The sequence below is a fragment of the Croceicoccus ponticola genome (assembly GCF_004004515.1).
GTDB classification, from domain to species: Bacteria; Pseudomonadota; Alphaproteobacteria; order Sphingomonadales; family Sphingomonadaceae; genus Croceicoccus; species Croceicoccus ponticola.
Genome location: NZ_RXOL01000003.1, coordinates 113,353 through 225,139 on the forward strand (window position 1 = coordinate 113,353; position 111,787 = coordinate 225,139).

General features: G+C 63.8%; 115 protein-coding genes, 1 tRNA gene and 3 pseudogenes (2 of these 119 running past the window's edge). 71 read left to right on the forward strand and 48 right to left on the reverse strand.

Annotated elements, in window-relative coordinates; all coding sequences use genetic code 11:
- The 3 genes from murJ to EKN06_RS08545 form a co-directional block, all read left to right on the forward strand.
- On the forward strand, positions 1–962 hold the 3' portion of the coding sequence (murJ, locus tag EKN06_RS08535) for a murein biosynthesis integral membrane protein MurJ (protein ID WP_127612493.1). Its footprint begins 634 nt before the window's first position; the window shows 962 of its 1,596 coding nt (coding positions 635–1,596); the start codon falls outside the window, past its left edge; the stop codon is at positions 960–962.
- Between the two features lie 13 nt (positions 963–975).
- Complete coding sequence (gene trpS / locus EKN06_RS08540) at positions 976–2,007, forward strand: tryptophan--tRNA ligase (RefSeq protein WP_127612494.1); 1,032 nt, start codon at positions 976–978, stop codon at positions 2,005–2,007.
- 219 nt (positions 2,008–2,226) lie between these two features.
- Positions 2,227–2,913: a DUF4136 domain-containing protein gene (locus tag EKN06_RS08545; RefSeq protein WP_240654696.1), complete on the forward strand. Its 687-nt coding sequence runs from the start codon at positions 2,227–2,229 to the stop codon at positions 2,911–2,913.
- Positions 2,914–3,076: 163 nt separating this feature from the next.
- Here the strand turns inward: EKN06_RS08545 and dut are convergent, their stop codons facing one another.
- The 8 genes from dut to rpsT form a co-directional block, all read right to left on the reverse strand.
- Positions 3,077–3,562 carry a dUTP diphosphatase gene (gene dut, locus EKN06_RS08550; protein ID WP_127612495.1) on the reverse strand — a complete coding sequence of 162 codons (486 nt, stop codon included), beginning with the start codon at positions 3,560–3,562 and terminating at the stop codon, positions 3,077–3,079.
- Positions 3,549–4,799, reverse strand: coding sequence for a bifunctional phosphopantothenoylcysteine decarboxylase/phosphopantothenate--cysteine ligase CoaBC (gene coaBC / locus EKN06_RS08555; RefSeq protein ID WP_127612496.1), 1,251 nt, complete (start codon positions 4,797–4,799; stop codon positions 3,549–3,551). Before coaBC ends, dut begins: the two co-directional genes overlap by 14 nt.
- Positions 4,800–4,859: 60 nt before the next feature.
- Positions 4,860–6,416, reverse strand: a complete 1,557-nt coding sequence (gene ubiB / locus EKN06_RS08560) for a 2-polyprenylphenol 6-hydroxylase (RefSeq protein WP_127612497.1) — start codon at positions 6,414–6,416, stop codon at positions 4,860–4,862.
- 10 nt (positions 6,417–6,426) lie between these two features.
- Positions 6,427–7,176 (reverse strand): class I SAM-dependent methyltransferase, encoded by a 750-nt coding sequence (locus EKN06_RS08565; protein ID WP_127612498.1) that lies wholly within the window; start codon positions 7,174–7,176, stop codon positions 6,427–6,429.
- Between the two features lie 70 nt (positions 7,177–7,246).
- Entirely contained in the window at positions 7,247–8,059 is an 813-nt protein-coding gene (mutM, locus tag EKN06_RS08570) for a bifunctional DNA-formamidopyrimidine glycosylase/DNA-(apurinic or apyrimidinic site) lyase (RefSeq protein WP_127612499.1), read from the reverse strand.
- A gap of 18 nt (positions 8,060–8,077) precedes the next feature.
- Positions 8,078–8,494, reverse strand: coding sequence for a hypothetical protein (locus EKN06_RS08575; protein WP_205693856.1), 417 nt, complete (start codon positions 8,492–8,494; stop codon positions 8,078–8,080).
- A gap of 11 nt (positions 8,495–8,505) precedes the next feature.
- On the reverse strand, positions 8,506–9,891 hold the full coding sequence (gene dnaA, locus EKN06_RS08580) for a chromosomal replication initiator protein DnaA (protein ID WP_205693864.1): 1,386 nt from the start codon (positions 9,889–9,891) through the stop codon (positions 8,506–8,508).
- A gap of 520 nt (positions 9,892–10,411) precedes the next feature.
- The gene (gene rpsT, locus EKN06_RS08585) at positions 10,412–10,672 is read right to left on the reverse strand and encodes a 30S ribosomal protein S20 (protein WP_127612502.1); all 261 of its coding nucleotides are present in this window, start codon (positions 10,670–10,672) and stop codon (positions 10,412–10,414) included.
- Between the two features lie 313 nt (positions 10,673–10,985).
- On the opposite strand from rpsT, the gene EKN06_RS08590 reads away from it, so the two are divergent.
- The 5 genes from EKN06_RS08590 (at position 10,986) to EKN06_RS08610 (ending at position 16,143) form a co-directional block, all read left to right on the forward strand.
- On the forward strand, positions 10,986–11,750 hold the full coding sequence (locus EKN06_RS08590) for a HesA/MoeB/ThiF family protein (RefSeq protein ID WP_127612712.1): 765 nt from the start codon (positions 10,986–10,988) through the stop codon (positions 11,748–11,750).
- Positions 11,751–11,822: 72 nt separating this feature from the next.
- Positions 11,823–12,737: an MBL fold metallo-hydrolase gene (locus EKN06_RS08595; RefSeq protein WP_127612503.1), complete on the forward strand. Its 915-nt coding sequence runs from the start codon at positions 11,823–11,825 to the stop codon at positions 12,735–12,737.
- 80 nt (positions 12,738–12,817) lie between these two features.
- Positions 12,818–13,591, forward strand: a complete 774-nt coding sequence (locus EKN06_RS08600) for a hypothetical protein (RefSeq protein ID WP_127612504.1) — start codon at positions 12,818–12,820, stop codon at positions 13,589–13,591.
- A gap of 76 nt (positions 13,592–13,667) precedes the next feature.
- Positions 13,668–14,657 (forward strand): quinolinate synthase NadA, encoded by a 990-nt coding sequence (nadA, locus tag EKN06_RS08605; RefSeq protein ID WP_127612505.1) that lies wholly within the window; start codon positions 13,668–13,670, stop codon positions 14,655–14,657.
- Between the two features lie 118 nt (positions 14,658–14,775).
- On the forward strand, positions 14,776–16,143 hold the full coding sequence (locus EKN06_RS08610) for a DUF2254 domain-containing protein (protein WP_127612506.1): 1,368 nt from the start codon (positions 14,776–14,778) through the stop codon (positions 16,141–16,143).
- Here the strand turns inward: EKN06_RS08610 and EKN06_RS08615 are convergent.
- From EKN06_RS08615 to lipB, 3 genes are read right to left on the reverse strand one after another with little or no spacing between them, the layout of a single operon-like run.
- On the reverse strand, positions 16,140–17,039 hold the full coding sequence (locus EKN06_RS08615; RefSeq protein ID WP_127612507.1) for a DMT family transporter: 900 nt from the start codon (positions 17,037–17,039) through the stop codon (positions 16,140–16,142). The two genes, EKN06_RS08610 and EKN06_RS08615, sit on opposite strands and share 4 nt — an antisense overlap.
- 29 nt (positions 17,040–17,068) lie before the next feature.
- Positions 17,069–17,407, reverse strand: coding sequence for a hypothetical protein (locus EKN06_RS08620; RefSeq protein ID WP_127612508.1), 339 nt, complete (start codon positions 17,405–17,407; stop codon positions 17,069–17,071).
- 23 nt (positions 17,408–17,430) lie between these two features.
- Entirely contained in the window at positions 17,431–18,129 is a 699-nt protein-coding gene (lipB, locus tag EKN06_RS08625) for a lipoyl(octanoyl) transferase LipB (RefSeq protein ID WP_420810786.1), read from the reverse strand.
- A gap of 42 nt (positions 18,130–18,171) precedes the next feature.
- Between lipB and EKN06_RS08630 the strand changes: the two genes are divergently transcribed.
- The gene (locus EKN06_RS08630; protein WP_164844004.1) at positions 18,172–18,996 is read left to right on the forward strand and encodes a glycerophosphoryl diester phosphodiesterase membrane domain-containing protein; all 825 of its coding nucleotides are present in this window, start codon (positions 18,172–18,174) and stop codon (positions 18,994–18,996) included.
- On the opposite strand, the gene EKN06_RS08635 is transcribed toward EKN06_RS08630, so the two are convergent.
- The 6 genes from EKN06_RS08635 to galE all read right to left on the reverse strand — a co-directional run bounded on the left by EKN06_RS08635 (position 18,993) and on the right by galE (position 22,709).
- Positions 18,993–19,694 (reverse strand): class I SAM-dependent methyltransferase, encoded by a 702-nt coding sequence (locus tag EKN06_RS08635; protein ID WP_240654697.1) that lies wholly within the window; start codon positions 19,692–19,694, stop codon positions 18,993–18,995. The two genes, EKN06_RS08630 and EKN06_RS08635, sit on opposite strands and share 4 nt — an antisense overlap.
- A 103-nt stretch (positions 19,695–19,797) precedes the next feature.
- The gene (gene arsC, locus EKN06_RS08640) at positions 19,798–20,142 is read right to left on the reverse strand and encodes an arsenate reductase (glutaredoxin) (RefSeq protein WP_127612510.1); all 345 of its coding nucleotides are present in this window, start codon (positions 20,140–20,142) and stop codon (positions 19,798–19,800) included.
- Between the two features lie 16 nt (positions 20,143–20,158).
- The gene (locus EKN06_RS08645) at positions 20,159–20,719 is read right to left on the reverse strand and encodes a (2Fe-2S)-binding protein (RefSeq protein WP_127612511.1); all 561 of its coding nucleotides are present in this window, start codon (positions 20,717–20,719) and stop codon (positions 20,159–20,161) included.
- 23 nt (positions 20,720–20,742) lie between these two features.
- On the reverse strand, positions 20,743–21,354 hold the full coding sequence (locus EKN06_RS08650; protein ID WP_127612512.1) for an HAD family hydrolase: 612 nt from the start codon (positions 21,352–21,354) through the stop codon (positions 20,743–20,745).
- Positions 21,355–21,456: 102 nt separating this feature from the next.
- The gene (ykgO, locus tag EKN06_RS08655) at positions 21,457–21,582 is read right to left on the reverse strand and encodes a type B 50S ribosomal protein L36 (protein WP_066763420.1); all 126 of its coding nucleotides are present in this window, start codon (positions 21,580–21,582) and stop codon (positions 21,457–21,459) included.
- Between the two features lie 113 nt (positions 21,583–21,695).
- Positions 21,696–22,709, reverse strand: coding sequence for a UDP-glucose 4-epimerase GalE (gene galE, locus EKN06_RS08660; RefSeq protein WP_127612513.1), 1,014 nt, complete (start codon positions 22,707–22,709; stop codon positions 21,696–21,698).
- Positions 22,710–22,879: 170 nt separating this feature from the next.
- Between galE and EKN06_RS08665 the strand changes: the two genes are divergently transcribed.
- From EKN06_RS08665 to EKN06_RS08680, 5 genes are all read left to right on the forward strand, one after another.
- Complete coding sequence (locus EKN06_RS08665) at positions 22,880–23,473, forward strand: DUF4136 domain-containing protein (RefSeq protein ID WP_127612514.1); 594 nt, start codon at positions 22,880–22,882, stop codon at positions 23,471–23,473.
- 13 nt (positions 23,474–23,486) lie between these two features.
- On the forward strand, positions 23,487–24,626 hold the full coding sequence (locus EKN06_RS08670; RefSeq protein WP_127612515.1) for a M14 family metallopeptidase: 1,140 nt from the start codon (positions 23,487–23,489) through the stop codon (positions 24,624–24,626).
- An 80-nt stretch (positions 24,627–24,706) separates the two neighbouring features.
- A complete protein-coding gene (locus EKN06_RS15655) occupies positions 24,707–24,844 on the forward strand; it encodes a hypothetical protein (protein WP_164844005.1) in 138 nt (45 codons plus the stop codon).
- A 143-nt stretch (positions 24,845–24,987) separates the two neighbouring features.
- Entirely contained in the window at positions 24,988–26,109 is a 1,122-nt protein-coding gene (gene dapE, locus EKN06_RS08675) for a succinyl-diaminopimelate desuccinylase (protein ID WP_164844023.1), read from the forward strand.
- 46 nt (positions 26,110–26,155) lie between these two features.
- The gene (locus EKN06_RS08680) at positions 26,156–27,529 is read left to right on the forward strand and encodes a dicarboxylate/amino acid:cation symporter (RefSeq protein ID WP_127612517.1); all 1,374 of its coding nucleotides are present in this window, start codon (positions 26,156–26,158) and stop codon (positions 27,527–27,529) included.
- Positions 27,530–27,544: 15 nt separating this feature from the next.
- Here EKN06_RS08680 and nth read toward each other — a convergent pair whose 3' ends face one another.
- Positions 27,545–28,198 carry an endonuclease III gene (gene nth, locus EKN06_RS08685; protein ID WP_127612518.1) on the reverse strand — a complete coding sequence of 218 codons (654 nt, stop codon included), beginning with the start codon at positions 28,196–28,198 and terminating at the stop codon, positions 27,545–27,547.
- Positions 28,199–28,218: 20 nt separating this feature from the next.
- The gene (dapB, locus tag EKN06_RS08690) at positions 28,219–28,950 is read right to left on the reverse strand and encodes a 4-hydroxy-tetrahydrodipicolinate reductase (RefSeq protein ID WP_127612519.1); all 732 of its coding nucleotides are present in this window, start codon (positions 28,948–28,950) and stop codon (positions 28,219–28,221) included.
- Between the two features lie 37 nt (positions 28,951–28,987).
- Between dapB and EKN06_RS08695 the strand changes: the two genes are divergently transcribed.
- Entirely contained in the window at positions 28,988–29,719 is a 732-nt protein-coding gene (locus EKN06_RS08695) for an NAD-dependent deacylase (protein WP_420810783.1), read from the forward strand.
- A complete protein-coding gene (locus tag EKN06_RS08700) occupies positions 29,716–30,240 on the forward strand; it encodes a GNAT family N-acetyltransferase (RefSeq protein ID WP_164844006.1) in 525 nt (174 codons plus the stop codon). The genes EKN06_RS08695 and EKN06_RS08700 overlap by 4 nt, the downstream gene beginning before the upstream one ends.
- On the opposite strand, the gene EKN06_RS08705 is transcribed toward EKN06_RS08700, so the two are convergent.
- Both EKN06_RS08705 and EKN06_RS08710 read right to left on the reverse strand, forming a co-directional pair.
- Positions 30,222–31,772, reverse strand: a complete 1,551-nt coding sequence (locus EKN06_RS08705) for an MFS transporter (protein ID WP_127612521.1) — start codon at positions 31,770–31,772, stop codon at positions 30,222–30,224. The genes EKN06_RS08700 and EKN06_RS08705 overlap by 19 nt on opposite strands.
- Before the next feature lie 28 nt (positions 31,773–31,800).
- Complete coding sequence (locus EKN06_RS08710; RefSeq protein ID WP_127612522.1) at positions 31,801–34,083, reverse strand: NADP-dependent malic enzyme; 2,283 nt, start codon at positions 34,081–34,083, stop codon at positions 31,801–31,803.
- Between the two features lie 160 nt (positions 34,084–34,243).
- Between EKN06_RS08710 and mutS the strand changes: the two genes are divergently transcribed.
- Entirely contained in the window at positions 34,244–36,865 is a 2,622-nt protein-coding gene (mutS, locus tag EKN06_RS08715) for a DNA mismatch repair protein MutS (protein WP_240654698.1), read from the forward strand.
- A 106-nt stretch (positions 36,866–36,971) separates the two neighbouring features.
- Positions 36,972–37,232: a hypothetical protein gene (locus EKN06_RS08720; protein ID WP_127612523.1), complete on the forward strand. Its 261-nt coding sequence runs from the start codon at positions 36,972–36,974 to the stop codon at positions 37,230–37,232.
- A gap of 7 nt (positions 37,233–37,239) precedes the next feature.
- On the opposite strand, the gene EKN06_RS08725 is transcribed toward EKN06_RS08720, so the two are convergent.
- The 4 genes from EKN06_RS08725 to gluQRS form a co-directional block, all read right to left on the reverse strand.
- The gene (locus EKN06_RS08725) at positions 37,240–37,557 is read right to left on the reverse strand and encodes a hypothetical protein (RefSeq protein ID WP_127612524.1); all 318 of its coding nucleotides are present in this window, start codon (positions 37,555–37,557) and stop codon (positions 37,240–37,242) included.
- Between the two features lie 123 nt (positions 37,558–37,680).
- The gene (locus EKN06_RS08730) at positions 37,681–38,250 is read right to left on the reverse strand and encodes a cob(I)yrinic acid a,c-diamide adenosyltransferase (protein ID WP_127612525.1); all 570 of its coding nucleotides are present in this window, start codon (positions 38,248–38,250) and stop codon (positions 37,681–37,683) included.
- A gap of 13 nt (positions 38,251–38,263) precedes the next feature.
- Positions 38,264–38,491, reverse strand: coding sequence for an HIG1 domain-containing protein (locus EKN06_RS08735; protein ID WP_127612526.1), 228 nt, complete (start codon positions 38,489–38,491; stop codon positions 38,264–38,266).
- Positions 38,492–38,500: 9 nt separating this feature from the next.
- The gene (gene gluQRS / locus EKN06_RS08740) at positions 38,501–39,358 is read right to left on the reverse strand and encodes a tRNA glutamyl-Q(34) synthetase GluQRS (RefSeq protein ID WP_127612527.1); all 858 of its coding nucleotides are present in this window, start codon (positions 39,356–39,358) and stop codon (positions 38,501–38,503) included.
- A gap of 239 nt (positions 39,359–39,597) precedes the next feature.
- On the opposite strand from gluQRS, the gene EKN06_RS08745 reads away from it, so the two are divergent.
- The gene (locus EKN06_RS08745) at positions 39,598–40,206 is read left to right on the forward strand and encodes an HNH endonuclease (protein WP_127612528.1); all 609 of its coding nucleotides are present in this window, start codon (positions 39,598–39,600) and stop codon (positions 40,204–40,206) included.
- A gap of 34 nt (positions 40,207–40,240) precedes the next feature.
- Here EKN06_RS08745 and hemH read toward each other — a convergent pair whose 3' ends face one another.
- The 3 genes from hemH to EKN06_RS08760 are packed head-to-tail and all read right to left on the reverse strand — an operon-like array spanning position 40,241 to position 44,759.
- Complete coding sequence (hemH, locus tag EKN06_RS08750; protein ID WP_240654699.1) at positions 40,241–41,278, reverse strand: ferrochelatase; 1,038 nt, start codon at positions 41,276–41,278, stop codon at positions 40,241–40,243.
- On the reverse strand, positions 41,278–43,737 hold the full coding sequence (locus EKN06_RS08755; RefSeq protein ID WP_240654700.1) for a xanthine dehydrogenase family protein molybdopterin-binding subunit: 2,460 nt from the start codon (positions 43,735–43,737) through the stop codon (positions 41,278–41,280). Before EKN06_RS08755 ends, hemH begins: the two co-directional genes overlap by 1 nt.
- Entirely contained in the window at positions 43,695–44,759 is a 1,065-nt protein-coding gene (locus EKN06_RS08760) for an Mrp/NBP35 family ATP-binding protein (RefSeq protein WP_127612529.1), read from the reverse strand. Before EKN06_RS08760 ends, EKN06_RS08755 begins: the two co-directional genes overlap by 43 nt.
- Before the next feature lie 165 nt (positions 44,760–44,924).
- Here EKN06_RS08760 and hflK point away from each other — a divergent pair, with 165 nt between their 5' ends.
- The 3 genes from hflK (at position 44,925) to EKN06_RS08775 (ending at position 48,559) form a co-directional block, all read left to right on the forward strand.
- Positions 44,925–46,040 carry a protease modulator HflK gene (gene hflK, locus EKN06_RS08765; RefSeq protein WP_127612530.1) on the forward strand — a complete coding sequence of 372 codons (1,116 nt, stop codon included), beginning with the start codon at positions 44,925–44,927 and terminating at the stop codon, positions 46,038–46,040.
- Entirely contained in the window at positions 46,040–46,888 is an 849-nt protein-coding gene (hflC, locus tag EKN06_RS08770; protein WP_127612531.1) for a protease modulator HflC, read from the forward strand. Before hflK ends, hflC begins: the two co-directional genes overlap by 1 nt.
- 132 nt (positions 46,889–47,020) lie before the next feature.
- A complete protein-coding gene (locus EKN06_RS08775; RefSeq protein WP_205693857.1) occupies positions 47,021–48,559 on the forward strand; it encodes a Do family serine endopeptidase in 1,539 nt (512 codons plus the stop codon).
- Between the two features lie 58 nt (positions 48,560–48,617).
- Here the strand turns inward: EKN06_RS08775 and EKN06_RS08780 are convergent, their stop codons facing one another.
- The 6 genes from EKN06_RS08780 to EKN06_RS08805 all read right to left on the reverse strand — a co-directional run bounded on the left by EKN06_RS08780 (position 48,618) and on the right by EKN06_RS08805 (position 54,162).
- Positions 48,618–49,166: a hypothetical protein gene (locus EKN06_RS08780; protein ID WP_164844007.1), complete on the reverse strand. Its 549-nt coding sequence runs from the start codon at positions 49,164–49,166 to the stop codon at positions 48,618–48,620.
- Complete coding sequence (locus EKN06_RS08785) at positions 49,147–51,417, reverse strand: transglycosylase domain-containing protein (RefSeq protein ID WP_127612533.1); 2,271 nt, start codon at positions 51,415–51,417, stop codon at positions 49,147–49,149. Before EKN06_RS08785 ends, EKN06_RS08780 begins: the two co-directional genes overlap by 20 nt.
- Before the next feature lie 109 nt (positions 51,418–51,526).
- Positions 51,527–51,928 (reverse strand): peptide-methionine (R)-S-oxide reductase MsrB, encoded by a 402-nt coding sequence (gene msrB / locus EKN06_RS08790; RefSeq protein ID WP_127612718.1) that lies wholly within the window; start codon positions 51,926–51,928, stop codon positions 51,527–51,529.
- Positions 51,929–51,946: 18 nt separating this feature from the next.
- The gene (locus EKN06_RS08795; protein WP_127612534.1) at positions 51,947–52,435 is read right to left on the reverse strand and encodes an NfeD family protein; all 489 of its coding nucleotides are present in this window, start codon (positions 52,433–52,435) and stop codon (positions 51,947–51,949) included.
- A gap of 10 nt (positions 52,436–52,445) precedes the next feature.
- Positions 52,446–53,444 (reverse strand): SPFH domain-containing protein, encoded by a 999-nt coding sequence (locus EKN06_RS08800; protein ID WP_127612535.1) that lies wholly within the window; start codon positions 53,442–53,444, stop codon positions 52,446–52,448.
- A 112-nt stretch (positions 53,445–53,556) separates the two neighbouring features.
- Positions 53,557–54,162 carry a hypothetical protein gene (locus tag EKN06_RS08805; RefSeq protein ID WP_127612536.1) on the reverse strand — a complete coding sequence of 202 codons (606 nt, stop codon included), beginning with the start codon at positions 54,160–54,162 and terminating at the stop codon, positions 53,557–53,559.
- A gap of 149 nt (positions 54,163–54,311) precedes the next feature.
- Between EKN06_RS08805 and EKN06_RS08810 the strand changes: the two genes are divergently transcribed.
- A complete protein-coding gene (locus EKN06_RS08810; protein ID WP_164844008.1) occupies positions 54,312–55,766 on the forward strand; it encodes an HWE histidine kinase domain-containing protein in 1,455 nt (484 codons plus the stop codon).
- An 11-nt stretch (positions 55,767–55,777) separates the two neighbouring features.
- Here EKN06_RS08810 and EKN06_RS08815 read toward each other — a convergent pair.
- A pseudogene (locus EKN06_RS08815) lies at positions 55,778–56,383 on the reverse strand (ATP-binding protein); the annotation flags it as partial.
- Between the two features lie 62 nt (positions 56,384–56,445).
- Between EKN06_RS08815 and EKN06_RS08820 the strand changes: the two are divergent.
- A complete protein-coding gene (locus tag EKN06_RS08820; protein ID WP_127612538.1) occupies positions 56,446–56,895 on the forward strand; it encodes a hypothetical protein in 450 nt (149 codons plus the stop codon).
- A gap of 421 nt (positions 56,896–57,316) precedes the next feature.
- Here the strand turns inward: EKN06_RS08820 and EKN06_RS08825 are convergent, their stop codons facing one another.
- Positions 57,317–58,276, reverse strand: coding sequence for an IS1595 family transposase (locus EKN06_RS08825; RefSeq protein ID WP_127612539.1), 960 nt, complete (start codon positions 58,274–58,276; stop codon positions 57,317–57,319).
- A gap of 104 nt (positions 58,277–58,380) precedes the next feature.
- Between EKN06_RS08825 and EKN06_RS08830 the strand changes: the two genes are divergently transcribed.
- A complete protein-coding gene (locus tag EKN06_RS08830; protein ID WP_127612540.1) occupies positions 58,381–58,608 on the forward strand; it encodes a DUF6471 domain-containing protein in 228 nt (75 codons plus the stop codon).
- 8 nt (positions 58,609–58,616) lie between these two features.
- The gene (locus EKN06_RS08835) at positions 58,617–59,414 is read left to right on the forward strand and encodes a hypothetical protein (protein WP_127612541.1); all 798 of its coding nucleotides are present in this window, start codon (positions 58,617–58,619) and stop codon (positions 59,412–59,414) included.
- Positions 59,415–59,516: 102 nt separating this feature from the next.
- On the opposite strand, the pseudogene EKN06_RS08840 reads toward EKN06_RS08835, so the two are convergent.
- A pseudogene (locus EKN06_RS08840) lies at positions 59,517–60,431 on the reverse strand (YifB family Mg chelatase-like AAA ATPase); the annotation flags it as partial.
- Positions 60,432–60,615: 184 nt separating this feature from the next.
- On the opposite strand from EKN06_RS08840, the gene rpmH reads away from it, so the two are divergent.
- The 10 genes from rpmH (at position 60,616) to EKN06_RS08890 (ending at position 67,484) form a co-directional block, all read left to right on the forward strand.
- Positions 60,616–60,750 carry a 50S ribosomal protein L34 gene (gene rpmH, locus EKN06_RS08845; RefSeq protein ID WP_066847021.1) on the forward strand — a complete coding sequence of 45 codons (135 nt, stop codon included), beginning with the start codon at positions 60,616–60,618 and terminating at the stop codon, positions 60,748–60,750.
- Positions 60,751–60,895: 145 nt separating this feature from the next.
- Complete coding sequence (gene rnpA / locus EKN06_RS08850) at positions 60,896–61,303, forward strand: ribonuclease P protein component (RefSeq protein ID WP_127612542.1); 408 nt, start codon at positions 60,896–60,898, stop codon at positions 61,301–61,303.
- 34 nt (positions 61,304–61,337) lie between these two features.
- Complete coding sequence (yidD, locus tag EKN06_RS15815) at positions 61,338–61,547, forward strand: membrane protein insertion efficiency factor YidD (protein WP_205693858.1); 210 nt, start codon at positions 61,338–61,340, stop codon at positions 61,545–61,547.
- Between the two features lie 71 nt (positions 61,548–61,618).
- The gene (yidC, locus tag EKN06_RS08860; RefSeq protein ID WP_276317277.1) at positions 61,619–63,424 is read left to right on the forward strand and encodes a membrane protein insertase YidC; all 1,806 of its coding nucleotides are present in this window, start codon (positions 61,619–61,621) and stop codon (positions 63,422–63,424) included.
- Between the two features lies 1 nt (position 63,425).
- The gene (gene yihA, locus EKN06_RS08865) at positions 63,426–64,103 is read left to right on the forward strand and encodes a ribosome biogenesis GTP-binding protein YihA/YsxC (RefSeq protein WP_240654701.1); all 678 of its coding nucleotides are present in this window, start codon (positions 63,426–63,428) and stop codon (positions 64,101–64,103) included.
- 19 nt (positions 64,104–64,122) lie between these two features.
- Positions 64,123–64,866 (forward strand): CPBP family glutamic-type intramembrane protease, encoded by a 744-nt coding sequence (locus tag EKN06_RS08870; RefSeq protein ID WP_127612544.1) that lies wholly within the window; start codon positions 64,123–64,125, stop codon positions 64,864–64,866.
- 65 nt (positions 64,867–64,931) lie between these two features.
- Complete coding sequence (locus EKN06_RS08875) at positions 64,932–65,606, forward strand: glutathione S-transferase family protein (protein WP_127612545.1); 675 nt, start codon at positions 64,932–64,934, stop codon at positions 65,604–65,606.
- A gap of 254 nt (positions 65,607–65,860) precedes the next feature.
- Entirely contained in the window at positions 65,861–66,094 is a 234-nt protein-coding gene (locus EKN06_RS08880) for a hypothetical protein (RefSeq protein WP_127612546.1), read from the forward strand.
- Between the two features lie 221 nt (positions 66,095–66,315).
- Positions 66,316–66,984: a ParA family protein gene (locus EKN06_RS08885; RefSeq protein ID WP_240654702.1), complete on the forward strand. Its 669-nt coding sequence runs from the start codon at positions 66,316–66,318 to the stop codon at positions 66,982–66,984.
- A gap of 89 nt (positions 66,985–67,073) precedes the next feature.
- Positions 67,074–67,484: a hypothetical protein gene (locus EKN06_RS08890; RefSeq protein WP_127612547.1), complete on the forward strand. Its 411-nt coding sequence runs from the start codon at positions 67,074–67,076 to the stop codon at positions 67,482–67,484.
- A 63-nt stretch (positions 67,485–67,547) separates the two neighbouring features.
- On the opposite strand, the gene thrS is transcribed toward EKN06_RS08890, so the two are convergent.
- Positions 67,548–69,560 carry a threonine--tRNA ligase gene (thrS, locus tag EKN06_RS08895; protein WP_127612548.1) on the reverse strand — a complete coding sequence of 671 codons (2,013 nt, stop codon included), beginning with the start codon at positions 69,558–69,560 and terminating at the stop codon, positions 67,548–67,550.
- A 217-nt stretch (positions 69,561–69,777) separates the two neighbouring features.
- Between thrS and EKN06_RS15660 the strand changes: the two genes are divergently transcribed.
- The 8 genes from EKN06_RS15660 (at position 69,778) to EKN06_RS08930 (ending at position 76,125) form a co-directional block, all read left to right on the forward strand.
- Entirely contained in the window at positions 69,778–69,936 is a 159-nt protein-coding gene (locus tag EKN06_RS15660) for a hypothetical protein (RefSeq protein ID WP_164844009.1), read from the forward strand.
- On the forward strand, positions 69,933–70,541 hold the full coding sequence (locus EKN06_RS08900; RefSeq protein WP_127612549.1) for a hypothetical protein: 609 nt from the start codon (positions 69,933–69,935) through the stop codon (positions 70,539–70,541). Before EKN06_RS15660 ends, EKN06_RS08900 begins: the two co-directional genes overlap by 4 nt.
- Positions 70,538–70,729, forward strand: coding sequence for a helix-turn-helix transcriptional regulator (locus EKN06_RS08905; RefSeq protein WP_127612550.1), 192 nt, complete (start codon positions 70,538–70,540; stop codon positions 70,727–70,729). The genes EKN06_RS08900 and EKN06_RS08905 overlap by 4 nt, the downstream gene beginning before the upstream one ends.
- An 82-nt stretch (positions 70,730–70,811) precedes the next feature.
- Positions 70,812–71,909: a YjgN family protein gene (locus tag EKN06_RS08910; protein ID WP_127612551.1), complete on the forward strand. Its 1,098-nt coding sequence runs from the start codon at positions 70,812–70,814 to the stop codon at positions 71,907–71,909.
- Positions 71,866–73,005 carry a M48 family metallopeptidase gene (locus EKN06_RS08915; protein ID WP_240654703.1) on the forward strand — a complete coding sequence of 380 codons (1,140 nt, stop codon included), beginning with the start codon at positions 71,866–71,868 and terminating at the stop codon, positions 73,003–73,005. The genes EKN06_RS08910 and EKN06_RS08915 overlap by 44 nt, the downstream gene beginning before the upstream one ends.
- A gap of 22 nt (positions 73,006–73,027) precedes the next feature.
- Positions 73,028–73,804, forward strand: a complete 777-nt coding sequence (locus EKN06_RS08920; protein WP_127612553.1) for an alpha/beta hydrolase — start codon at positions 73,028–73,030, stop codon at positions 73,802–73,804.
- Positions 73,801–74,784: an LLM class flavin-dependent oxidoreductase gene (locus tag EKN06_RS08925; protein ID WP_127612554.1), complete on the forward strand. Its 984-nt coding sequence runs from the start codon at positions 73,801–73,803 to the stop codon at positions 74,782–74,784. The genes EKN06_RS08920 and EKN06_RS08925 overlap by 4 nt, the downstream gene beginning before the upstream one ends.
- Before the next feature lie 108 nt (positions 74,785–74,892).
- A complete protein-coding gene (locus EKN06_RS08930) occupies positions 74,893–76,125 on the forward strand; it encodes an NAD(P)/FAD-dependent oxidoreductase (RefSeq protein WP_127612555.1) in 1,233 nt (410 codons plus the stop codon).
- Here EKN06_RS08930 and queG read toward each other — a convergent pair.
- Positions 76,115–77,212, reverse strand: a complete 1,098-nt coding sequence (queG, locus tag EKN06_RS08935; protein ID WP_420810784.1) for a tRNA epoxyqueuosine(34) reductase QueG — start codon at positions 77,210–77,212, stop codon at positions 76,115–76,117. The two genes, EKN06_RS08930 and queG, sit on opposite strands and share 11 nt — an antisense overlap.
- A 62-nt stretch (positions 77,213–77,274) precedes the next feature.
- Between queG and EKN06_RS08940 the strand changes: the two genes are divergently transcribed.
- Genes EKN06_RS08940 through dxs form a run of 4 tightly spaced genes read left to right on the forward strand, consistent with a single transcriptional unit; the run spans position 77,275 to position 82,053 of the window.
- Positions 77,275–78,285 (forward strand): ABC transporter ATP-binding protein, encoded by a 1,011-nt coding sequence (locus EKN06_RS08940; protein WP_127612556.1) that lies wholly within the window; start codon positions 77,275–77,277, stop codon positions 78,283–78,285.
- 2 nt (positions 78,286–78,287) lie between these two features.
- The gene (locus EKN06_RS08945) at positions 78,288–79,523 is read left to right on the forward strand and encodes an ABC transporter permease (RefSeq protein ID WP_240654704.1); all 1,236 of its coding nucleotides are present in this window, start codon (positions 78,288–78,290) and stop codon (positions 79,521–79,523) included.
- Positions 79,524–79,579: 56 nt separating this feature from the next.
- Complete coding sequence (msrB, locus tag EKN06_RS08950) at positions 79,580–80,074, forward strand: peptide-methionine (R)-S-oxide reductase MsrB (RefSeq protein WP_127612558.1); 495 nt, start codon at positions 79,580–79,582, stop codon at positions 80,072–80,074.
- Between the two features lie 56 nt (positions 80,075–80,130).
- On the forward strand, positions 80,131–82,053 hold the full coding sequence (dxs, locus tag EKN06_RS08955; RefSeq protein ID WP_127612559.1) for a 1-deoxy-D-xylulose-5-phosphate synthase: 1,923 nt from the start codon (positions 80,131–80,133) through the stop codon (positions 82,051–82,053).
- 8 nt (positions 82,054–82,061) lie between these two features.
- Here dxs and nrtS read toward each other — a convergent pair whose 3' ends face one another.
- A complete protein-coding gene (gene nrtS / locus EKN06_RS15665; protein ID WP_164844010.1) occupies positions 82,062–82,238 on the reverse strand; it encodes a nitrate/nitrite transporter NrtS in 177 nt (58 codons plus the stop codon).
- 47 nt (positions 82,239–82,285) lie between these two features.
- Entirely contained in the window at positions 82,286–83,932 is a 1,647-nt protein-coding gene (locus EKN06_RS08960; protein ID WP_127612560.1) for a peptide MFS transporter, read from the reverse strand.
- A 175-nt stretch (positions 83,933–84,107) separates the two neighbouring features.
- On the opposite strand from EKN06_RS08960, the gene EKN06_RS08965 reads away from it, so the two are divergent.
- The 7 genes from EKN06_RS08965 to EKN06_RS08995 all read left to right on the forward strand — a co-directional run bounded on the left by EKN06_RS08965 (position 84,108) and on the right by EKN06_RS08995 (position 90,022).
- A complete protein-coding gene (locus EKN06_RS08965; RefSeq protein WP_127612561.1) occupies positions 84,108–84,467 on the forward strand; it encodes a GntR family transcriptional regulator in 360 nt (119 codons plus the stop codon).
- Positions 84,468–84,734: 267 nt separating this feature from the next.
- Complete coding sequence (locus EKN06_RS08970) at positions 84,735–85,016, forward strand: integration host factor subunit beta (RefSeq protein WP_127612562.1); 282 nt, start codon at positions 84,735–84,737, stop codon at positions 85,014–85,016.
- Between the two features lie 131 nt (positions 85,017–85,147).
- Positions 85,148–85,232 (forward strand) — tRNA-Leu (locus EKN06_RS08975).
- Between the two features lie 193 nt (positions 85,233–85,425).
- Positions 85,426–86,094: a PilZ domain-containing protein gene (locus EKN06_RS08980; RefSeq protein WP_127612563.1), complete on the forward strand. Its 669-nt coding sequence runs from the start codon at positions 85,426–85,428 to the stop codon at positions 86,092–86,094.
- Positions 86,095–86,237: 143 nt separating this feature from the next.
- Complete coding sequence (locus tag EKN06_RS08985) at positions 86,238–87,824, forward strand: NAD(P)/FAD-dependent oxidoreductase (protein WP_127612564.1); 1,587 nt, start codon at positions 86,238–86,240, stop codon at positions 87,822–87,824.
- A complete protein-coding gene (locus tag EKN06_RS08990; protein ID WP_127612565.1) occupies positions 87,821–88,243 on the forward strand; it encodes a GtrA family protein in 423 nt (140 codons plus the stop codon). Before EKN06_RS08985 ends, EKN06_RS08990 begins: the two co-directional genes overlap by 4 nt.
- 6 nt (positions 88,244–88,249) lie before the next feature.
- A complete protein-coding gene (locus EKN06_RS08995) occupies positions 88,250–90,022 on the forward strand; it encodes a hypothetical protein (protein ID WP_127612566.1) in 1,773 nt (590 codons plus the stop codon).
- A 4-nt stretch (positions 90,023–90,026) separates the two neighbouring features.
- Here the strand turns inward: EKN06_RS08995 and EKN06_RS09000 are convergent, their stop codons facing one another.
- From EKN06_RS09000 to rpe, 6 genes are all read right to left on the reverse strand, one after another.
- Positions 90,027–90,503: a Fur family transcriptional regulator gene (locus EKN06_RS09000; RefSeq protein ID WP_127612723.1), complete on the reverse strand. Its 477-nt coding sequence runs from the start codon at positions 90,501–90,503 to the stop codon at positions 90,027–90,029.
- Between the two features lie 61 nt (positions 90,504–90,564).
- The gene (msrA, locus tag EKN06_RS09005; RefSeq protein ID WP_240654706.1) at positions 90,565–91,173 is read right to left on the reverse strand and encodes a peptide-methionine (S)-S-oxide reductase MsrA; all 609 of its coding nucleotides are present in this window, start codon (positions 91,171–91,173) and stop codon (positions 90,565–90,567) included.
- A gap of 95 nt (positions 91,174–91,268) precedes the next feature.
- Positions 91,269–91,394 (reverse strand): hypothetical protein, encoded by a 126-nt coding sequence (locus EKN06_RS16090; RefSeq protein ID WP_276317278.1) that lies wholly within the window; start codon positions 91,392–91,394, stop codon positions 91,269–91,271.
- A 104-nt stretch (positions 91,395–91,498) separates the two neighbouring features.
- Complete coding sequence (gene purH, locus EKN06_RS09010; protein WP_127612568.1) at positions 91,499–93,094, reverse strand: bifunctional phosphoribosylaminoimidazolecarboxamide formyltransferase/IMP cyclohydrolase; 1,596 nt, start codon at positions 93,092–93,094, stop codon at positions 91,499–91,501.
- 104 nt (positions 93,095–93,198) lie between these two features.
- Positions 93,199–94,992, reverse strand: coding sequence for a heparinase II/III family protein (locus EKN06_RS09015; protein ID WP_164844011.1), 1,794 nt, complete (start codon positions 94,990–94,992; stop codon positions 93,199–93,201).
- 82 nt (positions 94,993–95,074) lie between these two features.
- Positions 95,075–95,740, reverse strand: a complete 666-nt coding sequence (rpe, locus tag EKN06_RS09020) for a ribulose-phosphate 3-epimerase (RefSeq protein WP_127612570.1) — start codon at positions 95,738–95,740, stop codon at positions 95,075–95,077.
- Between the two features lie 226 nt (positions 95,741–95,966).
- Here rpe and EKN06_RS09025 point away from each other — a divergent pair, with 226 nt between their 5' ends.
- From EKN06_RS09025 to EKN06_RS09080, 13 genes and pseudogenes are all read left to right on the forward strand, one after another.
- Positions 95,967–96,815 carry a phosphoenolpyruvate carboxykinase (ATP) gene (locus EKN06_RS09025; protein ID WP_127612571.1) on the forward strand — a complete coding sequence of 283 codons (849 nt, stop codon included), beginning with the start codon at positions 95,967–95,969 and terminating at the stop codon, positions 96,813–96,815.
- On the forward strand, positions 96,812–97,087 hold the full coding sequence (locus EKN06_RS09030; protein ID WP_127612572.1) for an HPr-rel-A system PqqD family peptide chaperone: 276 nt from the start codon (positions 96,812–96,814) through the stop codon (positions 97,085–97,087). The genes EKN06_RS09025 and EKN06_RS09030 overlap by 4 nt, the downstream gene beginning before the upstream one ends.
- Complete coding sequence (locus EKN06_RS09035; protein ID WP_127612573.1) at positions 97,084–97,554, forward strand: lasso peptide biosynthesis B2 protein; 471 nt, start codon at positions 97,084–97,086, stop codon at positions 97,552–97,554. The genes EKN06_RS09030 and EKN06_RS09035 overlap by 4 nt, the downstream gene beginning before the upstream one ends.
- An 81-nt stretch (positions 97,555–97,635) precedes the next feature.
- The gene (locus tag EKN06_RS15670; RefSeq protein WP_164844012.1) at positions 97,636–97,773 is read left to right on the forward strand and encodes a hypothetical protein; all 138 of its coding nucleotides are present in this window, start codon (positions 97,636–97,638) and stop codon (positions 97,771–97,773) included.
- Between the two features lie 50 nt (positions 97,774–97,823).
- Positions 97,824–99,728, forward strand: a complete 1,905-nt coding sequence (locus EKN06_RS09040) for an asparagine synthase-related protein (protein ID WP_127612574.1) — start codon at positions 97,824–97,826, stop codon at positions 99,726–99,728.
- 52 nt (positions 99,729–99,780) lie between these two features.
- Complete coding sequence (locus EKN06_RS09045) at positions 99,781–101,511, forward strand: ABC transporter ATP-binding protein (RefSeq protein WP_164844013.1); 1,731 nt, start codon at positions 99,781–99,783, stop codon at positions 101,509–101,511.
- Complete coding sequence (locus EKN06_RS09050) at positions 101,508–102,713, forward strand: nucleotidyltransferase domain-containing protein (RefSeq protein WP_127612576.1); 1,206 nt, start codon at positions 101,508–101,510, stop codon at positions 102,711–102,713. Before EKN06_RS09045 ends, EKN06_RS09050 begins: the two co-directional genes overlap by 4 nt.
- A 183-nt stretch (positions 102,714–102,896) precedes the next feature.
- The gene (locus EKN06_RS09055; protein WP_127612577.1) at positions 102,897–103,409 is read left to right on the forward strand and encodes a DUF2141 domain-containing protein; all 513 of its coding nucleotides are present in this window, start codon (positions 102,897–102,899) and stop codon (positions 103,407–103,409) included.
- A gap of 74 nt (positions 103,410–103,483) precedes the next feature.
- Positions 103,484–104,734: a M20 metallopeptidase family protein gene (locus EKN06_RS09060; protein WP_420810785.1), complete on the forward strand. Its 1,251-nt coding sequence runs from the start codon at positions 103,484–103,486 to the stop codon at positions 104,732–104,734.
- 445 nt (positions 104,735–105,179) lie between these two features.
- Positions 105,180–105,449, forward strand: a pseudogene (locus EKN06_RS09065) (chloride channel protein); the annotation flags it as partial.
- A gap of 39 nt (positions 105,450–105,488) precedes the next feature.
- Positions 105,489–106,364 carry an S-methyl-5'-thioadenosine phosphorylase gene (gene mtnP, locus EKN06_RS09070; protein ID WP_127612578.1) on the forward strand — a complete coding sequence of 292 codons (876 nt, stop codon included), beginning with the start codon at positions 105,489–105,491 and terminating at the stop codon, positions 106,362–106,364.
- Positions 106,365–106,487: 123 nt separating this feature from the next.
- On the forward strand, positions 106,488–107,180 hold the full coding sequence (locus EKN06_RS09075; protein ID WP_127612579.1) for a response regulator transcription factor: 693 nt from the start codon (positions 106,488–106,490) through the stop codon (positions 107,178–107,180).
- A gap of 52 nt (positions 107,181–107,232) precedes the next feature.
- A complete protein-coding gene (locus EKN06_RS09080) occupies positions 107,233–108,594 on the forward strand; it encodes a sensor histidine kinase (protein WP_127612580.1) in 1,362 nt (453 codons plus the stop codon).
- A gap of 9 nt (positions 108,595–108,603) precedes the next feature.
- Here the strand turns inward: EKN06_RS09080 and EKN06_RS09085 are convergent, their stop codons facing one another.
- Positions 108,604–109,056, reverse strand: a complete 453-nt coding sequence (locus EKN06_RS09085) for an Lrp/AsnC family transcriptional regulator (protein WP_127612581.1) — start codon at positions 109,054–109,056, stop codon at positions 108,604–108,606.
- 172 nt (positions 109,057–109,228) lie between these two features.
- Here EKN06_RS09085 and EKN06_RS09090 point away from each other — a divergent pair, with 172 nt between their 5' ends.
- The 3 genes in view from EKN06_RS09090 to EKN06_RS09100 are tightly spaced (at most 14 nt apart) and all read left to right on the forward strand, a layout consistent with a single transcriptional unit that may run on beyond the window.
- Positions 109,229–110,506 (forward strand): thiamine pyrophosphate-dependent enzyme, encoded by a 1,278-nt coding sequence (locus EKN06_RS09090; protein WP_127612582.1) that lies wholly within the window; start codon positions 109,229–109,231, stop codon positions 110,504–110,506.
- 14 nt (positions 110,507–110,520) lie between these two features.
- Positions 110,521–111,534, forward strand: a complete 1,014-nt coding sequence (locus EKN06_RS09095) for an alpha-ketoacid dehydrogenase subunit beta (RefSeq protein WP_205693869.1) — start codon at positions 110,521–110,523, stop codon at positions 111,532–111,534.
- Positions 111,534–111,787, forward strand: partial view of a dihydrolipoamide acetyltransferase family protein gene (locus EKN06_RS09100; RefSeq protein WP_127612584.1) — the 5' portion only. It continues 1,015 nt past the right edge of the window; 254 of the gene's 1,269 nt are visible here — the first part of the coding sequence; the start codon lies at positions 111,534–111,536; its stop codon lies off the right edge, out of view. The genes EKN06_RS09095 and EKN06_RS09100 overlap by 1 nt, the downstream gene beginning before the upstream one ends.

Here is a 111,787-nt window from a genome sequence, read left to right on the forward strand (position 1 = left end):
TGTGGTGGGCGACGCGGGCCGCGGGCGTAAAGCTGCGGATCGGGACACCCAAGGTAACGCCCGAAATCAAGCGGCTGGGCATGCTGATCCTGCCCGCCACATTCGGCGCGGGCGTTTATCAGATCAGCCAGTTCGTCGACACGTTCTTCGCCACCACCTTGCCGCAGGGCACTCTGACCCTGCTGAAGCTGGCCGACCGGCTGAACCAGATGCCGCTGGGCATCGTCGGCATTGCGCTGGGCACCGCGATCCTGCCGATGCTGGCCCGCCATATCCAGACGGGCGACAAGGCCGAAGCACAGCGGTTGCAGGCCAACGCAGTCGAAGTCGGCACGCTGTTCACGCTGCCTGCCGCCGTGGCGCTGGCGATCTGTGCGCCGGCGTTCACCACCGCGTTTTTCGTGGGCGGCAAGATGACTCCCGCCGACGGCCTGATCATGGGCAACATCGTCATGGCGCTGGTCATGGGCCTGCCGTCCTATGTTCTCGTCAAGGTGTTCCAGCCCGCCTTCTTCAGCCGTGAGGACACGCGGACCCCGGTCTGGGTCGCGGCGGGCGTGCTGACGCTCAACATCGCGATCAACTTCTATGTCGTGCCGCGCTACGGCATCGTCGGGCTGGCGGGCGCGACAGCGTTCACCGCGACGCTCAATGTCCTGACGCTCTACGTCATCCTGCAAAAGCGCGGCTGGTTCCATTTCACCGCCAAACTGGCCGGTCGCATCGCGCGCCAGATCGTGGCCGCCGCCGTCATGGGCGCGCTGCTGTGGTACCTCGTGCCGCTGATGGCGGATCGCTATGGCGGGTCCGTGGTGGAACGCATATGGTCGTTGGGTGCGCTGGTGGTGGCCGGGATGGTGAGCTTCTTTGCCATCGCACTGGTCGTCGGCGCTCTCGACAAGGACCTCGTTGCCCAGCTACGGCGCAGGCGGCCTGCCAAGGTCGTCGATCTCTCCGAATAGACGGAACCGAAGAATGCGCATCGTTTCGGGCATCCAGCCCACCGGCAACCTCCACCTCGGCAATTACCTCGGCGCAATCCGCAACTGGGTGCGCATGCAGGACGAAGTCGCGGCGACCGGCGGCCAGTGTTATTTCTTCCTCGCCGATCTCCACGCCATTTCGATGCCGCACGACCCTGCAGAGCTGAAGGCGAACACGCGCGAGATGGCTGCCGCGCTGCTCGCCTGTGGGGTCGATCCGGCAAAGTCCGTCCTGTTCAACCAGGCGCAGGTTCCCGCGCATGCCGAATTGCAGTGGTTGTTGAACGGCACCGCGCGGATGGGCTGGTTGAACCGCATGACGCAGTTCAAGGACAAGTCGGGCAAGAACCGCGAAGGCGCCAGCGTCGCGCTGTTCACTTATCCCGTGCTTCAGGCCGCCGACGTCCTGTTGTATCAGGCGACCCACGTCCCGGTGGGAGAGGATCAAAAACAGCATCTGGAGCTTGCCCGCGACATCGCGCAGAAGTTCAACAACGACTTCGGCCCGGTGCAGCCCGACGGCACGCAGACGCCGGTATTCACCCTGCCCGAACCGTTCATCCCGCCCGAAGCCGCCCGCATCATGTCGTTTCGCGACGGTACCGCAAAGATGAGCAAGTCGGACCCGTCGGAGATGAGCCGCATCAACCTTTCGGACGATCCCGACATGGTGATGAAAAAGGTGAAAAAGGCCAAGAGCGACGCCGAACCGCTGCCGTCCGACCCGGCGGATCTTGCCGAGCGGCCAGAGGCGAAGAACCTCGTCGCCATTTTCGGCGCTATGACCGGACGCAGCGTCGAAGACGTGCTGGGCGAATTCGGCGGCGAAGGCTTCGGCAAGTTCAAACCCGCATTGGGCGAAATTCTGGTTGAAGCGTTGCGCCCGATCAGCGCGCGCTTCGTGGAATTGAAGCAGGACACGCCAGAGCTCGACCGCCTGCTCGCCACCGGTGCGGCGCGGGCGCGCGATGCGGCCGCCAAAACGCTGGCGGCGACTTACGAAGCGCTGGGACTCTTGCGCTGAGGCATAGCTTACCGAACTCGCCCGGATTGCGCGATGCCCCCTGCCAAGTCCTTATCTCCCTTCGATAATCATGACTTTTGTTAAGGTGACCATTCAAACACGGTTCATGGCCTTTAGTCCACAAAGCGTGCATTATTCGCGTTGCCCTGTACGACTCGCGTACATCCAAGGGGGAAATTTGTTCACGCTCGGGCGACGCTTGATTTTGGAGGGTTTCAAATGAAGTTCAACGCACTGCGCGCGATGAAGCTGGCTTCTGCTCCGCTGCTCCTGGCGGGACTTGCCGCTTGCGCCACACCGTTCAATGCCGACGTGTCGCGCTTCCAGACTCAGCTGCCCGCGCCGTCCGGCCAGACCTTTGCCGTCGTCGCGGACGATCCGGCGCTGGCGGGCGGGCTGGAGTTTTCGCAATATGCGGACTTCGTCGAAGCCGAAATGGCAGAGCTTGGCTATACGATGGGTTCGCCCGAAACGGCCGATTTGCTGGTCCGTTTCGATTACGGCGTCGATAACGGCCGTGAAAAGGTGGTCACCACCGGTTTCAGCCGCGATCCGTTCTTCGATCCCTGGTACGGCGGTTACGGTCGTCGGGGCTTCTACAGCCCTTATTACCGCCATTCGGCATGGGGCTACGGCTGGTATGATCCGTTCTTCGACAACGGTCCGGACGTGCGCAGCTACACCATCTACACAAGCGGCATCGACATGAAAATCGACCGCCGCGTCGATGGCCAGCGCCTGTTCGAAGGCAAGGCTGAAGCGGTCTCGCGCTCCAATCGCCTGCAGCATCTCGTGCCCAATCTGGTCGACGCGATGTTCACGGATTTCCCCGGCCATTCGGGCGAAACCATGCGCATCTCGATCGCGCCGGAAGATCGCGAGAAAAAAGTACGCCGGATCGATTGATCCGATTGTGAGGGGTTGGGCGGCAGATGTCGCCCAGCCCTTTGCACCATGACACGAGTTCCCCCGGGACAGGCCGGCCACGCCTGTCCCACGACTGTCCGGTCGCATGAGAGCCTCCCCAAGTGAGGCCAACGAGATTTGAGGGGCGACCGGGCTTTTTTGTCTAGTCCTTGCGGATCGGCTCGACCTTCGCGGAACCGAAGCCGGTCGAACCGAAGCCCCCCTCGCCGCGGCTGGTCTCGTCCAGTTCGTGTACCTCCAGCCAACTGGCCTGCACCACGGGACTCAGCACGGCCTGTGCAATGCGGTCGCCGCGCCTGATCTTGTAGGGTTCGACCCCGTGGTTGATCAGGATCACCTTCAGTTCGCCGCGATAGTCCGAATCGATCGTTCCGGGCGTATTGGGCACGGTGATCCCGTGCTTGAGAGCGAGGCCCGAACGCGGGCGGATCTGCACTTCGTATCCTTCGGGTATGGCCATCGCGATGCCTGTTGCCACCGCCGCGCGGTCGCCGGGGTTCAGCACGCGTTCTTCGGCCGAAACCACATCCATCCCCGCTGCGCCGTCGCTGGCATAAGCGGGCAGCGGCAAGTCGTCGTTGCCCTCAAGCCGCATGACCGGGACGGGGACGGGTTCATGCGATTTCATTGGCGATCCTGTCGATTATGGCGGCAGCCACTTGTCCCTTTGGCATGGCCGGCAGGCTTTCGGTGCCCGATGCGGTTACGATTTGAACGGTGTTGGTATCGCCGCCCATCACGCTTTGGCCCTTTGGCCCAGAAACGTCGTTGGCGACGATCCAGTCGGCGCCCTTGCGGGTCCGCTTTGCGGTGGCATGTTCGACGATGTCCTGCGTTTCGGCGGCAAAGCCGATCAGCAGGCCGGGCCGCTGCGGCGATTGCGCCAGCGTGGCGAGGATATCTGGATTTTCCATGAGCGCCAGCGGCGGGACCGCGCCCGATCCGTCCTTCTTGATCTTTTGCCCCGCGGTATCGGCGGCGCGCCAATCGGCGACGGCGGCGACCATGATCGCGACATCGGCGGGCAGCGCCTTTTCCACTTCGGCCATCATCTCGCGCGCCGATTCGACATCGACACGCTCAACGCCGGGCGGCGTATCGAGATGCACCGGCCCCGCGATCAGCGATACCCGCGCTCCGGCCTCTGCCGCCGCAGCAGCGATGGCAAAGCCCTGCTTCCCGCTCGACCGGTTGGCGATATAGCGCACCGGATCGATCGGTTCGTGCGTCGGCCCCGCGGTGATAAGCACATGCTTGCCAAAAAGCCTGCGATGCGCCTCGCCTGCAAAATCCGGCTGACCTGCCAGCGGGTCGGGCGCGACGCCGAAATCGCGGATCGCGGCCCAGATCGCTTCGGGTTCTGGCAAGCGGCCCGCGCCGAATTCGCCGCATGCCATCGGCCCTTCGTCGGGGTCCATCACCCGTATGCCGTCTTCTCGCAGCCGCGCCACGTTGCGCTGCGTCGCGGGGTGCTCCCACATCTTCACGTTCATCGCCGGCACCGCCAGCACCGGCTTGTCCGTCGCCAGCAACAGCGTCGTGGCAAGCCCGTCGGCAACGCCCGCCGCCATCTTTGCCATCAGGTCGGCCGTCGCCGGGCACACGACGACCAGATCGGCTTCCCGGCTCAGCTGGATATGGCCCATCTCGGCCTCGTTCTTGAGATCCCACAGCGTCGTGTGCACCGGGTTCTCGCTCAAAGCCGCCAGCGTCATCGGCGTCACGAACTGCGCCCCGCCATCGGTCAGCACGCACGTAACCTCTGCTCCGCCCTTGCGGATGAGGCGGACAAGTTCGCACGATTTGTAGGCCGCGATACCGCCGCCCACGATCAGGAGAATGCGTTTGGAACCTGTTTCAGCCATCGCGTGCAGTCCTGCCCCGTCGCGCTGCGCGCCGCAAGTGCGGCGATCCGCCCGCGCCCCCTATCCAACCCAGCCCAATACCATCCCGGCATAAAGCGCGCCCGCGCCGAGCGCCGCCGAAAGGGCATAGGGCAACACTGGCCTGCGCGTGCGTTCGCGGCGTTCCCAGATCAGTTCGATATCGGGCAGCGGCGGTGCTTCGGGCGCGCCACCCTTGGGCGGGAAGCGGTCTTCTATCCGGCGGATCAGTTCGGGGATGCGCAACAACGTCTGCGTGTCGGTGCGCAGCTTGTCCGCGATCGCGGCCTCTGGACCAAGTTCGTCGCGAATCCATTCGCGGACATAGGGCGCCGCCGTGTCCCACAAGTTGATCGAGGGATCGAGCTGTGTCGCGATCCCTTCGACCATGACCATCGTCTTTTGCAGCAGCAGCAGATGCGGCTGCGTCTGCATGTCGAAATCGCGGGTGATCGCGAACAATCCGTCGAGCATCTGGCCCACCGAAAGTTCGCCCACCGGCTTGCCCCGCATCGGTTCGCCCACGGCCCGCAGCGCGGTCGCGAATTCGTCGATGTTGTGATAACTGGGCACGTACTGCGCCTCGAAATGGATTTCGGCGACGCGACGGTAATTGCCTGTCGTCAGGCCATAAAGGATTTCCGCCAGCCACGCCCGCGCGCGCCGGTCGATCCGCCCCATGATGCCGAAATCGATCGCCACGATGGCCCCGTCGGCGCGCACGAACAGGTTGCCCTGATGCATGTCAGCGTGAAAGAAACCGCCGCTGATCGCCTGACGCAGGAACGCGAGCACCAGCCGCTGCGCCAGCGAAGGCAGGTCGTGCCCCGCTGCGATCAGCGCCGCGCGATCCGAAATCTTGACCCCGTCGATCCATTCGATGGTCATGACCCGGCCGTTCGTCCGGTCCCAGTCCACCGTCGGGATGCAATATCCGGGCACCGCGTGCATCGCTTCGGACAGTTCCGACGCCGATGCCGCCTCTCGCCTCAGGTCGAGTTCGCGCAAGGTCCAGCGTTTGAAATTCGCGATGACGAGCCGCGGCCGCAATCGCTTGGCCTCTCCTCCCAGCGCCTCGAGATGCGCGGCGGCCCATTCGTAAGTTTCGATATCGCTGGCGAACTGTTCGCGGATGCCGGGACGCAGCACCTTTACCGCGACGGTCACGCCATCGGTCGTCACCGCCTTGTGCACTTGCGCGATGGACGCTGCGCCGACGGCGACTTCGTCGATATATTCGTAAAGGTCTGACAGCGACCGCTCAAAGCTCGATTCGATCGATCGCGCGATTTCCGAAAACGGCACCGGCGGCAGCGAATCCTGCAGCGTGAGCAGGTTGCGCACTGCACGTTCGCCAACGATGTCGGGTCGGGTGGCCAGCGTCTGGCCCAGTTTGATCGCAGCGGGGCCGATGGCCTGAAACGCGCTGGCGAAATCGGGTTCCTTGGGCTGGACCGTGCCCAACCGGGCCAGCCGGCAAAGGCGGCGAACCTGCGCCGGGGTTTCGGGATTGCGTTCGATCGGACGCAACGCGCCGTGCCGCGCAAGGATGCGGCCCCACTTCAAAAGGCGGAAGATATGCGTGGCGGGACGGGTCATCGAATGGCGATCAGATCTTCCAGCCGGAATGGATCGCGACAAGCCCGCCAAGGATCGGCTCCACCTTGGTCTGGCTGAAACCGGCCTTGCGAATCATGGCTTCGAATTCGGGCATCTTCGGAAAGCGGCGGATCGATTCGATGAGATAGCGATAGCTGTCGGCATCGCCTGCGATGGCCTGACCGATCCGGGGCACCAGTTTGTGCGAATAAGTGTCGTAGACTTCCTTGAACCCCGGCCATTCGGTGGTCGAGAATTCGAGGCAGAAGAATCGCCCGCCGTGGCGCAGCACGCGATGTGCCTCTGCCAATGCGCGGTCGATGTGCGTAACGTTCCGAATGCCGAACGCGATGGTGTAGGCATCGAAAGACCGATCCGGAAAGGCCAGCTCCTCGGCGTTCTGACGAGACCAAACGAGGGTGTCGATCCCGCGCGAAACCGCCCGTTCCAGCCCGACGTCGAGCATGTCCTGATTGATGTCGGACACCGTGATCGTCGCGCCCTTCGCCTCCATGCGAAAGGCGATGTCGCCGGTGCCGCCGGCCATGTCGAGGATGCGTTCGCCCGGCTGCGGCTTTACCCGCCGCACGAAACGGTCCTTCCACAACCGGTGCATCCCAACCGACATGGCGTCGTTCATCACGTCGTACTTGCGCGCGACGGCCGAAAAGACGTCGCCGACGCGGCGTGTCTTGTCCTGCGGATCGATGTCGTCGTAGCCGAAGGATACGGTGGCGGACGGATTGCCGGGTTCGCTCATGCCTCAAGCCTCTAGGGCCGGAAGGGCCTCAGGAAAAGCAACTTGTGGGCAGGGGTGCAGGTTCCATGCCTTAACGCTGGCACTTGCGGCAAAAGAACGTGCTGCGACCGCCCTGCACCACCCGTTCCACCGTTCCGCCGCAATGGCATGGCTGCCCTTCGCGGCCATAGACCTGCCATTTCGTGGCGAAATAGCCCAACTCGCCATCGGGTTTGGCATAATCGCGCATCGACGATCCGCCCGCGGCAATCGATTCGAGCAGGACCTCGCGGATCGCGGGAACCAGTAATTTGAGCTTGGCGTAGCTCACCTTACCCGCCGCCTTGTCGGGCCGGATGCCCGCGCGGTGCAGCGCCTCGCAGACATAGATATTGCCCAGCCCCGCGACGATCTTCTGGTCGAGCAGAAGGACCTTTACCGGCGAGATGCGACCGGCAAAGGCGTCGGCCAGATGGCGCGCCGAAAGATCGGCCTCCAAGGGTTCGGGCCCCATGTCGGCAAAGGGGCCGAACGCGGCGAGATCGTCGGTCGGCCATAGATCGACAGAGCCGAACCGCCGCGCGTCGTTCAGCGCCAGCACATGCCCCGCGCCGGTTTCGAGCACGAGGTGATCGTGCTTGCCGATCTCTTCGGGATCGATCCGCCAGCGCCCGCTCATCCCCAGATGGAAGATCATGGTCTGCCCGCGATCGAGATCGACGAGGCCATATTTCGCCCGCCGCCCCAGCCGTTCCACCCGCGCGCCGGTCATCATCTGGACCAGTTCGGGCGGGAAAGGACGGCGCAGGTCTGCGCGGTTCAACACGACGCGCGAGATCCGCTCGCCTTCAAGGAACTGGGCAAGACCGCGCACGGTGGTTTCGACTTCGGGAAGTTCAGGCATCGTGCGCCCAGATAGGCATCATGGGCCGATCACGGAATAGGGACAGCGTTGGGGTGGCCGTTCGACGAGCAGGTCGTAAGCATCCGGGCCTTCGAAACCGCCGCCGCGCTGTTCTTTGTCCGCAAACGCATGCGCGGTCCCGGCGATGACGACACGATCGCCGAAAACCGTGATTGGCGTATCCTGCGCGAATCGCACCAGCGCAGGTTGCTCACCGCCCATGTCGAAAACGAGGCAGCCGTTGGCGACAGCGTAGTGCCCGTGGAACAGCGCCATCCGCGCCGGCGCAGGCTTGCCGTCGGGGCCGAGCGGAACGGACGCATGGCGCGCGACATAAATGTCGGCGAGCGGTTGTTCCTCTTGCGCAAAGGCAGTGGCCTGCGGCTCTGGCTCTGGCCCGCACCCGCCCAACACGACGAGCGCGAGGGCGGGCATTATCGATCGCATCAGCTCTCGAGCTGACGCAGCAGCGAGCGTACGTCGCCGTCCATGTCGGCATCGCGGGTGCGCAAGTCCTCGATCAGCCGCACCGCGTGGATCACGGTGGAATGATCACGGCCGCCGAACTTGCGACCGATTTCGGGGTAGGAACGCGGCGTCAGCACCTTGGCGAGATACATCGCCACTTGCCGCGGGCGAACCACGGCGCGGGCGCGGCGCTTGGACGCCATCTCGCTGCGGTCGAGCCGGTAGAACTGGCAGACCGTGCGCTGGATTTCATCGATGGTGATCCGGCGGCGGTTGGCCGACAGGATGTCTGTCAGCTGTTCTTCGGCCAGGTTGAGCGAAACGGGCTGACCCGTTAGCTGGGCATAGGCGATCAGCTTGTTCAGGCCGCCGACCAGTTCGCGCACGTTGCGGCTGATGGTTCGGGCGAGGAATTCGATCACGTCGCCCGGAACGTCGTTGCTTGCAAACCGGGTCAGCCGATGTTCGAGGATCTTGCGGCGCAATTCGATGTCGGCGGGCTGGATGTCCGCGACCAGACCCATCGACAGACGCGACAGCAGGCGCGGTTCGACCCCGTCCAATGCCTGTGGCGCACGGTCGGCGGCAAAGGCCAGTCGCTTGCCTTCGGCGAGCAGCGCGTCGATCGTGTAGAGCAGTTCTTCCTGCGCCGACGCCTTGCCGATGATGAACTGGATATCGTCCACCAACAGCATATCGAAGCCGCGCAGGCGGGCCTTGAATTCCATCATCTGGTTCTGGCGCAAGGCCTGCACGAATTCGACCATGAAGCGTTCGGCCGAACAATAGAATATCCGCGATCCGGGCTTGGCCGCCGCGAACTGGTGGCCGATCGCATGTAGCAGGTGCGTCTTGCCCTGTCCGGTCGCGGCCTTGAGATACAACGGTGAGAACTGCGGGGTCTCGATGGCCGCCATGCGCTGGGCCGCGTTGTAGGCAAGAACGTTGCCTTCGCCCGTCACGAACGTGGTGAACGTAAGCGAGGGATCGAGACCCGCCGAGCCAAGCTCGGTGATAGCCTCGACCGGGTTCTGCGGCGGCATGTGATCGTTGGCGGCCGAAGTGCCTACACGCAGTTCGGGCAGCTTGCGGCGACCGGGGTGAACCGAAACGCGCACGTTGCGAACTTCGATCCGCGCGATCTTCCAGGCCAGCGACAGGCGATCGGCGAAGCGATCATTGACCCAGTTGGCCGAAAATTCGGTGGGCAGGAACAGGTCCAGCGTCCCCGTTTCCTTGCAGAAATTGCCGACCTCTATCGGTCGGATCCATTGCGTGAAGACCTGATGCCCCAGATCCTTTTTCAGGCCGGTGCAGATATCCGACCAGTCCGCCGCCAATGCCTCACGCTCTTCCTCAAACATCTCGCCCGCCTTGTCGTTGCCAGGCGTACGCCCTGCCAGCGAGCCGAAACCCCCCGTTCGTGTCATGCGTTCTTGCCTCCGATCCGCAATCACGATTCAAGCCCCTCCCGACAAACGGCAAAAACCGTTCGTCGTCCGCCGACCCCCATCGGCAGGAAAGATTGTACCGCAATGTAAAGTGTTGCCAACCATGACCGATGGTCGACGAGCCATTTTGTAGAGTTGTGGATGGCGAACCGGCAAGGCTTGCAGCGTAAATAAACTGAAATAAAGCCGCTTGACTCGCGCAAGGTCGCAGAAACGCATTCATCTCGTTTCAACCGACTGAAATTTCACAATTTTATCGAAAGAGCCTCCCGAATCGGCGGATTCCCTGAGGTTTACCGTGACTGCGTTCTCGCCTGACAGGGCGATGTTGCAGCGCAACAAAAAAGCCGCCCTGTCCGGACGGCTCTTTTGCGACAGAGAATCACCCTCGCACACCCCGCGTCGGGGGCATGCAAGCGATTCGATCAGGCGATCAAAGTGCGGCGACGCGCTTCGAAAGACGCGACAGCTTACGCGACGCGGTGTTCTTGTGCATCACGCCACGTGCCACGCCGCGATCCAGTTCGGGCTGCGCTGCGCTGAGCGCCGACTTGGCTGCGTCCTTGTCGCCGCTTTCGATCGCCGATTCGACCTTCTTCACGAAAGTGCGAATGCGCGTGATGCGGTTGCCGTTGATTTCGGCGCGACGCTCATTGCGGCGGATGCGCTTGCGGGCTTGCGGCGTATTGGCCATGCTCGATCCTTAATTCTGCCACCCATGCGGCGGCGCGTGATTATCCAAAAGCTCAGTCTGCGTCCCGAACCGGACCGGCGCCATGCGATGGCATCGGCGAGGCCGTTGGGATGCGGAAAAACCCATGCAGACGATGCCGTTCCCGGCACACCCCCACAAGAAAGCGCGGCGCATAGCGACCGAAGCGCGAATCGTCAAGCAAGCGTCGCGCGAGCGACGTGACCGGCATGTCCGCCGCTTGCGCGCGCAGCCTTGGCCACCGGCTCGCTCGCCGCCTCTTGCCCGGCGGGCGATTGCGGGGCAAGGCGTGACCATGCTTACCCCCGACAGGCTAGACCGTTTCGCTCGTCATATCGTCTTGCCCGAAATAGGCGGGACAGGACAAGTGCGGCTGGCGTCGTCGTCGGTCATGCTGATCGGCGCGGGCGGGGTGGGATCGCCCGCCCTGCAATATCTCGCCGCCGCCGGCATCGGGCGCATTACCGTGGCCGATTGCGACGATGTCGACGCCAGTAACCTGCAGCGCCAGACGATCTTCAACCAGGCCGATATCGCCGCATCCAAGGCGGAGCGCGCCGCCGATTGGGTCCGCCGCTTCGACCCTGCGATCAACGTCGTGCCGCGCAACGTACGTATCGATGCCGACAATGCCGCCGGACTGATCGCGGGCCATGATCTCGTGCTCGACGGCAGCGACAATTTCGCGACGCGGTTGGCGGTGTCCGATGCCTGTGTCGCAAGCAGGGTGCCGCTGACGACCGTTGCGGTCGGGCGGTTCCAGGGACAGGTCGCCAACTTTGCGGGGCATCTGCCGGATCAGGCCTGTTATCGCTGCTGGGTCGGCGATGCCTTCGATGCCGAAGATTGCGACACCTGCGCTGATCAGGGTGTGCTGGGCGCCTTTGTCGGGATGGCATCGACGCTTGGCGTTATGCAGGCATTGCGCGTGCTGCTCGACGGTGTGGCCGATCTGGGCGATCCGCAATGGGGCAAGCTGCTGCTGCTCGACGGGTTGAAGCCCGCTATGCGCACGATCGCCGTCGCCAAGGATCCGACCTGCCGCGCCTGCGGGGGCTGAGCTCAGGCGTCGTCCCTGCTCGACACGTCCCTGCTCGACAAGGGCCGTCGCCATCGTCATACCGCCCCCACCATGGCCGAAACCGACAGCACAGAGCCTGAGATGCCCGCGCCCGAAACCTGCGAAAGGCTGGAGCCTCTGGTCCGCCGCGTGCTGGCCGGAAACGCCTCTCCCTTCACTTATACCGGCACGCAAACTTATCTGGTCGGGACTGCCACCGAACTGGCGGTGATCGACCCCGGCCCCGACGATCCCGAACATATCGCGGCGCTGGTCGCGGAAATCGGCGATGCACGGGTCGTCGCCATCGCCTGCACGCATACGCACCGCGACCATTCGCCCGCCGCCGCGCCGCTGGCCGAAATTACCGGCGCGCCGATCATCGGTTGCGCGCCGCTGGTGATCGAAAGCGACATGCCCCGCGCCGACGCCCCCTTCGATCAGAGCTATGCGCCAAACCGCGTCCTGTCCGACGGCGAAACCATCGCGGGCGAAGGCTGGACCCTGCGGGCGGTTGCGACGCCGGGTCATACGTCCAATCACTTGTGCTACGCGCTGGAGGAAACCGGCGCGCTGTTCACCGGCGATCACGTCATGGGCTGGTCGACGACGGTCGTCGCACCGCCCGATGGCGACATGGCTGCGTACATGGCGTCGATGGATCTGCTCTACGAACGGGAAGACCGCATCTACTATCCGGCGCACGGTCCCGCGGTCGACAATCCCCGGCAGCTGGTGCGGGGCATGATCGGCCATCGTCGCCAGCGCGAACGTCAGATTCTGCGCCATCTTGGGGACGCGCCTCAGGCGATCCCCGACCTGGTGCGCAAGATGTACGTCGGCCTAGACGAACGGCTGGTCGGCGCGGCGGGACAATCGGTGCTCGCCCATCTCATCGATCTCGAACTGCGCGACCGTGTCACGCGGTTCGATGGCGGCTGGCGGCTTTCCGGCGAACTTCGCCAGCCCCTATCTCCTAGCCCCTAGCTCCCGGGCCTGGGACATAGTAATATCGGCCCGCTTGTCCGCAATTGTCGGGACAGCGTGGGGGATAGGACAAAACTGCCATGGCAACGACCTTCGGCGCGCGATCGGCTCACGATGCCGAGCGGCGTTTTTTCTTTGTGCTGTCCACCGTCATGTCGCTGTGCATCGTGGCAGGCTTTGCGCTCAATCTCGCGCTGGGCCGATCCACTTTTGCGGTACCGCTTGTCTACCATCTGCATGCAGTGGTCTTCTTTGGCTGGGTCGCCCTGTTCATGGCGCAAGCCTTTCTGATCGACCGCAACAATGTCCACTTGCATCGGCGCCTGGGCATGGTCGCGTTCGCCTGGGTTCCGTTGATGGTCGTCATGGGCATCGTCATGTCCATCACCGTCATGCGCCGCACCGGTGGGCCGTTCTTCTTCGACCAGAACCAGTTCCTGTTTTCCAACCCCCTGCACCTGCTGTGCTTCGCCGGGTTGACTTATTGGGCGCTGAAAGTGCGCCGCCATGCCGGTTGGCATCGCCGGTTGCTCATCGGTGGCTATGCGGTGCTGACCGGCCCGGGGCTTGGCCGGTTGATTCCCCTGCCACTGGCCATCCCGCATGCGTGGCACCTGATGTTGCTGGCCATCATGATGTTCCCGGTGGCCGGCATGATCCACGACAAGATCCGGAAGGGCCGCGTCCACCCGGCATGGTTCTGGTCCGTAGGGGTCGTGCTGTTGGCGCAAGTTGCCGCCGACATTATCGCCTACTCCCCCTTGGGCATCGCATTGACCGAACAGCTCCTGGCCGGAACGCCGGGATCGGCGCGCCCGATGGAAGCGTTCTTGCCGCCGGGCTTTGCCATGTAATCGGCCGATTACGGTCTTAATGGCTTGAAGTCGAAGGGCTGGCAGGCCATCTCGCGCTCACACGACGGAGATATCGATGACCGCCCTGACACGCGAAAACCTTTCCGGCCTTGATCTGCGCGCCGAAATCGAACGCCTGCGCAAAGAGCGCAATGCGGTCATCCTCGCGCATTATTACCAGCGCCCGGAATTGCAGGATATTGCCGACTTTGTGGGCGATTCGCTCGAACTCTCGAAGAAGGCCGCGGCCACCGATGCCGAAGTTATCGCGTTCTGCGGCGTGAAGTTCATGGCCGACACGGCAAAGATCCTGTCGCCGGACAAGATCGTCGTGCTGCCCGATCTCGATGCCGGGTGCAGCCTTGAAGATTCCTGTCCGCCAGAAAAGTTCAAGGCGTTCCGCGAAGCCCATCCCGATCACATCGCGCTGACCTACATCAACTGCTCGACAGAGGTGAAAGCGCTGTCGGACGTGATCGTCACGTCGTCCAGCGCGGAAACGATCCTGCAGCAGATCCCCAAGGATCAGAAGATCATCTTCGGCCCCGACCGGCATCTTGGCGGTTATCTCAATCGCAAGTTCGATCGCGACATGCTGTTGTGGCCGGGCGTGTGCATCGTGCACGAAGCATTTTCGGAAACCGAACTGCTCAAGCTGAAGGCGCAGCATCCTGACGCGCCGATTGCGGCGCATCCCGAATGCCCGCCGCAGATCGTTGACCACGCCGATTATGTCGGGTCGACCAGCGGCATCCTGCAATACGCGAAGACGATGCCGGGCGACACGCTGATCGTGGCGACCGAACCGCACATCATCCACCAGATGGAAAAGGCGCTGCCCGAAAAGACGTTCATCGGCGCACCGGGTGCTGACGGCAACTGTAACTGCAATATCTGCCCGTACATGGCGCTCAACACGATGGAGAAGCTCTATATCGCGCTGCGCGATTTAGAACCGCGGATCGAAATTGAGGAGGGTCTGCGTCTCGCCGCGAAGAAGAGCCTCGACAAAATGATCGAGATGGCGTCGGGCACGATAGGCAAGGGCGATCTGGGCCGGGCGTGATCGCTTGCGCCCGACACCCGGCGCAGATGATCGCGCAACTCCGTCGACTTCAGGCGCGCTGGGCGAAGAACCACTCGCGTAATTGGCACCATTGCGGTCACGACGCGTTGAATTGCGGATGACCGCGCGGCTTCTCCCTCTTTGGAACCGGATCAATGCCAGTTACTGGTTCTGGCCGGCTACATTCTGCGTCCTCGCTTTCGCGCTGTCGCTGTTCACCATCCACCTTGATCGCAGCGGCGCAGCGGAATGGCTATCGGCCAACAGCGCCATCGCGCCCGCTCGGCCCGGCGGGGCCAATACGATGCTTCAGGTCATCGCCGGATCGATGATCGGCGTCGCCGCCACCGTATTTTCCATCACCATCGCCGCCGTCGCCTATGCCAGCGGCACGTATGGCCCGCGCCTGCTCACCAATTTCATGGAAGATCGCGGCAACCAGCTTTCGCTCGCGACCTTTATCGGCACGTTTCTTTACGCCACCATGGTGCTCCGCGTCGTGAGGGGGGAGGACGAGCGCGCGACGACGATCCGCGATGCCTTGTCCAGCGACTTGCCGGGGTTCGTGCCGCAACTGTCGCTGCTGGTCGCGACGGGGCTGATGCTCGTGTCGATCGGCGTGCTGGTCTTTTTTCTCAACCACATTCCGTCCTCGATCCGCATCAACAAGGTGCTCGAACAGATCGGTCGTCGGCTGATCGAACAAGTGCGCGACCGCTTTCCGACCGAATCCGTCGCCATCACCCGCGTCGAACGGCCGCAAGGAAGCCCGGTGATCGCGCGAGACAGCGGATATATCGAAGTCATCGACTTCGCGGGCCTCGAAGCAATCGCTGCGCGGCATGACGGCCAGATCGTGCTGCTGCGCGAAGCGGGCGATTTCGTTCATCCCGCGATGCCGCTGGCGCAGTTCTGCGGCGGCAAGGCCGATGACAGCGATCCGGATGAAGTCGATACTGCGGAGAAGCGTGCTGACGATATGCGCGGCTGTTTCGTGGTCAGCGGTCTGCGCACCCCCCAACAGGATCTGCGCTTTCTGATCGACGAACTGGTCGAAATCGCACTGCGGGCATTGTCGCCTGGCATCAACGATCCGTTCACCGCGATGACCGCATTGCACTGGCTGGGCGCCGCGACGGCGGAACTGGGGCAGCGCGAATTGCGCGTGTCGCCCACCGATGTGGACAAGCAGGACAAGAGCCGCGTGTTTCCGCTCCATTCCGATTTCGCCGATTATGTCGCGACCGGGTTCGGCTCTGCCCGTTCGGCCGTTGCCAGCAGCCGCAAGGCGACGCTCGCCCTTTTCGATTCGCTGTACAATTGTGCGATCTCGGTTCGCGGCGCGGACCGGATGGCGGTGCTGGCGCAAGAAGCCGATCGGTTGATGGATCAGTGTGCCGGGGCCCTCACCGGCCCCGATCTTGTCGAAGTGCACGAACGGCACCGCACATTTCAACGCGATGTGGCACGCATCGCAGCCGCCTAGACTTTGACGCTCTCGGTGTTGGCCACCTTTGGCTCTGCCACGCGAGCCAGCACCAGCGCGGCCGCCATCAAGGCCATGCCAAGCACGTCGCCCGGCGCCAGCGTTTCGCCGAACGCCAGCCAACCGCTCAACGCCGCAATCGCCGGTTGCGTCAACAGCGCCAGCCCGATGACCAGCGGGCGAAACCAGGCCAGCGCCCAAACCAGCACGCCCTGCCCTACGACCTGACTGCACAGCGCCAGCATCAGCAAGGGCGTCCACTCGCGCGGCAGGATGGTCTCGCCCAACATCAGCGCGCAGATCAGCAGGACCGGCGTGGCCGATAGCGATGATACGGTCAGCAACCGCCACGATCCCATGCCAGTTCGGATATGCCGCAGCATCAGGATGTATACGGCATAAAGAATCCCGGCCAAAAGGCTGAGCAGGTCACCGGTAAAGTTGCGCGGGCTGATTTCCAGCGATCCGCCCATCAGCAGCGCCGCCCCGCCAAGGGCTGCGCCAATGGCGGCAACCTCTGCCCTGAACGGTGCGCGGCGGGCCAGCATCAGGCCCCAGGCGATGAGGATCACGCTGCCCGCATTGCCGAACAGAGCCGCATTGCCGAGCCGCGTTCGTTCGATGCCCAGATGCCAGCTCGCGACATCCAACCCAAATGCCACGCCGGCGCCCAGCGCCAGCCAGACCACCATGCGGCCCGGCTGCTTTTCCCGCCCACCTTCGCGCCATGCGAGAAAAGCAATCAGCGGCAGCGCCAGCGCCAGCCGCCAGAATCCGGCCGCAACCGGTCCGGTATCGGCCAGCCGCACGAGCAGCGGCCCAGACGCCAGCGCGGCATTGCCGAGCAGGAGCAAGCCGAAGCGCCACGCGCCGGCGTGTGGTTGCGATGTTGTCATGGGTGGTCGATCGGGCGACGCTTGCGCGGTCAGCCTTCGTCCGGTTCTGCCTGCTGCGGAGCTTGCGACGACGCAACCGGCGCTGCATCCGCCCCACCATCGCCGGCAACGTCCGCCTCGCCTGCTTCCGGCGGGCCGTCAGCATTGGCCGCGGCGCCTTCGCCTTCGACGGCCGCATCGGTGGGTTCGAGCCGTTCGCCCTGAGAGCGCAACTGGTCGAGCGGGATCATGGCATCGCTGATCGAGCCTTCGATCACTTCGCCATCAGCATTGCGCGAATCTGAGCCGGCATCAGGCGCGTCGCCACAGGCCGACATCGCCAGCAAAAGCGCGGGGGCAAGAAACGGGATGGTCCGGGCAAAACGCATATCGTGATGGGTCCTAACAGAATTCACGTCGTCGGGCATGGCATGCCCAGCCGTTCGAAAAACGCATCGGCATGGCGCATCAGCGCGGCATCCCAATCCGCCACCGCCACGTCGTGGCCAAGCCGCTGCATGCTCGTCACGCCATATTCGGAAATGCCGCACGGGACGATACCGGTAAAGTGCGACAGGTCCGGCGACAGGTTCACCGAAAACCCGTGCATGGTGACCCAACGCCGGACGCGCACGCCGATCGCGCCGATCTTCGCCTCCCGCCCGTCGATGTCGCGCGTCCAGATGCCGATGCGACCTTCGGCCCGCCAGCTTTCGACTCCGAAATCGGCCAGCGAATCGATGACCCACCCTTCGAGCGCGTGGACGTAACCGCGCACGTCGCGCGCGCGGCGGTTGAGATCGATCAGGACATAGCCGATTCGCTGCCCCGGCCCGTGATAGGTATATTCGCCGCCCCGCCCCGCGGTCACGACATCGAATCGCGGGTCAAGCAGGTCCGCCGCCTTGGCACTGGTCCCCGCCGTATAAACTGGCGGATGTTCGAGCAGCCAGACGAGATCGGGCTGCGTCCCTTCGCGGATCGCCGCGTTGCGCACTTCCATCGCGGTGAGCGCGTCGCGATAGGGGATGAGGCCGCGCTCGCGCCGCAATTCGACGCCTTCGGCAATCATCACCGGCTTTTCCGTATCTGGCAGGGTGCCTGTCGTCATGGTCACGTTGCGTGGCGGCAAATGGCGTGCCAATCAAGAGCGATGAACGAACAGGACCATGTGCCCCCGCCCGCACCGGGCAATCGCAACACCCGTTTCGAGGCTGCCCGCGCGTGGAACGACGCGATGTCCTTGCTAAAGGCCAACCGACAGATCCTGACGGTGCTTGCCGGGCTATTCTTCCTTGTGCCGCAGGTACTGATGAATGCGCTGCTGCCAGAAGTGCGACCCGATCTGGAAGGAGAGGCCGCAGCCAAGGCAGCTATCGCCATCTTCGGCCAGTGGTGGCCGCTGATCGTGCTGGCCACCTTGATGCAGGCGACGGGCTTGATCGCAATCGTCGTCCTGCTGGCCGATCGGGCGCGACCCACTGTGGGCGACGCGATCCGCCGCGCATTGCAATGTCTGCCCGCCTATGTCGCGGCGACGCTGGTGCTGATGGCCGGCATCGTTCTGTTCGCGCTGATGGTGATGGTGCCGTTGACGCTTGTGGGCGGTCAGGGCGGCGCGGCAATCGCGATCGTGCCGATCATGGCCGCTGCGCTGTGGATCAACATCCGGACGCTGGTCCTGGCTCCCGTCATCGCTGCGGAACAGTCGCGCAACCCGTTCGAGGCATTGCGCCGCAGTTGGGCGCTGACCGCGGGAAAGGGTGCGCGAATCCTGTTTTTCCTGATGCTGTTCGTGGTGGCCGCGCTGGTCATTTCCATCGTGGCGACGGCGGTGCCCGGCACGATACTGATCGCAGCGCTGGGTCAGGAAACGGGTGGCGCTATCGTCGGCCTGATAGAAGGGTTCGTATCGGCCGCGCTGATCATGGTGTGGAGCGCGGTGATCGTCGCCGTCTATCGCCAATTGGCCGGTTAGGCCGGGGTTCCCGCCATTGTCGCAGGATCGGCCTCTGTCACGCGGCACGCATCTGCTACGGCGGCGGGCGATGGATCTTTCCACCCCCAGAACAGCTTGCATGGCAGGACGTTCAGCATCTCGAACCCCGATGAAATGCGCGTGAAGCGCCGCGCCATGAAATCGCGCGCCTTGTTCGAGAACTGGTAGACGAGGAACGCCCCGCCGTCGCGCAGGACGCGATGGGTCGAATCGACGATCTGCGGGCCGACACCATCGGGCAGTGTTGAAAACGGCAGGCCCGAAAGCACGTAATCGGCACCGTCATGGCCGTTCGCACCCACGATCTCTTCCACATCGGCGGCGGAACCCAGCACGGCGGTAAAGCGCGGGTCGGTGATCGTGCGCTGAAGATAGTCGATATAGAGCGGGTTGGTGTCGATCACGATCAACGCACCGTCGCGGCGCAACTTGTCCAGCACCGGTTGGCAGAACGTGCCGACGCCGGGGCCGTATTCGACGAACAGGCGGCATCGGTCCCAATCAACGGGGCCGAGCATCTTGGCGATGGTATAACGCGATGACGGGATGATCGAACCGACCATCACCGGGTGCTGGACGAAGCCCTTGAAGAAAACACCCCAGGGGCCGAGCGAACGCCCGATGCCGCCTTTTGCCTTATGCGCCGATGTCTCTTGCGCCAGTTCAGTCCCGGTCATTAGGTGGAATACCTCGTTTCAATCCCGCCTGAAGGCGTGGGACGTGGCAAATGCTCGGACGGTTTGCAAGGCCGCACAGAGACTTGTCCGGTTGCGGTCCGTCTCAAAGGATTTCGTGGACCTTCTCCTGCGGTCGGCAAAGCCGCACGCCCTTGTCGGTTTCGACAAGCGGTCGTTCGATTAGTATCGGCTCTGCCGCCATGGCGGAAAGCACGGTGGCATCGTCGGCATCGGGCAGGCCGCGTTCTTCGGCATCGGTGCCGCGGGTGCGCAATCCCTGCTGCGGCGTCAGCCCCGCATCCTTGTAAAGCTGAGCCAGCTTGGCAGCGGTCGGCGGCGTTTTGAGGTATTCGATAACCTCGACCTCGACGCCCGGCGTTTCCTCAAGGATTGCCAGCGTCTTGCGCGATGTGCCGCACTTCGGATTGTGCCAGATGGTGGCTTTCATAGCTCGCTCTCCGTCTTCAATCTTCGGTCTTGGCGGGTTCTGGCTCAGCCTCGAGCGCGGGTACGTCGAGAGCGGCCTGCGCGGGGTCGAGACCCGGCACCGGCAAGCTGTCCAGCCGTTCGCGGCTGCGGATCGCCCGGCCTGCGCGTTCGATCGCGCGCACGATGCGGGGACCCGCGCCGCATGGGCACAAATTGGGGATGGCCGCTGCAATCTCGTCCCGGTTGGCGCGCGGGTTCTTGGCTAGCAAGGCCGCGCCCGCCATCACGAAACCGGGGGTGCAGAACCCGCACTGGATCGCGCCTTCGGCCACCATCGCCTGCTGCAAGGGGTGCGACCGGTCGCCGGACAAGGCCTCGATCGTGGTGACATATCGCCCCTCAACCTCGGCCAAGGTGACAAGGCATGAACGAATGCCTTCGCCGTCGATGATGACGGTACAGGCACCGCAATCGCCGTTGCCACAGCCGTATTTCGCGCCCGTCAGGTTCGCCGCATCGCGCAGCGCCCACAACAGCGGGGTATCGCCATCCATGAGGAAGTGCACGGGGCGGTCGTTGACGGTAAGGCGGGTCATCGCGGGCGCTGTCTAGGGCAAGCTCAGGAAGCCAGCAATCCCCGTGCGACGAGGTCTGCTTCGAGCGCGTCGGCATTTTGGAAATGATGGACCTGCCAGCCAACGTCGGCGGCGGCTGCGATATTGGCGGCATTGTCGTCCACGAACAGCGTCGTGGCCGGATCGATGCCAAAGCGTTCCTGTGCCAGATCGAAGATCGCGCGACCCGGTTTCGCCAGCTTTTCCGTGCCCGAAACGACAATGTCGCGGAACCGGTCGAAAATCGGCTGGGTCCGGCGGAACGGCAGCCAGAAGGCGTCGGCGAAATTGGTGATGGCAAACAGCGGCACGCCCGCTTCGTCCAGCCGTTCGACCAGTTCGAGACTGCCGGGCACGGGGCCGGGAATCGATTCGTTGAAGCGGGTAGCGTACGCTTCGATCAGATGGGCGTGGTCGGGAAAGGCCTGCTGCTTTTCGGCGACCATGTCCTGAAGGTCGCGGCCCGCATCATGTTCGAAATGCCACGCTTCGGTGACAACGTTCGACACGAACCATTCCAGCTCCTGCGGATCGTCGATCAGCTTGCCGAACAGGTGCCTGAGGTCCCAGCGATAGAGGACGCGGCCCACGTCGAAGACAACGGTATCGATCATCATGCCCTCCAACGCGAAAACGCCGCGCCGGTTACCCGGGCGGCGCTTATGCTCAAAAGCGGAACGGGCGCCGCGAGCGGCGCCCCGATTCAGCTTCGGGCCGAATCAGCCCTGACGCGCTTTGAAGCGACGGTTCGTCTTGTTGATGACGTAAGTGCGGCCACGACGGCGGATCACGCGGTTGTCGCGGTGGCGGTTCTTGAGCGACTTGAGGCTGTTGCGAATTTTCATCTGTCTGATCCGTCGGTAAATCGTGGGTATCGGGCAGCAATCGCCAGATGGCGCGCATCCCGTCAAAATCAAGGCTGGGCCGTTAGGGCGCTGCCCCGACCGAGTCAAGCGTTTCAGGCCGGATCGCCCCCCTTGGCGCGAATTCCCGTAAGCTTTTTTTCCCATGCCAGCGCATGGCCGATGATCTCTTCCAGATCGGCATGGCGCGGCTGCCACGGGACGGTCGCCATGATGCGGCTGTTGTCGGAAACCAGACTGGGGACATCGCCCGGACGGCGCGGTTCGGTCCGGCGCGGGACCGGCTGCCCCACCACGCGATCCACGGCGTCCAACACTTCCAGCACCGAAAACCCCCGGCCATACCCGGCGTTCATCGTCAGGCTGCGATCGGGCCGTTCGATCAAAGCCTCCAACGCCAGCACGTGCGCTTCGGCAAGGTCGGACACGTGGATATAGTCGCGCACGCCGGTACCGTCGGGCGTCGCATAATCGTCGCCGAACACCGCGACCCCGTGCCGCTTTCCCAACGCCGCCTCGACCGCGACCTTGATCAGATGCGTCGCGCCCGCCGTCGACTGCCCGGACCGTGCGCGCGGGTCCGCACCCGCCACGTTGAAGTAACGCAGGACGCAATGGTTCATCGGGTGCGCCCGGCTGACATCGGCAAGGATGCGCTCGGTCATCAGTTTGCTCATGCCATAGGGGTTCACCGGCACGAGCGGATCATCCTCCGTCAACGGCTTCAGGTCCGGTTCGCCATAGACGGTGGCGGTGGACGAAAAGATGAAATGAGCGATGCCGCCGTTGACCGCCGCTTCCATCAGTGTGCGGCTCTTGGCGGTGTTGTTCTCGTAATACTTCAGCGGGTTGTCGACCGATTCGGGCACGATGATCGATCCGGCGAAATGCAGGATCGCCTGCGTCCCTTGTTCGGCGAAGACGCGCGCCAGCAGATCGGCATCCGCGATGTCGCCGCGATAAAGCGGTACGCCGTCGGGAATCGCCCATTCGAACCCGGTCGACAGGTTGTCGATCACCGCGACGGGCCAGCCGCGATCCTTCAGCGCGAGGACCGCGTGGCTGCCGATGTATCCCGCCCCGCCCGTGACCAGAACCGGTGCTTTCATGGCCTGCAAAATTCCCTTTCGACTGTGGATTGTCGTGTCAGGCCTAAACGCTTTGGCGCTCCGCGGTAAACCTTGGCCTGCTTCATCTGACCCCGCACCCTTGCTTTCGGGCACAGATTTCCCCATTTTTCAGAACAGTAGCGCCGAATCCTTCGGCCGGAGGCTTCATCATGTCCGCAAGAATGCCCTTGATCGCAGCATTGGCGCTCACGCTTTCCGCCTGTGCCACGCCGCCCGGCCCGGTTCAGGTCACCCGTTTCAACGCGCCGGAAAAGGCATCGCTGCTGGGTCGCGGCGCGATCGCGATCGAAGCGGCACCGGGCATGGACGCCGATTCGCTCGAACTCGCCAGCTATCGTGCGGCTGTGGCGCGCGAACTGGTCAGGTTGGGTTATACCGAAGCCGCAACGGGCCAGGGCAGCCAGGTCGCCGAAGTGCGCCTGCGCCGCGGCGTGGTGCAGCCGGTGCGCGAAGGCGGGCCGGTCAGCGTCGGTGTCGGCGGTTCGACCGGCAGCTACGGTTCGGGCGTTGGCCTTGGCGTCGGCATCGATCTTTCAGGCAAGCCCATGGAACAGGTCATGACCGAACTGGCTGTCGTCATTCGCCAGCGCGTAACCGGCGAACCGATTTGGGAAGGCCGCGCCGAATTCGGCGTCAAGGCAGGCTCTCCGCTGGCCGAAACGCAATTGGCAGCGCCGCATCTGGCCGAAGCGCTGTTCGTCGATTTTCCCGGCAAGTCTGGTGAAACCTTTGAAGTGAAGTAAGACCGCAAGACACATGGGCACCACGATTCGCATCGACTCCGCTTTCGATAGCGGCAACATCGAACTTGTCCGGGCGGACGGGGCCGAAGCCGTGCTGACGATCCGGAAAGACCGTGACAGCGATTTCTTTCAGTGGTTCCATTTCCGCGTCTCGGGCGCCGCCGGGCGACCGCTGGTGCTGAATATCACCGGCCTCAACCGCAGCGCCTATCCCGGCGGGTGGCCCGGCTATCGCGCCTGCGTTTCCGAAGACCGCCAACGCTGGTTGCGCGCGGACAGCGATTGGGACGCAAGCCGCGACGACGGCACGCTGACGATCCGGTTCCGGCCTGCGGGCGATGTGGCATGGTTCGCCTATTTCGCGCCCTATTCGATGGAACGGCACCACGATCTGGTCACCCGCATCGCGAACACGCCGGGGATGCGCCACCGCGTGTTGGGCCACAGCATCGAAGGGCAGCCGATCGACTGCCTCGAAACCGGAACGGGGCCCCGGCACGTCTGGCTTTATGCCCGGCAGCACCCGGGCGAATCGATGGCCGAATGGTGGATGGAAGGCGCGCTGGAAATGCTGGCCGATCCGGTCGCCGGGGGCTTGCGCGATGCGGCAACATTTCATCTCGTCCCCAACTGCAACCCCGACGGATCGCGTCGCGGTCACTTGCGCACCAACGCGCGGGGCGTGAACCTCAATCGCGAATGGCACGAACCGAGCACCGAAGCTTCGCCCGAAGTGCTCGCCATCCGCAATGCGATGGACGAAATCGGCGTTGATTTCGCCATGGACGCCCACGGGGATGAGGCGATCCCCCACGTTTTCATCGCCGGGTTCGAAGGCATACCCGGCCTGACACCTGCACAGCTCGACGATTATCACCGCTACCTCGCGTTATTGCTGGCCGCGACGCCCGATTTCCAGACGGCAAAGGGCTATCCCGTCTCCTCCCCGGGCAGGGGCAACCTGTCGATGTCTACCAACCAGGTCGCGCATCGGTTTGGCTGCGCCGCAATGACGCTGGAAATGCCGTTCAAGGATCATGACGACGCACCAGATGCCGCCGCGGCGTGGAGCCCGGAACGGTCGAAGGCGCTGGGCCGCGCCTGCCTTACCGCGATCGGTGACTGGCTGGCGGGGCGCGATCCCCGCGGCTGACGCACCGACTTTCGCCATCGCATTAGGCCGCAGATCGGTTCATTAAGAACTTGGTAGGAATTTGGGTCCATAAGGGATTCATGGCTCAAAAAATCGCCCGCGCTGTAACCCATTCGATCAACCATCGTGGTCAGACGATGTTGAATGCAGCCCGCTTTGCGATCGTCACCGGCTCGGCCCTCGCGGTCATCATGGCCGGTCCCGGGCTTCCTTTCTGATCTGGCCATTCTGATCGGGTCTTCCGGTCTTGCCTAACTCTCTCGACATTTACGGTTTTGCAAGCGACGCCGCGCTGGGCTAACGCGCGGCCATGTCCGTGACCCATTCTTCCGACAATTCGTCCCCCGACTCGGCCCGCTCGATGGCCCCGCTCGATCTGGCGCGCCGGCTGATCGCCTGTCCCAGCGTCACGCCCGCCACCGGCAGCGTGTTCGATGCGATGGAGGGAATGCTCGCACCGCTGGGCTTCGATGTCCTGCGCACGATCGACGGCGATGCCCCGGACGGTCCGGTCGAAAACCTGCTGGCCGTGCGCAAGGGACCCGAAGGTTCGCGGCATTTCGCATTTGCCGGGCATCTCGATGTCGTGCCGCCGGGCGAAGGCTGGACGAGCGAGGCGTTCGAGCCGGAAATCCGCGGGGACCTGCTGTACGGGCGCGGCGCGGTGGACATGAAGGGTTCGATCGCCTGCATGATCGCGGCGATGGCGGAATTGCCGACGGACGCCGGAACGGTCAGCTTCATCATCACCGGCGACGAGGAAGGCCCCGCCCGCCATGGCACGGTCGCCTTGATGGAGCACATGGCCGCGCGCGGACTGACGCCGGACCTGTGCCTTGTCGGCGAACCCACCAGCGTCAACCGGCTGGGCGACATGATGAAGATCGGTCGGCGCGGTTCGGTGAACATCTTCCTCGGCGTCGACGGTGTGCAGGGACACGTTGCCTATCCACACCTTGCCGACAATCCCGCGCCAAAGCTGGTGCGGATGCTGGCGGAACTTGATGCACTGGTGCTCGACGAAGGCACCGACTGGTTCCAGCCCTCCAACCTCGAAATAACCGAGATCCACATCGGCAACCCCGCGCACAACGTGATCCCGACCAAGGCGGAGGCGCGCGTCTCGATCCGCTTCAACGACCTGCATTCGGGCGAAAGCCTGTCGCGCATGGTGACCGAAGTCGCCAAAAAGCACGGCGGCTGGTCCAAACCGGTCATATCGGGCGAACCGTTCCTGACCGCCCCGGGCGCGTTTTCGACAATGCTGTCCGACGCCATCCGCGCCGAAACCGGCATCGAACCTGAACTGTCGACGAGCGGCGGGACGTCCGACGCCCGGTTCCTGAAAAACCTGTGCCCGGTCATCGAATTCGGCCTGAATAACGCCACGATGCACAAGCGGGACGAGGCGGTCGCCGTCGCCGATCTGGATGTGCTGGCCCGGATTTACCGGCGCGTGGCAGAGGCCGCGCTGGCCCAATAGTCTGGCAACGCTTGCGTAATGGAGCATCGCGCTGCCACAAGGCGCCATGATCGATCAACAGCAGCCCGCCGCCGCTCACGCACCTGTCGCAGTTTCAGTGACCCCCGCCGCCGATAGCAGCGCGCACCACCGCCGACTGCAATGGCAGATCCTGATCGGCTTCATCGTCGGTCTGGTCGCCGGGCTGGTGGCCTATACTTTCGCGCCCGGCGCGCCTTGGGTGGATTTCGTCGTCACATACATCACCGGCCCGGTCGGCCAGATTTTCCTGCGCCTGCTGTTCATGCTGGTCATCCCGCTGCTTTTTGCCGCGCTTGTCGTCGGGATTGCCGAAATGGGCGAGATTCGGTCGTTGCGGCGCGTCGGCATCCGCACTCTCATCTATACCGTCATCGTGTCTTCCATCGCGGTCGTCATCTCGCTGGCGGCGGTGAATATCCTGCGCCCCGGCGATGGGGTGGACCGCGCCGCGGCGAACGATTTGCTGGCACAGGGCGCGGCAGGCGCTGCCAGCATTGTCGAAGCGTCGGCCGAATCGAAGGCCGGGGTAGAGCAAGTGCTGGCGATCGTGCCCAGCAACATCGTCACGGCGATGAGCGAAAACGACATTCTGGCAGTCATGTTCTTCGCGCTGTTCTTCGGCATCGGACTGCTTCTGGTGCAAACGCCGCGCACCGCCATGCTGAAATCCGCGATAGAGGGCGTCTTTGAAGTGGCGATGCGCCTTATCGGGCTGGTCATCCGCCTCGCGCCGATCGCGATCTTCTGTTTCATGTTCAACCTGTCGGCGCAGTTCGGCTGGGATCTTCTGGCCAAGCTGGCGGCGTTTGTCGGTGTCGTGCTGCTCGCGCTGGGCATCCAGATGTTCGGCGTCTTCCCGCTCCTGCTCAAATTCCTCGCCCGCAAAAGCCCCGTCGCGTTCTTCCGCGAGACGCGCGAGGCAAGCGTCATGGCGTTTTCGACCGCCAGTTCGAATGCCACGCTGCCCACCGCGTTGCGGGTCGCCGAAAACGAACTGCGCCTGCCGCCGCGCATCTCCCGCTTCGTGCTCACCATCGGCGCGACGGCCAATCAGAACGGCACCGCGATGTTCGAAGGGGTCACGGTCCTGTTCCTCGCCCAGTTCTTCGGGGTCGAGCTCGATCTGGGGCAGCAGGCCTTCGTCATGCTGATCTGCATTCTTGCCGGCATCGGCACCGCGGGCGTGCCTGGCGGGTCGCTGCCGGTGATCGCGCTGATCATGGGCGGGGTCGGCGTCCCGCCCGAAGGGATCGGGCTGATCCTGGGCGTCGACCGCTTCCTCGACATGTGCCGAACCACACTGAACGTCGTGGGCGATCTGGTCGCCGCCACCGTGATCAGCGCCGGCGCCGGGGCAGAAGAAACGGAGCCTGCGGCAGGAGCGTATCTGGCCGTCTAGGAGCGCGCTTCCGGCTCAGACGCGGCCCTTCGGCTTCTCCAGCACCTTCTTTTTAAAGCTGCACAGGTCCACGACCGGACAGCGCCAGCATTCGGGCGTCCGCGCCTTGCAGACGTAACGCCCGTGCAGGATCAGCCAGTGATGCGCGCCCAGACGGAATGGCGCGGGCACCCGTTTTTCCAGCTTGGCCTCGACCTGTTCAGGCGTCTTGCCCTTGGCTAGGCCGGTGCGGTTGCCGACGCGAAAGATGTGGGTGTCGACCGCGAATGTTTCCTGCCCGAACCAGCAGTTGAGCACCACGTTCGCCGTTTTTCGTCCGACGCCGGGCAACTTGACCAGTTCCTCGCGGCTGTCCGGCACTTTGCCGCCGTATTCGTCGACCAGCAACCGCGACAGCGCGATCACGTTCTTGGCCTTGGAATTGAACAGGCCGATCGTCTTGATATGTTCGCGCAGCCCTTCTTCGCCCAGTTCTAACATCTGCTGCGGGGTCTTCACCTTAGCGAACAGCGCACGCGTCGCCTTGTTTACGCCGACATCGGTCGCCTGCGCCGACAGCGCCACCGCGACGACAAGCTGATAGGCGTTGCCGTATTCCAGCTCGGTCTGCGGGTCGGGGTTATCCTCTGCCAACAGGCGGAAGAATTCGAATATCTGATCTTTGGTCATGGCCTTGGGGCTACCGGCACCTACAGCCCCAGCACCTGCGGCATGGTATAACGGCCCGGCGCCTTCCCGATCAGCCAGCCCAGCCCCTTCACCGCGCCGCGTGCGAAGATCATGCGGTTTTCGGCCAGATGCGTCATGGCGATGCGTTCTTCAGGTCCTGCGAAATAGACAGTGTGCTCGCCCGCCACGGTGCCGCCGCGAAGCGATGCGAAACCGATCGCGCCGTCCGCGCGCTTGCCGGTAATGCCGTCGCGGCCGCGCTCGCTGTGCCCGGCAAGGTCGATGCCGCGGCCCTGCGCCGCAGCCTCTCCCAAAAGTAGCGCGGTACCCGATGGCGCGTCGACTTTCATGCGGTGATGCATCTCGACGATCTCGATATCCCAATCGTCGCCCAGCCGGGCAGCCGCCTCGCGCACCAAGTGCGCCAGCATTGTCACGCCAAGCGAGGTATTGCCGGTCTGCAGGACCGCGATCCGGTTTGCCGCGCGGTCGATGGCTGCGTGCTGCTCCGCCTCCAGCCCCGTCGTGCCGATCAATACCGGGATGCCCGCAGCTATTGCCGAGTCCAGTGTCGCCTGAAGCGCGAGGGGAGAGGAGAAATCGACCAGTGCGTCGCTTTTGGCCGCAAGCTGCGCGATATCGCCGTGCCCGCGATCGACGCCGCCTGCAACATCGTGCCCTGATGCCTCGATCGCCTGCGCCAGCGCGTGGCCCATGCGCCCTTCCGATCCGACGATTCCGATGCGTGCCATGTCGTGCTGCCTTTACCCTTCCATTCGGGCGTGCTTCATGGGCGACATGCCGATAGATCGCAATCCAATCCGCAACATCGTGATCCTGACCGGCGCGGGCGTTTCGGCGGAAAGCGGCATCGACACCTTTCGCGATGCGAATGACGGTCGCGGCGGGCTGTGGGAACAGCACCGGGTCGAAGATGTCGCCACGCCCGAAGCGTTCGCGCGCGATCCCGATCTCGTGCTCCGCTTCTATGACATGCGGCGCGAGGCGATCCAGACCAAGAAGCCCAACCCCGCGCACCATGCGCTGGCGCGGCTGGACAAGGAGTGGGAAGGCCAGCTTCTCATCGTTACCCAGAACGTCGACGACCTGCACGAACGCGCCGGCGCCCGCCGCGTGCTGCACATGCATGGCGAACATCTCAACGCATGGTGCACCGCGTGCGATGTGCGCAGCCGCTGGACCGGCACGCTGATCGAACGGCCTGCCTGTCCGCGATGCGGCGAACCTGCGCTGCGGCCCGACGTCGTGTGGTTCGGGGAAATGCCGTACGAAATGGATCGCATCTTTGCCGCGCTGCGCGACGCGGACCTGTTCGTGTCCATCGGCACGTCGGGCGCGGTCTATCCCGCCGCGGGCTTTGTGCGCAACGCCAACGAACTTGGCGCAAGGACGCTCGAACTCAATCTCGATCGCAGCCAGGGCTCGCACTGGTTCGACGAAACCCGATTGGGCCCGGCGGGCAGGATCGTGCCCGAATGGGTGGACGAAATACTGGCATGACAGGGCAGCCCGTCATCGTCACCGAACGGCTGGAATTGTGGCACCCGCAGCGTGGCGACATCGACCAGACGATCGCGATCGTCATGCAAGAACATACGCGCCGCTTCCTTGGCGCCAACCCGACCGTAGACGACAATCACGCCCGCTTCCTGCGTCAGGCCGGAAGCTGGATGATCTATGGCTATGGCGGGCTGACCGTTCGCGAAAGGGGCAAGGCGCCCGTCATCGGGTCGTGCGGCATATTCCACAGCCGCCGTGGGCTGGGCGACAGGTTCGACGACATGCCCGAAGCGGGCTGGATCATCGCTGCCGAGCATGAGGGCAAGGGGTATGCGACAGAAGCGATGCGCGCCGCGATCGACCTGTTCGCACGCGATCACGGGCCCGCCCGCATAATGTGCATCATCGATGCGGACAATGCGGCATCCAACCGCCTGGCTGGCAAGCTGGGCTTCGAACAGCGGGAAATCGGAACACTGCCAGACGGGTCGTCGATCCTGATCTACGACCGAATGGCCTGACCCTCCAGATCGCGCAGGCTGCGGCCGCGCGATTCGCGGCCCCATGCGGAAACGAGCAAGGCCGAAACCGCGACCGGCACGATGAGCAGTGGCGCGGCCCCTGCCAACGTCGGGACAAGACCGAAAAGCGCAAGGCCCTGAACCGCCATGCCTCCGAACTTGCTGCTTCCCGCAACCAGCCCGGTTGCCCGACCCCGAATACCAAGCGGATAGTTTTCCGCCGTATAAGGCAGCAGCACGGCGATCAGTCCGTTGCTGCCCACGACGAGCAGCGCGATGACCGCCGTGAGCGCGGCAGCGGACGACAGCGTCGAGGCAGGCAGCAATGCCCCGCCCAGCCCGGCCAGCATCAACAGGACCAATAGCACGACCGTCCCCTTGCTCGACCACCGGCTGTAGAGAAGCGCCGCCGCCACCACCGTCGGCAAAGCGATCAGCGCAGAACTGGCCAGCATCGCGCTGGCCACCGCCGGGTCGAAGCCGCGCGCGCGCAAGTCGCTGGGCAGCCAGAGCAACAGACCGAAAGTCACCACGCTCCACCCCAGCGCGGTCAGGACCAGAGCGCCGCCAAGTCGACGGCGCGGCTTCGTTACCGCGACGGCATCGGCAGCATCTGGCGCAATCGTGCGGGCGATAAAGCGGAAATCGCGGACGAGCCGATCCAGTTCGGCCTTGCGACCTTGTGCCAGCAGAAATCGCGGCGATTCGGGAATCCACCGCGCCAAGGCCAAAAGCAGCAGCCCGGTGGGCATGCCAAGGAGCCACAGGCTGCGCCAGCCGAACAGCGGTTCAAGCAGCCATGCCGCACCGCTGGCCGCAAGATAGCCGCCAACCGAGCCGACCCCTCCGATCAGGACCAGCACCCAGCTGCGGTGCCTTGGCGGCATGATTTCGGCCAGCAAGGCATAAACCACGGGCAGCATTCCGCCCGCCGACGCGCCCATGGCAAAGCACATGACGAGGTTCCACGAAAAGTCCGGCATCGCCCCACACAGCGAAGTCGCCACGAAGAGGACCGTCGAGAGCAGGATGGAGGTCCTGCGCCCGCAGATGTCGGCCAACCATCCCCAGAGCAGCGATCCCACCGTGGTGCCCGTCAGCGCCACGAAAGGCAGCAGTGCGGCGGTATCGGCATCGATGCCGTATTCATCGCGAACGCCGGGCAGCACGAAACCCAGCGTCGCGGGTTTCATCGTATCGATGATGAGGCCCAGCAACAGCACGCCGACGACCAGCGCGTGGCGCGAAGTAAGCGGGGCATCATCGGCAGCTTCGTACACCGTGTTGCCAAGATCGTCGGCATGGACGATCCGGCGCGGCATGGCCCCGACGAGCGCCAGCGGCAGGCCGAGCGCAATCAGCGCCATGCCCGCCGTCATCCACCCATCCATCGGCATGCCGACAAGGCGGATGCCAACGGCACCGCCGCCCATGCCATAGCCCATGGCCAGCATCGGCACGTGCAGGATAGCGCCCGCGACGATCGCCGCGCATCCGGCCCAGAACAACGCCGGCTGACCCCGAAGCGTCATCGTTGGCGCAACATCGCCCGCGCCGGTGTCAGCCGACGACTTCGGCCGCCGCCAGCACGGCCAGCGTCAGAACGTCGGGCGCGATCGCGGTCATCGGCGCAATCTGCACCGGCTTTTCCATGCCGACCAGCATCGGGCCAATTGTCGATGCACCGGCCAGTTCGCGCAGCAATTTCGCCGACAGGTTGGCCGATTGCAGACCTGGCATGATCAGCACGTTGGCCGGGGCGGACAGGCGGCTGAAGGGATAGAGCTTCATCACTGTAGGATTCAGCGCGGCATCGGGCGCCATTTCGCCCTCGTACTCGAAATCCACGCCCTCGGCATCGAGGTGGTGGACCGCATCGCGAATGTTTTCCAGCCACTTGCCCGACGGGTTGCCGAACGTGGAATAGGAAAGGAACGCGACGCGCGGTTCGTGGCCCAGCCGCTGGGCGACCTTGGCGGTTTCCTTGGCGATGTGTGCCAGTTCGCGGGCGTCGGGGCGTTCGTTGATCGTCGTGTCGGCCAGGAACACGGTATAGTTCTTGCCGATCATCAGGTGGATGCCGAACGGAATCTCGCCCGCCTTGGGGTCGAGCACCTGCTGCACTTCGCGCATCGTCTGCGCAAAGGGGCGGGTCAGGCCCGAAATCATCGCGTCGGCCTTGTTCGTGGCGAGGAGAAGCGAGGCGAAGACGTTGCGGTCCTGATTGACCATGCGGCGCACGTCGCGTTCGGTATAACCACGACGCTGCAATCGTGCGTAGAGATAATCCTGCATCTCTTCGACGTGTTCGGAATCGGCCGAATTCTGGATTTCGAAGCTGTCCGGATCTTCGACGGCAAGCTCGCGCAGCTTGTCCTTCACCTTTTCGGTACGGCCGACGAGGACGGGGTGACCATATCCGAAATCGCGGAACTGGATAGCCGCACGCAGGACGACATCCTCTTCCGCTTCGGCGAAGACGACGCGTTTGGGATTGGCCTTGGCCCGTTCATAAACGGACGTAAGCGCCGAAGTCGTGGGGTTGAGCCGCGCCTTCAGCCGCAGGGCATATTCGTCGAAATCGGCGATCGGCGACTTGGCGACGCCCGATTCCATCGCGGCCCGGGCGACCGCGGACGACACGACTTCCATCAGACGCGGGTCGAACGGTGCGGGGATGATGTAATCGCGGCCGAACTGGTGATTGACGCCATAAGCGGCGGCCACTTCTTCGGGTACGCGTTTACGGGCCAGCGCGGCGATGGCGTTGGCGGCGGCGATCTTCATTTCTTCGTTGATCGCGGTCGCCTGCACGTCGAGCGCGCCGCGGAAGATGAAGGGGAAGCCCAGCACGTTGTTGACCTGATTCGGATAGTCCGACCGGCCGGTGGCGATAATGGCGTCGGGGCGCACGGCCAGCGCTTCGTCGGGGCTGATTTCGGGCGTCGGGTTGGCCATGGCAAAGATGATCGGCTGGTCGGCCATGTCCTTGACCCATTCGGGCTTCAACGCGCCCGCCGCCGATAGGCCGAGGAAGACGTCCGCGCCCTTCAGCGCTTCTTCGAGGCTGCGGGCGTCAGTTTCCACCGCATGCGCGCTCTTCCACTGATCCACGTTGGCACGGCCAGGGTAGATCGGGCCGGAACGGTCGCAGACGATGACGTTGTCGTGCCGCACGCCCATCGCCTTGATCAGCGCGGTGCAGGCCAGCGCCGATGCGCCGGCGCCATTCACCACCATCTTGATTTCGTCCATCTTGCGGCCGGTCAGGTGGCAGGCGTTGATCAGGCCAGCCGCCGCGATGATCGCGGTGCCGTGCTGGTCGTCGTGCATCACCGGGATCTTCATGCGCTCGCGCAGCGCCTGTTCAATGATGAAACATTCGGGCGCGGCGATATCTTCGAGGTTGATGCCGCCGAACGTGGGTTCCATCAGCGCGACCGCGTTGATGAAGGCCTCGGGATCTTCGGTATCCAGCTCGATATCGATGGAATCAACGTCGGCGAACCGCTTGAACAGGACCGACTTGCCCTCCATCACCGGCTTGGCCGCGAGCGCGCCCAGGTTGCCGAGGCCGAGGATGGCGGTGCCGTTGGTGATGACCGCGACAAGGTTGGAACGCGCGGTATAGATCGCGGCAAGCGACGGGTCGCGAGCGATCGCTTCGACCGGCGCGGCGACGCCGGGCGAATAGGCGAGCGAGAGATCGCGCTGGGTCGCCATCGGTTTCGACGCGATGATCTCGATCTTTCCGGGACGGATCGTCGAGTGATAGAAAAGCGCCTCACGCTCGGTAAAGGTGACTTTCGCCTTGCTGTCATCGTCGGCCAATGAGCCCTCCATCAGTAATGTCGCGTCCGCTGCGCCTATAGCGCGATATGGCCTTTTGGATAGGGGCAACGCTTAGAGGGCTTGGCCAGCGGATCATCGGTTGGGGAACAGGCGGGGACAAGGCGCGGCTACGGCTTGGCCGAATCGAGCGCGCGTCGCTACGCCACCGGGCATGGCCGGCGGCGCAACCCCGATGATGCAGCAGTACTTCGCGCTGAAGGAGCAGGCGGGCGATTGCCTACTGTTCTACCGCATGGGCGACTTCTTCGAACTGTTTTTCGACGATGCGAAAAAGGCCGCCGCCGTGCTCGACATCGCACTGACGTCGCGGGGGGAAAACAATGGAGAACCGGTGCCGATGTGCGGCGTGCCGGTCCATGCCGCGGACAGCTACCTTGCCCGCCTGATCCGCGCCGGATGCCGGGTCGCCATCGCCGAACAGGTCGAAACCCCGGCAGAAGCGAAAGCGCGGGCCAAGCGCGAAGGCAGCGGATCGAAATCGCTCGTCGCGCGTGACATCGTGCGGTTCGTGACGGCAGGCACGCTGACCGAAGACACGTTGCTGGAATCGCGCAGCGCCAACGTTTTGGCTGCTCTCGCGCCGGTGCGCGATACGGTCGGAATCGCGGCGATCGACATCTCGACCGGCGAAATGGCGCTGGAATGCGTGGCCGCCGATGGCGTCGCCGCAGCCCTGTCGCGGATCGGCCCGGCAGAGATCGTCGTGCCCGAAGGGTGGGCCGGGATGCCCGACGGCAGCATCGAACGCCCTCGCGCGACATTTTCAAGCGAAGCGGGCGAGGCGCGGCTGAAGTCGCTGCATGGTGTCGCCACGCTCGATGCATTCGGCGCGTTCGACCGGGCGCACATGGCGGGGGCGGGCGGCCTGATCGCCTATCTCGACCACGTCGGGCGCGGCACGCTACCTCTGATACTGCCGCCGCGATTGCGCGAGGCAGGCGGGCACCTTGCGATGGACGAGGCGACGCGCGCCAGCCTTGAGGTCACCATATCCACCGGCGGAACGCGCAAGGGCAGCTTGATTGATTGTATCGACCGCTGCCTGACCGGCGCGGGCGCACGGCAGCTGGCAGAGGACCTGTCCGCCCCGCTTGCCGATGCGGGCGCGATACGCGAACGGCTGGAGTCGGTCGCATGGCTGCATGGCGATCCGCTGTGGCGCGAAGACTTGCGCCGTGCGCTGCGCGCGCTGCCCGACATCGGTCGCGCGCTGGGCCGGATCGTCGCTGGCCGGGGTAGCCCGCGCGATCTTGGCCAATTGCGCGACGGGTTGAGCGAGGCCCGCACCCTGCACGAACTGTTGCAGCAGGTCGATCCGTTGCCCGCGCTGTTCCGGCGGTTGCTGCCGGTGCTTTCGGGGCATGGCGCGCTGGTCGAACTGCTGACCCGCGCGCTGGTCCCCTCGCCCCCGACCGAACGGGGCAATGGCGGCTTCGTCGCCGAAGGGTACGACGCCGCGCTCGACGAATTGCGCACGATCTCCCGAAACGGCCGTCGCGCCGTCGCCGCGCTGGAAGCGAAATACCGCGACGAAACCGGCATCGCCACGCTGAAGATCAAACACAACGGCGTGTTGGGCTATTTCATCGAGGTGTCGGCCCGCCACGCCGACGGGCTGATGGCCCCCGACAGTGGGTTCACTCATCGCCAGACGATGAAGGACGCGGTGCGTTTCAACGCCTTGGCCCTGCATGAAGAGGCGAGCCGAATTGCCGAAGCGGGCGGCCGGGCGCTGGCCGCGGAGGATGCGCATTTCGAGGAACTGGTCGAACGCGCTGTCGCGGCAAAGGAAGCGATCGCGGCCACGGCACAGGCACTGGCCCGCATCGACGTGACGGCAGGACAGGCAGAGCGCGCGGCCGAAGGCGGCTGGACGCTGCCCGAAATCCGCGATGACAACGCCCTGATCGTAACCGGTGGACGGCATCCGGTGGTGGAAACGGCGCTGGCCGCATCGGGCGACAGGTTCGTCGCCAACGACTGCTCTTTGTCCGAACGCGACCGTTTGTGGCTGATCGGCGGCCCGAACATGGGCGGCAAATCGACGTTCCTGCGCCAGAACGCGCTGATCGTCCTTCTGGCGCAAGCTGGCGGCTTCGTGCCTGCGCAAGCAGCGCAGATCGGCATCGTCGACCGGTTGTTCAGCCGGGTGGGCGCGTCGGACAACCTGGCGCGCGGACGTTCAACCTTCATGGTGGAAATGGTGGAAACCGCCGCCATCCTGTCGCAGGCGACCGCCCGCAGTTTCGTGATCCTCGACGAAGTGGGGCGCGGCACCAGCACTTACGACGGGCTCGCGCTGGCGTGGGCAGTGGCCGAATCGGTGCACGAAACGGTGCGTTGCCGGTGCCTGTTCGCGACTCACTATCATGAACTGTCGCGGCTTGCCGAAACCTGCGACGCCCTCTCGCTCCACCATGCCCGCGCGCGCGAATGGAAGGGCGATCTGGTGTTGCTGCATGAACTCGCCGAAGGTCCGGCCGATCGCAGCTATGGTCTGGCCGTCGCGCGGCTGGCGGGATTGCCCAAACCTGTCATCGCGCGAGCCAAGACCATCCTCGACAAGCTGGAGAAGGGCCGCGTCGCAACCGGCGGGCTGGGAGCTGGCCTTGGCGACCTGCCGCTGTTCGCCGCGGCGGCAGAGGCTGAAGTCGAACAGTGCGACACTTTGCGCGAAGCTTTGCGGACGCTGGACGTCGATGCGCTTTCGCCGCGTGAAGCGCTCGACATGCTTTACGCGCTGAAACGCGACGCCGGCGATGGCCCCGCATGACAAGAACACATCGCGAAGCTTGAACGGTGGCCGTTGGTCGGTTCACGCTGGCCATCGCGATCTGCCCGTTGCATGGGGCAAGCATGGCGACAACAGGAACCCGCTGATGCAATTCGACGATCTGCTGCTGCGCTTTTTCGGCACAACCGACATGGACGCGATCGCGCCCGCCGCGCGCGAAGCCGGGGTCGAACGGATGCGGGTCGAATTCGGGCTTGAGCGCGATCCGGCCAAGCGGTTCGTCATCTGGGCCCTGCTGGCGATGAACGACGCCGAACCCGATCTCGACATCGCATTCGAAAACGAGGCCGAGCGGGAAGCTGCACGCAACCCGCTCGACCTCGTGATTTCAGCCAGAGAGGACTGACCTCGATTTAGCTATCGGAACTGCCGGGTTCGTCTTCCATCACGTTCGACTTGCCGTATTTGTTTTCGTTGTCGTCCATGTTCGGTTCGCCGCGATAGGCGGACATGTCGATGCCGCCCTTTTCCATTTTCTTCATGGTATCGACCAGGTCCTCGACATCGTCGTCGTCCGATGTAATCGAACCCTTGGGCTTTTCGCTGTCCGAAAGGCCGAAGCTGCTCGTCGCGCGGCCAATCGCCTCGTCAGCAACGGTCTGCGCCTGCGCATCTTCGTCGTTTTGTTCGTCGTTGAAGTTTTCGGGCGCAATCTTGTCTTTGTCGGCCATCGTAGGGTCCTTCTGTTCGTTCTTGTCGAACTTACGGTTGCCGGGCCCGCAGGTTCCCCGGCATCGCAATTGCAAACAAGCGCCAATCAGGATCGCGGCGCGGCCATCCCGTGACCGCAAATATCAGCGATTGGCGCCGGGAACCCACAGTACGTCGCTTTGCCCGTTCGCATTGGCCGCGCGGGCCAGCACGAACAGCATGTCCGACAACCGATTCACATAAGTCAGCGCCGCAGGATTGACCGAATCGCCCGCGGCCAGCGCGACGATCGACCGTTCCGCCCGCCGCACCGAAGCGCGCGCGACATGCAGCCTTGCCGCTCCCTCGCTGCCGCCCGGCAGGACGAAGCTGGTCAGCGGTGCGATATGCTCGTTCGCGCTGTCGATCTGCGCCTCGATCCAATCGGCCTGTGCCGGGATCATGCGCAGCGTCATTTCGCCGGGCGTGAAATCGTCCCCCGGCGTCGCAAGGTCGGCGCCAAGATCGAACATGTCGTTCTGAACCCGGATCAGAGCATCGCGGGTTGCACCCGGTTCGTGTGCGACAATTGCAAGGCCGATTGCCGAATTCGCTTCGTCCACTGCGCCGATCGCTTCCATCCGCGCGGCATTTTTGGGCAGGCGCGATCCGTCGACGAGGCCGGTTGTGCCGTCGTCGCCGGTGCGGGTGTAAATCTTGTTGAGCTTGACCAAGGTTCCGCGCCGATCAGCTGGCGAGCGCGAGCAGCAGCATGGCGATGCCCACGGCCGCTGCCTGATACTTGATTCGAGAAGTCATCGCCCGGTTCTGGCGCAGCTGCATTTCCTGCACCCGTTCGTCCCCGCTTTCGAGGTCCATCTTGGTGCTTTGGAGGAACGCGATGATGCCGCGGACCAGCGAGACGACGACCATGGCGACCAGCGCCACGAGAACGATGATGAGGATGATTTTCATGGTAACCAGTTAGGCATTCTCGCCGCCATTTGCGAGTCTCGAAAAGGTGAGGTTCGAAGGCAGTTGTCCGGCGCGCAGGGCATCGGCCAGTGCGCGCCCATCCTCACCCGCCAGCCGCCGGTCGAAAAGCGATGGCGAACCGCGACGCTTGGCGAGCTTTTCGCCGGTTTCGTCCAGCAACAACGCATGGTGATGCCACTGCGGCACCGGCAGTGCGAACAGCGCCTGCAATAGCCGATGTACGTGGGTGGATGCGAACAGGTCGGCGCCGCGCGTCACCACAGTCACGCCATCGGCCGCATCGTCGAGCGTGACGGCAAGGTGATAACTGCCCGGCGCATCCTTTCGCGCCAGAACGACATCGCCGAACAGGCCGGGGTTCGCGACCTGTTCGCCCGCAAGCTCGTCATACCACGTCAGCGGCCCAGCCTTCGCCAACGCCCTATCCATGTGCAGCCGCCATGCGACCGGCCCGGTGGGAACGAACGCGGCATCGCGGCAAGTGCCGGGATAGACCGGGCCATCGGGTCCGATCTTGCGCGCCGCCGCTGCGACTTCGGCGCGCGTGCAGTGGCAGGGATAGACCAGTCCGCGCGCCTTCAGGTCTTCCACCGCAGCGGCATGGGTGTCGACCCGTTCCGACTGGCGAATCGCCGGGCCATCCCATGTGAGCCCCAGCCAAGCGAGATCCTCCAACGCGCTTTCGGCGAATTCGGCGCGGCTGCGGGCCCCGTCGATATCTTCGATCCGCACAAGAAAACGCCCGCCTCTCGCGCGCGCCAGATCGTGCGCGACGATCGCCGACCATGCATGGCCAAGGTGCAGCGGGCCGTTCGGGCTCGGCGCAAAGCGGGTGACGGTCTCCATGCCCCCTGCGATAGCGCTTCGCACTTGTGGATGACAGGGGGACAAAGCTGTGCACCGAGTTGTGGAAACCCTGTGCGTTCCCCTCTTGCCCTTCGCGCCCGGTCATGCTGATTTCACCATGTGAAGCGTCATCACCCGGTCATGCTCGCCTGTCACAGCGCGATCCGAAGCGGACACCCCGTGCCGCCGCCGGGGGCTGCCCAACAATCGGGCAAGGTATTGAGGGGGCGCACAGGACGATGTTCCAGCAGGGCCTGATCGAAACACGGGCAAGGCTTTCGCGGGCGGACGACGATCCCGCCAGAAAGCTCAACAGTTGCCCCGCATTGGTCCTGAACGCCGATTACACGCCGCTATCCTATTATCCGCTCAGCGTCTGGCCATGGCAGACTGCGATCAAGGCGGTCTTCCTCGACAGGGTCGATATCGTCGCCAGCTACGAACGTCTGGTGCACTCCCCCTCGCTGGACATGCAGATCCCCTCGGTGATCGCGCTCAAGCAATATGTGAAACCGTCCGAATTCCCGGCCTTCACCCGTTTCAACCTGTTCCTGCGCGATCGTTTTTCCTGCCAATATTGCGGCAGCCCGCAACATCTGACGTTCGATCATGTCATGCCGCGCCGGCTGGGCGGGATCACCAGTTGGGAAAACATCGTTACCGCCTGCGCGCCGTGCAACATGAAGAAGGGCGGACGCACGCCGAAACAGGCAAAGATGGCGCTGCAGGTATCGCCGATCCGCCCGACCAGCTGGCAATTGCAAGAACGCGGCAAGGGCTTTCCGCCCAATTACCTGCACGAAACTTGGCGCGACTGGCTTTATTGGGACATCGAGCTGGAGGAGTAGCCCAGCGGCTAGACCATAGCCGTCGTTGCGACCTTCAGACCCACCCCTGCAATTCGTTGCGCACCAACGATTCCAGCATCGCCATCCCCGGTTCGCCGTCGTTGAGACAGGACAGCGCGTCATAGCTTTCGCCGCCGGCCGCAAGAAACGTGTCGCGGCCCTGCAACGCGATTTCCTCAAGCGTTTCGAGGCAGTCGGCGGAAAAACCGGGCATCGCCACCGCCATACGGCGTGTGCCAGCCTGTCCCTCTGCCGCTATCGTCACGTCGGTCGCAGGTTCCAGCCACTTTGCCTTGCCGAATCGCGACTGGAACGTGATGTCGACGCGCATCTCGGGGAATATCGGCGCCAGCGCCTCTGCCAACAGGCGCGCGGTCTTGCGGCAATGACAGTGATATGGATCGCCAAGGTGCAGCGTACGCTCGGGCATCCCGTGGAAGCTCAGCAACAAGACCTCGGGCAGCTGCGTCAACTGGCGAAGCTGAGCGGTGAGGTCGTCGGCCAGCGCCGAGATATAGGCTGGTGCATCGTGATAGGGCGGCAGCGTGCGGATCGCGGGCTGCCAGCGCATTTTGCCCAGCGCCGCGCCAAGCGCATCGACCGCCGTTGCCGTCGTCGCCCCTGAATATTGCGGATACAACGGTGCGAACAGGATGCGATCGTGCCCTTTATCCTTCAGCGCGGCGACCTTTTCCGCGATGGAGGGATTGCCGTAGCGCATCGCCCAATCGACGGTGATGGCATCGCCCAACCGCGACTGAAGCGCCCGGGCCTGTCGCGCGGTAATCGCTGCCAGCGGCGAACCGTCCTTGCCCCACACCAGCGAATAGGCGTGCGCCGATTTTTTGGGCCGGGTGGTCAGGATCACGCCGCGCAGGATCGGTTGCCAGATGATCGGCGGGATTTCCACGACGCGCCGATCGGATAGGAATTGCGCAAGGTAGCGCTTTACCGCGCCCGGTTCCGGCGCGTCAGGCGTGCCAAGGTTGACGAGCAGGACCGCGACTTTCCCGGTCGGCGCGGCGGGATGGTCGGCGGGGCGGGGCATTGCGGCGACAGGCGTGGTTTCCATCAATCGTAGCTCCCGGCATCGACCACCGACCCGTCGGGCAGGACCGAAGGTTGCGCATCCGGCAGAGCGGGATCGCCGCCTGCCCCGGCCTCACCCTCCGCCACAACCGGCTCCGCGGGCTTGGCCGATGGCGCCAGCGTCACTTGCGCCATCGGGATCGGCAGATCGCGGAACCGCTTGCCGGTCGCGGCGTGAAGCGCGTTGACCAGTGCCGGGGCCACCGCGACCATGCCGATTTCACCCGGATCGAACGGAGGCGCGTCATTCTGGGCAAATCCGACGCTGATTTCGGGCAAGCGGGACAGGCCCGGCAGGCGCAAGGCCGCCAGCGTCCGTTCCCGCGGCGATCCGCCGTCGTATGTCGCGCCAAGGCCGAGCGCGGCATTCATGCCGAAAATAAGCCCGCCTTCGACCTGTTGCAGCGCCAGTTCGTAATGGATGATCCGCCCGATATCGCACCAGGCGGAGATGTGCGAAACTTCGACCCCGGTTTCGCCGGGACGGGCGCGCACGATCACCGCGATGCGTGCGCCGCCGTCGGGCCGTCCCGCCGGATCGGCCATCTGCCAGCAGGCGATGCCCTGCGCCGTGCCGTCGCCCCCGCCGTCCCATTCACCCAATTGCGCCGCGCCCTGCAGGCAATCGGCCATGCGCCGGTTTCCGCCCAGCATCGCCATGCGATAAGACAGGGGTTCTTCCCCCGCCTGCCCTGCGATTTCGTCCAGGAAGCATTCGGAAAAGAAGCATGCCCGCGCCTCGGCATTGCCGCGCATCCGGCCAGCGGGCAGCCCGGTGCTGGCGGAAAGGCTCTCCACCCGCATGTTTTCGATCGCATAGGGCGGGGCCATGCCCGCAAGGTTGGCCGGATCGTGCAGCCCGTCCGCGCGGTCCAGCGCCTGTTCCGGGGTGGCATCATCGAACAGGCGGGCGAACATTTCGCGCGCGCCGGGCTGGGCCGCAATGCGCGAATGCCATGCGTGGATCGTCCCTTGCGGTCCGGCGATCGCACGCATTTCGGCGATGGCGGGCGGACGCGGCAGGGCGGTGCGGTGCTCCTCTGCCCGGCTATAGACCAATTGCACGGGGCGTTTCAGCGACTTGGCGATAGCCGCCACCTCTCGCGCGATGCGATGGTCGAGCCGCGCATCGAAACTGGCACCGGCGGGCACAGGATACAGCACGACATCGTCTACCGACAGGCCGATGGCATCCGCCGCCTGCTGCCGTGCCTGTCCCGGAGCCTGGGCCGCCATCCACAGTTCCAGCCGCCCGTTGGCGAAACTTGCCGTCGCGCTCGCCGTTTCGAGCGTACCGTGCAGCGCGGGCGCCATGGTGTAGCGTTCGGATTTGGCGCCCAACCCTTCGAGCGCGACGTCGATCGCGCCGCGTTCGAACAATACCTTGGGCGTGCCGTCGGCCAGTGCGGCATCCAGCCCCGCCGCGATGGTCGCGGCGTCGGGCATCGCGCGGCCCACCTTGAACCGTGGCTTCATCAAACCAAGCGCTTTTTCCGCAGCCCAACGGCTCGACCCGATGGCCGCCAGCCAACTGCGCCCTTCGACCCGTGCGATATAGCCGGTGACGCGACGGGCTGCTTCTTCGTCAAAACTGTCGAGCACCGCTTCGGCCAAGGGTCCGTGGGCGATGGCGGCATGGACCATTTCGGGCAGGCGAATGTCGCCGGCAAACCGGAACGAACCGTCGATTTTCGACGGACCGTCCAGCCGGGGGAACACGTCCGGGCCGCTGACCAGATCGGGTGCGTTGTCTGTCACGGGATCGGGGCGAAGCACGGCAGGGCTGGGCGGGATCAGCTTGGCCGCCTCGTCCGCCAGTTCGCCGAACCGCAGTTCCTTGTCGCCGTGAACGATAAATCCGTCCTGCGCCTCGCACTCTTCGAATGCCACGCCCCAGCGTTCCGCCGCCGCCATCGCCAGCACGGCGCGCACGCCGGCCGCAGCTTCGCGGATCGGCATTTCATAAGCGGCGATGCCGGTGCCCGCCGCCGTCGCCATCAGTCGGGTCTGGTTGGCGAAATTTCTGGCCAGAAAATCGTCGGGATCGTCGGCAAACGACGGCAGCCACGTGTCGCGCAATGCGCCCCAGTGCGCGGCGAGCACCGGATCGGCATAGGCCGGACTGATCGCCGCAGGTTCGACCGCGACCTGTCGCCAGTCCGCGCCCAGTTCCTCGGCCGCGATGCGGGGCAGCAGGGTCGTGACGCCCTGCCCCATTTCAAGCTGCGGCACGGCGACAGTGACGATGCCGGTTCGCGCGATCTTGATCCATGCGTTGAAGGCGCGTTCGCTCTCCCCCGCGGGAAGCGGCACGGGAAAATTGCGCGGCATCAGGGCATAGGCGGCGACCAATCCGCCGCCCGCCGCCGCGCCGATCAGCAATTTGCGCCGCGAAAGCTTCACGCGCCCACCGCCTCCGGCGTCTGGGTCCGGTCCAGCCATGCGCCGACCTGTGCCGCGATGGTGACAAATGGTTCGGCAGCTGCACCGTCTTCGGCTGCAGGCGGCTCTCCCGCATCGCTGCGGGTGCGGATGTCGATGGTCAGCGGGATGCGGCCAAGGAACGGGTGCCCCATCTCGTGCGCCGACGCCTCTGCCCCGCCGCGCCCGAACGGTTCGCTCGTCTCGCCGCAATGGGGACAGGCATAGCCCGACATGTTTTCGACGACGCCGATCACCGGCACGCTCGCCTTGTCGAAAAAGCCGACCGCGCGGGCTGCGTCCATAAGCGCGAGGTCCTGCGGCGTGGAGACGATCACCGCGCCTGCCGGCTTGAACCGCTGGATCATCGTCAGCTGCACGTCGCCGGTGCCCGGCGGCAGATCCACCACCAGCGTGTCGACATCGCCCCAATTGGCATCGATGAGCTGCGCCAGAGCATTGCCGGCCATCGGTCCCCGCCATGCGATGGCCTGTCCCGGTTCGGCAAGGTGACCCATCGACAGCATCGGCACGCCAAAGCGCGTAGCCACGGGAATGAGCTTCTTGTCGCGCGCTTGCGGGCGTTCCCCCTCGCTCGCCATCAGGCGCGGTTGCGACGGGCCGTAGATGTCGGCATCGACCAGCCCGACCTTACGGCCAGCCCGCGCCAACGCGATCGCCAGGTTCGCCGAAACCGTGGACTTGCCCACCCCGCCCTTGCCCGATGCGACCGCAACGATGCGCAAGGGCCGTTTGGGCGGCTGTTTCGCGACCGGTGCCGAATCGTGCGCCGATGCTTCGCCCCGTTCCGCCATTTGCGCCACGCGCAGCGGTGGTAATTCGTCCGAATTTCGCGCCAGATCGGCATAGGCGCCGCGCACCGCGATCTCCAACCGGTCGCGGCCCAGCGTATCGAGCCCGCCCACTTCGAGCACGACGGTCAGCGCATCGCGGCCCAGCCGAACGCTGGCAAGCCGGTCGCCTGCCACTGCGCCCAGCGCGTTGCGGACATCATTTTCATCGGGAGCGTTCTGGGCGGTCATCGGTAGATTCCTGCGGTGACACCGGCATCTTCTATTGGCATGCCAGCGCCTGTCGCACCATTGGCGCGAAAATCCAATGCCGAACCCCCTGTTTTTGCCGGCGACGATACCTATAAGGAGAGCATGATAAAAAAGGGTGGGTCCTGGAAGGACAGCATTTTGGCCATGGCTGGCAAAAGCCCGTGGGGCTCCGCGCCCGGTTCGGGCGGCAGCGGGGACGCTGATCGTGGCGCAAGCGGCGATGACGTTCCTGTTTCCGAAGGCAGCGATAAACCGCGCAACCCCTGGCTTCCGGGCGGATCGGACGATGGCAGTTCGCCGCCGGGCGGACCCGGTGGGCGCAAGGCTGCGAACATCGAGGACCTGTTCCGCCATCGGCAAGCGCGTCGTGGCGGCGGTGGTGGCGGCGGTTTCCCCCGCCTCCCCCAAGCGCCCGGAGGCAAAAGCTGGGCGCCGTTGATCGGCATCGGCATCGTCGCGCTGTGGCTTCTGGTCACGTCCATCCACCAGATCGGCCCCAAGGAAGAGGGCATCGTCACCACTGCCGGGCAATATTCGCGCACGATGTCGCCGGGCCTGAAATTCACCCTGCCCTGGCCGATCCAGGAAGTGGAGGTCGAGGACGTGACCTCGATCCGCACCGACACGATACCTGAGGGCGAGGCCGAGAAGCTGATGCTGACCGGCGACCAGAACCTTGTCGACTTGTCGTATATCGTGCGCTGGAATATCCGCGACCTGAAGCTCTACACCTTCCAGCTCGCGTCGCCCGACGAAACGGTGAAGGAAGTGGCGGAGGCCGCGATGCGAGCCTCAATCGCCGAAGTGACGCTGGACGATGCGCTGTCCGGTTCGGGCCGCGCGCAGATCGAACAATCGGTGCGCACCCGGATGCAGGCGCTGCTCGATGCTTATCGCGCCGGGGTCGTTGTGCAGGGTGTCGAAATCAAGAAGGCCGATCCGCCGAGCTCCGTGGTCGATGCATTCCGCGAAGTGCTGGCCGCGCAACAGGATGCGCAGTCCGACATCAACCGCGCCCGCGCCTGGGCCGAGCAGGTGACCGCTCGCGCCGAAGGCGAGGCCGCGGCCTTCGACAAGGTTTACAGCGAATATCGCCTTGCCCCCGAAGTGACCCGCAGGCGCATGTATTACGAAACGATGGAGCGCGTGCTGAGCCAGACCGACAAGACCATCATCGAGGCCGACGGCGTCGTTCCCTATCTGCCGCTGCCCGAAATGAAGCGCAAAGCCGCGCCCGCCCCAACCGAAGGAGCCAACTGATGGAGGCCCTCTGGCAAAGCTACAAGGTGTGGATCATCACCGCCGCGGTCGTGATCGTCGCGGTGCTATCCTCGATCTTCGTCGTCCCCGAAACGCAACAGGCGGTGATCCTGCGCAACGGCAAGCCCGTGACCGTGGTCAACAAGTTCCACCCGAACGAGGATTTCGGCCAGACCGGCGCGGGGATCTGGTATCGCGTGCCGCTGATCGACCGGGTCGTCTGGGTTTCGAAGCAGGTGATCGCGGTCGATATGCAGCGACAGGAAGTGTTGAGCCGCGACCAGCGCCGGCTTGAAGTTGACGCCTATGCCCGGTTCCGCGTCATCGATCCCGTTCGCATGGTTCAGACCGCAGGGTCGATGGACCGGCTGGAGGAACAATTGCGCCCGATCCTGAACTCGGTCCTGCGCCAACGGCTGGGCACACGCAGTTTCCAGGCATTGCTGACCGCCGAACGCGGCGCGGCAATGCATGAAATCCGCACCGGGCTCGACAAGGAAGCACGCGAATACGGCGCGCAGGTGATCGACGTGCGGATCAAGCGCGCCGATCTTCCGGCCGGCCGTCCGCTGGAAACGGCGTTCACCCGGATGCAGACCGCGCGCAAACAGGAATCGGACACCATCCGCGCGCAAGGGCAGAAGCAGGCACAGATCATCCGGGCAGGGGCCGACGCCGAAGCCGCCAACACTTATGCCGAGGCCTTCAACAAGGACCCCGAATTCTACGATTTCTACCGCGCGATGCAGAGCTATGACACGGTGTTTTCCGGGAAGGACGACAACAGTTCGTTCGTCCTGTCGGCAGACAACGAATACCTGCGTCAGTTCAGGGGCACGCGCCGCTAGGCATGGGGAACCACGGCCGGTCCATTCAATCCGCGTTCAGACGAATCCGGGTGGAATGCACCCCGGCAAGAGGCCGGTTGCCCGCACGGGCGCCGGCGCTCGACACCGATTGAGACGAAGAGGATTAGACACGTGCGTTACGCCTATACGCTCACCACTGCCCTGTTGCTCGGCGGCGCGGCGGTCTCGCTGGCCACCGGCTATCCGCTGGTCGCGCAGGTCGCCCAGAACGACGATTCCACAATGGCCCGCGTGGTGCCCCGTGGCGGCGCGCCCGCAAGTTTCGCGGACCTGACCGAACAGCTGCAACCCGCCGTTGTCAACATCTCCACCCGTCAGCGCGTACAGGTCCAGGCTGGTGGCAACCCGTTTGCCGGCACCCCGTTCGAAGGCCTGTTCGGCGGCCCCAGCGGCCCCGGTGGCCAGCCCACCACGCGTGAGGCGCAGTCGCTCGGCTCCGGCTTCATCATGAGCGCCGATGGCTATGTCGTGACCAACAACCACGTCGTCGCCGCGCAAGGCCGCAACGGCACGATCGAGGCGATTACCGTCACCACCACCGACGGCACCGAATACGAAGCCGAGCTGGTCGGTACCGATGCGCAATCCGACCTTGCCGTGCTGAAGATCAAGCGGTCCAAGCCGTTTCCGTTCGTGAACTTCGGTGACAGCCGTCAGGCGCGCGTCGGTGACTGGATCATCGCGATCGGCAATCCTTTCGGCCTTGGCGGCACGGTAACCAGCGGGATCATTTCCGCAGTGTACCGCGCCACCGGCGGCGGCGGCGCGTACGACCGTTACCTGCAAACCGACGCTGCCATCAACCGGGGCAATTCCGGCGGCCCGATGTTCGACATGCAGGGCAACGTCATCGGCATCAACAACGCGATCTTCTCGCCCACCGGCGGCAGTGTCGGCATCGGCTTCGCCATTCCGGCCGAAACCGCCGAACCGATCGTGCGCAAGCTTATCGCGGGCGAAAGGATCGAGCGTGGCTATCTGGGCGTCCAGATCCAGCCGGTCAGCGAAGACCTCGCCGCATCGCTCGGCATTCCGCACAACCGCGGCGAATTCGTCCAGTCGGTCGTGCCCGACGGCGCGGCGGCCAAGGCGGGCCTGCGTGCGGGCGATGTCGTGGTAAAGGTCGCGGGCAAGGACGTGACGCCGGAACAGACGCTGTCCTATATCGTCGCCAACACCGCGCCCGGCACGCGCATTCCGGTTGAACTGATCCGCAACGGCAAGCGGGTCACGATCAACGCGACCGTCGCCGCCCGGCCGAGCGAGGACGAATTGACCCAGTCCTATGCCAATCCGGAAGAGGAGCAGGATGGCTTCGCCAATCCGCGCACCGATGGCGACCAGTCCTATGTCGCTGAAAAGCTGGGCCTGTCGGTCACGCCCCTGACCGCGACTATCGCGCGTCAGCTGGGTGTATCCGAAGATACCAAGGGGCTGGTGATCGCGGCAGTCGATGCGTCGTCTGATGCGGCTGGCAAGGGTCTGCGCCGGGGGGACATCGTGCTTTCGGCCAACTATCGCGAAGTCGCGACGCTCGCCGAGCTTGAGGCGGTCATTCGCAGCGTGCAGGCGGAAAAGCGCGAAGCGATCCTGCTGCGCGTGCAACGTCGCGGACAGCCTGCGATCTACGTGCCGCTGCGGATGCGTTGATCGGCTGATTGCCCAAAAGAAAAGGGCCGCTCCGAACAATCCGGGGCGGCCCTTTTTCTTATTGGTCCGAAGGCTTTGGCGGTGGCGGTGGCGGGCCGGCTTCGCTTGCCTCCCACGTCGGCGGCCCCGCGATCAGGTCGGCAGCCATCAGCACCGGCACGAGGCTGTCACACCGCGCCTGTGTCGCGCAATGCGCCATCATGCCAAGCGACAGGGGGCGAACCGTGCCCGCCCCTTCGGCGAGATGGAGTGGCACAAAGACATGCACCCGCCATTGGCCGCCCCGATCCGGACCGCTGCGCAAAATGAGGGCGGGCCGTCCGTCGATCGCACCATTGCCGATGCGGCATGGGCCCAGTGCCGCGCTGCATTCGGGCTGTGCGCCATGCTGGCCAAAGTCGGTTGCGACCTGCGCGCCGGGCGCGTTCCAGACTTCCACCTTACTGTCGATCGGAATGGCGCTGTCGTCGCGCACGAATTCGGGCGGCAGCGTCAGGCGATGATCGGCATACGTGACGCCCACCCGGCCCCGGTCCGCGTCGTCGCACCCGGCAAGCGCCAGCACCAAAAGCGCGACCGCGCTGGCCCTAGCGGTCGTTGTTTTCAAGCGCCTGCTGGACATCGATGATCCGCATCCCGCTCGGCCCCGTGCGCCGGGCGGGCGGCTGCGCCGATGCGCCTTGTTGACGGCCCTGCGGGGCGCGCTGCTGCTGTTGCGCCGGATCGTCGCGGCCCGTTGCACGGTCAAGGAAATCCTCGTCCACCGCACGCGGACCGGTGGTGACGTTGCCGGTGCCGACCTCGCCGCGATAATCCTCCACCCGCACGCCGGGATCGTCGCGATATCCGCCCCGTGGCGGATCGCCCGGACGCCAACCATCGTCGGGCGGCGGCTGATACTGTCCGTCCGGCCCGCCTCCATAGGGTTCGACGCGATTGCCGTTTTCATCGACGAAATAATAATCGCCCGGATTGCCGAACCACGCCTCGTCGTCAGGTTCCAGTTGCCAGGCGGGCAGTTTAACCTCGGTTTCAAAATCCTCGACCGGGCGCTTGGCAGTGGCGAATTTCATGTAATCGGCAAAAGCGCGCGCAGGCGCGGTGCCGCCCTGCAATCCGGGAACGCGTTTGGCATCGTCGCGGCCCATCCACACGCCGGTGGTGATCCCGCTTGAAAAGCCGAGGAACCAGCCGTCCTTATTCGATGACGTCGTGCCCGTCTTGCCGGCTACCGGTCTGCCGATGCTGGCCGAACGGCCCGTGCCGATGCTGACGGCGGTTTGCAACAGGTCGGTCATCTGTGCGGCCACATAAGGCGCGACGAGCAACTGTTCGCGCGTCGCCCGCCGCTCGTACAGCAGTTGCCCGCTGGCGGTTGTGACCCGGGTGATGCCATATGGTTCGACCGAAGTGCCCTTGCCTGCCACGGCGGCAAAGGCGCGGGTCATGTCGATCACCCGCACTTCCGATGCGCCCAGCACCATCGACGGATATGTCGAGATCGGCGAGGTGATGCCGAACCGCTGCGCCATGCTGGCCACGGTGCTGAAACCGACTTCCTGACCCAGCTGTGCCGCCACGGTATTCTTCGAATAGGCAAAGGCCGCGCGGACGTCGATCTCGCCCGCATAACCGCCGCCCGAATTCTTTGGCGTCCAGCCGTCGATGGTTACCGGCTTGTCATCGACCGGGCTGTCGGGTGTGTACCCCGCCTCCAACGCGGCGAGATAGACGAACAGCTTCCACGCCGAACCGGGCTGGCGCAGGGCGTCGGTCGCACGGTTGAAATTGCTTTCAACGTAATCGGTCCCGCCGACCATCGCGAGGATTGCCCCGTCGCGGTCGAGGCTGACGAGCGCACCCTGCGATCCTTTGGGCACGTTGTTCTGGATCGCGGTCGTCGCCGCACGCTGCATGCCCACGTCGAGCGTGGTCCACACCTCGATCGGCTCGTAGGTTTCGGGCAGGATGAAGTCGAGCTGCGGCAGGACCCAGTCCGTGAAATAGCGGACCGAGTTCTGGCCGTATTCCGGCTTCAGCTCGATCGTATCGAGGTTCACTCTAGACGCTTCGCCGGGAGAGATCAGGCCCTGCTGCTGCATCAGCGCCAGAACGGTGTGCGCGCGGTTGACCGCAGCTTCGGCATCGGCGGTCGGGGAATAGCGCGACGGGGCCTTGACCAGTCCTGCGATGATCGCGGCTTCGCCGATGCTCAGGTCGGTGGCGGGGTGGGAAAAGAACAAGCGGCTGGCGCTGTCGATGCCGTATGCGCCGCCGCCGAAATAGACCTTGTTGAGATAAAGCTCGAGGATCTGTTCCTTGGAAAACTTGCGTTCCAGCGCCAGGGCGAGGATCGCCTCGCGCACCTTGCGGTCGAAAGTCTTCGAATTGTTGAGGAAGATATTGCGCGCAAGCTGCTGCGTGATCGTCGATCCGCCCTCGCGAAAAGCGCCCGTATCGAACCGGACTTTGACCGAGCGGGCGATGCCGATCGGATCGACGCCGAAGTGGTCGTAGAACCGCCGATCCTCGACCGCGATCATGGCCCCGCGCATCGATTCGGGGATCTGGTCGTAGGTCAACCAACGGCCATAGCTTGGCCCGATCGACACGATTTCCCGCCCGTCCTTGGCATGGACGACAATTGTCTGGCCGTGCTCGCTCGCCTTCAGCGAGGAATAGCTCGGCAGCGAATTCTTGGTCGTCCAGACCGCCATCGCCAGCCCGCCGACGGCGAGCAGGCCGAGGAAAACGAACAGGAAAATGATCCGCTTCAGCCAGCGGAACCGGCCTGGCGAGGAATCGGATTGCCGGGATCTGCGTCGACCGGATGATCGGGGCCGGTTGTTCTGGGCCATTGCCGCCTGTCACTATGCCCTCTGACGAGGGGTCTGGTTAATTATGGCCGAAACATGGCCATTGCTGGCGTAACGCTTGCTGAACGAAGTCGCCCGGTCAATCCGGCTATCAGTCCTTATCCGCCTCGAAATCAAGCGACGCGCTGTTGATGCAATAACGCAGACCGGTCGGGTTTGGGCCGTCGGGGAACAGATGACCGAGATGGCCTTCGCATTTTGCGCAGCGCACTTCGGTGCGAACCATGCCGTGCGAACTGTCCGTCAGTTCCTCGATCGCGTCGCCTTCGATCGGCTGGTAATAGCTCGGCCAGCCGGAGCCCGAATTGAACTTCGTGCCGGCATCGAACAGCGGCGCGCCGCAACCGGCACATTTATAAAGACCGGACGCCTTGTTGCTTTCGTATTCGCCGGTAAAGGCCCGCTCGGTCCCGCCTTCGCGGAGCACGCGATATTGTTCGGGGGTCAGGCGTTCGCGCCATTCGGCGTCGGTCAGCATGGTTTTATCGGACATGGCTTTATCGGACATGGGCTATTCCTGTATCAAAGGTTTTTCGTTGCCCGCGATATGGTTAGCGGGCGCCGGTCCGACAAGCAGGATCGCACCATCGTGACCGGTCACGGTCAGCCGGGCGCCCACCGGGGCATCCGGCCCTCTTGCCAGCCATTCGCTATCGCCCAGCCGCACGCGCCCCTCGCCGCCCTCGAACGCCGTGGTAACGACGACGTTCGTGCCGACAAGACGCGCACCGCGATCGTTCATCAGCGGGTCGCTCGTTTCCGTCCCGGCATAATCGAGCCAGCGCCGCGCCGCAAAGACCGAAAAGGCGGAGAAGACGATGAACGTCAACAGCTGCACCGACAACGGCACATCCGCAATCGCGGTGATCAGGCCGGTCAGCAAGGCCGCCGTCGCCATCCAGACAAGGAAATAGCCTGGCACGAGCATTTCCGCGCCCATCAGGACAATGCCTGCGATCAGCCAGAGCCACGTCGCGTCGAGATCCGAGAACCAGTCCATGCCGCCCGCTTCAATCCCCGCTCGTCCTGGGCACGCTCGGCGTGCCAGTGCGCGAAGGAGCGGCCTGCTGCGAAGCCAGGTTCATATGTGTGCCCGCGTTCGCAGGCGGGGTTACCGCATCGCGGACCAGCTCGCCGATCCCGCCCAGCGTTCCGATTAACTGCGTGGCCTCGACCGGGAAGAGGATCGTCTTCGCATTGGGCGACGTGGCAAAGGCGCTAACCGCCTCGACATATTTCTGCGCGACGAAGTAATTGAGCGCCTGCGTACCCGAAGACGCAATGGCCTCCGATACGACGCGGGTCGCCTCCGCCTCTGCTGCGGCAGACCGCTCGCGGGCCTCGGCATCGCGAAAGGCGCTTTCCTTGCGGCCTTCGGCCTCAAGGATGCGGCTCTGCTTGTCGCCCTCTGCACGCAGGATCGCCGCTGACCGGTCGCCTTCTGCCTCAAGGATCTGGGCGCGCTTCAACCGCTCGGCCTTCATCTGGCGGGCCATCGCATCCGAAATGTCCTTGGGCGGGCGGATGTCCATGATCTCGACCCGGGTGATCTTCATCCCCCACGGGCTGGTCGCGTGATCGACCACCGCCAACAGCTTGGCGTTGATGTCGTCGCGCTTCGACAGCGTTTCGTCGAGATCCATCGAACCCATCACCGTGCGCAGGTTGGTGGTCGTCAGCGCCTGGATCGCGTTCTTCAGCCCCGAAACTTCATAAGCCGCCTTGCCCGCGTCCAGCACCTGATAGAACACCACGGCGTCGACACCGACCATCGCGTTGTCCTTGGTGATGATTTCCTGCCCCGGAATATCGAGCACCTGTTCCATCACGTTGATCTTGTGCCCCACGCGGTCGATCAACGGGATGATGATGTGCAGGCCCGGCGTCGCCGGCTTGGTAAAGCGGCCCATGCGCTCGATAGTATAGACATATCCCTGCCTGACGACACGCACGCTCGAAAACAGAAATATGGCCAGCAAGACAAGCAGGACCAACAAGAACAGATCCATCAAAACCCCCTAAGCGTTCATGGGCACGAGTGGCCAGATCATCGCCTCGCCACCCTTGTCGCGGCACGACCCCAAAGTCCGCGATTCCACATCAAGATGCATATTGCGTCGTTCAGTCCGCTTTGGCCAGTTCCAAACAGGCCGGGGTGTCATAACGACCGAGACCGCCGGGTTCGCCCGCGACTTGCTCTACCCCCGTTGCCTCTGCGCCAAGGATGGCATTGGCGTCGTCGGTCGATTGGCCATTTGCCGCCAGTTCGGCACGAAACTCGGCTTCCAGCTTGCCAGCCCCTGCACCGCCGCCGGGCAACATGCGCATGATCGCAACGCATTGCGGCAAGGTTGGGCGAATCAATTCGGGCACTGTGGCGTCAAGCAGCACGAGGCACGGCGGCATGATCGCATCGAGCATGGCGCCATCCTGCAATTGCGTGGCCGCTTCGCGCATTGCGGCGGCGACGTCGGCTTCGCTCTTCCCGCTGTCGATCAGGCGGGTGCCGACCTGCACCATGAATTCCCGCCCGCGCCAGCCAAGCGGGTCATAATGCGTTGCCACGCCAAGGCCCTGACGCCCGGCGACAATGGCGAATGCCGCTGAACACCGCACGTCGGCGATCGCAGTGGCTGAAAGTCGAACTGGCGCTGCATAAGCGGGAAGCCCGCCAGCGGCGAGCAGGATCGTCGCCACGATGGGAATTTGCGAGAAAAAGGGTGGCATGGCGATCTTTCTGCGTTGTCCGGACGTTGCGAGTCAAACCGCGACGAATGTAAATCAGATGTTATTTTCTATCAGTAATTTTCACGCTATTGCGGCGAGATATGGCGTATGGAACCAGAGACAGCGGCGATCGAGCAGGCGACCCCCCAATGACTTTGGAACGGCGCCTGCGTGCGCTCGAAGAATACCAGATACTCGATACAGAAGCTGAACGCAGCTTTGACGACATCGTCTTTCTGACTCAAAAAATCTGCCAAACCCCCGCCGCGCTCATCAGCCTGGTCGCCGACGATCGCCAGTGGTTCAAGGCGCGAATCGGTTTCGAAGCCTGCGAGGTGCCGATCTCGCAATCCGTGTGCCGTCACGGCATGGCCAGTCGCGAACTGCTGGTGGTTCCCGACCTCACGCTCGATGCGCGGACATGCGACAATCCGCTGGTCGTTGGCGAACCGAACATCCGGTTTTACGCCGGGGCGCCGCTGGTCACGCCCGACGGGACGATCATCGGCATGTTGTGCGTCATCGACACGGCTCCCCGGCCGGACGGGCTCGACCCAGATCAGCATCGCTCGCTGAAAGCGCTTGCCGGGCAGGTCATCACCCAGCTCGAAATGCGCAAGACGATGCGAGACCACGAAATCGCTCTTGAAGTGGAGCGGGAAGAGGCCGCGATCCTTCGTCGCACGACGGCCCAGTTGCAGATGGCCGAGGAAGTGGGCGAGATCGGCGCGTTCGAGATCGATTTCACCAGTCGCGAAATCGTGATGAGCCGCGAATTCTGCCGCATCCACGGTTTGGAACCGCAAAAGTCCCTCCGGCTTGATGAACTCGATCGCCGCGTTCCGGGCTCTGCGCTGATCGGTGCCGCGTTAAACGATGCCACCGATTTCGAGCGTGGGGAATTTCGCATCACGCGCGAATCCGATGGCCACGATCGCTGGTTGGACATTCGATCGCGTTACAGGCTGGACGATGAAGGCAACCGCATCGGCGTGGCCGGCATCGTGACCGACGTCACCGAACAGCGCGCGGTGAACGAGGAAATCTCCCATCGACTGAAAAATACGATGGCGCTGGTGCAAGCAATCGCGGGGCACACCCTGCGCGGCATCGCCGACCCGGCGCCGGTCCATGAATTCAACCGTCGCGTATCGGCGCTGGCCACTGCGCACGATATCCTGTTGCGCCGCACATCGTCCGCCGCCTGCCTGCACGAAGTGGCCGAAGGTGTGCTGGCCGGATTGTCCATCGAAGATCGGGTCAAGCGCGACGGCAAGGATATCGAACTGACGTCTCGCGCCGTGCTGGTGCTTTCAATGTTGCTGCACGAACTGGGCACCAATGCGATGAAATACGGCGCGCTGTCGACGCCTGCGGGTCAGGTCTCGCTCACCACCTCGCTGGAGCCGGGCGACGATGGCGATCGCCTGATCATCGACTGGGTCGAAACCGGAGGACCGGAACCGCGCACGCCCGAACGGCTCGGTCTTGGCACCCGGCTGATCCAGCGCGGGCTGGCTCCCGATGGCGACGCCGAACTCAGCTACGAACCGGCCGGGTTCAAGGCGCGCATCATGGCGCCGATCAATCAGGTCGGCGCCTAGGCCATCCATACTTACGCCCGGGGCGGTTGCCGCCGGTAACTGAGCGCTTCGGCGATATGGATGCGCCCGATGTCGCGGGCGCCCGCAAGATCGGCGATGGTCCGCGCGACGCGCAGAATGCGAACGTAACCGCGCGCCGACAACCGCATCGCGTCCGCCGCCTGCAGCAGCAACTTGCGCCCATCCTCGTCAGGCTGGGCATGGCGGTCGAGCAATTCGCCATCGATGTCGGCATTGGTTCGCGCATCGGTTCCTTCGAGCCGTGCCGTCTGAATATTGCGCGCCCTTGCGACGCGAACGGCCACTTCGGCGCTGCCCTCCGCGGGTGGCGGCAGGGCCAGGTCGCGGGCCGAAACGGGGTCCACCTCGACATGCAGGTCGATGCGGTCGAGCAACGGGCCGGACACGCGGCTTTGATAATCGGCGGCGCATTTCGGCGCGCGCGAACAGGCCAGCGCCGGATCGCCCAGATGGCCGCAGCGGCACGGGTTCATCGCCGCGATCAATTGCACGTTTGCGGGAAAGGTCACGTGCGCATTGGCTCGCGCCACGCTGACCTCGCGCGTTTCGAGCGGTTGGCGCAGCGAATCGAGCACGCCGCGCTGAAATTCCGGCATTATGTAGCAAACGCACCAATACGCTGATAGATGTAACCGCACAAGATGCGTAATGTCATCATATGGCAGACACACATGTTTTGAGCGCCTTGAAGGCGAAGCGCGGCGAACTCGCTGGACGGATCGACGGTTTGCAGGACCAGCTACGCGAGGCGATGATCCAGATAGATCACGTCGATTGCACCATACGGCTGTTCGACCCTGACATTGATCTGGACGAGATAAAGCCAAAACCGCTGCCACCACGCCACCATGCGTTCAAGGGACAGGTAACGCGGGCCATCCTAACCATGCTTCGCAACGAAGGGCCGATGGACGCCAAGGCAATCACGATAAGGCTGATGGCAGAGCGCGACCTGAACCCGAACGACAAGACGCTCTCCAAGGCCATGAATAAGCGCATTGGGGCAGCACTGCGTAATCTGCGGGAACGGACGCTGGTGGCGTCTCGTAAGGGTGAAGGTGGGCTTCTACTGTGGAAAACTGCTGCCAAAATTAACGGCACGGAGTAGCCGTTAATTCTAGATGCCGACGTAGTCAATACAAATGGCGGATTTCTGCGGTTTGTTGATTAAAACGCCGCAATACAAAGGCATCGGATACGATGGCAATAGGATTTATCCTACGGTGATGGCGTTGCGCGTCGTCTCTGAATCGGGCATATGCCGAATCTAGGAACGGTGGCAGAGCGGTTTATTGCAGCTGACTTTAAATCAGCCGGAGTCGTCAGACACTTCCATGGGTTCGAATCCCATCCGTTCCGCCGACTTAGGCGCTACGAACCCTTGCGTTGTCGGGGTTTTCCAGTTAGGTCGGAATTGCGCTGAAAGCAGTCTGACCGGCTTTGCCGTGCTTATGCGCACTAGGGTTTCGGCCCTATGGCGGAACGGATGGTTTCGAAAGGGTCGCTCTAAAGGGCGGCCCTTTCAACTTTTAGGAAGCCCGCTGCCAATAACCCTTCCACTGGCGCGACACGCTGGCATCCATAGCAGCACCAGCTACCATCATGGCTTGCGCGCCATTGTCGGTGCGGCGGTTATCTTCGCGCCATGCGGCCTCACCGGCATAGGCATAGAGATACGGGCCAGCGATATGATGATGGGTGCCGACTTCCATCCGGCGAAGGCGTGAGAAGTAGCTTTCTGCCTGATTGGTGCAGACACCCTTATCCATGAACTGGACCGAGTGATTGACGCGGTGCGTATCCCAACCAGCGTGAAGGGCATCCCAACCGCTGCCTTCGTCGGCATAGATCGTTGCGAGGGTGCCAACGCGGTCGCGGACATAAGGAACTGCATCACCCTCATTGGCGACAACGAAAGGCAGCGAGCGGCCTTCACGCTCACGCATGATGACAACGCACTGGCGCTTGCCTGAGCGGTTGAACGACAGACGGCGGTCCTTGCGATCCTCTTTCTTGTTTTCCGGCTTCACGTATCCGCCAAAATATCCACCGTCGATTTCAACGATACCGTTCAACTTGGCATCGGCCATTTCACGCGCCATCGCTTCGCGCAGCTTGTGGAACAGGACGAACGCAGTCTTGTATTGAATGTCCAGATCGCGCGAGGCTTGCAGGGCGGAAATGCCCTTAGCGCCGTTCACGAAGATCACAATCGCAGCCAGCAAGTCGGTGAACGACAGCTTGCGCGAGGCAAAGATCGTGCCGCTGGTGACGCTGAACTGGTGGTGACAGGCAACGCACTTGAACTTCCGGCGCGAGGTGATGTTGTAAGTCTCGACGCAACCGCAGCGCGGGCAGATCGCCTCGCCTTGGTTCTCAGGCCAACGCAGTTCGCAGAACGTGCGATAAGCCGCATCCTCGCCCATGCGAAAAATCGCCTTGAGGGAGAGGGTGCGAGCCTTTGCGGAGAGGAGAAAGTGTTGTGCCATGTCATCGTTTCCAGTGCTTTTGCACTATATATGATGACATATTGAACTGTTGTCAATGATAAACGTATCGCCTATGATGACATTTCACATCATAGGAGCCGACAATGCCGGTTGCAGAGAAAGAATGGGAAGACCGCGTAAAGGGGATGCTCAAGGCAGAACTGAAGCGCCGGGGCGTGACCTATGCCGATCTAGTCGGCAAGCTGGCTGATATTGGCGTGATGGACACAGAGCCGAATATCAGGAACAAGATCAGCCGGGGCAAATTTACAGCGGTGTTTTTAATACAATGCTTGGCAGCAGTTGGCGCAAAAGACTTACGTTTGGACTAGTCGCAATTTTGGCTGTCGCAATTCTGGCGTTCTCTTATCTTCTATACAGAACCGCCTCCGATCAACAGGGCGCGATCGCATTAAACGCCAGACATAATGCCGAAGTAGCAAGCCGCCAAACCGCCGCAGAGATAAAGGCCAACTGCCAGACTGCTCGCGTTGCGCCTGAACGCGTCGATTGCGAGAACAGCGCCTATCAGCAGGCCGAGGCTACCGAGCGCGAGATTGAAGATCTTAAAGCCCAGCAAATCATGGCGCTCTGGACGCGCTACATGGGCCTTGCTGCGATTGTCGGGACGACGTTCGGCATATTGGGCGTCGGCTTGGTTTTTGTCACGTTCCAGGAAACCCGTCGAACCGCCGAGATTGCCGAAAAGAACTTTCAGGCGTTCGCCAAGATTGAAGCTGGCGCGGTCATCGTGAAGTTCGCGGCGACCCCCACCTTTTTCCGCGAAAACGGTAAAATGTGGATGCGGTTCGGACTGAAGTGCGTCAACATCGGTCGATCTGCTGTCGCCGTGGGGGCTGTTGAGATCGAAGGGCTGGACAAGGCCTATTACGGCTTCATCAGCAAGATCGACGGGGATGAGCCCTTCGGGGGAACGAACAAGATTTGCGTGGACGGTAAAGACCTGATCCGAGGCTACATCGAGTATTCTAATCAGGTTGAGATGAGCACTCGTAGGCGGTTCGTAATGCGCCTGACCCTCGCTGATATCCCCGGTGGATGCAAAGTCTCCCTTTTCACTGGCGGCATTCTGCGAAAGGGCGATCCCAACTATGACAAGCCATTCTATAAGCACTGAATTCCACTCCTTATAGGAGCGGCATCATCGTTAGCGATACACCTATAACTGTTGGCGATGATGTTCGCCGCTGGCTTGGTGCGTTTGCTACATAATGCCGTGAAATTCAGGCAGTTCGTCGAGGAACAAGACGCCAAGGTGCGCAAGGCTGACTTCGCCCGGCTTCACCTTCAGCCCGCCGCCGGTCAGGGCCGCCATTGATGCCGAATGATGCGGGCTGCGGAACGGCCGTGCGCGGCTGATGCGGCCATCTTCCAGCAATCCAGCGACCGATTGCACCATACTTGTTTCCAGTGCTTCCGAACTGGTGAGCGGCGGCAGGATGCCCGGCAGACACGACGCCAGCAGCGACTTGCCCGCGCCTGGCGGCCCGATCATGAGCAGGTTGTGGCCACCGGCCGCCGCGATCTCCAGCGCGCGCTTGGCGGTTTCCTGCCCTTTTACCTGCCGCAGGTTGGCCGAAGGTGGCGGGCTTTCCACCGCGCCCGCGACCGGCGCCGGCAACTGCTGCGTGCCCTTGAGGTGGTTGAGCAGGCTGATCAGGTCCGGCGCGGCGATGACCGCGCTGCCGTCGGCCCACGCGGCCTCGGCCCCTTGCGCCGCGGGGCAGATCAGGCGCTTTTCCTCTGCCGCGGCGTGCATGGCGGCGAGCAACACACCCGGCGTCGCGACGATTCGTCCATCCAGCGCCAGTTCGCCGACGACGACATGATCGGCCATCTGTTCGGCATCGGTCACTCCCATCGCGGCCAACAGCGAAAGCGCCACGGGCAGGTCGTAATGCGACCCTTCCTTGGGTAGGTCGGCGGGCGACAAGTTAATGGTGATGCGTTTTGGCGGCAGGGCAAGGCCCATGGCGGCCAGCGCTGCGCGCACGCGTTCGCGGCTTTCGCCCACCGCCTTGTCCGGCAATCCCACGATGTTGAATGCCGGAAGCCCCGGTGCCAACTGGCACTGCACTTCCACGCTGCGCGCCTCCAGGTCCAGATAGGCCACGGTGCGGACCAATGCGACCATGTCTTTGATACGCCCCCAGAAATTCGCCGATCCCCGTCATGGCGCAGGCGAGCGCCCCCTGTCGAGAGGCATGAGCGCCCCAACCACAGCCTTGACTCATGCCGCGCATGTCCGTAACGGCGCGTCCACACAGGTGGTCGCCTTGGTTGGCGGCCCTTTTTGTTATTTTTCTGAGGATTTCGCCATGAAGCGCACTTTCCAGCCGAGCAACCTCGTGCGCAAGCGTCGCCACGGTTTCCGCACCCGTTCGGCCACCCCCGGTGGTCGCAATGTGCTGCGCGCCCGTCGTGCCCGCGGCCGCAAGAAGCTGAGCGCCTGAGCCAAGCGAGTTTGCGTTCGGCATTGCCCGGACGCACCGCCATGCTCAACGGCCCGCGCCCGTCAGGGTTCGCGGGCCGTTGCCGTTTGCGGCGGCAGGGTGGCGCGTGCTTGAGAGCAGATCCGTTTTGCGCCAACCAGCGATCATGAATACCGCCACGATGCCCAAGGTGAAGCCGGAAATCATCCGCAAGCGCGCGGACTTTCTGGCGGCCAATCGCGGATTGCGTGTGGCGCGCCCGGGTTTCGTCCTTTTGGTCCGCCCCAACGGGCTGGGGCCGGAACGGATGCGTTACGGCATTACCGTGACCAAGCGAATCGGCAACGCGGTCGTGCGCAACCGGATCAAGCGGCGCTTTCGCGAATTACTCTGGGCGATCCTGCCCGAATCGGGACTGGCCGGGCACGATCACATTTTGATCGGCCGCGATGGCGGGATCGAACGCGATTTTGCCAAGATGGGCGATGAGCTGCGCATGGCGCTGGCCCGCGCCCACCAAGGTAAGGGCGATCCGCCCCGGCGCGGCGGCGGGCGCAAGGGTCCGCGTAAATGACCGTAACCAGGCAAATGACGCGGAGGCCGCGCAAATGAAGTGGATCCTGATCGCGATCGCGCGGGCATGGCAGATCGGCCCGTCGGCTATCCTGCCCCCGTCGTGCCGGTTCAGCCCGTCGTGTTCGCAATACGCGATAGAGGCGCTGAAAAAATACGGCGCGATTAAGGGTGGCTGGCTTGCGACCAAGCGGCTATTGCGCTGCCACCCGTGGGGCGGGTGCGGCCATGACCCCGTTCCCTGACGGTCGCAGACCAGCTCGCCCGACAATCGCGGCAGTCATTTTTCTGAACTTGTATATTCGAAGGCTCTGAGGTGGAAAACAACCAGCGCAACATGATCACGGCAGTGGTGCTGATCGCACTGCTCATGCTCGGCTGGGAGCTGGGGCTGAATTATTTCTACCCGGAACCCAAGGAGCAGCCGGTCGCCACCGCGAGCGAGGTTCCGGGCGGCACTTCCGAAAAGGATGTCGCCACGGTCAAGCACACCCGCGAAGGCGGGCTGACCGATGCGGACGCCATCGCAGTAGAGCAGGCCGATCTCGACCAATCGCTCGGCAGCGCGGACCGCGTGGTGATCGATTCGCCGGAAGTGCTGGGCTCGATCAATCCGGTCGGCGCGAAGATCGACGATCTGACGCTGAAAACCCATCGCCAGTCGGTCGACAAGGATTCAGGTCCTGTCCGTCTGTTTTCTCCCGACGGAACGCCTGCACAGCAATTCGCGCAGTTCGGTTTTGTCGGCGACAACGTAAAGCTGCCCGCGCTGAATACCGTATGGCAGGCCGAAGGCGGCCCGCTGGCCCCCGGCAAGCCGGTGACGCTGACTTGGAACAACGGCGAAGGGCTGATTTTCTCGATCCGGTTCGAGATTGACCAACATTACATGATCACCGCGACGCAGACGGTCGCGAACACCGGCGCCACCGACGTTGCGGTCAAGCCTTTCGCACTGGTCAACCGCACCAGCAACACCGCCAGCGTCGATACCTGGACCGTGCATTCCGGCCCGATCGGCGCGTTTGACGGTTCGGTCGGCTTTGGCAACGATTACGACGATGTTGCCGAAAAGGGCACGATCGCGGGGACGGGCGTTACCGACTGGATCGGCTTTACCGACATCTACTGGCTGTCCGCCCTGATCCCGCAGGACGGCGCCAAGAATAGCAGCAATTACCGGTCGCTCGGCGATGCGAAATTCCGGGCCGACGTCATCTACGATGCGATGGCCGTCCCCTCTGGCAAGCAGGTTTCGCGCACCACGCGCCTGTTCGCGGGGGCCAAGGAAAGCCGTGTTCTCGACATGTACGAGGAAACGGGGATCACCAACTTCGGCTTGGCCATCGACTGGGGCTGGTTCCGCTGGTTCGAAAAGCCGATCTTCTGGTTGCTGACCAAGCTGTTCGAGATTTTCGGCAACTTCGGCGTCGCGATCATCCTGCTGACCGTCATCGTGCGCGCGATCATGTTCCCGATCGCCCAGCGCCAGTTCGCCAGCATGGCGGCGATGAAGGCGGTGCAGCCCAAGATGAAGGCGCTGCAGGAACGCTACAAAGACGATAAGCAGCAGCTTCAGCAGAAAATGATGGCGCTGTATCGCGAGGAAAAGGTGAACCCCCTTGCGGGCTGTCTCCCGATGTTCCTGCAGATCCCGATTTTCTACGCACTCTACAAGGTGCTGATGGTCGCGATCGAGATGCGGCACCAACCTTTCGCGCTGTGGATCAACGATCTTTCTGCGCCCGATCCGCTGCACATTCTCAACTTGTTCGGCCTGCTCGATTTCAACCCGCCCGGCTTCCTTGCCATTGGCGTGCTGGCAATCCTGCTGGGCATCACGATGTGGCTGCAGTTCAAGCTGAACCCGGCCCAGATGGACCCGGCGCAGCAGCAGATCTTCATGCTGATGCCATGGTTCATGATGTTCATCATGGCGCCGTTCGCGGCCGGCCTGCTGATCTACTGGATCACATCGAACCTCCTCACCATCGGCCAACAGAAGCTGCTCTATGCCCGTCACCCGCAATTGAAGGCGGCGGCTGCGGACGAACAGAAGGACAAGCTGAAGGCCGATCTGGCCAAGGAACAGGCTGAAAAGCCCGGAAAGGCCAAGGGCTGACGTGGACGAAACGCTTCCCGAAGATCCCAGCCTGGCAATCTACGAAGAGCGCGCTCGCAAGCTTTTTTCGGGACCCGTGACGTTTGTCTTGTCGGCGCCGGAACTGAAATTCCTGCCCGATCCCACGGTGCCGGAAATCGCCTTTGCCGGTCGTTCCAACGTCGGCAAGTCGTCGCTGCTCAATGCTCTGACGGGGCGCAAGTCGATCGCGCGCACGTCTGTCACGCCTGGGCGAACGCAGGAGCTGAACTATTTCGACGTCGGCGGCGGCGAAGATGGCTCTCCGCCCGAATTCCGGCTGGTCGACATGCCCGGTTACGGCTTTGCCAAGGCGCCGCCCGCGGTGGTGAAAAAATGGCGCCATCTGGTGAACGACTACCTTCGCGGGCGTCAGGTGCTGAAGCGTTGTCTGCTGCTGATCGATGCGCGCCACGGGCCAAAGCCGGTCGATGCCGAAATGATGGAGATGATGGACATAGCCGGCATCTCGTACTGCGTCGTGCTGACCAAAGCCGACAAGATAAAGGCCAGCGAATTGGCCAGGATTGTCGCGATGACCGAGGCAGAGGCCCGCAAACACGCAGGTGCCTTTCCCGAGATCGCGATCACCAGCTCGGAAAAGGGCATGGGCATCGACGAACTGCGCGGCTTCGTGCTGAAAAGCGCCGAGGGCGGCTAGGCGAAATGCGGCGGTAGCGATGATGCGGCGTTCGCAAGTACTCCTCATTGCAGGGCTGAGCGGAGTCGCATCGCTGCTGCTGGTCCCTGTCGAAGCGATCGCACTCCTGCCTGGCCCGCCGACCGTGGTCCGGCTGCTTTCCATTATCCAGCCCGCAATCTTGACGGTCATCATGGTTTTCGCAGGGGACTGGGCCACCCGCCGGACCGGGTTGCATGCTCCCGTTGTCGATGCATGGCTGCAGCGCGATTGCGTATCGCCTATCGTGCGCCGCATGGCGGTTCCGGCGATTCTCGGCGCGATGATCGCGGGCCTAGCCGTGGTTGCGTTTGCGCTGAGCTATGGAAATGCGATCGAGCACGCCGCGACCGCTCGGCAATCGACCGGCACCGCATTCGCACTGCCGCTTGCGACCAAGCTGCTTTACGGCGGCATCAGTGAAGAACTAATCACCCGCTGGGGACTGGTTTCGCTGTTCTGCCTGATCGGATGGCGGATCACGGGGCGGCCTGCTCAGTTGCCCTATGCGGCGATGATCGTCGCGGTGTCACTTGCGGCGCTGCTGTTTGCGGCGGGGCACCTTCCGCTGCTATTCGCAATCGTCCCGGATGCAAGCACGCTCTTCGTGATCGCGGTAATCGCCGGAAATGCCTTACCGGGGCTGGTCTTTGGCGCGCTGTTCATCCGATACGGGATCGAGGCGGCGATCATCGCGCACATGGGCGCTTATCTCGTGTCTACCGCGATCCTCACCGCGATTTAGCACCACCCACTCGACACTCCGTCCTGCCCCCGCTAACCCGTCCGTTCAGATAACGGGGCGTTTTCATGAAATTGATCATCGGCAACCGCAACTATTCCAGCTGGTCGCTGCGCGGCTGGCTTGCGGCCAAGCAATCGGGCCTGTCGTTCGAAGAAATCACCGTCAACATCAGCGGCGAAGAGTGGGAAAACACCAAGCGCGAATGGGACGATGTCCAGCCCTCGTCGGGCAAAGTGCCGATCCTCTGGGACGGCGACGTGGTGATCTGGGACAGCCTCGCCATCATGGAGCATCTCGCTGACAAGATCGGGGGCGAAAACGGGCGCAACCGGTTCTGGCCAAAAGACCCCGTTGCGCGCGGGCTGTGCCGTTCCATGGTCGCGGAAATGCACTCCAGCTACATGCACCTGCGGCGCGAAATGCCGATGAACGTGCGCCGCCGGATCGAAGGGCACGCCCTGACCGACGACGCCAAGGCCAACGTGATTCGCGTGCTGAGCCTGTGGGCCGAAGCGCGCAGCCGATTCGGACGCGGCGGGCCGTACCTGTTCGGCACTTATTGCGCGGCCGACATTTTCTATGCCCCCGTCGTCAGCCGTTTCATCACATATGGCATCGGCGTTCCCGGCTTTGCCCAGGCCTATATGGAAGCGATGTGGGAACACCCGTGGATGCAGCAGTGGATCGAAGGGGCCGACAACGAAGACTGGACCATCGAGGCGTTCGAGGTCGAAGCCTGAATTTCGAGTCCCGAACCCCACGTGCCCGTGGTCGACGCAAGCTATGAAAACACGGTCGAATCAAGATAGAGGCTGTGCCACAATTCGCCTCATATAAGCTGATGTTATGCGGATTTCGCCATAACATGCTGTAAACACAGTATTTTAAAATTAGTCCAAAATGTGGCAAGAATATGGACACTGCAGTGCAGCGTCGTGTATATCGTCGTTGCCGCACTCATTGTGAGAATCGCGGCATCAGGGAAAAAATTACCATGAAGAAGGCTGCTTTCATTCTTCTCGCTTCCGCCACCGCCCTCGCCCTCGCAGGCTGCAGCCAGGAAGCTGCCGAGCCCGCTCCCGAGGCGACTGAAGCTCCCGCCATGGAAGCTCCGGTTGAGCCGGTCGTCGAAGCGACCGACGCTGCCGTCGACGCTTCGGTTGAAGCAACGGTTGATGCCGCTGCGACCCCGGCCGTTGAAGCGACCGCGACTGCCGCCGCCGAGTAATCTCGCGACGCAGAATTTGGCAAAGGCCTCGTTCCCATCCGGGAGCGGGGCCTTTTCCTTTGGTGGCCGTCAATTTGATCGAAATGCTTCAGACCGGCCCGCCACAATTGACCCTCCTCCGGCTTCTTGTTCGCATATGCAGCAATTTCCTTTCATCGCGCCGCATTGCAGCGTAGGATAGGCGACTGGCGCCGGTCCCGAATGCCCCCGGCCGCGCAGTCATGAGGGAAATTGAGATGCCGACAATCGCGATCGTCAGCCAGAAGGGCGGCTCGGGCAAAACCACGCTCGCACTTCATCTCGCCACTGCAGGAGCATACGCGGGCAAGAAAACCGTCGTCGTCGACACCGATCCACAAGCGACCGCCGCGGCCTGGGCCGACTGGCGCGGCGATTTCCTGCCCGAAGTCATCACCGCACCTCCCGCCCGGTTGGCCCGCACGGTCGAAAAGCAGATAAAGGCCGGCGTCGAGCTTGTCGTCATCGACACCCCGCCCCACGCCGACGCCTCTGCCCGTGAAGCGATCAAGGCCGCCGACCTTGTCATCGTGCCAAGCCGCCCGCGCGCATTCGATCTCCATGCGCTGGAAGCCACGGCTGAAATGCTCGGCTTCGTGGGCAAAGAAGGCCATGTCCTGATGAACGGCGTCCCCGCCCGCGCCACGCGGATGCTGGACGATGCGCGGGCGAAGGCCGAAGGACTGGGACTGAAAATCTGCCCCGTCATGTTCGGCGAACGCGCCGCATTTCACCATTCGTCCGGCGACGGCGAAGTCGCATCGGAACTTGATCCCGAAAGCAAGGCCGCGATGGAAGTCGACGAATTGTGGATCTGGGTTTGCGGCCAGACCGGCATGACACCCGGCACGGCGGCAAACGCCGACACATAAATTTGCCTGCGCGCGTCCTGACAATTTCTTGGGCCGGCGGGAATTTCGGTGTTACGCCCTCGCGCGGTCGCGCGTTGGGGAGAACCGGAATGAAGAAATTAGCATTGCTAGCGGCTTTCACTCTTGCCGCATGTTCGGGGGGCGAAGAAGCGCCCGCGCCCGCTCCTGAAGAAACCGCGACCACGGCGCCTGCAACAACTGCTGCCGTGGCGGCCATCGATGGCGGTTCGTCTGCCGGAACGTTCGAAGTGACATCGGCCGACGGTTCGACCAAGCTGACGCAGGTCCTTGCCGAAGACGGCACGCTGACGTCCACCGACGCCGAGGGCAAGGTCGTCACCGGCACGTGGACTCTCGACAAACCAGCGCATTATTGCTCGAAGCAGAGCGATGAGTCCGAGATGACCTGTTACACCGAGACTCTCGCCGAGGATGGCAAGTGGACCGCTACCAACGACGCCGATCCTGCCGATGTGTGGACTGTCGTGCGCGTCAAGTAGGTCTCCGATATCGGGCAAGAGAACGTCACCGCGCCGTGCGGGCGTTCTCTTGTCACCGATCGTTCAGCGCAAATCAGGCGCCGCCGCCTCCGCCCGCAGCATAGCAATGGCATCATCCAGCGTCATGACCTGCTGCTGCTGTTCGCCCAGTGTGCGGATCGCGACGGTGCCTTCGTCCGCCTCCCGCTTGCCGACGACAAGCAGGTGCGGGACTTTCGCGTGGGAATGTTCGCGCACCTTGTAGTTGATCTTCTCGTTCCGAAGATCGCTTTCCACCCGGATGCCCGCGGCCTTCAGCTTGGCCACTGCCTCTGTCGCGTAATCGTCGGCGTCGGACACGATGGTCGCCACAACGGCCTGAACCGGGGCGAGCCAGACCGGCAGGCGCCCTGCGAAATGTTCGATCAGGATACCGATGAAGCGTTCGTATGACCCAAAGATCGCCCGGTGCAGCATGACCGGGCGATGCTTGTCGCCGTCTTCGCCAACGTAAGTCGCATCGAGCCGTTCCGGAAGAACGCGGTCCGACTGGATCGTGCCGACCTGCCACGTCCTGCCGATCGCGTCGGTCAAGTGCCATTCCAGCTTCGGCGCATAGAACGCGCCCTCGCCCGGCAGTTCCTCCCAACCGAATTCCTCGGTTGCAAGGCCGGCTTCGACAACTGCGTTGCGCAGTTCGTTTTCGGCCTTGTCCCAATCGGCATCGCTGCCGAAACGCTGATCGGGGCGCAGGGCAAGCTTGATCGAATAAGTGAAGCCGAAGTGCTTGTAGACCCGATCCGCCAATTCGCAGAACGCGCGCACCTCGGCGACGATCTGGTCTTCGCGGCAGAAGATGTGCGCGTCGTCCTGCGTGAACTGGCGCACGCGCATCAGCCCGTGCAGCGCACCGTGCGGTTCGTTGCGGTGGCAACAGCCGTTTTCATAGATGCGCAAGGGCAGGTCGCGGTATGACTTGATGCCCTGACGGAAAATCAGGACATGCGCAGGGCAGTTCATCGGTTTGAGCGCCATCCAGTCGGCTTCGCCGCTGATGACCGGGCCCTCGTCTTCGGTGTTCGGCACTTCGTCGGGGATGACGAACATATTTTCGCGGTACTTGCCCCAGTGGCCGGACTGTTCCCACTGACGCGCGTCCATGACTTGTGGAGTCTTGACCTCGCGGTAACCCGCACCGTCGATGGCGCGGCGCATGTATGCTTCCAGCTCGCGCCAGATGACATAGCCGTGCGGGTGCCAGAAAACGCTGCCGTGCGCTTCTTCCTGAAGGTGGAACAGGTCCATCTCGCGGCCCAGCTTGCGGTGATCGCGCTTGGCTGCTTCTTCCAGCCGCGTCAGGTGCGCCGTAAGCTGCTTCTTGTTCAGCCAGCCGGTGCCGTAAATGCGGGTCAGCTGCGCATTGTTCTGATCGCCGCGCCAATAGGCTCCGGCGACGCGCATCAGCTTGAACGCCTGCGGGTCCAGCTTGCCGGTCGAAGGCAGGTGCGGCCCGCGACACATGTCGAGCCAGGCACCGTCCTCGTTGGGCTTGCCCGACCAATAGACGGTCAGTTCCTCGCCTTCGGGCAGTCCGGCGGCCCATTCGGCCTTGAAGGTTTCGCCGTCGGCAGTCCACTTGTCGATCAATTGCTGGCGGGACCATACTTCGCGGGTGAGCGGTTTGTCCGCCGCGATGATCTCGCGCATCTTGTCCTCGATCGCGGGAAGATCATCCATGCTGAACGATTCGCGCGTGGCCGGGGCCATGACGTCGTAATAGAACCCGTCGTCGGTCGACGGTCCAAAAGTGATCTGCGTGCCGGGCCACAATGCCTGAACCGCTTCGGCCAGAACGTGGGCGTAATCGTGCCGGGCCAATTCCAGCGCCTCATCCTCGTCGCGCGCGGTAACCAGCGCGAGCTGTGCGTCCCCGGTGAACGGGCGCGACAGGTCCACGAGTTCGCCATCGACCCTTGCGGCCAGCGCCGCCTTGGCAAGGCCGGGGCCGATCGCGGCGGCGACATCGGCGGGCGTGGAGCCGGCTTCCATTTCGCGCACCGAACCGTCGGGCAGGCTGATCTTCAGGAGTTGCGTCATCGTCTCTCGTCTCGAACCGTGGTGACGCGGGCCATGGCACATGGCGGCACGCGCGCAAAGGGGCCTGTGGGTTCCCACGGTGCTGGAGTCAGATCCCTCCGCTTGCTGCGCTTCGAAACCGAAACGACAAGGTCACGCGACGTAATGTCAATTAAGCTTGACTAACGCAGCGCGTTATGTCAATTACGCTTTACATCAGATCAAGGAGGCTTGACCAATGATCAAGAAGTTCACCATCATCTGGGCCGCTGCCGTCATCGGCATCGCGCTGCTCGACATCCTGACCGTACTACCGTCGGGGTCGACCAATGCTGCCGTGCTCACCTTCCCCGCGCTGGCGCTGGCGAACGGCAATTGCTTGCGGAGGTCGGCATGACGGGTACAAAATTCGGGTTGGCCGGTCGCCGGGCGTGGATCTGGGCCATCGCCTTTACCGGCGGCGCACTTCTGATCGCATGGGCCGAGCAGGCGGGGGTCATTGCGCCGCCATGGAACTGGCTGGCAATCTTCGTCGTCGCGCTCACCATCATTCCCTTGGCCCGCGCGACCAGCAACCGGCAGCGCGCCTGTGGTTCGCTGTCCCCTGCGATGCAGCGGTACAACAATCGCACGCTGGCTTGGGCGCTTGCCTATGTTGCGGGCGTCGCCATCGCGGTGATCGCGCGCGACAGGCTGGAACCGGAAGGGCCGCTGCTCTGGGCCATCGCCATCCTGCCTGCCCTGCCGATCCTCTACATGATCTGGACGATGGGGCGTTATCTGGTCGAGGAAACCGACGAGTATCAGAAGATGCGCCAAGTCCAGGCCGCGCTGGCGGGGCTCGGCGTATTGCTGGCGGTGGCGACCTTTGTGGGTTTTCTCCAGACGTTCGCCAACATCCCTGCCACCGCTGCATGGTGGGCGGTTCCGGTCTGGGCCATCGGCATGGGGCTGTACCAGCTTTTCCGCGCGCTGACCGAACGGGCGGAGGTGGAGCGATGAAGAACCGGCTCAAGGTCCTGCGCGCCGAACGCGATTGGAGCCAACAGGCGCTGGCCGATCTGCTGGAGGTTTCGCGGCAGAGCGTAAACGCCATCGAAACAGGCAAGTACGATCCCTCGCTCCCCCTCGCCTTTCGCATCGCCGACCTGTTCGCCTTGCCGATCGAGGAAATCTTCATCCGCAACTGACATCCGGCGACCCCACCTTGACTTCCCGCACGCCGCCGGGGAGTCTGGCGGCGGGGTCTAAATTTCGGGGGTCGCCAGTATCATGGACGAAAACACGCTGCGGTCGGAGGCTAATTCCGCCTTTGGCTTTTATGGCACTTGGCGCGAATTCGCACCGATCGCCTTTACCAACCTGCTGCTCATCATCGTGACGCTGGGCATCTATCGATTCTGGGCCAAGGCGCGCGAACGGCAGTACCTGTGGAGCCGGACGCGGTTCATCGACGAACGACTGGAATGGACCGGGACAGGCTTGGAACTGTTGATCGGCGCCCTGCTGGTGGTCGCGCTTTTCGTCATACCCTATGTTGTCGCCACGCAAATCGGTCAGGCGATGATCCTGCGCGGCGACAGTGTCGCGGGGGCGATCCTGTTCATCGCGCCTCTGCTGGCCATATTCTATTTGATGGGCGTGGCCCGATTCCGCGCGATCCGATATCGCCTTGGCCGCACCAACTGGCGCGGCATTCGCGGCGGCAGCGACGAACGCGGTTTTCGTTATGGCCTGTCGTCAATGTGGAAGACGATCGCGGGCTACCTGCCGTTCGGCCTCGCCATCCCGTGGTCGATGGTCAGCCTGTGGAACGAACGCTGGAACGCGATGAGCTTCGGCCCGATGCCGTTCCGTTCAACATCCTCCCCAGGGCCGCTGATGAAACGGTTCCTGCTGTTCTACCTCGCTCCCTTTCTGGCCGTGGCTGCCGCTGCTGCCGCGCTGCTGGCGATGGGACTTGGCATCGGGCTTGACGGTGACTTCGAACCCAAGCAAGCGCCAATCGGTTTTTTCATGGCGATCTTCGCCGCCGTTTTCCTGTTTTATTTCGTGCTCGGCTTTGTCTGGCTGGCCTATTTTGCAAAATTCTTTCGCACCGTCGTGGGCGGCATGACGCTGGGCGAGCTGGAATTCGAATTCGATGCCAAGACGTGGGACTGGATCAAGCTGGGGTTGGGCGACGTCGCCTTGCTCGTGGTGACGCTGGGCCTCGGCTTCGTCTTCCTTGGCTATCGCCACTGGAAATTCTTCGTCTCGCACATGCAGGCTTTTGGCGAGATCAACGTCGATGCCCTGACGCAATCGACCACCCGTCGCGACCGCCATGGCGAAGGGCTGCTCGACGCGTTCGACATGGGTGCGATCTGATGAGCAGGCATCGACGGATGCGGACGCGATGACCGGGGCCGAAGTCGCCGCGTTCTGGTATGATGGCCAAACCGCGCGGCGGCACGCAGGGGTCGTGCAATGGCGCGGCGGCGATGACCTGATCCTGCGCGGCGCGGATGGCGGCGACATGGCTGTCGCCATCGACGACCTGACTTACGTCGAACGCGGCGTGCTCGACGGCGCTTACTCGCGCCGGGCCGACGATGGCTTCCGCCTCGTCTTTACAGGGGCGGTTCCCGAAGAACTGGCCGCGCGCCTTCCGGGCGGGCAGAAATTCGGCAAGTGGATCGACCGGCTTGGCCTGCCCAAGGCGGCCGCCCTGTTCGCCGGAATCAGCGCCGTTCTGCTTGCCATCGTGCTGACCGCGCCGACATGGCTTGGCCCGCGCGTGCCGCAAAGCTGGGAGCGCAGGATCGGCGATGCGATGATCGGCGATCTCGGCAACCGGTTGTGCCATACGCCCGAAAGCGACGCGGCGATGGCGAAACTGGTCCAACAGCTCGATCCCGGCCGGCCCATAACGCGCGTCGGTATTGCCAATCTCGACATGGTCAACGCCGTAGCGCTTCCCGGCGGGCAAGTGCTGGTCTTCGACGGATTGATCCAGGAAGCGGAAAATCCCGATGAACTGGCAGGGGTGATCGGCCACGAAATCGGCCACGTGCGCGAACGCCACGTGATGCAGGCGATGTTGCGCCAGTTTGGCCTGTCCGTGCTTTTGGGCGGGCTGAATTCCGATATCGGAACCGGCGTGTTCGGCATCGCGGCGATGAGCTATTCGCGAGAGGCGGAGCGCGAGGCCGACATCTATTCGCGCGAACAACTCGCGCGATCCGACATTTCGCCCGCGGGCACGGCGGATTTCTTCGAATATCTGAAGGACGAATCCGGCGAAACCCCCGACTGGGCCAGCTGGATCGCCAGCCACCCCATGCCCGAAGAGCGAGAAGACGCCTTTCGCGACGCGGTGAAGAAGAACCACGCCTATAAACCCGCGCTGACCGGTGCCGAGTTCGCGGCGATCCGCGACGCATGCACCAACGACAAGGACGTGGAGGAGTTCGACTTCTTCTGAAGCGACACTACATAGGGCGGCGATGACCGTTCCCTACCTTCCCCCCATTCAACATTTCACCACCGATAACGGCCTGTCGGTCGCCTATCGCCATGCCGCTGGCAGCGCGCCGACGATCGTCTTCCTGCCCGGCTACATGTCCGACATGGAAGGCGGCAAGGCGGTGGCCGTGATGGCCGACGCCATGGCGCGCGGTCAGGCGTGCCTGCTGCTCGATTATTCGGGATGCGGGAATAGCGGGGGCGATTTTGCCGACGGCACCCTGTCACGCTGGCGGGACGAGGTCGTGGCGCTCATCGCCCATGTCGGCGCCGGCCTTGCCGACGTGCCGGTCGTGCTGGCGGGCTCCTCGATGGGTGGATGGCTGATGTTGTTGGTCGCTGAAAAGCTGGTCGCGATGGCCGGGCCGGATGCGGTGCGCGCGCTGGTCGGCATCGCGCCCGCGCCCGATTTCGTCGCCTGGGGCTATTCCGACGAACAGAAAGCGACACTGGAAGGCGGGGAAATCTGGCTGGAGGACAATAGCTACGGTCCTGAACCCACGCCCTATCACCCCGCATTTTATCGCGACGCACAGACCCATTTGCGGCTCGACACCGGGATCGGACTGTCGTGCCCTGTCCGCATCCTTCAGGGACAGCGCGATCCCGACGTGCCGTGGCAAACCGCTTTGCGGCTGGCCGAGGCGCTGGTCGCCGACGATGTGTGCATCCACCTGATCAAGGACGGTGACCACCGACTTTCCCGCGACGCGGATATCGCGCTGCTTCTTTCCACCGTGCGCGAGGTTTCGGCATGAAGATTTCAGTTCTGGATTTCGTTTCGGTCGTCGAAGGCGGCACCGTGTCGCAGGCGCTGGCCGAATCGGCTGACCTTGCAAAACTGGCCGAAGAGCTTGGCTGCCATCGGTTCTGGATCGCCGAACATCACGGCATGCCCGGGATCGCGAGTTCGGCGGTCGCGGTCTGCCTTGCCCACATCGGCCATGCCACCAGCACCATCCGCATCGGTTCCGGCGGGATCATGCTGCCCAATCACAGCCCGATGGTGATCGCCGAACAGTTCGGCACGCTGGACGCGCTGTTCCCAGGGCGCATCGATCTCGGCCTTGGCCGCGCGCCCGGCGCCGACCAGCGCATCGCGCAAATGTTGCGCAAGGACCTGCACAGCGCGGCGGAACGCTTTCCGCAGGACGTGGTCGAACTGCGCGCGCTGTTCGCAGGGGACGACCGCCTGCCGATGCAGGCCATGCCCGGCGCCGGAGCCTCACCCGAATTGTGGATGCTGGGCGCCAGCCTGTTCGGCGCGCAGCTCGCCGCGATGCTCGGCCTGCCTTATGCCTTTGCATCCCATTTCGCGCCCGCCGCGCTGGATGATGCGCTGGCCACTTATCGCCAAAATTTCCGCCCGTCCGAATCGCTAGACCGGCCGCATGTCATGGTCGCGGCCAACTGCTTTGCCGCCGACACGGTCGCCGAAGCGGAATTGCTGGCATCGTCGATGGACCAGTCTTTCGTCGCGCTGCGCACCGGCACACCCGGCCGCTTGCCACCTCCCGTGCCCGGCTATCGCGAAAGCCTGCCGCCTCAGGCGCTTGCGGGTTTGCGCGCCATGCGAGAGGTCAGCGCCATCGGCACCGCCGACGATGTAAGGGCCACGATCACCGCGCTGATCGCCCGCACCGAGGCCGACGAATTGGTGCTAACCGGGTCGACTTTCGACCCCAAGGCGAGGCACCATTCGCTGCGCATCGCGATGCAGGCGCTTGCCGGGCTGTAGCGACCGACCGTTTCCCAACCGATAGGACGATTGCGGGATTGAGCCGATCAGGTCTTGAACCGGGCGCATCCGGGCAGTAGCGCCCATACTCCGATGGAGGGAGACCGTATGGAAAACGCCGAAGTGCTGATCGTGGGGGCCGGACATGGCGGAGCGGCCGTGGCCGTTGCGCTGCGGCAACAAGGGTTCGATGGCAGCATCGTGATGGTCGGCCGCGAAAGCGAACCGCCTTACGAACGCCCGCCCCTGTCCAAGGAATACCTCGCCCGCGAAAAGGAATTCGAACGGCTGTACATCCGTCCGCCGCAGTTCTGGGCGGACAAGGGCATCGCCTTGCGCCTTTCGACCGCGGTCACGGCTGTCGATCCGCAGGCAAAGGTCGCCACGCTCTCCGACGGTTCGACGATGGGCTATTCGCATCTCGTCTGGGCCGCGGGCGGCGACGCGCGCCGGCTTTCCTGTTCCGGCGCGGACTTGAACGGCGTGCATGCGGTGCGCACCCGCGCCGACGCCGACCGGATGATGGCCGAAATCGACGCCGGCGCGAAACGGGCGGTCATTATCGGCGGCGGCTATATCGGGCTCGAAGCGGCGGCAGTGCTGCGCAAGCTTGGCATCGACGTCGTGCTGATCGAAATGCTGGACCGCGTGCTGGCGCGCGTCGCGGGCGAAGACCTGTCGCGGTTTTATGAAAAGGAACATCGCGACCATGGCGTCGACCTGCGGCTTGGCACCGGGGTCGAATGCATCGAAGGTGACGGACACAAGGTGACCGGCGTCAAGCTGGCCGACGGCAGCGTCGTTCCCGCCGACATGGTCATCGTCGGCATCGGCATCGTGCCCAGCATCGGCCCGCTGATCGTGGCGGGCGCGGCGGGCGCCAATGGCGTCGACGTCGACGAATTCTGTCGCACGACGCTCGAAGACGTCTATGCCATCGGCGACTGCGCGGCCCATGCCAACGATTTCGCCGAAGGCGCTGTCATTCGCCTCGAATCGGTGCAGAACGCCAATGACATGGCCAAGATCGTGGCGAAGGCGATCATGGGCGAAAAAGAACCGTACAAGGCGACGCCATGGTTCTGGTCGAACCAGTATGACCTGAAACTGCAGACCGTGGGACTTTCGATCGGCCATGACGAAACGGTTCTGCGCGGCGACCCCGCGACGCGCAGTTTTTCCGTCGTCTATCTCAAGGAAGGGCGCGTCATCGCGCTCGACTGCGTGAACAAGGTCAAGGATTACGTGCAGGGCAAGAAACTGGTCGAAAGCCGCGCAATAATCGATCGCGACATGCTGGCCGACGACAGCGTTGCGCTGAAGGAAATGGCTACGGCGTAACAGGCCCGAGCGCGATCCGGTCCAGCCGGGCGGCGGCCCAGTCCGCCGCCTCGGCCACGACCGGATCGCGATCGCTGCGTAATCCGGCGACCACGGAAATCAGCGCGGCATTGGCGCTGTTGCCTGCGGCGATCAGGCAATTTCGCATGAAACGGTCCCGCCCGATCCGCTTGATCGGAGAGCCCGAGAACAGCGCCCTGAACCCCGCATCGTCAAGCGCGAGCAGTTCAGTAAGACGCGGCGCTGCCAATTCCGCACGCGGCAGGAACGCCATGTTCGCCGCCGCGGCCTCAGCGAAACTGTTCCAGGGGCAGACCGCAAGGCAATCGTCGCAGCCATAAATGCGATTGCCCATCGCCTCGCGGAATTCGTGCGGGATCGGCCCCTTGTGTTCGATGGTGAGATAGGAAATGCACCGCCGCGCATCCACCACGCGCGGCGCAGGGAACGCATCGGTCGGGCATGCGTCCATGCATTTGCTGCACGATCCGCAACGGTCCACGTGGGCTTCGTCCACCGGAAGGTCGAGCGTGGTATAGATCGCGCCAAGGAACAGCCATGATCCATGCTGGCGACTGACCATGTTGGAATGCTTGCCCTGCCAACCGATTCCCGCAGCTTCGCCCAGCGGCTTTTCCATTACCGGCGCGGTGTCGACGAACACCTTCACCCCTGCATCCAGTCCGGCCCGCCGTGCTTCTTCGACCAGCCTGCGGGCGAGCCGCTTCAGCGCCTTTTTCACGACGTCGTGGTAATCGCGCCCCTGCGCATAGACCGAAATGCGCCCCAACTCGCCCCGGTCGGCCAGCGCCAGCGGATCGGCGGCGGGGGCGTAATTCATGCCCAGCGCGATCACCCGGCGCGCATCGGGCCACAGCGTTTGCGGCGCGGCGCGCTGATCCGCGCGGCCTTCCATCCATTCCATCGTCGCGTGGTTTCCGTCCTTCAACCAGTCGGTCAGACGGGCGGCGCGGGCAGGATCGGTGCCGGCATCGGCGATCCCGACGGCGGCGAAACCTTCCTCCGCCGCGCGCGCGATCAGCCTTTCGCGCAATTCCATCAGGACAGGACCGGTTGTTTCGGGCATGTGCGTTAACAGGTTCTTGCGGAATGATCGGCCATCGGGGGCAAATGTAAGTGCACAGGGACATGACCAAAAGCCCCAATCCATCCGAATTCGCCATCGCTTCGCCCGCACCGGATGCCGACACCGGCCCCCTGGCGATCGAGGCGCGCGATCTGGTAAAGCGATTCGACGGTACGATCGCGGTCGACGGCGTCGACATTTCAGTGCCCGCCGGCACGATTTTCGGCATCCTTGGCCCCAATGGCGCGGGCAAGACGACGACGCTGCGCATGTTGCTGGGCATCATCGATCCCGACAGCGGCACCCGCCGCGTGCTGGGCAGCGACAACCCTCACGCGATCGCCCACCGCATCGGCTACCTCCCCGAAGAACGCGGGCTTTATCCGGCGATGAAGGCGGTGGACGCCATCGCCTTTGTCGGCGCGCTGCGCGGATTACCGCGCGACGAAGGGCGCAGGCGCGGGCGCGAACTGCTTGAGGAATACGGTTTCGGCCATATCGCCGACCGTCAGATCCGCCAGATGTCCAAGGGGCAGGCGCAGACCGTGCAGCTGCTCGCCACGTTGGTCCACAAACCAGACCTGATCGTGCTGGACGAACCGTTTTCGGGTCTCGACGCGATCAGCCAAGGCCGGTTGGAAAAACTGATCCGCGGGCTTGCCATCGACGGGACTACGGTGATCTTTTCGACCCACGTGCTCAGCCATGCCGAACGCCTGTGCGAACGGATCGCGATCATCGCCGGGGGCAAGGTGCCGTTCCACGGCCTCGTTTCCACCGCGCGCGACCGGCTGCCGCCGCAAGTTCACCTTGAGACCCGCAATGTCGACGGCCCCTGGCGCGCGGCCCTGCCGCCGGAAGCGGAACCGCAATTACGGTCGACCGGCGGTGCGCTGTTCGATTTCAGCCTGACGGGAGAGGTCGAGCCGCTGTTGACCGCCCTGATCGAAGGGGGCGCGGGCATTCAGGCGCTGTCGATCGAAAGAGCAGGTCTGCACGACGCATTCGTCGCCATTGCCGGCGAGGCTGCGGCACGCGCGCTGGAACAGGACGCTGAAGGGGTCGCGCGATGAACATGAGCCATTCTGCTTTCAGTCGTTTCTGGCGTTCGATCATGGTCATCGCCAGCCGCGATTTCGGCGCGATCCTGTTCAGCCGGTCATTCATCTTCTTCCTGCTCGGTCCGCTATTCCCGGTCTTTGTTATCGGCATGGCAGGAGGCATCGGCGCCAGCGTCAGCGGCAAGGCCGTGACCCCGGTGCTGGGCATCGCGATGGAAGCGGCCGAAACCGATGCCTTTCTGGCCGCGCGCGACCGGCTTTCGGGGTCGGTAGCGCACTTGCCCGAAACGTTCATTGTTATCCGCCTGAAACCCGGCGAGCGCGTTATGGCCCGTTCGCTGCTCGAACGCGCGAAAAGCGGCAGCCCGGTCGTGGCGCTGCTGTCCGGCCCGCTCGCGAATCCGAAATTGACCGGTCCGGGCGGATCGGTGGACATGTGGAAAGGTCCCGTCGCCCTTATCGCGGCAGAGGCGTTGCGACCACAAAGCAGTACGCTGCCCTCCGTCACGGTCGACAAGACCATCAGCGCGCGCGCAGATACCGCCCGCAAACGCATCCGCACGGCACAGGCTTCGCAGACGCTGTTGTTCCTGCTGACGATGCTGCTTGCGGGCATGGTCATGTCGAACATGGTGGAGGAAAAGGCGAACAAGATCATCGAGGTGCTCGCCGCAGCGGTGCCGATGGACGCCGTGTTCTTCGGCAAGCTCATCGCCATGCTTGGCGTCAGCCTCGTCGGGCTGTCGGTGTGGGGCGTCGTGGGCCTTGCGATCATGCTCGCCGGTGGCGGCATTCCTTCATTCGCCCCGCCGGCTGTCGGCTGGCCGATGTTCGCGCTGCTCGGGCTGGTCTACTTCTCGTTCGCCTATCTCCTGCTCGGCTCGCTGTTCCTGACCATCGGCGGGCTGGCGGCAACCGTGCGCGAGGTTCAGACCCTGTCGATGCCGGCCACGATGCTGCAATTGCTGGTATTCTTCTTTGCCAGCTATGCGCTGGGCGCGATGGGCGAGCCGATCGAGCTGGCCGCAATCCTGTTCCCACTGACCTCTCCTTATTCGATGCTGGCGCGGGCGGCGGTCGAACCGGACCTGCTGCCGCATCTGGGCGCGATAGTCTGGCAGGCACTGTGCGTGACGCTGATCATCAAGGGCGGGGCGACCTTGTTCCGGCGCACGGTGATGAAGTCGGGACCGGCCGTGTCGCGCAACAGCTTTTTCCGGTGGCTGACGGGGCGGCGTAAACCGGCATGACCGCCGATCATTGTCCGTTCATCGCAGCCTAAGCGGTGAGCGAGTAGGACAACGACATGGCAAGATTTGCACGACGGACATTGCTGGGTATGTTGGCGGCAGGGGCAGCGGTGCCGATCCTTTCGGCCTGCGGATCGAAAGAGGCCGAGGCAAAGGGCAAGACCTTTCCCCTGCAACGGACCGACGCCGAATGGCGCAAGCGCCTGACGACGGATGAATACCGCGTCCTGCGTCAGGCCGGGACCGAGCGGGCCTATTCCTCACCGCTCAATGATGAAAAGCGTAGCGGGACTTATCGTTGCGCGGGCTGCGCGCATCCGCTGTTTTCATCGCGCACCAAATTCGAATCGGGCACCGGCTGGCCCAGTTTCTACGCTCCTATGAAGGGCGGGATCGTCACGACCACCGATTACAAGATCGGCTATCCGCGCACCGAAGTTCTGTGCGCCAATTGCGGCGGGCATCTGGGCCATGTCTTCAACGACGGGCCAAAGCCGACCGGCAAGCGTTATTGCATGAACGGCGTCGCGCTCGATTTCTCACCCGCTTGAACAATGGTCTCCTTTCCCCGTTCGACAAGGGCGTATTATCGGGCTAAGGCAGTGGCATGACCGCGGTACCGGCCACTCCCCTGCTCGACAACGTCACCACGCCAGACGATCTCCGCAAGCTGGAGCGCGCGCAATTGCGCCAGCTTGCCGACGAATTGCGAGCCGAGATGATCTCTGCCGTCGGCCAGACGGGCGGGCATCTCGGTTCGGGACTCGGCGTCGTGGAACTGACGACAGCCATCCATTACGTCTTCGACACGCCGACAGACCGGCTGGTCTGGGATGTCGGGCATCAGGCTTATCCCCACAAGATCCTGACCGGACGACGCGACCGTATCCGCACGCTGCGGCAGCCCGGCGGACTGTCCGGTTTCACCAAGCGCTCCGAAAGCGAATACGATCCGTTCGGCACGGCGCATTCGTCCACTTCAATCAGCGCAGCGCTGGGCTTTGCCATCGCGAACAAGCTTTCGGGCAGGCCCGGCAAGGGCATTGCCGTGATCGGCGACGGCGCGATGAGCGCGGGCATGGCTTACGAGGCGATGAACAACGCCGAAGCGGCAGGCAATCGCCTGATCGTCATCCTTAACGACAACGACATGTCGATCGCGCCACCAGTCGGCGGCCTTTCGTCGTATCTCGCGCGGCTGGTATCCAGCGGTCAGTTCCTTGGCCTGCGCGAACTGGCGAAACGTTTCGCGCGCAAACTGCCCCGCCCGCTGCACAATGCCGCGCGCAAGACCGATGAATTCGCCCGTGGCATGGCAATGGGCGGAACGCTGTTCGAAGAACTGGGCTTCTATTACGTCGGCCCCATCGACGGGCACGATCTCGACGCGTTGATCCCCGTGCTGGAAAACGTGCGCGACGCCGCCGAAGGGCCGTGCCTGATCCATGTCGTGACGCAAAAGGGCAAGGGTTACGGCCCGGCCGAGCAATCGGCAGACAAGTATCACGGCGTGCAGAAATTCAACGTCGTCACCGGCGAACAGGCGAAGTCCGCCAGCGGGCCGCCGTCGTATCAGAACGTGTTTGGCGAAACCCTTGCCAAGCTGGCCGAAACCGACGCGACGATCTGCGCCATAACCGCCGCTATGCCCAGCGGGACAGGCGTCGACAAGTTCGCCAAGGCGCACCCTGACCGCGCGTTCGATGTCGGCATCGCCGAACAGCATGCGGTGACTTTCGCCGCAGGGCTTGCGGCAGAAGGCATGCGCCCGTTTTGCGCCATTTATTCGACATTCCTGCAGCGCGCGTTCGATCAGGTGGTCCACGATGTCGCGATCCAGAACTTGCCGGTCCGCTTTGCGATCGACCGCGCGGGACTGGTCGGCGCGGATGGCGCAACGCACGCCGGATCGTTCGACGTGACGTACCTGGCCACTTTGCCCAATTTTGTGGTCATGGCCGCAGCGGACGAGGCGGAACTGGTCCACATGACCTATACCGCCGCATGCCACGACAGCGGGCCGATCGCGTTCCGCTATCCGCGCGGCTCGGGCGTCGGGGTCGATATGCCCGAAACGCCGCAATTGCTGGAAATCGGCAAGGGCCGGATCGTCCGCGAAGGATCGAAGGTCGCTATCCTGTCGCTAGGCACCCGTCTTGCAGAAGCGTTGAAAGCCGCCGACCAGCTTGAGGCCAAGGGCCTTTCAACCACGGTCGCCGACATGCGCTTTGCCAAGCCATTGGACGAAGACCTGATCCGCAAACTGGCCGCAAGCCATGAAGTGCTGGTGACGATCGAGGAAGGCTCCATCGGCGGGCTTGGCGCGCACGTCCTGACGCTGGCGAGCGATGAGGGGCTGACCGATGCCGGGCTGAAGATCCGCACGATGCGCCTTCCCGACATGTTCCAAGACCAGAACGCACCCGAAAAGCAGTACGAAGAAGCGGGCCTGAATGCGCCCGATATCGTCGATACGGTGCTGAAAGCGCTGCGCCACAACAGCGCCGGCGTGGAAGAAGCGCGGGCCTGAGAATCCGCCTATGCGTTGCGAAGCGCGGCGTAGGCGCCGTAGCTGGCCACGCAAAACGGCACTATGAAAGTGAGCGCTGCTCGCCACCATACCACGCCCTGCATGTCCAACAGACGATCCCCTTGATTGATCAGGTTGAGTATCAAACCGACAATCAGCGCCACGGCCAGCGAACGCCGCAGCATCGGCCATGCGAATACCAGCCCAAAATCGCCCTCTTGGGTGACACGCCTTATCTCGGGCTTGGATCGCGCCCGGGGTGAACCCCTGCCGCTTGCGGTTCGGCCAGTTCCTCGGTGCCTGCAAGCTCACCGTCTTCCAACGTGTCGAGATGCATCCACCGCTTCACGATGGGCGACAACATCAGTACGACGGCGCCGATGCCGATGGTCCACCAACCGATGGTGGCATAGATTGAAAGCGTCAGTTCCTTGCTCATCTCGCCGCTTTCGCCGCCCGTCGCTTCGCCGATCTTGCCGGCAACGAAATTGCCGACCGCGGTCATGTAGAACCACGCGCCCATGATGAAGCTGCCAAGGTGCAGCGGGGCGAGCCGGGTCATGGCCGACAGGCCGACCGGCGACAGGCAAAGCTCGCCCGTGGTGTGCAACAGGTAGATCAGGAACACGAACATGACACTGGTCATCACCGCCGGATCGCCCGTGCCCGCACCCCATGTAAACACAAGGAAGCCCAGCCCGACCTGAAACAGCGCCAGCGCGAACTTTGCCGGTGCCGAAGGTTCAAGCCCGCGCTTGCCAAGATATTGCCACAGCGCGGCGAAGAATGGGGCGAAGACGACGATGTAGATCGGGTTGATCGACTGGAACAACGAGGTCGGAACGCCGCCCCGGTCCACGAACTTGTCGGTGTAAAGCGAAAGCGAGCCGCCTGCCTGTTCAAACAGGCCCCAGAACACCGGGTTCAGGGCGATCAGGAAAAGGATCGCAAATATGCGCTCTCGCGCCTCCTTCGGCAGTTTGAACGCCTCGTACAATGTATAGGCAAGCATTCCGACGCCGGTGGCGATCAACAGCGTCTGGATCACATCCTGGAACTGGATCAAGGCCCAGATCACCGCGACCGACCCGATGCCGACCGCGTAAAGCAAGATTTCACGTCCACGCGCTAGCGGGACGGGTGGTTCGCCCTTGCCGCGCAAGGCCGGTTTGCCGATTACGAAGATGATCAGGCCCGCGACCATGCCGATGCCCGCAAGCCCGAAGCCCCACGACCAACCGATCGTCTCGCCCAGATAACCGACGAGGATCGTACCCAGCGCCGCGCCCACGTTCACGCCCATGTAGAAGATGGTATAGGCCGAATCGCGCCGCCCGTCGGTCATCCGGTAAAGCTGCCCCACGATGACCGAGATGTTCGCCTTCAGGAATCCGGAACCCACGATGATCAGCGCCAGCGCCATCCAGAACACGTTGATCGCAAAATCCGCCTGCTTGACGGTGGGATCGGTCGCGCCTTGCATCCCTTCGTAAGCCATGAACAAGTGGCCGAAGGCGAGCACGACGCCGCCGAACAGCACCGCCTTGCGCTGCCCCAGCCAGCGATCGGCGAGATAGCCGCCCAGCACCGGGGTAATGTAAACGAGGGAGGTATAGGCGCCGTAGATCAGGTTCGCCTTGCCGTCGTTGAACAGCCAGAACTTGGTGAGGTACAGAATCAGCAGGGCGCGCATTCCGTAATAGGAAAACCGCTCCCACATTTCGGCATAGAACAGGACGAACAGCCCGCGCGGGTGGCCCAGCACTTCTTCGCTGCGCCGCATGGCAAGCGCGCCGCCGATGGCCAACACGGCGAACAGCGCGACCGCTGCGATCGCGGCGATCCAGTCGCCTTCGTTCCACGAGCCCATGTCTTTCATGCTGTCCGCCATCCCTGCTCTATCTTGTCCGGATGGTTGCGAGACTTAGCGCCCAACGCGCGGTTGTGAAGCATTTTGTTGCAATTGTGACCAGTCTCGTTCGCGGCAGGAACGGGCTGTCGCAAAGGGCGCGCGAACTTGACCCGACACGGTGTATTATGGCACTAGACCACCTATGGCTCGCCCCACCGGCCCCCAGGCGACACGCCCCGTTTACCTGCGACTTCGCGACCAGATCGCCGCTGCGATCATCGACGGCCGCTATCGCGAAGGCGAACTGTTGCCGTCTGTGCGGGCCTTCGCTGCGGAACAGGGTGCAAACCCTCTGACGGTGGCGAAATCGTACCAGCAGTTTCAGGACGACGGCCTGTTGGAAGTCCGGCGCGGGATCGGCATCGCGGTTGTCCCCGGCGCACGCGGACGACTGCTCGCGGCAGAACGTGACCAGTTCCTGCGCGAAGAATGGCCATCGGTCGCGGAACGGATAAGGCTGCTAGACCTCGATCTGGATGAACTGTTGTTGCACCAGTCCTGATCCGCGCCAATTGTTGGTGATGCGCCGCCTGAAAGCATCGCGAAATCTTGTCGCTTGCGTTTAACATTGCATGGCCGCGCTGTGAGTGGCAAAGTCACCCATGTCCTTTCCTACGCTTGATTTTCCCGTGTTTGGGTTTCATGCGAGTGGCAAGGCATTGAACAGCCGGTCTCCGGGGGAATTGGGGGGACTTGCCGACAATGGCTGTTGCCGTCCATGTGGCAGCAACTGTCGATGGGGTCGCTACTCACGATAGACGGGGTTGTCATGATTAGATCCGAACTTATTCAGGCCTTGGCCGAAGAAAACCCGGAACTTCGGCCCGAAGAGGTCGAATCCGTGGTCACCTGTTTCTTCGATGCCATCGCCGAACGGCTGGCCAATGGGGGGCGGGTCGAGCTGCGCGGTTTCGGCGCCTTTTCCACGCGGGAACGGGCCGCACGAACGGGCCGGAACCCACGCACGGGCACGACGGTAGAAGTGCCAGGCAAGCGCGTCCCTTATTTCAAGGCGGGCAAGGACATGCGCGATCGGTTGAACACCGACTGATCGCAACTTTCCGCGCCATGGCGCCCTAACTGCGCATCGGGCCATCGCTTCGGCCAATCGCTTCGAAATGTCGTTTTTAATAGAGTCGGCGATTGCACGGTGTTGCGCCGCGCCCTAGTGCTGCGCTCGTTGCGGACGTGGCGGAATGGTAGACGCCGGGGACTTAAAATCCCCTGTACTTTGTACGTGCGGGTTCGAGTCCCGCCGTCCGCACCACCAACGGCGCGCAATTCCTGAATTTGCGGTCGAACCTGCCAATTCCTTAATACGCAACTTATTCGGTTTAGGGGTTTTTTCACCCTCGAAAGCCATAGTGCGTTAACGCGATTGCGCCATATCTCGGGCTATTGATCCCGGGGTAGCGTCGACCCCGGGCGGCAGCATCGGCGGCGACGGGGGAACCGGCACAATGAACGATTTGAGCCAAGCGCAATTCGCGTCCGTCAGACCGGCACTGGACTTTGGCCGCAAGCCAGAACGGATGCCGATCATCAGGACTGCCAAGTTGATCTTTGCCGGCGGCGAATACCCATGCGTGCTGCGCGACATTTCGGGCAAGGCGCTGCGGGTCAAGCTGTATGGCGCACCGCTGCCCGACGACGGCAATCCGTTCTGGCTCGAATTCGGCGATGGCGACCGGTTCGAGGTTTCGTTGATCTGGGTTCAAGACGATCAGGCCGGTCTCGCGTTTGCCGAAAGCAACGACCTGCTATCGCTGATCGGCGAAAAGGGTCCGTTCCGCAAACGCGCCATTCGCATCGCAGTGGATCTGCCCGCCAGCATCAAGTCGCTTGGGCGGACCATTGGCGTGGTCATCCGCGACATTTCGCACGAAGGCGCGCAGATCGAAACACCGGACCTGTTTTCGATGGACCAGCAACTCAGGCTCGATATTCCGGCTCTGGGCGAGGTTTATACCAAGGTGCGCTGGCGCCAGAATCCGCACTATGGCCTCGCCTTCCTCGAGACATTCAGGTTCGAACAAATCGCCGTGGTCGCGGCAAACCTGCAAGCGATTTCGCAAGGGTGGCGCGACCGGGCGCCCGTTGGCGTTGCATCCAACAACGTTGCGGCATGATCGGCGCCGTTCTGCAATAGCGGCGTCAGCAACCTGTAATTACATACCTTGAAAGTTGCGTGTTAACTTCCTCTTAGCCATTTTCCTGCAGGATTTACCTAGGGCCGCTGCAAAGGTCCTACGAGATATCCACGGGGGGCACAGTGCAGAACGGCAACAATTCGGAAGGGACCATCCAGGAACTGGATGTTGACGTCGTCATCATCGGGGCTGGCCCTGCTGGTTTGACGGCGGGTTACCTGCTGACGAAGGCCGGGAAGTCGGTCGCCATCATCGAAAAAGACGAGCGTTACGTCGGCGGCATCAGCCGCACGGTGGAGCACGAAGGCTACCGCTTCGACATCGGCGGACATCGTTTCTTTTCGAAATCGAAGGCCGTGGTCGATCTGTGGAACGAGATTCTGCCCGACGACTTCATTTCGCGCCCGCGGATGAGCCGGATTTATTACGAGGGCAAGTTCTACTCGTATCCGCTCCGCGCGTTCGAGGCACTGCGTAATCTCGGCATCTGGCGTTCGACTTTGTGCATGGCCAGCTTTGCCAAGGCGCAGGTATTCCCGCGCAAGCAGGTAAAAAGCTTTGAGGACTGGACGGTCAACCAGTTCGGCGAAAAACTCTATTCGATCTTCTTCAAGACCTACACCGAGAAGGTGTGGGGCATGCCCTGCGACGAGATGAGCGCCGACTGGGCCGCTCAGCGCATCAAGGGGCTGTCGCTGTGGGGCGCGGTGACCGATGGGCTGAAGCGTTCGCTCGGCCTGAACAAGCGTCCGAACGACGGCATGCAGACCAAGACCCTGCTGGAGGAGTTCCGCTATCCGCGGCTTGGCCCCGGCATGATGTGGGAAGCCGCGCGCGACAAGGTTCGCGATGGCGGCAACCAGGTTTTGATGGGGCACGCATTGCGCCGGCTTGCCGCCGATACAAAGGGCGGCTGGCGCCTGCACGCCACGATAGCCGCCGGTGGCGAACGGGTGATCCGCGCCCGCCATGCAATTTCCAGCGCGCCCATGCGCGAATTGGCCGCGCGGTTGGCCCCGGTGCCCGCATCGGTGCTCGACGCCAGCGACCTGAAGTATCGCGACTTCCTGACCGTCGCATTGAAGGTGCCTTCAAAGGATCTGTTCCCAGACAACTGGATCTACATCCACGATTCAAAGGTGCAGGTCGGCCGCATCCAGAATTTCCGTTCGTGGTCGCCCGAGATGGTGCCCGATCAGGGGGTCGCCTGTGTCGGCCTCGAATATTTCTGTTTTGAAGGCGACGGGCTGTGGGCATCGTCGGACGACGATCTGGTAGCGCTGGCCAGCAAGGAAATGGCGATCCTGGGGCTTTGCGATCCGGCCGACGTCATCGGCGGTTCGGTGGTGCGGCAGGAAAAGGCCTATCCGGTCTATGACGAATTTTACGCAGCGCGCGTCGCCACGATGCGCGAAGAGCTCGAAGCCAAGCACCCGACGCTGCATCTTGTCGGCCGCAACGGGATGCATCGCTACAACAATCAGGATCACGCGATGATGACCGCGATGCTGACGGTGGAAAACATCATCGCCGGGACGCGGATCTACGACACATGGTGCGTGAACGAAGACGCCGAATACCATGAGGCCGGCGCCGAAGGGCACGAGGCCGAATTGCCGCGATATTCCGCCGAAGATCGCGCCGCCGCGCTGTCCAGCATGCGTGACGTGCCCGAACCGGCCGTTGCGGACCGGCAGAACGCGGCGTGATCGAAGCTGCGCCCCTGCGCCGATTTGTCGCCTATGGTTTCGCCAGCGTCGCGGCGCTGGGTATCGACGTCGCGACGTTCCTTGCCCTGATGGCGATGGGGCTGACCGCGCCGATTGCGGCCGTGGGCGGCTATGGCCTCGGCATCTTTGCGCACTGGTTTGCATCAAGCCGCTTCGTCTTTGCCGGCCGGGTTGCCGAAACCGGACGCCACCGCGCCGCGCAACAGGGGCTGTTCGTGGCTTCGGCGCTGGTCGGTATGGCCATTACCTGGGGCGTCGTCGCGTCCGCCACGGCTGTCGGCCTTGATCCGCGCCTTGCCAAGCTGGGCGCGATCGGCGCAAGCTTTGTGGCCACTTTCGTCCTGCGCTGCCGGTTCGTATTCAACGAACGCATGGCAGAGGCATCGGTTGAAGCCTGACTGAAGATGGAGGGGACCGTCTTCGGAGAGCGCCGCCGCCCCCTGATCGCGCGCGAGCTGTTGAAGCGGGTCACGATCGTATGGGTGCTGCTGGCGATCCTGCTGACCGTTTCCGGGCTTCCTGCGATTGTGGGTCATCGTTTCGTCGATGGTGACGACATCCTGCGCCTTTTGGAAGTGCGCGACTGGCTGGCTGGCCAATCTTGGTTCGACGTCACCCAGTATCGCATCGCCCCGCCCGACGGGACGGCGATGCACTGGACCCGGTTGGTCGATATTCCACTCGCTTTCGTGACGATCCTGTTCGCGCCGTTCGTCGGCATGGGCCCGGCCGAACATGTCGCCGCAGTGCTGGTGCCGCTGATCACGCTGTTCTTCGTGCTGTTGCTGATCGGGCGGATGAGCTGGCGGCTGTTCGACGAGGAATCCACGGGACTGTCGTGCCTCGTCGCGGCCATGGCCCTTCCTTTGTTGCACCAATTGCGCCCGATGCGGATCGACCACCACGGTTGGCAGGTCGTCTGCGGCCTTGTCGCGGTGAATGCGCTGATGGGCCGAGAGCCCAAGCGGTCGGGATGGGTCGCCGGTTTCGCCATGGCGGTCTGGCTGGCGATATCGCTGGAAGCCTTGCCGATGATCGCGGTGATCATGGGCATCGCCCTGGCGCGGTGGCTGCGTTGCTGGGAACAGCGGGCGTGGCTCGTATCCATGCTGCAGTCGATTTTCGTCGGTTCCGCCCTGATCTATGTCGCCACGCGCGGCTTTGCCATGACCAGCTATTGCGATGCCATGTCACCGATGCAGCTGGCCGCATTGGGCATCGTGGCTATCGGCGCGACGGGTCTTGGCCGCGTTTCGCAGCGGCCCAACGTGTTCGTATTTCTCGTGCTCGGCACTGTCGGGCTGGCTGCGGTGGCTGCCGCTCTGCAGATTGCGCCCCAATGCACGAGCGGCGCTTTTGCCGATCTCGACCCGATTACGCGCGACATGTGGCTGGCCAATGTGCGCGAAAGCCGGGCGATCTGGGAACAGCTGCCATCAACCGGCCTTCAGATCGCGCTGCCGCCGTTAGTCGCGCTGTTCGTTTCGCTGGGCCTAGCCGCGCGCACCGGCGCGTGGGTGCATCGCTGGCATCTCGAATATGCGGTGCTGCTGGCCGCAGCGCTGGTGCTCGCCTGTCTTGTCGGTCGGGCTGGAGCCTTTGCCGCAGCCCTGGCCGCAGTGCCGCTGGGCTACCAGTTGAAACAGTGGCTGCGCGCGATCCGCAACCTGCACCGTCCGGGCAAGCAGGCGATGGCTGCCGTCGGCATCATCGCCGCGCTGTTGCCGACCCTGCCGCTCACCGTGCTGATGCTCGCCACGCCGAGCAATGCGGCTCCCCCGCACACGAACGCCGACGCCACGCCGTGCGAAATGGGACCGGCGCTGACCGCCATCGGCGACCGCCCGCGCAACTTGCTCGCACCGATCGATCTTGGCCCGCAAATCCTGCTGGAAAGCCCGCACCGGGTCGTGGCCACCGCGCATCACCGCGCCGGCAAGGCCATCAGCGACAATATGCGCGCCTATATCGAACCGGCTGACGCGGCCCACGCGATCATCGCCAAACGGAAGGTCGATTATGTGATGGTCTGCGCCTCGCTGCCGGAATTCACGGTCTATCGCCAGGCAGGTCGCGACGGGCTGGTCGATGGGCTGCTACGCGGCAATACCCCCGACTGGCTGCAACCGGTGCAGACGGCGGACGAAGGCGTGCTGTTGTGGAAAGTCGTCGGCTGACCGGTCAGCCGGTGCAGGACGAACAAGTCCCGCGCAGTTCGACCACGGTCTTGAGATCGGCGAAACCCGCCGCGGCGGCGGCTGCGCGCAATCCTTCGGTCAGGCGATCGTCGTCGACATGCTCGGCCCGCCCGCAATCGTCGCAGATCAGAAAGATGCAATCGTGGCGGCACCCCGGATGGCGGTTCGCCAGATAGGCATTCGCACTTTCGATCCGGTTGGCGAGGTTAGTCCGCACGAACAGGTCGAGAATGCGATAGACGCTGTTGGGGGCGACCCGTTTGCCACGCTTCGCCGAAAGCGCGTCGGCAATGTCGTATGCAGAAGCCGGAGCATCCTGAGAAGCCAGCGCATCGAAAACGTCGGCGCGCATCCCGGTCCACTGTTCGCCCGCATCGGTCAGCGCGGCACGCGCGGCGCGGACGAGCGCGGCGCCGCTATGTTCGTTATGCGCGTGACGGTGATCGGTGGTGGTCCCCATGTCCATGAATATAGGTGCCTCGGCGCGGCCTGTCAGCCCCGCCCTGCCGATGTCGTTCCGTTCAGCCCTTGCGGAACGATGCGCGGTAGTCGTCAGCGAACAGCGATTTGAGCGCGCGGACCTTCGGTGCGTCCCACCTTTGGATGTAAGGGTGGCTCGGGTTCTTCGCCATGAAGTCCTGATGATAATCCTCAGCCGGATAGAACGTCTGCTTCGGCTCGATCTTCGTGACGATTGGCTTCGACCACAGCCCGGCCTTGCCCAGTTGCGCGATGTAGGCCTTGGCGACTTGCGCCTGCTGCGCGTTCACAGGAACGATGGCGCTGCGGTATTGGGTTCCACGGTCGGGGCCTTGGCGGTTCAGCATGGTGGGATCGGCGACGACGGCAAAGAATATGCGCAGCAATTCGTCATAGCGCACGACGGACGGGTCGTATGTGATCCGCACCGCCTCGGCATGGCCGGTGTCGCCTCCGCCAACCGCGCGGTAATTGGCGGTCGCCTTTGTGCCGCCGTGATAGCCAGAAACCGCGCTGGTCACGCCGTTCACATGGCTGAACACACCTTCGACGCCCCAGAAACAGCCACCAGCGAAGATCGCGGTCTTCAGCTTGCCGCTTTCCTTCGCCTGAACTTGCGCGGGCGGCGTGCGGACGACTTCTTCGGCCAACGCAGGCTGTTGGCAAGCGCCAAGCAGCGCCGCACCCAGCGCGAGCGCGGTTAAATGGGAAGGAAGGCGGCGCGTGCCCTTCGGCTCGGAACCGATCAGTTCAGAACCGCTGCAATGGCCTGCATTTCGAACGGAAAGCCCGATGCGATGAACAGCCCGGCCGCTCCCAGAACGAATCCAATCGCGAAATTGCGCACGAGCGCCGAGTCGATGAGTGCCATTGCGAAGTCTTTCCGTTTTATCTGTCACCGCCGTATTAACCATCCAAGCCTGAAGAAAGCGTGAACCCTATGCCACGCTTCCGTTCAGAAGCCTGAACGGCGGATCAATGGCGGAAGTGGCGCATTCCGGTGAAGACCATGGCGATGCCACGTTCGTCAGCGGCGGCGATGACTTCCTCGTCGCGGATCGAACCGCCCGGCTGGATCACCGCGGTTGCCCCCGCTTCGGCGGCGGACAACAGCCCATCGGCAAACGGGAAGAACGCATCCGATGCCACTGCGCTGCCCACCGTCATCGGCGCGGCCCAACCGCAGGTTTCGGCGGCTTCCTGCGCCTTGGCGGCGGCGATGCGCGCCGAATCGCGGCGGTTCATCTGGCCCGCGCCGATCCCGGCGGTCTGTCCATCCTTGGCATAGACGATGGCGTTCGACTTCACATGCCGCGCGACCGTCCACGCAAACAGGCAATCCTTCAATTCCTGCTCGCTCGGCTGGCGCTTGGTCACGACTTTCAGGTCGGCCACGCTCACCGCGCCGGCGTCGCGGTCCTGCACCAGCAATCCGCCCGCGATGACGACCTGATTGACGCCCTTGCGGCGCGGATCGGGAAATCCGTCGGACAACAGCAGCAGGCGCAGGTTCTTCTTCTTGGCGAACACCGCCTTCGCCTCTTCGCTCGCGTCCGGGGCGACGACGACTTCGGTAAAGATCTTGGCGATGGCTTCGGCGGTCGCGACATCCAGCGGGCGGTTCACCGCGACGATGCCGCCGAACGCGGACACGCTGTCGCAGGCCAGCGCCTTGTCCCATGCCTCTGCCAACGTATCGGCAGTGGCGACGCCGCAGGGGTTGGCGTGTTTCACGATCACGACGGTCGGCGGGCCGTCACGGAATTCCGCGCACAGTTCGAGAGCGGCGTTCGCGTCGTTGTAGTTGTTGTACGAAAGCTCCTTGCCCTGCACTTGCACCGCTTGCGGCAAGCCGGACACGTGCGGGCCTTCGGGAACGTAGAGCGCCGCGTCCTGATGCGGGTTTTCGCCATAGCGCAGCGTGGACACGAGTTTCGACGCCATCGCCCGGCGCGGCGGGAATTTCTGGTCCTGATCGACATAGGCAAACCACTGGCTGATCGCGGCGTCATAGGCGGCGGTCGCGGCGAACGCCTTGGCGGCCAGCATCTTGCGGAACACCAGCCCGGTCGCGCCGACGCTGGAATCCAGTTCGGTGATCAGCGCGCCGTAATCCGCCGGATCGGTCAGAATGGCGACGTAATCGTGGTTCTTCGCCGCCGAACGCACCATCGAAGGGCCGCCGATGTCGATGTTTTCAATCACCGTTTCGCGATCCGCGCCGCTGGCGACAGTCTGCTGGAACGGGTAGAGATTGACGACCACGAGATCGATCGCGCCGATCCCGTGCGCTTCCATCGCGGCGGCGTGTTCGGGATTGTCGCGCACCGCCAGAAGCCCGCCATGAACCATCGGGTGCAGCGTCTTGACCCGCCCGTCCATCATTTCGGGAAAGCCGGTGATGTCGGACACGTCCTTCACGTCCAGCCCAGCCTCGCGCAGCGCCTTGGCCGTGCCGCCGGTCGACACCAGTTCGACCTTGCGTGCGACCAGCGCCTTGCCCAGGTCTACCAGCCCCGTCTTGTCCGACACCGACAGGAGTGCGCGGCGGACAGTGATCGGTTTTTCCATGGAACGGGCCTTTCGGGGGAGTACGCATTACGGCGGTAATGGCTGCGCCTCTAGGGCGTCGTCCCGCTGCCTGCAAGAACCCGAATGGCGGATTTGCGCGGGGTTTACCCCATCCGGCGGAATGACCACCCGATTTTTCCACCCTCTCGCCCGACTTGGCCGGTCACGATCAGCTGACGGATCTGGCGCGGGTGACCCCCGGCGTCGATCCACAGCGATTCTTCGACCGCCATGTTCAGCGCCAGCCCCTCGCCATCGGCGCGAAATTGCCAATAACCCCCTTCGGGCATGGCCAGCGCCCAACCGCGCCCGCTGTCGCCGCTCAACTCATGGCCGATCTCGATGCCCTGACCCAGATGGAAGTGGATCGCAAAACCGTGCTCGCCCCGCTTCGCCTTGCGCCCGCGCGGCATCAGCCGATCCTCGCCATCCAGCGCCGTGCCGTCGGGCGAAAGGGCGAGACTGCGTTCGTGGTAAAGTCCGTGCCGGGCGGCATAACCGTCGTGCGATGCGGTCAGCACCGTGCGCCCGCCATCGTGGCTGCGATCGAACGTCACCGCTTTTACGCCCGAACCCAGCTTGCCCTGCGGTTCGACCGGGGTCGAATCCGCGTCGCCCAGCGTCAGCGTCGAATGCGCTGCGCTCGACCGCAGGCCATCTTCGATCCGGCGCGGCACCGCAGCGCCGGCAAGCGCGGCGCCGCCGCAATTGACGACAATGCGCTGATCGCGGTGGCTGAATTCGAACGCGAGGGTGGAGGCGCAGGCCCCGCGCGCTTCGCGTGCCCCCGGCGGCGGGGCGGCATCGAACTGGACGACTGACTGGCGCGCGTGAAGCCGATGATAGCCCCAGTGCTGCGCATCGTGCAGCGGCCGCGCACGCGGTTCGGCGGCTTCGACCAACATGGCGACGCGTTCTGGCAAAATCGGCACCCCGCCCTGCCAGCTGCCCAGCGAACCGTCGGCATGGGTCAGCGACAATAGCGCGGGCGTCATCAGCGAAAGCATGACCTGGATCTGTTCGGGCGGATCGCGGCGACACGCGCGGTAACAGGCGATCAGCCGCAGCAGCAGCGTGATCGTGTCGACCTGTTCGACCGGGGAGCGGGACAGCAAGCCGCCATCCTCTCCCATCGCGTCGCCCAGCGCGGCGATCAACCCGGCTTCGCCATAAAGCCGGCGCGGCTTGCCATCGGGCAGCAACAGGCCGGCTGCCGTAATCGCGGCCCACGCGGGCAGGATTTCGCGCGACGGAAGCGAGCGTGCCGCCTGACGGTCGAGCCACAGCGCGCTTTTCGCAATGTGCTTGAGCATGCTGGCGCGAAACGCCCGGTCGCTGCCCGAAAGGATCAGCGGTGCATGGACCAGCCAGTTCAGCACGCGCAGGCCGGTATAGCCGACGTCCCATGCCGGACCCTCGCCGATTTCGCCGTTCACCAACAACCAGCGGCGCAGGATATCTTCGCTCACGGACGCGACCTTGTCCCGCGTTCCCGCAGCCTCAAGATCGGCGAGCCAGGTATAACCGTGTATCGCCCGCGCAACCGGCGGCGCAAGCGCTGTGCTGGCATAATCGGCTGTATCCGTACCGATCCGCTTGCCCGCAATCAGGAAGTGTCCGGCGCGGAGGGCCATGCCCGCCGCTCGTTCACCGGGCAAGGGTTCGTCGACAGTCGCCAAAAGGCGCAGGCGCGACGGCTTGTGAAACGGCCGCACGAGGTTGCGCGCCGGAACGCCACGCGCATAAAGAAAGCGCATCGCCCCGTCGATCATGCCAAGCCGGGGCGGCGAAATATCGGCCAGCGTCGGCTCGCCCGAAAGATCCGCACCGATGGTCGCAGCGGTCACTGCATTTGCGGGCGATTCGACGAGCCCGCCGTCATCCCGAGTGGCGTTCAAGGGTATCGCCTTTCGCCCCGGCGCAACGCCATTCCAACCGGCGCGTCGTCCAAGGCTTTCCGGCTCGACCCCCATCGCGCCATCAGCCCCCCGCCGCCTTCAGCGCGGCGATGTTCGCCGCATACATGTCCGGCCCGCCCTTGAACGTTGCGGACCCGGCGACAAGCACGTCGGCCCCTGCATCGACGCACAGCTTGGCGATTTCGGCATTGACGCCGCCGTCGACTTCGAGGTGGATGGCGCGGCCGGTCTTGTCGATCATCTTGCGCACCGCCTCGATCTTGCGAAGCTGCGAATGGATGAAGCTTTGTCCGCCGAAACCGGGGTTCACGCTCATGACCAGGACAAGGTCGATGTCGTCGATCAGGTAGTCGAGCATCTTGGCCGGCGTCGCGGGATTGAGCGATATGCCCGCCTTGCAGCCCAGCGCCTTGATCGCCTGCACCGTGCGATGGACATGCGGCCCCGCTTCGGGATGGACGGTGATGATGTCCGCGCCCGCTGCGGCAAATTCTTCGAGATAAAGGTCCACCGGACTGATCATCAGGTGAACGTCGAATATCTTGGCCGTGTGGGGGCGCAAGGCTTTTACCACCGCGGGACCGATAGTGATGTTGGGCACGAAATGCCCGTCCATGACGTCGACGTGGATCCAGTCGGCGCCAGCCGCGTCGATGGCGGCCACTTCCTCCCCCAATCTGGCGAAATCGGCGGAAAGGATGGACGGAGAGATGAGAGGTGCAGGCATGCGTTGCGAACTACCGCAGGCAAGGCAGCAGCCACAAGCGCAATCGCCGCGCTTTCCACATCGCAGCCCGATGTGCCACGCGCACCGACCGCAGAACCCGCGATCTGACCCGCCCCGGCACAGGCATCATGCATCTGCTTGTTTTTGCTCAAGCCAATGGTTAATTCCAACCCGGTTGCCGGACGCTTGGGGGCGTATGACAGGGGCAACCTGTTTCTGGGGTGCAATGACCGAACTAACTCCCGCAATGCTGATGATGCGAGAGTGTCGCGTTCGCGAAGGCATCGTTCCCGATACCCTAGCCGGAATGCGCATTGCCGTGGGCAAGAACGATATGGTGGGCGAAGAATTCCTGCTGCGCGACGATGGCCTTGCCATTTATTACAGGCGCGGCGACGGCGTGACTGTGCAGCTCGACGACCAGAGCAAGGCCGGAATGCTCGAACTGTTCCTGTCCGGCACCGTGCACAGCGCGATCGCGGCGCTGAACGGACTGACCCCGATCCACGCATCGGCGGTCGCCATCGACGGCAGGGCATTCGCATTTTCGGGCGCGTCGGGCGCGGGCAAGTCGACCACTGCCGCAGCGTTGCGGCAGCGCGGGCTTCCGATTGTGGCCGACGATACGCTGGTCGTGGATCTTTCCACGCCCGCCCCCAACTGCCTGCCGGGGCACAAGCGGTTGAAGCTCTGGCCGGATTCGCTGGCCCTGACCGGTCTGCCCAGCCTGCAACTGGTATCCGAAGATTATAGGAAGTTCTTTGCGACCGACAGCGGCAGCGATGTCGACGCGCCACTGCCGCTGGCCGCCATCATCGGGTTGGAAATCGGCGAAGATCCGTCGTTCGAGCCTGTTCGCGGAGCGCAGCGCATCACATTACTGGATGACGACCATTATACCGCCTACCTTCATTCGTCGGCCCGGGGGCACGACCGCGCCGGACGGCTCGCCGCGCTGGCGGCTCTGGCCAACCGGATCGAAGTCTTTCGCTTCGTCCGCCCGCTCGACCCGGCACGTTTTACCGAATCGATCGATCTCCTGATCGATCGGCTGTCACAGGTTTCCTCACGATGACGATAATCAGCAAATGCGAAGGCCGCTATGTCGAGACGGAAGTCGATGGCGAACTGGTCTTGATGAACACCGCAACCGGCCGCTTCTATGCGCTTGAAACCAGCGCGCTTGCCATCTGGCGCAGCATCGACGGCCAAAGCAGCCGCGCGCAGATCGCCGCCGCGCTGGCACGCGAATTCAACGTGGCGGAAGAAACGGTGGCGACGGACATGGCCGCCTTCCTGGCCGATCTGACCGATGCCGGGCTTATCGAGGAAAAGGCCGGGGCGTGATCCGCGTCCGCCTGCGCACGCTGGAGGCGATGGCGCTGGCGCTGATCGCGCGGCTGCTGATACGGTTTGTCCCGCTGGCCAGGTGGAGCCAGTTGCTGGGCGAATCGATCCCTGCGGGACAGTCCGCCGACATCGCCGATCATGACGAAACCGCCGATACCCAAACGGATGAAATGGTGCGCGCCTGCGCTGCGGCGGTCCGTCGCGCGACCATGCGGATGCCCGGGACGATTTGCCTTCCCCAAGCGATCGCGCTGCAATGGATGCTGGCGCGGCGGCGCATCGGATCGGCCATAATCCTTGGATTCGTTCCGTTGGCGCGCAGAGGAGTAGGTGACGATCTGCACGCCTGGGTCGAATGGAATGGGCGCAAGATCATCGGTGACACGGGTGATGCGCATGCCAGACTGTTACAATTCAGGACAAGTTACGATTCCGGTGATTGCAACAGCGGGACTTTTTGCTAGAGACTCTGTCGTGAATGCAATTGGTTAACGGGTCGTTTCCTTTTTGGGAGCGGCCATTTTTACAACTGGGGGAAACGGGTCATGCAGAACACTTCCAAGCGCAGCTGGAACAAGCCGGAACTGAAAAAGGTCGGCACGTTGCACGACGTCGCAGGCACCGGCATTGCTTCTGACCAGAGCGTGGGCAACGCGCAGGGCGTCGGCAACGGCCGTAGCTGACCTGTGCATGACCTTGGCGCCTGATTGGCGCCGGTTCTAACGATTTCATCATGATCGCGGCAGGAATCGATTGGGGGAACGACCCTCTTATCGACTTGTCGCGCATCGTGTCGGGCGTTCCCTCGGTTCTTGGGGGCGCTTCGTTCGTTGCGAATCTTGGCAACGGCGTCCTGATCGACACCGGCAAAGATCGGACATTCCAATCCGATACTTGCGGACATCCGCCCTTTTCATCGGCTGATCGGGTCTTGCGCGCACCTTCCGGGGCGCCCGTCCTCTTCAATGGCTGGCTCGACAATCATGCCACGATGGCCCGCGAGCTGGATTTACCTTCCGACGTACCGGCCGCGACGATCTATGGCGCTGCGGTAGAGGCGTGGGGGATCGAGGCGGAACGACGCCTGATCGGCGACTATGCCGCCGTGATGATCCCGGCCGACGGTGTCCTGCGCATGGCCCGCGCGCCGTGGTCGTCTCGCGGGCTTTTCTGGGCCGCATCCGGTGCCGCAATGGTCGCGGCATCGACGCTGAAGCCGATATTCGCCGCGGGATTCGTAAAACGCGCCAACCCCGATCGCTATGCCGAAATGCTCTACGGACTGGCCGACACTTGGGGCGACCGACATTTCTATGACGGCATCCACGCCGTTCCGCAGGGCTCGGTCGTCACGGTCGATCATGGGCGGGCATCGAGCGTCCAATGGTACGATCCGCACGCTCTCGCCCCGGTCAGGTTTTCGCATGATCGCGAATATGTCGATGCGGCCACCGGACTGCTCGCCGAAGCCGTCGAATCGGCGCTGCGCTCCTCGCGCAAGCCGGGAATCCTGCTGTCGGGCGGCCTCGATTCGCCGATCGTCGCGGCCGAAATGCTGCGGCAGTTGCCCACCGGACGCCGGCTGAAAAGCTTTACGTTCGAACCTTTGGCTGGCGAGCACGAACCGGCATTGTCGGGCCATTTCCATTCCGATCGCCCGGCCGTCGAACGGTTTGCCGCGATGCACCCCGCGCTCGATCCGCAATTCGTGGATAATGGCGGTATCGCGTTCGGCAACAGGCTTGATGACATGTTCCGGGCATCCGACGCGGCCTATCCGGGCCTTGTCGCCACGGAATTTCATGGGCCATGGCAGGCCGCCGCCGATGCGGGGTGCGATTGGCTGTTCACGGCCGACTTCGGAAACCAGACTTTCAGCTGCGACGGGCGCTGGGCCTTTGTCGAATTCCTGCGGACCGGACAGTTTGGCGAATTGATGCGATTGTTGCGCGACACTCCGGGCGACGATCGGCCGATGTTGCGCAGGCTGGCGACGCGGTCGATCCTGCCCAACCTGCCTGCCGCGATGCGTGCCGCCTTGCGCACGTTGGTCCACGGCAGTCCGCATCGGCCGCTCGTCCGCCGCGAAGTCGTCGAACGGCTCGACCTCGAAACACGTTATCGGAAACGTTACGGCGACCGCGAATGGGTGCGCAGCCGCGCCGATTTCATCGACGATGCCTGGCAATCGCTTTCGGGCGGGACCGAGATGCTGGCCGCTGTCGAACAGATGCACGGTTTTCGCATGCGTGCGGTGCCGCAATATCGGCCGCTCATCGAATTCAGCCTGTCGATCCCGACCGATCAGTTCGTGCGCGGCGGCACCAGCCGCTGGCTCGCGCGGCGCATGGCACAAGGGCGCATGCCCGAACAACAGCGGTTGAACACGCGATACGGGCGCCACGGCGTCGACTGGCACCAGCGCAATACGCCAAGGATAGCCGAAATGCGCATGGAGCTGGAACGGTTGGCCGACGACCCGTTGATGAGCGCCATCATCGACGTGGATCGTGCCGTCGACCTGCTCGACGAATGGCCGGATCGCCCTACCTATCGCGGCAAGCTGGAAGTCTTCATGCCGACCGCCGCCGCCATCGTGGCCGGACGTTTCGCGCGCTATGTCGAAGGGCGTAACTAAGCAATGGCCTGCCGTTTGGCCATGCTCTGCGCGCCCGCCGCACATACCTTGCGTGACGCAGCGCGCCGCAATCGCTAGAGCGGCGATCATGAACGGCCCGGCCATCACCATCCTGCGCGGCTTGCCCGTGCCGCAACTGGCGGGCCTGCTGATGCTGATGCTGGGCGTGGCGCTGACCGAAGGCGTGGGCATTCTGGCGCTCGTGCCGATGCTGGCCCTGCTTGGACAGGCGGCTTCGGCCCTGCCGTCGTGGGCCGAACCGTTTGCGCGACTGGTCGATCTGCCGATGCTGCTGGTGTTCTTCGTGGCGCTGGTCGCCGGACGCGCAGCGCTGCAATTCGCGCTGTCGCTGGCGCAACAGCGGGCGCAGCTGAAGCTCATCGACCGATGGCGCCACGAAGTTTTCGCCGCTCTCGTCCGCGCCAACTGGCGCACACTTTCGGCGATGCGCCGATCCGATCACGTCAGCCTGATCGTCACCAGCATCGACCGGCTGGGCTACGGCTTTTCCAACCTGCTGCAGATCATCGCGATGGCAGTGACGCTGGGCGCGATCTGGATCGTCGCCCTGTGGCTGGCCCCGGCGCTGGCGGCGGTGGCAGTTGTTGGCGGATTAATCGTGATCGCAGGGTTCATCCCATTGAAGCGCAAGGCGCACCGGTTGGGCGTCGCGCTGGGCCAGCGTTATGCCGCGGTGCAAGGATCGCTGGACGAATCGCTGCGGGCCATGCGCCTGATCAAGAGCCATGGGCGCGAAGCGGCGGCCATCGCCACGATGCAGGGCGGGATGACCGAGCTGCGATCGGCACAGATCGCTTTTCACAAGGCTGCTTCGCGTAGCCGCGCGTTGCTTCATGTCGGCGCGGCGATCTTGCTGGCGACGATCATCGCGCTGGCCAGCGCGCGCGACGTGCCGACGTCGGTGCTGTTGCCGTTGATCGTGTTGTTCGGCCGTTCGGTCCCGCTGCTCGACGCGCTGCAGCAGGGGACTCAGCAATGGGCCCACTCCGCCCCCGCGCTGGCAGAGGCGCAGGCGGTGCTCGACACTGCCCGTGCCGGCGCGGAACCGCCGGTCGGCGATGCGCTGCCTGTCGTGCCTCGTCAGTCGATCGCGCTCGACAATGCCACGATCGATCACGATGGCCGCCATCGCCCCGCCGTCGACGCGATCACGCTGACGCTGCCCGTCGCCACGACGACCGCGTTGGTCGGACCGTCCGGCGCGGGGAAAAGCACGCTGGCCGACCTGTTCGGCGGGCTGCTCGAACCCGATGGCGGCGATCTTGTCGTGGATGGCAAACGGTTGCGCGGCGAAGGCACGGTGCACTGGCGCCGATCGGTCGCTTACGTCCATCAGGAACCGGTGCTGTTCCCCGCATCCATCCGCGAAAACATGCTCTGGGCCGAACCCGATGCTTCCGATCCGCAAATCGAAACGGCCCTGCGCGACGCGGCGGCGGGTTTCGTCTTCGACCTGCCGTCGGGTGTGGACACGTTCGTCGGCGACGCAGGTTGCCAGCTTTCGGGTGGGGAGCGGCAGCGGATCGCTCTTGCCCGCGCATTGTTGCGCGACCCCGCACTGCTGATCCTAGACGAAGCGACAAGCGCGCTCGATGCCGCGAGCGAGGCGGCGATTGCCGATGCCATTGGCCGGATGAAGGGCGTTCGCACGGTGCTGATCGTCGCCCATCGCGGGATGCTGACCGATCTTGCCGACAGGATCGTCCATATGCGCGACGGGCGGATCGAACACGTCGAAAACCGCCGGAAGGTCGTCGCATGACGCTGACCCTGACAGAGCGAAAAAGCCTGCTGCTCGCTCTTGCCGGACCGGCGCATCCCGCGCCCGATGCGCCGCTTATCGAACGGCTGGACGACGACGACTGGCTGGCGATCGATGCCATGGCGGCGCAGCACCGGCTGATGCCGTGGCTGCATCACCGCAACCGTGGCGGCACGCTTCCGGTTGCTGTCCCGGCCGCAATTGCCGACCGTTGGAAGGAAACCTATCGCGACGCCGCAATCGGCGCGCTGACCGCTCAGGCAGCGCTGGTCCGGCTGGCCACGGCGTTCGGCGCCGCTGGCGTGCCGATGGTCGCGTTAAAGGGGTCGCGGCTCGCCTTTTTCGATTACCCAGAAGCCGCACTGCGCCCGATGCGCGATATCGACATCCTCGTCGCGCCCGAACGTCTGGCCGACGCGATCGATGCCATGGCCGATGCCGGGTGCGCGGTGCCCGCCGACCGCGATGCCGCGATCGCAAGGGCGCTGGATGGCGACAAGCACCTCGATGCCATCGAATTGCCTGATTGCCAGCGGTTCGTCGAATTGCATCACCGCATCGCCGAACCCGGCCTGCCGTGCATCCCGACTGGCGACCTGCTCGGCAATGCGCACATCGACCGGCTTGGCGGCGCGGCGGTGGCCTTTCCATCGTCCGAACACATGCTGGGCCATCTCGTGCTTCACGCGGTTTACAATCACAGGTTCGACTGCGGTCCGCTCGCGCTCGTCGATATCGGGATGTTGCTGGCGAACGAGGCGATCGAGCCGCGACGGTTCATCGACATGGCTCAGACGGGCGGCTGGCTGCCGGGCGCGCGGCTGGTGCTGGCGCTGGTGGACAGGTTCATGGGGCCGACCGGGCTCGACATCGGACAGGGGTCCGTGCCGGGCGCGATCATCGCCGAAAGCGAAAGCCTGCTGCTGCAGGATTTCGACCAGCGGCAACAGGTGCTGCTGGCCAGCCAATCTGCCAACGCGGGACTGGCTTCGACCGTAGTTTCGCGCCTTTTCCGGGGACTTTCCCGACGCCCGGCAGAGGGGCGGCTCCACTGGCTATTCTCTCGCGCAAACCGCACGATCCGTCAGGCCAGCGACCCGCGCGCCCGGTCCGAAGCGGCAGCGGGTGCGTCGCTGGCCAGATGGTTGGGCCACGATATGGGTGGCAAGGACCGGCCGACCCGTCCACAGGATGAAGGGTGAATTCAGCGCATATTCACGGCCTTGCACCTAATCCGCATGTCAAGTTGCCGGTATGGCGCAGTCCCGCACGGATTGCGTTCGGCCGGTTCACGGGGGCGACAGCACGGGTTGCATGCGCAAGGCAGCGCATCCACCTTTGCGCCTTGTCCCCCGCATTTTGATGAGTTCGTACCGGAGAATCCGATGATTGCTTCCAATCGCCTATCCAAGACCGTTCGCCGTGTCGCCGGCGGCCTGACCGCTGCCGCGGGCATCGGCGCGCTTGCCATTTTGCCGGCACCGGCGGTGGCCGCGCCCGGCGGATGTCAGGGCGACCTGAGCGGCAAGTCGTGGCTCAACGTCGAGGTGACGGGCGTCAAATCATCCTCGGGCCTGATCGCGGTGACGGTCTATGCCGACGATTCAAGCCGGTTTCTCGTCAGCAAGGGTTCGCTCGACGTCGTGCGGTTCCCGGCGCAAAAGGGCACTTTTCGCGGTTGCGTGAAGCTGCCGTCCACCGGCGTATATGCCATTGCCGTGTATCACGACGAAGACGGTAGCCGGAAACTCAACCGCACCGGCCTCGGATTGCCTGCCGAAGGCTATGGCTTTTCGAACAACCCCAGTACGCTGGCGGGCATCCCGGCATTCCGTTCGGTACGCCTGAACGCGTCGAAGCCGGGGCTGACGACGCGGGTCAACCTCACTTACCCCTGATCCGGATCGATTAATTCGGTAACATCGACGCCCCGGCCGCTCGACATGGCGGCCGGGGCGTCTATCGTTGTGGCATGCGAACATGGACCACGCCTGCGATGAACGACCTCACCAACGACGACCTTTCCGCCGCGTCAGAGGCCATTGGGCCGCAAATCACCGCCCTGCGCCGCGCGATTCATGCCGACCCCGAACTGGGCCTCGAAACCCCGCGCACGATGGCGAAGGTGCGCGAGGCGCTGGCCGACTTGCCGCTTGAATGGCGCGAAGGACCTTCGACCACGGGGCAGGTCGCGGTGCTGAAGGGCGGCGCGCAACGGGAGGGCGAATCATGCCGCCGGGTTCTCTTGCGCGGCGACATGGACGCGCTCCCCATGGGCGAGGAGACGGGGCTGGATTTTGCCTCCGCCATTCCGGGCCGGATGCATGCCTGTGGGCACGACAGCCACACCGCGATGCTGTTCGGCGCGGTCAGGCTGCTGGCGGAACGGGCCGACAGGCTGGCGGGCGAGGTCATGTTCATGTTCCAGCCGGGCGAAGAAGGCTTTGGCGGCGCGCGTCTGATGATCGAGGATGGGCTGATCGAGCCCCTTCCCGACGCAGCCTTTGCCTATCACGTCATTCCCAATGCGCCGTACGGGTTATTCGTCTGTCGCGAAGGGCCGCTGATGGCATCGTCCGATGCGTTCGAGATCGTCGTCACCGGCCGGGGCGGCCATGCGTCGATGCCGCATCATGCCGCCGATCCCCTGCCCGTCGCGTGCGAGATCGTGACCGCGCTGCAGGCAATGGTCACGCGCCGGTTCGCTGTCGCCGACCCCGTTGTCGTCACCGTAACGCAATTCCGCGCGAGCGATGCCGACAACGTCATTTCCGAACGCTGCACCCTGCGCGGCACGATCCGTACGCTTTCGCCCGAAACCCGCGAAAAGGTCCACGCCGCCTGCCGCGATCTGGTCAGCGGCATCGCCACGGCCCACGGCATGAAGGGCGAATTCCTGGTCAGGCAGGGATTCCCCGTCACTCGCAACGATCCCCGCGCCGTGGCGCTGGCGCGCGAGGTGGTGACCGAACGCTTCGGCAGCGAGGCATGGCATGACCTGCCCGACCCGCTGATGACGGCGGAGGATTTCTCCTATGTCCTGCAAGCCGTGCCCGGCGCGATGGTGCTGTTGGGCGCGGCCGATCCCGATGCGGACTGGCAACGCGCGCCCGGCCTGCACAGCCCGCACATGCACATCGACGAACGCATCCTGCCGCGCGGATCGGCGCTGCTGGCGGCGCTGGCCATAAGGACGCTGCACGGCGGGTTGCCTGCTGGCTAGGCATTCGGGCACTGCGCTGGACCCCATTCCCCCGCTAGCTGAGGCGGGGCCGACATAAATCGCCTTCGCCCCTGCCTTCTCATACCCGAACGCCTTTCGCAGGATGTTGGTGATTGGCGCAGACGCGTCGCGACACTGGTCGGCGCGGTCACAATCTGCATCGCCGCGCTGGTGTTCGCGCGGGCCGGCGACTTTCCGCTGCACGATTTCGAATCGCTGGCGGCGCGCTGGGCATGGTTCCCGATTCTGCTGACGCCTGCGGTCTATTTCGCCTGCGCCTGACTGACGCGGCTTGCCGCGCCAGAGGCAGCCGGTTCGGGCATCCTGCAGGTAGTTGCGGCCGTGCGCCATGAAAGCGGGACGGAGCGGTTGTTTTCGCTGAAATCGGGCATTGTAAAGATTTCGCTGACGGTGCTGGCGCTGGCCTGCGGGCCGAGACGCGCGCGGCGTGATCGTGATGCTGGGCATGGTCGCCTATTTCACCGGCGTCGTGTTTGCGCCGGTGAAGGCTGTGATAATACTTACCGAAACAACCGGGAACATCGGCCTGCTGCTGCCGCTGTTCGCCACCGCGCTGCTGGCTGACTGGGCCCGGGCGATGATCTGCTGCGAACGGCTTTATCATGTGCTGGCCAGCGATTTCCTTCCGCCCGAAGACAGGAAGCCCGACGAGGACGAGCCCGAACCGGCCAAGGCGAACCCAGCCGGAAGCTGAACGCTTTATCGCAGTGATCGCCTCGCCTATGGGTCGTGCATGAAAGACAAATGGGTCATCGGCGTCATCGGCGGATCGGGTCTGTATGAGATCGACACGTTACAGGACGCGCAGTGGATTGGCGTGGAATCGCCGTTCGGAAAACCGTCGGACGACATCCTGTTCGGGCGCATCGGCGCGGTCGAATTCCGATTTCTTCCCCGCCATGGGCGCGGGCACCGCATCGCCCCGTCCGATCTTAACGCGCGGGCCAATATCGATGCGCTGAAACGAGCGGGTTGCACCGATCTCCTGGCGATCAGCGCGGTCGGTTCCCTGCGCGAAGAGATCGAGCCGGGGCGCTTCGTCGTCGTCGACCAGTTCATCGACAATACGAAGGGGCGTTCCTCCACCTTCTTCACCACCGGCATGGTAGCGCATGTGTCGATGGCCGATCCGGTCTGTGAACGCATGTCGGCGCTGGCGGGTGCGGCCGTCGTGGCGGCGGGCGGCAAGCTCACGCAGGGCGGCACTTATCTCGCCATGGAGGGGCCGCAGTTTTCGACACGCGCGGAAAGCCATCTCTATCGCCAGTGGGGCGCCGATGTCATCGGCATGACCGCCATGCCAGAGGCGAAGCTGGCGAGAGAGGCGGAGCTGCCCTATGCGCTGGTCGGCATGGCGACCGACTACGATTGCTGGAGAGAGGGCGAAGCCGCCGTCGATGCCAGCACGGTCATCGCGCAAGTCCACGCCAATGCCGCAACCGCGCGCGACACCGTGTTGAGATTTGCCGCATCGTTGCCCGCATCCCGCACACCGTCGCCGATCGACCGGGCGCTGGATCATGCGATGATAACCGCCCCATCGGCCCGCGACCCGGCGGTGATGGCGCGACTGGATGCGGTGGCCGGACGGTTCCTGCGCCCGCGATGACAGTATATTTCATGCAGCTAACGGCACTCTTGCCTAGCATGTGCCGACAGGGCAGCTAGATTACCGATGCCGCCATGCGCTCGATTTCCTGCGCGATCCGGTGGCAAAACAGGGGGACATGTCATGGCCACGACCGGCCTGGACATCTTGCATATCGAAGACGACGCCCGCATCGCGTCGGACCTGCAGCAACTCGTGCGCGCGACGGGCGACCGCGTGACGTGGGAAGCGAACGGGACCGATGGCCTGCGCCGCGCCGGGGTGGGGCAGTTCGATGTCATCATCCTCGATCGCATGTTGCCCGACATCGACGGGCTGACGGTGATCAAGCGGATGCGCGAAAGCGGGATCGGCACGCCGGTGCTCATGCTGTCGGCGCTGGGCCGGACGGTCGACCGGGCCGAAGGGTTGGATGCTGGCGCGGACGATTATCTGGCCAAACCGTTCGAAGCGGCGGAACTGCTCGCCCGCCTGCGCGCGCTGCACCGCCGGGCGTCGGGCCGCGAACACGATGCGATCATCATCCACGGCACGTTCGAATGCCACGTGAAGGCGCGCACCGCCTTTCGCAGCAACCGCCACCTGCCGCTCAGCCCCAAGGAGTTCGAGCTGTTTCGCTATCTCATCGAAAATGCGGGCGAGGTGGTGACGCGCGAAATGCTGTTGCGCGACGTGTGGAAGATGAGCTTCGACCCGCAGACCAACGTCGTCGACGTCAATATCGGCCGCCTGCGCCGCAAGTTGGAGGAAGGTTTCGGATCCCCCGCTCTGGAAACGATCTGGGGTACGGGGTATCGCCTGCTCGACGGCAAGTGAGGCCTGACCGCATTTTGGCGGACGGGAGACTTTGTCGCGGGGGGAAGCGCGCTTGACGCAAGTCCATCTGCTCGATTCGATCTTCACCCGGCTCGTTGCCTGGTCGATCGCGGTGTGTACGGCGGTGGTGCTGATCCTCGGCACGCTGGTCGGGGCCAAATTCGAACAGCTTTCGGTCGACATGCAGGAAGCGGCGGTCAATGCTGACATGGCCACGCTGCTCGATGCCTATCGCGACGGCGGGCAGGCGTCGCTGGCCAGCCGGATCGATGAACGACTGAATTTCCGCACCCCTTCCGGCAATGCCCCGCATTACCTGTTGGTGGCGGCGGATGGCCGGCGGGTCGCGGGCGACCTGACCGACTGGCCCGGCATCGATACTGGCGAAATGACCGCGATCCCCCTGCCCGACGGATCTTATGTCCATGCCCGCGCGGTCGATCTTCCGGCGGGCCAGCGCCTGCTGGTCGCGCGCGAATCGGCGATGGACGAAATGGTCCTCAACGAAATCGGCATCGCCTTTGTCATTGGCGGACTGTTCGTGGTGCTGGCTGTCGGCGTAGCCGGGCGGATTACCGCAGGCCGGCTTTCCAAGCGGGTCGGGCGGATCAATGCGGCCTTCAAAAATCCGGATGAACGGCGGCTCGAACGATTGGACCGGGACCGCAACGCTCAGGACGAGATCGGCGAACTGACCCGGCATTCGAGCGAGGCATTGCAGCGCCTGAACCGGCTGGTCGATGCGCACCGCGACACGCTCGACCAGATCGCGCACGAAATGCGCACGCCGCTGATGCATCTGGACGCACGCCTGTTGCGGGCCATCCGGACCGCGCCGGACGATGCCGCCGCGCAAGGGCTAGTCGATGCGCGGGGCGACATCCGGACGGTCATCGCGACGCTCGAATCGTTGCTCGACATTTCGCACAGCGAAGCCAATCGAGGCGATCCGCGCGGGCTGGAACCGGTCGATCTTTCGGCCATGATAGAAAATATCGCCGACCTCTATGCCGGCAGCGCCGAAGAAACAGGCCACCGCTTCGAAGTGGATATTGCCCCGGGCGTAACCGTGCGGGGCGAAGAAATGCAGCTGACCCGGCTCGTCACCAACCTGCTCGACAACGCGTTTAAGTATACGCAAAGCGGCGGAACGGTCTGCGTGGAACTCGTCGCCGAAGGACCGGTTCTGACCGTCGCCGACACCGGACCCGGCGTGCCGGTCGAAGATCGGGATCGCATCTTTGAAAGGTTTATCCGTGCGAAAGGCAATCACGGCGCCAGCGGCGGATCGGGCCTCGGCCTTGCCCTTGCCCGCGCCATCGCGCGCCGCCACGGGCTGGTGCTGCGGCTGAAACCCACCTTGCGTGGCGCCTGTTTCGAAGTGCGGCCAGAAAGCACCGTCGACGCAGGGTGATGGCGGCCGTCAGATGGGCAGCCGCGTCGTCAGCTTGATCCGGCGCATCGCAAAGCTGGAACTGACCGACGCGACGCCGGGGAGATGGACGAGCACCTTTTTCAGGAACCGCTCGTAAGCCTCGATACTGCCGGCTACCACGCGCAGAAGGTAGTCGCTGTCCCCGCCGACAAGGAAGCATTCCACTATCTGGGGGTGGTCCATCACCGCCACGGCAAAGCTTTCCAGCGTGTCTTCGTCATGCCGGTTGATGCGGACATTGGCAAAAACGTCGACGCCCAGCCCTACCTTGGCCTGATCGATCACGACTTCGCGCCCGGCAATGACGCCGTCGTCTTCCAGCCGCTTCAATCGCCGCCAGCACGGCGTGTGCGACAGGCCCACTTTATCGGCGAGCGCATTGATCGAAAGATCGGGCTCGGCCTGCAGTGTCCGCAGAAGCTTCCAGTCGATATCATCCATATTCTTTTCGCAATCGCACCATAACGCGCAATGACTTTTGCCTGAGATGGCAGGATTTGGGAAGAGTTTCCTCAAAGGGCCAATATTTTCCCGAAAATAAGGAAAACATCCCACGCACAGTGCGTTACACTGACGCGAGCGGCTCAATGTCCCGCCGCGAGAGGATGCACGTGTGACGAAATCGAATCTGCCCCGGCTCGAACTGCACATCCCCGAACCGCCGTCGCGGCCGGATACCCCGATCACGTTCGACCACGTCAATCGCGGCGAAGCGGGCGCGGTGCGCCGGCCCGACATTGCCGAGCATGAAAGCAACATGCGCGACTTGCCGTACGAGCTGATCCGCGTGCTCGACGACGACAACCTCGCTGTCGGCCCGTGGAATCCGATGCTTGCGCCCGAAACCCTGATCAAGGGCCTGCGCGCCATGGTCCTGTCGCGCGCATTCGACGACCGGTTGTTCCGCGCGCACCGTCAGGGCAAGACCAGCTTTTACATGAAGTCGACGGGCGAAGAGGCGATTTCCGCCGCGCAGTCGCTGGCGCTGGACAAGGGGGACATGTTCTTTCCCACTTATCGCGCGCTCGCCTGGCTGCACGCCCGCAATTATCCGCTGACGACCTTGTGCAACCAGATCTTTTCCAACGCCGAAGATCCGCTGGCGGGCAAGCAGTTGCCGATCCTGATGTCGGCGCGCGCTTACGATTTCTATTCCATATCGGGCAACCTGGGCGTTCGGTTCGTCCATGCCGTGGGCTGGGCGATGGCGTCCGCTTACAAGAACGATACGAAGATCAGCCTCGCCTATGTCGGTGACGGCACCACGGCCGAAGGCGACTTTCACGAAGCGATGACGTTCGCCGCCGCCTATCGCGCGCCGACGATCCTATGCGTCACCAACAACCAATATGCGATTTCCAGCTTTGCCGGATTTGCCGCGCCCGAACGCCTGCCCTTCGCGGCCAAGGCGCTGGCCTATGGTTTTCCGGGCATCAAGGTCGACGGCAACGACTTCCTCGCCGTGTGGGGCGCGACGCAATGGGCCGCCGAACGCGCCCGCACCAACAACGGCCCGACGCTGATCGAATTCTACACCTACCGCGCAGAAGGGCATTCGACGTCCGACGACCCCGGTCGCTATCGCCCCAAGCACGAGGCGGAGCACTGGCCGCTGGGCGACCCCGTCGAACGGTTGCGCGATCACCTTATCGCCATCGGCGCATGGGACATGGACCGCCATGCCGCGATGGAAGGGGAAACGAAAGAACAGGTGAAGGTCGCGGCCAAGGAGGCAGAGGCCATCGGCACGTTAGGCCAGTCGAAGCCGCCGATCGAGGAAATGTTCGAGGACGTGTTCGCCGAAAAGGATTGGCGCCTGAAGGAACAGCTGCGCGAGTTGAAGGCGCGCCGTGCCGCCCGAGCCGAAACGCAAGGGGGAGCGGGCGCATGACCGAGACGAAGAAGATGAACATGATCCAGGCGCTCAACAGCGCGCTGGACGTGATGATGACGCAGGACGAGGACGTGCTCGTCTTTGGCGAGGACGTCGGATATTTCGGCGGCGTCTTCCGCGTGACCGAAGGGCTTCAGGCGAAACATGGCCTGAAGCGCTGTTTCGACGCCCCGCTGACCGAAGGCGGCATTATCGGCAGCGCCATCGGCATGGCCGCGTACGGGCTGAAGCCGGTGCCAGAGATCCAGTTCGCGGACTATATCCTGCCCGCCTACGACCAGCTGGTGTCCGAAGCCGCGCGGCTGCGTTACCGGTCCAACGGCGAATTTTCGTCTCCCGTCACCGTCCGCACCCCCTATGGCGGCGGCATCTTCGGCGGACAGACGCACAGCCAGAGCCCGGAGGCGATCTTTGCCCATGTCACGGGGCTGAAGACGGTGATCCCGTCGAACCCCTATGACGCCAAGGGTCTGCTGATCGCGTCGATCGAATGCGACGATCCGGTCATCTTCCTTGAGCCCAAGCGACTTTACAACGGCCCGTTCTATGGCCGCCCCGACGAAGAGCTGAAAACGTGGGCCAATTCCGGCCTCGCCACGGCGGAAGTACCGGTCGGCCATTACGAAGTGCCGCTGGGCCGCGCCGCGCTGGTGCGCGAAGGCAGCGAGGTTACGGTGCTTGCCTATGGCACGATGGTCCACGTCGCCGCCGCCGGGATCGCCGAATCGGGCGTGGACGCCGAACTGATCGACTTGCGCTCCATCGTCCCGCTCGACATCGACGCGATCACCGCTTCGGTGCGCAAGACGGGGCGTTGCGTGATCCTGCACGAAGCATCGCGCTTTGGCGGGTTCGGCGGCGAACTGTCCGCATTGGTGCAGGAACGCTGCTTCGATTACCTTCGCGCGCCGATCGAGCGTGTGGCAGGATACGACATGCCGTACCCCCACGCCTTTGAATGGGATTATTTCCCGGGGCCGATCCGGCTTGCCGAAGCGCTTTTGAACGCCGTGGAGTATCGTTGATGGGCACGTACAAGTTCCGCCTGCCCGATATCGGCGAAGGCGTGGCCGAGGCCGAAGTCACCGCATGGCACGTGAAGGTCGGCGACCGGATCGAGGAAGACGACGCCCTGTGCGACGTGATGACCGACAAGGCGACGGTCGACATGACCAGCCCCGTCGGCGGCACGATCCGCGCTCTGCACGGCGAAGTCGGTCAGATGAAGGCCGTGGGATCGGTGCTGGTCGAACTGGAAGTCGAAGGCGAAGGCAATGT

Excerpts from the sequence above, each read along its gene's own strand:
- EKN06_RS08645 (WP_127612511.1), bottom strand. The coding sequence starts at position 20,719 with ATGACCCGCCTTACCGTCAACGACCGCCCCGTGCACTTCCTCATGGAT.
- EKN06_RS08545 (WP_240654696.1), top strand. The coding sequence starts at position 2,227 with ATGAAGTTCAACGCACTGCGCGCGATGAAGCTGGCTTCTGCTCCGCTG.
- galE (WP_127612513.1), bottom strand. The coding sequence starts at position 22,709 with ATGAAAGCACCGGTTCTGGTCACGGGCGGGGCGGGATACATCGGCAGC.
- EKN06_RS09095 (WP_205693869.1), top strand. The coding sequence starts at position 110,521 with ATGAACATGATCCAGGCGCTCAACAGCGCGCTGGACGTGATGATGACG.
- EKN06_RS08650 (WP_127612512.1), bottom strand. The coding sequence starts at position 21,354 with ATGATGATCGATACCGTTGTCTTCGACGTGGGCCGCGTCCTCTATCGC.
- EKN06_RS08890 (WP_127612547.1), top strand. The coding sequence starts at position 67,074 with ATGAAGAAATTAGCATTGCTAGCGGCTTTCACTCTTGCCGCATGTTCG.
- EKN06_RS09060 (WP_420810785.1), top strand. The coding sequence starts at position 103,484 with ATGCGAACATGGACCACGCCTGCGATGAACGACCTCACCAACGACGAC.
- EKN06_RS15655 (WP_164844005.1), top strand. The coding sequence starts at position 24,707 with ATGGCTCAAAAAATCGCCCGCGCTGTAACCCATTCGATCAACCATCGT.
- rnpA (WP_127612542.1), top strand. The coding sequence starts at position 60,896 with ATGAATACCGCCACGATGCCCAAGGTGAAGCCGGAAATCATCCGCAAG.
- purH (WP_127612568.1), bottom strand. The coding sequence starts at position 93,094 with ATGGAAAAACCGATCACTGTCCGCCGCGCACTCCTGTCGGTGTCGGAC.
- EKN06_RS08920 (WP_127612553.1), top strand. The coding sequence starts at position 73,028 with ATGACCGTTCCCTACCTTCCCCCCATTCAACATTTCACCACCGATAAC.
- trpS (WP_127612494.1), top strand. The coding sequence starts at position 976 with ATGCGCATCGTTTCGGGCATCCAGCCCACCGGCAACCTCCACCTCGGC.
- EKN06_RS09050 (WP_127612576.1), top strand. The coding sequence starts at position 101,508 with ATGACGCTGACCCTGACAGAGCGAAAAAGCCTGCTGCTCGCTCTTGCC.
- EKN06_RS08635 (WP_240654697.1), bottom strand. The coding sequence starts at position 19,694 with ATGACCGGGACTGAACTGGCGCAAGAGACATCGGCGCATAAGGCAAAA.
- EKN06_RS08785 (WP_127612533.1), bottom strand. The coding sequence starts at position 51,417 with ATGGCCCAGAACAACCGGCCCCGATCATCCGGTCGACGCAGATCCCGG.
- EKN06_RS08820 (WP_127612538.1), top strand. The coding sequence starts at position 56,446 with ATGGCAGACACACATGTTTTGAGCGCCTTGAAGGCGAAGCGCGGCGAA.
- EKN06_RS08590 (WP_127612712.1), top strand. The coding sequence starts at position 10,986 with ATGCTTACCCCCGACAGGCTAGACCGTTTCGCTCGTCATATCGTCTTG.
- rpmH (WP_066847021.1), top strand. The coding sequence starts at position 60,616 with ATGAAGCGCACTTTCCAGCCGAGCAACCTCGTGCGCAAGCGTCGCCAC.
- EKN06_RS08795 (WP_127612534.1), bottom strand. The coding sequence starts at position 52,435 with ATGGACTGGTTCTCGGATCTCGACGCGACGTGGCTCTGGCTGATCGCA.
- gluQRS (WP_127612527.1), bottom strand. The coding sequence starts at position 39,358 with ATGGAGACCGTCACCCGCTTTGCGCCGAGCCCGAACGGCCCGCTGCAC.
- mtnP (WP_127612578.1), top strand. The coding sequence starts at position 105,489 with ATGAAAGACAAATGGGTCATCGGCGTCATCGGCGGATCGGGTCTGTAT.
- ykgO (WP_066763420.1), bottom strand. The coding sequence starts at position 21,582 with ATGAAAATTCGCAACAGCCTCAAGTCGCTCAAGAACCGCCACCGCGAC.
- EKN06_RS08810 (WP_164844008.1), top strand. The coding sequence starts at position 54,312 with ATGACTTTGGAACGGCGCCTGCGTGCGCTCGAAGAATACCAGATACTC.
- nth (WP_127612518.1), bottom strand. The coding sequence starts at position 28,198 with ATGACCAAAGATCAGATATTCGAATTCTTCCGCCTGTTGGCAGAGGAT.
- EKN06_RS08965 (WP_127612561.1), top strand. The coding sequence starts at position 84,108 with ATGGCTCGCCCCACCGGCCCCCAGGCGACACGCCCCGTTTACCTGCGA.
- EKN06_RS08745 (WP_127612528.1), top strand. The coding sequence starts at position 39,598 with ATGTTCCAGCAGGGCCTGATCGAAACACGGGCAAGGCTTTCGCGGGCG.
- EKN06_RS08910 (WP_127612551.1), top strand. The coding sequence starts at position 70,812 with ATGGACGAAAACACGCTGCGGTCGGAGGCTAATTCCGCCTTTGGCTTT.
- EKN06_RS08720 (WP_127612523.1), top strand. The coding sequence starts at position 36,972 with ATGCAATTCGACGATCTGCTGCTGCGCTTTTTCGGCACAACCGACATG.
- nadA (WP_127612505.1), top strand. The coding sequence starts at position 13,668 with ATGACCGCCCTGACACGCGAAAACCTTTCCGGCCTTGATCTGCGCGCC.
- EKN06_RS08710 (WP_127612522.1), bottom strand. The coding sequence starts at position 34,083 with ATGGAGGGCTCATTGGCCGACGATGACAGCAAGGCGAAAGTCACCTTT.
- hflC (WP_127612531.1), top strand. The coding sequence starts at position 46,040 with ATGGAGGCCCTCTGGCAAAGCTACAAGGTGTGGATCATCACCGCCGCG.
- EKN06_RS08940 (WP_127612556.1), top strand. The coding sequence starts at position 77,275 with ATGACCAAAAGCCCCAATCCATCCGAATTCGCCATCGCTTCGCCCGCA.
- EKN06_RS08700 (WP_164844006.1), top strand. The coding sequence starts at position 29,716 with ATGACAGGGCAGCCCGTCATCGTCACCGAACGGCTGGAATTGTGGCAC.
- EKN06_RS08615 (WP_127612507.1), bottom strand. The coding sequence starts at position 17,039 with ATGACAACATCGCAACCACACGCCGGCGCGTGGCGCTTCGGCTTGCTC.
- msrB (WP_127612718.1), bottom strand. The coding sequence starts at position 51,928 with ATGTCCGATAAAACCATGCTGACCGACGCCGAATGGCGCGAACGCCTG.
- EKN06_RS15670 (WP_164844012.1), top strand. The coding sequence starts at position 97,636 with ATGCAGAACACTTCCAAGCGCAGCTGGAACAAGCCGGAACTGAAAAAG.
- dut (WP_127612495.1), bottom strand. The coding sequence starts at position 3,562 with ATGAAATCGCATGAACCCGTCCCCGTCCCGGTCATGCGGCTTGAGGGC.
- EKN06_RS08905 (WP_127612550.1), top strand. The coding sequence starts at position 70,538 with ATGAAGAACCGGCTCAAGGTCCTGCGCGCCGAACGCGATTGGAGCCAA.
- hemH (WP_240654699.1), bottom strand. The coding sequence starts at position 41,278 with ATGGAAACCACGCCTGTCGCCGCAATGCCCCGCCCCGCCGACCATCCC.
- EKN06_RS08800 (WP_127612535.1), bottom strand. The coding sequence starts at position 53,444 with ATGGATCTGTTCTTGTTGGTCCTGCTTGTCTTGCTGGCCATATTTCTG.
- EKN06_RS08805 (WP_127612536.1), bottom strand. The coding sequence starts at position 54,162 with ATGCCACCCTTTTTCTCGCAAATTCCCATCGTGGCGACGATCCTGCTC.
- EKN06_RS08705 (WP_127612521.1), bottom strand. The coding sequence starts at position 31,772 with ATGACGCTTCGGGGTCAGCCGGCGTTGTTCTGGGCCGGATGCGCGGCG.
- EKN06_RS08880 (WP_127612546.1), top strand. The coding sequence starts at position 65,861 with ATGAAGAAGGCTGCTTTCATTCTTCTCGCTTCCGCCACCGCCCTCGCC.
- EKN06_RS08945 (WP_240654704.1), top strand. The coding sequence starts at position 78,288 with ATGAGCCATTCTGCTTTCAGTCGTTTCTGGCGTTCGATCATGGTCATC.
- queG (WP_420810784.1), bottom strand. The coding sequence starts at position 77,212 with ATGCCCGAAACAACCGGTCCTGTCCTGATGGAATTGCGCGAAAGGCTG.
- EKN06_RS08980 (WP_127612563.1), top strand. The coding sequence starts at position 85,426 with ATGAACGATTTGAGCCAAGCGCAATTCGCGTCCGTCAGACCGGCACTG.
- EKN06_RS08995 (WP_127612566.1), top strand. The coding sequence starts at position 88,250 with ATGGAGGGGACCGTCTTCGGAGAGCGCCGCCGCCCCCTGATCGCGCGC.
- coaBC (WP_127612496.1), bottom strand. The coding sequence starts at position 4,799 with ATGGCTGAAACAGGTTCCAAACGCATTCTCCTGATCGTGGGCGGCGGT.
- EKN06_RS09075 (WP_127612579.1), top strand. The coding sequence starts at position 106,488 with ATGGCCACGACCGGCCTGGACATCTTGCATATCGAAGACGACGCCCGC.
- yidD (WP_205693858.1), top strand. The coding sequence starts at position 61,338 with ATGAAGTGGATCCTGATCGCGATCGCGCGGGCATGGCAGATCGGCCCG.
- EKN06_RS08760 (WP_127612529.1), bottom strand. The coding sequence starts at position 44,759 with ATGACCGCCCAGAACGCTCCCGATGAAAATGATGTCCGCAACGCGCTG.
- EKN06_RS08970 (WP_127612562.1), top strand. The coding sequence starts at position 84,735 with ATGATTAGATCCGAACTTATTCAGGCCTTGGCCGAAGAAAACCCGGAA.
- EKN06_RS08885 (WP_240654702.1), top strand. The coding sequence starts at position 66,316 with ATGAGGGAAATTGAGATGCCGACAATCGCGATCGTCAGCCAGAAGGGC.
- dapB (WP_127612519.1), bottom strand. The coding sequence starts at position 28,950 with ATGGCACGCATCGGAATCGTCGGATCGGAAGGGCGCATGGGCCACGCG.
- rpsT (WP_127612502.1), bottom strand. The coding sequence starts at position 10,672 with ATGGCCAATACGCCGCAAGCCCGCAAGCGCATCCGCCGCAATGAGCGT.
- EKN06_RS08900 (WP_127612549.1), top strand. The coding sequence starts at position 69,933 with ATGACGGGTACAAAATTCGGGTTGGCCGGTCGCCGGGCGTGGATCTGG.
- EKN06_RS08960 (WP_127612560.1), bottom strand. The coding sequence starts at position 83,932 with ATGAAAGACATGGGCTCGTGGAACGAAGGCGACTGGATCGCCGCGATC.
- EKN06_RS09055 (WP_127612577.1), top strand. The coding sequence starts at position 102,897 with ATGATTGCTTCCAATCGCCTATCCAAGACCGTTCGCCGTGTCGCCGGC.
- EKN06_RS08595 (WP_127612503.1), top strand. The coding sequence starts at position 11,823 with ATGGCCGAAACCGACAGCACAGAGCCTGAGATGCCCGCGCCCGAAACC.
- lipB (WP_420810786.1), bottom strand. The coding sequence starts at position 18,129 with ATGACGACAGGCACCCTGCCAGATACGGAAAAGCCGGTGATGATTGCC.
- thrS (WP_127612548.1), bottom strand. The coding sequence starts at position 69,560 with ATGACGCAACTCCTGAAGATCAGCCTGCCCGACGGTTCGGTGCGCGAA.
- dnaA (WP_205693864.1), bottom strand. The coding sequence starts at position 9,891 with ATGTTTGAGGAAGAGCGTGAGGCATTGGCGGCGGACTGGTCGGATATC.
- mutS (WP_240654698.1), top strand. The coding sequence starts at position 34,244 with ATGGCCGGCGGCGCAACCCCGATGATGCAGCAGTACTTCGCGCTGAAG.
- EKN06_RS08680 (WP_127612517.1), top strand. The coding sequence starts at position 26,156 with ATGATCGATCAACAGCAGCCCGCCGCCGCTCACGCACCTGTCGCAGTT.
- arsC (WP_127612510.1), bottom strand. The coding sequence starts at position 20,142 with ATGAAAGCCACCATCTGGCACAATCCGAAGTGCGGCACATCGCGCAAG.
- EKN06_RS08565 (WP_127612498.1), bottom strand. The coding sequence starts at position 7,176 with ATGAGCGAACCCGGCAATCCGTCCGCCACCGTATCCTTCGGCTACGAC.
- EKN06_RS08825 (WP_127612539.1), bottom strand. The coding sequence starts at position 58,276 with ATGGCACAACACTTTCTCCTCTCCGCAAAGGCTCGCACCCTCTCCCTC.
- EKN06_RS08755 (WP_240654700.1), bottom strand. The coding sequence starts at position 43,737 with ATGGCTGGACCGGACCCAGACGCCGGAGGCGGTGGGCGCGTGAAGCTT.
- EKN06_RS08600 (WP_127612504.1), top strand. The coding sequence starts at position 12,818 with ATGGCAACGACCTTCGGCGCGCGATCGGCTCACGATGCCGAGCGGCGT.
- ubiB (WP_127612497.1), bottom strand. The coding sequence starts at position 6,416 with ATGACCCGTCCCGCCACGCATATCTTCCGCCTTTTGAAGTGGGGCCGC.
- dxs (WP_127612559.1), top strand. The coding sequence starts at position 80,131 with ATGACCGCGGTACCGGCCACTCCCCTGCTCGACAACGTCACCACGCCA.
- EKN06_RS08665 (WP_127612514.1), top strand. The coding sequence starts at position 22,880 with ATGTCCGCAAGAATGCCCTTGATCGCAGCATTGGCGCTCACGCTTTCC.
- EKN06_RS08725 (WP_127612524.1), bottom strand. The coding sequence starts at position 37,557 with ATGGCCGACAAAGACAAGATTGCGCCCGAAAACTTCAACGACGAACAA.
- rpe (WP_127612570.1), bottom strand. The coding sequence starts at position 95,740 with ATGCCTGCACCTCTCATCTCTCCGTCCATCCTTTCCGCCGATTTCGCC.
- EKN06_RS08930 (WP_127612555.1), top strand. The coding sequence starts at position 74,893 with ATGGAAAACGCCGAAGTGCTGATCGTGGGGGCCGGACATGGCGGAGCG.
- EKN06_RS09040 (WP_127612574.1), top strand. The coding sequence starts at position 97,824 with ATGATCGCGGCAGGAATCGATTGGGGGAACGACCCTCTTATCGACTTG.
- EKN06_RS08620 (WP_127612508.1), bottom strand. The coding sequence starts at position 17,407 with ATGCGTTTTGCCCGGACCATCCCGTTTCTTGCCCCCGCGCTTTTGCTG.
- EKN06_RS08925 (WP_127612554.1), top strand. The coding sequence starts at position 73,801 with ATGAAGATTTCAGTTCTGGATTTCGTTTCGGTCGTCGAAGGCGGCACC.
- EKN06_RS08870 (WP_127612544.1), top strand. The coding sequence starts at position 64,123 with ATGATGCGGCGTTCGCAAGTACTCCTCATTGCAGGGCTGAGCGGAGTC.
- EKN06_RS09030 (WP_127612572.1), top strand. The coding sequence starts at position 96,812 with ATGACGATAATCAGCAAATGCGAAGGCCGCTATGTCGAGACGGAAGTC.
- EKN06_RS08830 (WP_127612540.1), top strand. The coding sequence starts at position 58,381 with ATGCCGGTTGCAGAGAAAGAATGGGAAGACCGCGTAAAGGGGATGCTC.
- EKN06_RS15660 (WP_164844009.1), top strand. The coding sequence starts at position 69,778 with ATGATCAAGAAGTTCACCATCATCTGGGCCGCTGCCGTCATCGGCATC.
- EKN06_RS08695 (WP_420810783.1), top strand. The coding sequence starts at position 28,988 with ATGGGCGACATGCCGATAGATCGCAATCCAATCCGCAACATCGTGATC.
- EKN06_RS09085 (WP_127612581.1), bottom strand. The coding sequence starts at position 109,056 with ATGGATGATATCGACTGGAAGCTTCTGCGGACACTGCAGGCCGAGCCC.
- nrtS (WP_164844010.1), bottom strand. The coding sequence starts at position 82,238 with ATGCTGCGGCGTTCGCTGGCCGTGGCGCTGATTGTCGGTTTGATACTC.
- EKN06_RS08875 (WP_127612545.1), top strand. The coding sequence starts at position 64,932 with ATGAAATTGATCATCGGCAACCGCAACTATTCCAGCTGGTCGCTGCGC.
- EKN06_RS08735 (WP_127612526.1), bottom strand. The coding sequence starts at position 38,491 with ATGAAAATCATCCTCATCATCGTTCTCGTGGCGCTGGTCGCCATGGTC.
- hflK (WP_127612530.1), top strand. The coding sequence starts at position 44,925 with ATGGCTGGCAAAAGCCCGTGGGGCTCCGCGCCCGGTTCGGGCGGCAGC.
- EKN06_RS09000 (WP_127612723.1), bottom strand. The coding sequence starts at position 90,503 with ATGGGGACCACCACCGATCACCGTCACGCGCATAACGAACATAGCGGC.
- dapE (WP_164844023.1), top strand. The coding sequence starts at position 24,988 with ATGGCCCCGCTCGATCTGGCGCGCCGGCTGATCGCCTGTCCCAGCGTC.
- EKN06_RS08915 (WP_240654703.1), top strand. The coding sequence starts at position 71,866 with ATGGCGAAGGGCTGCTCGACGCGTTCGACATGGGTGCGATCTGATGAG.
- msrB (WP_127612558.1), top strand. The coding sequence starts at position 79,580 with ATGGCAAGATTTGCACGACGGACATTGCTGGGTATGTTGGCGGCAGGG.
- EKN06_RS09025 (WP_127612571.1), top strand. The coding sequence starts at position 95,967 with ATGACCGAACTAACTCCCGCAATGCTGATGATGCGAGAGTGTCGCGTT.
- EKN06_RS16090 (WP_276317278.1), bottom strand. The coding sequence starts at position 91,394 with ATGGCACTCATCGACTCGGCGCTCGTGCGCAATTTCGCGATTGGATTC.
- EKN06_RS08630 (WP_164844004.1), top strand. The coding sequence starts at position 18,172 with ATGAACGAACAGGACCATGTGCCCCCGCCCGCACCGGGCAATCGCAAC.
- EKN06_RS08670 (WP_127612515.1), top strand. The coding sequence starts at position 23,487 with ATGGGCACCACGATTCGCATCGACTCCGCTTTCGATAGCGGCAACATC.
- EKN06_RS08575 (WP_205693856.1), bottom strand. The coding sequence starts at position 8,494 with ATGCCCGCCCTCGCGCTCGTCGTGTTGGGCGGGTGCGGGCCAGAGCCA.
- mutM (WP_127612499.1), bottom strand. The coding sequence starts at position 8,059 with ATGCCTGAACTTCCCGAAGTCGAAACCACCGTGCGCGGTCTTGCCCAG.
- EKN06_RS08610 (WP_127612506.1), top strand. The coding sequence starts at position 14,776 with ATGACCGCGCGGCTTCTCCCTCTTTGGAACCGGATCAATGCCAGTTAC.